The sequence below is a fragment of the Mycobacterium sp. FW102-FHT13B02 genome, from assembly GCF_058790275.1.
This window is the reverse complement of sequence record NZ_JBYTCM010000026.1, coordinates 1-86,471: the sequence shown is the minus strand read 5'-3', so window position 1 is coordinate 86,471 and position 86,471 is coordinate 1. Positions and strand designations below refer to the sequence as shown.

General features: G+C 65.8%; 73 protein-coding genes and 1 pseudogene. 25 read left to right on the top strand and 49 right to left on the bottom strand.

Features of this window, described 5'->3' with window-relative positions; genetic code table 11:
* The first annotated feature begins 230 nt into the window (after positions 1-230).
* Complete coding sequence (mobF, locus tag AC3WTE_RS28855; protein WP_492442887.1) at positions 231-6,005, top strand: MobF family relaxase; 5,775 nt, start codon at positions 231-233, stop codon at positions 6,003-6,005.
* A gap of 34 nt (positions 6,006-6,039) precedes the next feature.
* Entirely contained in the window at positions 6,040-6,897 is an 858-nt protein-coding gene (locus tag AC3WTE_RS28850; RefSeq protein WP_492442886.1) for a hypothetical protein, read from the top strand.
* Here AC3WTE_RS28850 and AC3WTE_RS28845 read toward each other — a convergent pair.
* The gene (locus AC3WTE_RS28845; protein WP_492442885.1) at positions 6,885-7,061 is read right to left on the bottom strand and encodes a hypothetical protein; all 177 of its coding nucleotides are present in this window, start codon (positions 7,059-7,061) and stop codon (positions 6,885-6,887) included. The two genes, AC3WTE_RS28850 and AC3WTE_RS28845, sit on opposite strands and share 13 nt — an antisense overlap.
* 131 nt (positions 7,062-7,192) lie before the next feature.
* Between AC3WTE_RS28845 and AC3WTE_RS28840 the strand changes: the two genes are divergently transcribed.
* Positions 7,193-8,911, top strand: coding sequence for a transposase family protein (locus AC3WTE_RS28840; RefSeq protein WP_492442884.1), 1,719 nt, complete (start codon positions 7,193-7,195; stop codon positions 8,909-8,911).
* A gap of 170 nt (positions 8,912-9,081) precedes the next feature.
* Here AC3WTE_RS28840 and AC3WTE_RS28835 read toward each other — a convergent pair whose 3' ends face one another.
* The 13 genes from AC3WTE_RS28835 to AC3WTE_RS28775 form a co-directional block, all read right to left on the bottom strand.
* On the bottom strand, positions 9,082-15,030 hold the full coding sequence (locus AC3WTE_RS28835; RefSeq protein WP_492442883.1) for a helicase-like domain-containing protein: 5,949 nt from the start codon (positions 15,028-15,030) through the stop codon (positions 9,082-9,084).
* 212 nt (positions 15,031-15,242) lie between these two features.
* Positions 15,243-15,842, bottom strand: coding sequence for a hypothetical protein (locus AC3WTE_RS28830; protein ID WP_492442882.1), 600 nt, complete (start codon positions 15,840-15,842; stop codon positions 15,243-15,245).
* Between the two features lie 152 nt (positions 15,843-15,994).
* Positions 15,995-16,528 carry a DNA N-6-adenine-methyltransferase gene (locus tag AC3WTE_RS28825; protein ID WP_492442881.1) on the bottom strand — a complete coding sequence of 178 codons (534 nt, stop codon included), beginning with the start codon at positions 16,526-16,528 and terminating at the stop codon, positions 15,995-15,997.
* Positions 16,525-17,127, bottom strand: a complete 603-nt coding sequence (locus AC3WTE_RS28820; RefSeq protein WP_492442880.1) for a hypothetical protein — start codon at positions 17,125-17,127, stop codon at positions 16,525-16,527. Before AC3WTE_RS28820 ends, AC3WTE_RS28825 begins: the two co-directional genes overlap by 4 nt.
* A 23-nt stretch (positions 17,128-17,150) precedes the next feature.
* The gene (locus AC3WTE_RS28815; RefSeq protein ID WP_492442879.1) at positions 17,151-17,384 is read right to left on the bottom strand and encodes a hypothetical protein; all 234 of its coding nucleotides are present in this window, start codon (positions 17,382-17,384) and stop codon (positions 17,151-17,153) included.
* Positions 17,381-17,761, bottom strand: coding sequence for a hypothetical protein (locus tag AC3WTE_RS28810; protein ID WP_492442878.1), 381 nt, complete (start codon positions 17,759-17,761; stop codon positions 17,381-17,383). The genes AC3WTE_RS28815 and AC3WTE_RS28810 overlap by 4 nt, the downstream gene beginning before the upstream one ends.
* Before the next feature lie 35 nt (positions 17,762-17,796).
* Positions 17,797-19,407 (bottom strand): hypothetical protein, encoded by a 1,611-nt coding sequence (locus AC3WTE_RS28805; protein ID WP_492442877.1) that lies wholly within the window; start codon positions 19,405-19,407, stop codon positions 17,797-17,799.
* A complete protein-coding gene (locus AC3WTE_RS28800) occupies positions 19,407-19,712 on the bottom strand; it encodes a hypothetical protein (protein ID WP_492442876.1) in 306 nt (101 codons plus the stop codon). The genes AC3WTE_RS28805 and AC3WTE_RS28800 overlap by 1 nt, the downstream gene beginning before the upstream one ends.
* On the bottom strand, positions 19,709-20,164 hold the full coding sequence (locus AC3WTE_RS28795) for a hypothetical protein (protein ID WP_492442875.1): 456 nt from the start codon (positions 20,162-20,164) through the stop codon (positions 19,709-19,711). The genes AC3WTE_RS28800 and AC3WTE_RS28795 overlap by 4 nt, the downstream gene beginning before the upstream one ends.
* Entirely contained in the window at positions 20,161-20,400 is a 240-nt protein-coding gene (locus AC3WTE_RS28790; protein ID WP_492442874.1) for a hypothetical protein, read from the bottom strand. Before AC3WTE_RS28790 ends, AC3WTE_RS28795 begins: the two co-directional genes overlap by 4 nt.
* The gene (locus AC3WTE_RS28785; RefSeq protein ID WP_492442873.1) at positions 20,397-21,839 is read right to left on the bottom strand and encodes a type IV secretory system conjugative DNA transfer family protein; all 1,443 of its coding nucleotides are present in this window, start codon (positions 21,837-21,839) and stop codon (positions 20,397-20,399) included. Before AC3WTE_RS28785 ends, AC3WTE_RS28790 begins: the two co-directional genes overlap by 4 nt.
* The gene (locus AC3WTE_RS28780; RefSeq protein WP_492442872.1) at positions 21,839-22,498 is read right to left on the bottom strand and encodes a hypothetical protein; all 660 of its coding nucleotides are present in this window, start codon (positions 22,496-22,498) and stop codon (positions 21,839-21,841) included. Before AC3WTE_RS28780 ends, AC3WTE_RS28785 begins: the two co-directional genes overlap by 1 nt.
* Positions 22,485-22,916: a hypothetical protein gene (locus tag AC3WTE_RS28775; protein ID WP_492442871.1), complete on the bottom strand. Its 432-nt coding sequence runs from the start codon at positions 22,914-22,916 to the stop codon at positions 22,485-22,487. Before AC3WTE_RS28775 ends, AC3WTE_RS28780 begins: the two co-directional genes overlap by 14 nt.
* A 99-nt stretch (positions 22,917-23,015) precedes the next feature.
* On the opposite strand from AC3WTE_RS28775, the gene AC3WTE_RS28770 reads away from it, so the two are divergent.
* The 6 genes from AC3WTE_RS28770 to AC3WTE_RS28745 all read left to right on the top strand — a co-directional run bounded on the left by AC3WTE_RS28770 (position 23,016) and on the right by AC3WTE_RS28745 (position 30,952).
* On the top strand, positions 23,016-23,309 hold the full coding sequence (locus tag AC3WTE_RS28770) for a hypothetical protein (RefSeq protein ID WP_492442870.1): 294 nt from the start codon (positions 23,016-23,018) through the stop codon (positions 23,307-23,309).
* The gene (locus tag AC3WTE_RS28765) at positions 23,306-24,496 is read left to right on the top strand and encodes a hypothetical protein (RefSeq protein ID WP_492442869.1); all 1,191 of its coding nucleotides are present in this window, start codon (positions 23,306-23,308) and stop codon (positions 24,494-24,496) included. The genes AC3WTE_RS28770 and AC3WTE_RS28765 overlap by 4 nt, the downstream gene beginning before the upstream one ends.
* A 14-nt stretch (positions 24,497-24,510) precedes the next feature.
* The gene (locus AC3WTE_RS28760) at positions 24,511-25,482 is read left to right on the top strand and encodes a hypothetical protein (protein WP_492442868.1); all 972 of its coding nucleotides are present in this window, start codon (positions 24,511-24,513) and stop codon (positions 25,480-25,482) included.
* Between the two features lie 96 nt (positions 25,483-25,578).
* Positions 25,579-25,884 (top strand): glycosyl transferase family 39, encoded by a 306-nt coding sequence (locus AC3WTE_RS28755; protein WP_492442867.1) that lies wholly within the window; start codon positions 25,579-25,581, stop codon positions 25,882-25,884.
* Between the two features lie 35 nt (positions 25,885-25,919).
* The gene (locus AC3WTE_RS28750; RefSeq protein WP_492442866.1) at positions 25,920-28,775 is read left to right on the top strand and encodes an ATP-binding protein; all 2,856 of its coding nucleotides are present in this window, start codon (positions 25,920-25,922) and stop codon (positions 28,773-28,775) included.
* On the top strand, positions 28,772-30,952 hold the full coding sequence (locus AC3WTE_RS28745) for a hypothetical protein (protein WP_492442865.1): 2,181 nt from the start codon (positions 28,772-28,774) through the stop codon (positions 30,950-30,952). The genes AC3WTE_RS28750 and AC3WTE_RS28745 overlap by 4 nt, the downstream gene beginning before the upstream one ends.
* Before the next feature lie 617 nt (positions 30,953-31,569).
* Here AC3WTE_RS28745 and AC3WTE_RS28740 read toward each other — a convergent pair.
* Complete coding sequence (locus AC3WTE_RS28740; RefSeq protein ID WP_492442864.1) at positions 31,570-32,406, bottom strand: hypothetical protein; 837 nt, start codon at positions 32,404-32,406, stop codon at positions 31,570-31,572.
* Positions 32,407-32,647: 241 nt separating this feature from the next.
* Between AC3WTE_RS28740 and AC3WTE_RS28735 the strand changes: the two genes are divergently transcribed.
* Positions 32,648-37,606 (top strand): DEAD/DEAH box helicase, encoded by a 4,959-nt coding sequence (locus AC3WTE_RS28735; protein WP_492442863.1) that lies wholly within the window; start codon positions 32,648-32,650, stop codon positions 37,604-37,606.
* Between the two features lie 36 nt (positions 37,607-37,642).
* On the opposite strand, the gene AC3WTE_RS28730 is transcribed toward AC3WTE_RS28735, so the two are convergent.
* The 13 genes from AC3WTE_RS28730 to AC3WTE_RS28670 form a co-directional block, all read right to left on the bottom strand.
* Positions 37,643-38,200 (bottom strand): hypothetical protein, encoded by a 558-nt coding sequence (locus tag AC3WTE_RS28730; RefSeq protein ID WP_492442862.1) that lies wholly within the window; start codon positions 38,198-38,200, stop codon positions 37,643-37,645.
* A 104-nt stretch (positions 38,201-38,304) separates the two neighbouring features.
* Positions 38,305-39,051 carry a hypothetical protein gene (locus AC3WTE_RS28725; protein ID WP_492442861.1) on the bottom strand — a complete coding sequence of 249 codons (747 nt, stop codon included), beginning with the start codon at positions 39,049-39,051 and terminating at the stop codon, positions 38,305-38,307.
* Positions 39,048-39,782: a pentapeptide repeat-containing protein gene (locus AC3WTE_RS28720; protein ID WP_492442860.1), complete on the bottom strand. Its 735-nt coding sequence runs from the start codon at positions 39,780-39,782 to the stop codon at positions 39,048-39,050. The genes AC3WTE_RS28725 and AC3WTE_RS28720 overlap by 4 nt, the downstream gene beginning before the upstream one ends.
* A 49-nt stretch (positions 39,783-39,831) precedes the next feature.
* The gene (gene eccA, locus AC3WTE_RS28715; RefSeq protein ID WP_492442859.1) at positions 39,832-41,703 is read right to left on the bottom strand and encodes a type VII secretion AAA-ATPase EccA; all 1,872 of its coding nucleotides are present in this window, start codon (positions 41,701-41,703) and stop codon (positions 39,832-39,834) included.
* A gap of 29 nt (positions 41,704-41,732) precedes the next feature.
* On the bottom strand, positions 41,733-43,343 hold the full coding sequence (eccE, locus tag AC3WTE_RS28710) for a type VII secretion protein EccE (protein ID WP_492442858.1): 1,611 nt from the start codon (positions 43,341-43,343) through the stop codon (positions 41,733-41,735).
* Positions 43,344-43,351: 8 nt separating this feature from the next.
* Complete coding sequence (gene mycP, locus AC3WTE_RS28705) at positions 43,352-45,076, bottom strand: type VII secretion-associated serine protease mycosin (RefSeq protein WP_492442857.1); 1,725 nt, start codon at positions 45,074-45,076, stop codon at positions 43,352-43,354.
* Between the two features lie 8 nt (positions 45,077-45,084).
* Entirely contained in the window at positions 45,085-46,626 is a 1,542-nt protein-coding gene (gene eccD, locus AC3WTE_RS28700; protein ID WP_492442856.1) for a type VII secretion integral membrane protein EccD, read from the bottom strand.
* Positions 46,623-48,308: a MinD/ParA family ATP-binding protein gene (locus tag AC3WTE_RS28695; protein WP_302415971.1), complete on the bottom strand. Its 1,686-nt coding sequence runs from the start codon at positions 48,306-48,308 to the stop codon at positions 46,623-46,625. Before AC3WTE_RS28695 ends, eccD begins: the two co-directional genes overlap by 4 nt.
* A gap of 154 nt (positions 48,309-48,462) precedes the next feature.
* Positions 48,463-49,371, bottom strand: coding sequence for an ESX secretion-associated protein EspG (locus AC3WTE_RS28690; protein ID WP_302415970.1), 909 nt, complete (start codon positions 49,369-49,371; stop codon positions 48,463-48,465).
* A gap of 130 nt (positions 49,372-49,501) precedes the next feature.
* Positions 49,502-49,795, bottom strand: coding sequence for a WXG100 family type VII secretion target (locus AC3WTE_RS28685; protein WP_302415969.1), 294 nt, complete (start codon positions 49,793-49,795; stop codon positions 49,502-49,504).
* Between the two features lie 33 nt (positions 49,796-49,828).
* Positions 49,829-50,122, bottom strand: a complete 294-nt coding sequence (locus AC3WTE_RS28680; RefSeq protein WP_302415968.1) for a WXG100 family type VII secretion target — start codon at positions 50,120-50,122, stop codon at positions 49,829-49,831.
* A 150-nt stretch (positions 50,123-50,272) separates the two neighbouring features.
* Positions 50,273-51,469, bottom strand: a complete 1,197-nt coding sequence (locus tag AC3WTE_RS28675) for a PPE family protein (RefSeq protein ID WP_302415967.1) — start codon at positions 51,467-51,469, stop codon at positions 50,273-50,275.
* Positions 51,470-51,506: 37 nt separating this feature from the next.
* Entirely contained in the window at positions 51,507-51,809 is a 303-nt protein-coding gene (locus tag AC3WTE_RS28670) for a PE family protein (RefSeq protein WP_302415966.1), read from the bottom strand.
* Positions 51,810-51,972: 163 nt separating this feature from the next.
* On the opposite strand from AC3WTE_RS28670, the pseudogene AC3WTE_RS28665 reads away from it, so the two are divergent.
* Positions 51,973-53,249 (top strand): annotated as a pseudogene (locus AC3WTE_RS28665) (RNA-guided endonuclease InsQ/TnpB family protein).
* On the opposite strand, the gene eccCa reads toward AC3WTE_RS28665, so the two are convergent.
* The 4 genes from eccCa to AC3WTE_RS28645 all read right to left on the bottom strand — a co-directional run bounded on the left by eccCa (position 53,202) and on the right by AC3WTE_RS28645 (position 60,609).
* Positions 53,202-57,434 (bottom strand): type VII secretion protein EccCa, encoded by a 4,233-nt coding sequence (gene eccCa, locus AC3WTE_RS28660; RefSeq protein WP_302415965.1) that lies wholly within the window; start codon positions 57,432-57,434, stop codon positions 53,202-53,204. The pseudogene AC3WTE_RS28665 and the gene eccCa overlap by 48 nt on opposite strands.
* Positions 57,431-58,951 (bottom strand): type VII secretion protein EccB, encoded by a 1,521-nt coding sequence (gene eccB, locus AC3WTE_RS28655; protein ID WP_407028670.1) that lies wholly within the window; start codon positions 58,949-58,951, stop codon positions 57,431-57,433. The genes eccCa and eccB overlap by 4 nt, the downstream gene beginning before the upstream one ends.
* Positions 58,952-59,017: 66 nt before the next feature.
* Positions 59,018-60,052, bottom strand: a complete 1,035-nt coding sequence (locus AC3WTE_RS28650; RefSeq protein WP_302415964.1) for a C40 family peptidase — start codon at positions 60,050-60,052, stop codon at positions 59,018-59,020.
* An 80-nt stretch (positions 60,053-60,132) separates the two neighbouring features.
* Complete coding sequence (locus AC3WTE_RS28645) at positions 60,133-60,609, bottom strand: hypothetical protein (RefSeq protein ID WP_302415963.1); 477 nt, start codon at positions 60,607-60,609, stop codon at positions 60,133-60,135.
* Between the two features lie 343 nt (positions 60,610-60,952).
* Here AC3WTE_RS28645 and AC3WTE_RS28640 point away from each other — a divergent pair, with 343 nt between their 5' ends.
* The gene (locus AC3WTE_RS28640; protein ID WP_302415962.1) at positions 60,953-61,237 is read left to right on the top strand and encodes a hypothetical protein; all 285 of its coding nucleotides are present in this window, start codon (positions 60,953-60,955) and stop codon (positions 61,235-61,237) included.
* A gap of 101 nt (positions 61,238-61,338) precedes the next feature.
* On the opposite strand, the gene AC3WTE_RS28635 is transcribed toward AC3WTE_RS28640, so the two are convergent.
* Together AC3WTE_RS28635 and AC3WTE_RS28630 are read right to left on the bottom strand one after the other, a co-directional pair.
* Complete coding sequence (locus AC3WTE_RS28635; RefSeq protein WP_302415961.1) at positions 61,339-61,752, bottom strand: hypothetical protein; 414 nt, start codon at positions 61,750-61,752, stop codon at positions 61,339-61,341.
* A gap of 43 nt (positions 61,753-61,795) precedes the next feature.
* Positions 61,796-62,488 carry a hypothetical protein gene (locus AC3WTE_RS28630; RefSeq protein WP_492442855.1) on the bottom strand — a complete coding sequence of 231 codons (693 nt, stop codon included), beginning with the start codon at positions 62,486-62,488 and terminating at the stop codon, positions 61,796-61,798.
* Between the two features lie 113 nt (positions 62,489-62,601).
* Here AC3WTE_RS28630 and AC3WTE_RS28625 point away from each other — a divergent pair, with 113 nt between their 5' ends.
* Positions 62,602-63,102, top strand: coding sequence for a hypothetical protein (locus tag AC3WTE_RS28625; protein WP_302415958.1), 501 nt, complete (start codon positions 62,602-62,604; stop codon positions 63,100-63,102).
* Between the two features lie 23 nt (positions 63,103-63,125).
* Here AC3WTE_RS28625 and AC3WTE_RS28620 read toward each other — a convergent pair whose 3' ends face one another.
* The 5 genes from AC3WTE_RS28620 to AC3WTE_RS28600 form a co-directional block, all read right to left on the bottom strand.
* A complete protein-coding gene (locus tag AC3WTE_RS28620; RefSeq protein WP_302415957.1) occupies positions 63,126-64,238 on the bottom strand; it encodes a hypothetical protein in 1,113 nt (370 codons plus the stop codon).
* A 181-nt stretch (positions 64,239-64,419) separates the two neighbouring features.
* The gene (locus AC3WTE_RS28615) at positions 64,420-66,846 is read right to left on the bottom strand and encodes a hypothetical protein (RefSeq protein WP_302415956.1); all 2,427 of its coding nucleotides are present in this window, start codon (positions 66,844-66,846) and stop codon (positions 64,420-64,422) included.
* Positions 66,846-67,310, bottom strand: coding sequence for a hypothetical protein (locus AC3WTE_RS28610; RefSeq protein ID WP_492442854.1), 465 nt, complete (start codon positions 67,308-67,310; stop codon positions 66,846-66,848). Before AC3WTE_RS28610 ends, AC3WTE_RS28615 begins: the two co-directional genes overlap by 1 nt.
* 195 nt (positions 67,311-67,505) lie before the next feature.
* Positions 67,506-67,778: a hypothetical protein gene (locus AC3WTE_RS28605; RefSeq protein ID WP_302415954.1), complete on the bottom strand. Its 273-nt coding sequence runs from the start codon at positions 67,776-67,778 to the stop codon at positions 67,506-67,508.
* Positions 67,779-67,881: 103 nt separating this feature from the next.
* Complete coding sequence (locus AC3WTE_RS28600; RefSeq protein WP_302415953.1) at positions 67,882-68,580, bottom strand: hypothetical protein; 699 nt, start codon at positions 68,578-68,580, stop codon at positions 67,882-67,884.
* Positions 68,581-68,685: 105 nt separating this feature from the next.
* Between AC3WTE_RS28600 and AC3WTE_RS28595 the strand changes: the two genes are divergently transcribed.
* Positions 68,686-68,991: a hypothetical protein gene (locus tag AC3WTE_RS28595; protein ID WP_302415951.1), complete on the top strand. Its 306-nt coding sequence runs from the start codon at positions 68,686-68,688 to the stop codon at positions 68,989-68,991.
* Positions 68,988-69,299, top strand: coding sequence for a type II toxin-antitoxin system PemK/MazF family toxin (locus AC3WTE_RS28590; protein WP_302415950.1), 312 nt, complete (start codon positions 68,988-68,990; stop codon positions 69,297-69,299). Before AC3WTE_RS28595 ends, AC3WTE_RS28590 begins: the two co-directional genes overlap by 4 nt.
* 325 nt (positions 69,300-69,624) lie before the next feature.
* Here AC3WTE_RS28590 and AC3WTE_RS28585 read toward each other — a convergent pair whose 3' ends face one another.
* Both AC3WTE_RS28585 and AC3WTE_RS28580 read right to left on the bottom strand, forming a co-directional pair.
* Positions 69,625-70,437 carry a hypothetical protein gene (locus AC3WTE_RS28585; protein WP_302415949.1) on the bottom strand — a complete coding sequence of 271 codons (813 nt, stop codon included), beginning with the start codon at positions 70,435-70,437 and terminating at the stop codon, positions 69,625-69,627.
* Positions 70,418-71,338 carry a HipA domain-containing protein gene (locus AC3WTE_RS28580; protein ID WP_302415948.1) on the bottom strand — a complete coding sequence of 307 codons (921 nt, stop codon included), beginning with the start codon at positions 71,336-71,338 and terminating at the stop codon, positions 70,418-70,420. Before AC3WTE_RS28580 ends, AC3WTE_RS28585 begins: the two co-directional genes overlap by 20 nt.
* Positions 71,339-71,628: 290 nt before the next feature.
* Here AC3WTE_RS28580 and AC3WTE_RS28575 point away from each other — a divergent pair, with 290 nt between their 5' ends.
* The 6 genes from AC3WTE_RS28575 (at position 71,629) to AC3WTE_RS28550 (ending at position 75,430) form a co-directional block, all read left to right on the top strand.
* On the top strand, positions 71,629-71,841 hold the full coding sequence (locus AC3WTE_RS28575; protein ID WP_302415947.1) for a hypothetical protein: 213 nt from the start codon (positions 71,629-71,631) through the stop codon (positions 71,839-71,841).
* A 13-nt stretch (positions 71,842-71,854) separates the two neighbouring features.
* Entirely contained in the window at positions 71,855-72,331 is a 477-nt protein-coding gene (locus AC3WTE_RS28570) for a hypothetical protein (protein ID WP_302415946.1), read from the top strand.
* Between the two features lie 64 nt (positions 72,332-72,395).
* A complete protein-coding gene (locus AC3WTE_RS28565) occupies positions 72,396-72,740 on the top strand; it encodes a hypothetical protein (protein ID WP_302415945.1) in 345 nt (114 codons plus the stop codon).
* A 50-nt stretch (positions 72,741-72,790) separates the two neighbouring features.
* Entirely contained in the window at positions 72,791-74,104 is a 1,314-nt protein-coding gene (locus AC3WTE_RS28560; protein WP_302415944.1) for a DUF1173 family protein, read from the top strand.
* Positions 74,104-74,835: a hypothetical protein gene (locus AC3WTE_RS28555; protein ID WP_302415943.1), complete on the top strand. Its 732-nt coding sequence runs from the start codon at positions 74,104-74,106 to the stop codon at positions 74,833-74,835. The genes AC3WTE_RS28560 and AC3WTE_RS28555 overlap by 1 nt, the downstream gene beginning before the upstream one ends.
* A gap of 37 nt (positions 74,836-74,872) precedes the next feature.
* Positions 74,873-75,430, top strand: a complete 558-nt coding sequence (locus AC3WTE_RS28550) for a hypothetical protein (RefSeq protein WP_302415942.1) — start codon at positions 74,873-74,875, stop codon at positions 75,428-75,430.
* Between the two features lie 212 nt (positions 75,431-75,642).
* Here AC3WTE_RS28550 and AC3WTE_RS28545 read toward each other — a convergent pair whose 3' ends face one another.
* A complete protein-coding gene (locus AC3WTE_RS28545) occupies positions 75,643-76,140 on the bottom strand; it encodes a helix-turn-helix domain-containing protein (RefSeq protein WP_302415941.1) in 498 nt (165 codons plus the stop codon).
* 268 nt (positions 76,141-76,408) lie between these two features.
* Between AC3WTE_RS28545 and AC3WTE_RS28540 the strand changes: the two genes are divergently transcribed.
* The 4 genes from AC3WTE_RS28540 to AC3WTE_RS28525 all read left to right on the top strand — a co-directional run bounded on the left by AC3WTE_RS28540 (position 76,409) and on the right by AC3WTE_RS28525 (position 80,564).
* Positions 76,409-76,888: a WhiB family transcriptional regulator gene (locus AC3WTE_RS28540; protein ID WP_302415940.1), complete on the top strand. Its 480-nt coding sequence runs from the start codon at positions 76,409-76,411 to the stop codon at positions 76,886-76,888.
* A gap of 61 nt (positions 76,889-76,949) precedes the next feature.
* Positions 76,950-77,894 (top strand): alpha/beta fold hydrolase, encoded by a 945-nt coding sequence (locus AC3WTE_RS28535; RefSeq protein ID WP_492442853.1) that lies wholly within the window; start codon positions 76,950-76,952, stop codon positions 77,892-77,894.
* A gap of 398 nt (positions 77,895-78,292) precedes the next feature.
* Entirely contained in the window at positions 78,293-78,625 is a 333-nt protein-coding gene (locus AC3WTE_RS28530) for a hypothetical protein (protein ID WP_492442852.1), read from the top strand.
* Between the two features lie 820 nt (positions 78,626-79,445).
* On the top strand, positions 79,446-80,564 hold the full coding sequence (locus tag AC3WTE_RS28525; protein WP_492442851.1) for a helix-turn-helix domain-containing protein: 1,119 nt from the start codon (positions 79,446-79,448) through the stop codon (positions 80,562-80,564).
* 160 nt (positions 80,565-80,724) lie between these two features.
* On the opposite strand, the gene AC3WTE_RS28520 is transcribed toward AC3WTE_RS28525, so the two are convergent.
* The 7 genes from AC3WTE_RS28520 to AC3WTE_RS28490 form a co-directional block, all read right to left on the bottom strand.
* Positions 80,725-81,240, bottom strand: coding sequence for a hypothetical protein (locus AC3WTE_RS28520; RefSeq protein WP_492442850.1), 516 nt, complete (start codon positions 81,238-81,240; stop codon positions 80,725-80,727).
* A 35-nt stretch (positions 81,241-81,275) separates the two neighbouring features.
* Positions 81,276-81,671 (bottom strand): type I secretion protein TolC, encoded by a 396-nt coding sequence (locus AC3WTE_RS28515; RefSeq protein WP_492442849.1) that lies wholly within the window; start codon positions 81,669-81,671, stop codon positions 81,276-81,278.
* The gene (locus tag AC3WTE_RS28510; protein ID WP_492442848.1) at positions 81,668-83,251 is read right to left on the bottom strand and encodes a PPE domain-containing protein; all 1,584 of its coding nucleotides are present in this window, start codon (positions 83,249-83,251) and stop codon (positions 81,668-81,670) included. The genes AC3WTE_RS28515 and AC3WTE_RS28510 overlap by 4 nt, the downstream gene beginning before the upstream one ends.
* A 5-nt stretch (positions 83,252-83,256) precedes the next feature.
* Positions 83,257-83,559 carry a type VII secretion target gene (locus AC3WTE_RS28505; RefSeq protein WP_492442847.1) on the bottom strand — a complete coding sequence of 101 codons (303 nt, stop codon included), beginning with the start codon at positions 83,557-83,559 and terminating at the stop codon, positions 83,257-83,259.
* A gap of 35 nt (positions 83,560-83,594) precedes the next feature.
* Positions 83,595-83,894, bottom strand: a complete 300-nt coding sequence (locus tag AC3WTE_RS28500) for a hypothetical protein (RefSeq protein WP_492442846.1) — start codon at positions 83,892-83,894, stop codon at positions 83,595-83,597.
* A gap of 2 nt (positions 83,895-83,896) precedes the next feature.
* Complete coding sequence (locus AC3WTE_RS28495; protein WP_492442845.1) at positions 83,897-85,465, bottom strand: DUF4226 domain-containing protein; 1,569 nt, start codon at positions 85,463-85,465, stop codon at positions 83,897-83,899.
* A gap of 97 nt (positions 85,466-85,562) precedes the next feature.
* The gene (locus AC3WTE_RS28490; RefSeq protein WP_492442844.1) at positions 85,563-86,216 is read right to left on the bottom strand and encodes a DUF2637 domain-containing protein; all 654 of its coding nucleotides are present in this window, start codon (positions 86,214-86,216) and stop codon (positions 85,563-85,565) included.
* Positions 86,217-86,471: the final 255 nt, after the last annotated feature.

Here is an 86,471-nt window from a genome sequence, read left to right as displayed (position 1 = left end):
CGCAACCTACAACGAGACATTCGCAACGTCACTCGCAACCTAAGTCGAGACTTCGCAACCTTCACTGGGACCAGACAACCGCCGCCTGCCGCCTCCCGACACCGCCCCCGGCCGCCCTGCGTCCATCACACCTAGTGCATTCAGGTCACGGTTTGGTAACGGCCTCGAAATGACCGTCGCGGCAAGACATACCGGATTCCTACGTTCGACCTTGGGGTGAAACCACGATGATGGGCTTGCACAAACTGACCGCGGGCGATGGGTACTTGTACCTCATTCGCCAGGTCGCGGCCTCCGATGACACTGCCCGCGGCAAGTCCACCCTCGCCGACTACTACAGCGAGAAAGGTGAAGCCCCGGGACGCTGGGTCGGCTCCGGACTCGCCGCACTCGGGCAGCCGGTCAGCCGTGACCCCCACGACCCCCTGGTAGCCGAACTCTGGTCTGTTGCAGCAGGTTCGGAAGTCAACGAAGCGCAGATGAAAGCCCTGTTCGGTGAGGGATTGCACCCCAATGCCGACAAGATCACCGGGCACCTCACCGGTAAAGGCCTCGGCCACAAAGGCGCCATCGCCGCGGCCCGGCTCGGCCGGCCCTTTCGGATCAACACCACCGAGACCGAATTCGTCGAGCGACTCAAAGAGGTCTACGCCACCTACAACCTCACCATCGACGCGGCAGAAAACGCCGCCATCGCCCCCGACATCAAAGCCCGGCTACGCACGAGCCTCGGCCGCGAGATGTTCACCGAAGCGCACGGCCGGCCCCCGGCCGATGACCGCGAACTCACCGGATACATTGCCCGCCAAACCCGTTCGCAGACCACCGCGGTCGCGGGCTTTGACCTGACATTCACCCCGGTCAAGTCCGTCTCGGCGCTGTGGGCCATCGCGCCCCGCCCCATCGCCGCCAAAATCCAGGCATGCCACGACGAGGCTGTGGCAGCGACGCTGGCCTACATCGAACGCAATGCCGCGTTCTCCCGCATGGGCGCCGACGGCGTGGAGCAGGTCAACACCACCGGCCTGATCGGTGCGGCATTCACCCACCGCGATTCGCGCGCTGGGGATCCCAACTTGCACACCCATGTCGCGATCAGCAACAAGGTGTGCGCCCTCGGCCCGGACGGTATCCCCCGCTGGCTCGCCCTCGACGGCGAACCGCTCTACAAGATCAAAGTGTCGGCCTCGGAGTTCTACAACACCTACATGGAAATGGCGACCATGCGGGATGTGCACGTGCGGTTCGAAGAGGACGGAAAAGTCGACCGCAACGGCAAACGCCCCGTGCGTGAAATCGTCGGTATGCCAGCCGAATTGAACGCACTGTGGTCCTCGCGTACCGCCGCGATTATCAACCGCGTGGCCGAGCTGGCCAAGAAGTTCCAACAGGAGCATTCCCGCGAACCGACGGTGGTCGAATTCTTGGCGCTGTCCCAGCAGGCCAACCTGGACACTCGGCAAGCCAAACACGAACCCCGCTCGGAGGCTGAACAGCGCCACGCCTGGCAGACCCAGGCCCTGGAAGTCTTGGGCAGCCAGCGCGCCGTGACCAAACTGATCACCGCCGTCACCGGCCATGGGCGGCACCGCCCGACAAAGGTCAACGCGCAGTGGATTTCTGAGCAGGCTGAGGCGGTCATCCGGACCGTGTCGCACCATCGTGCGACCTGGCAGATCAACCACATTCGCGCTGAGGCCCAACGTCGCATGCGTTACACCGATCACGTCGCCGATCTGGGAGTGGCTGACGCCGTCGTCGAGGCGGCACTCGACAAGCTCAGCGTGGCCATTACCCGTCACGCGGACACCGAAATGAACGAGCCAGACGCGCTGCGGCGGGCCGATGGCACCAGTGTCTACAAGCGCCACAACAGCACGGTCTACACCAGTGCGGCGATCCTGGCCGCCGAGGAACGCATCATCGCTGCGGCGAAGATGACCGGCGGCCGCGTCGTCGACGAGGAAAGCATCGGCATCGCCCTGCTGGAAGCCCATGCCCAGAACGGCATCAGCCTCAACCCGGGCCAAGTCGAAATGGTTCGGAAAATGGCCACCTCGGGGGCCCGGCTCCAACTGGCATTGGCACCGGCCGGAACCGGGAAAACCACTGCCATGGCCGCGCTATCGGCTGCATGGCGCAACACCGGCGGCAATGTCATCGGCCTGGCGCCGACCGCGGTGGCCGCCGAGGTCCTCGGTGAAGACCTTGGCGCCGACTCGGACACCCTGGCCAAGTTCGTCCACCTCACCGGCCGGATTCCCGGCCCGCCCGCGGCGCTCAATGATCCGGCGCGCAAGTGGTTCCGCCGCATCAACGACCGTTCCTTGTTGATCATCGACGAGGCCGGAATGGCGTCCACCGAAGAACTCGACATCGTCATCGACTACGCGCTGTCCAAGGGCGCCAGCGTGCGACTGGTCGGCGACGATCGCCAGCTGGCGTCAGTGTCTGCCGGCGGGGTCTTGCGTGACATCGCTCAGGTCGTGGCCGTGCTCACCTTGACCACCGTTGTGCGCTTCGGTGACACCGAACGCGGACGGGCCGAAGGCGCCGCCAGTTTGGCGCTGCGCGACGGGGATCCGGCGGCCATCGGCTTCTATATCGACCACCAGCGCGTGCACGTTGGCGCCGATGACACCGCCGCTGATCTGGCCTACCAAGCCTGGTCCGCGGACCGTCACGCGGGCCTGGATTCCATCCTCATTGCTGCTACCAATCCTCGGGTCGCCGAACTCAACGAACGGGCACGTCTGGATCGCCTCAAGCGCGAAAACACCCGCGTCGGGCGCACCGTCACCCTGTCGGACGGGCTGACCGCCTCCGCTGGGGACTGGATCGCCACACGCTCGAACGCCCGCTGGCTGCGCACCGAGTCCGGCAAGTGGGTCAAAAACGGTCAGCGTTGGCGCATCGTGCGGGTCGGTAGAGACGGTTCCCTGACGGTCCGGCCGCTGCGCGGAAAATCCTTCAAAGATGTTCGGCTACCCGCCAAATACATCGCCGAACACGTGACCTTGGGCTACGCCTCCACGATCAACACGAACCAAGGCACCACCGCCGACATTGCCCGCGTCGTCGGGTCCGACGAGTTGACCCGCGAAGCGCTCTATGTGGCCCTCACCCGTGGTCGCAAAGAAAACCACGTCTACTTCTCCACCAGTGAAGCCGATCCGCATCGCATCCTGACCGAAAAGGCCGTTCGCCCACCGACCGCCGTCGACATCCTGACCACCATCCTCGGCCGGGTCGGCGCGCAGCTTTCGGCGCACAGTGCGATCGACGCCGAACAAGACCCTGCGGCCCGGCTGCACGATGCCGCCGCCATGTACACCGACGCCATGACCGCCGGTGCGCTGCACACCGCTGGGGCCGGGACCATCGCGGCCATCGACGCCGCTGCGACCGCGCACCCCGGGGTGCCCGGCCTCACCGACAGCGAAGCCTGGCCAGTCCTGCGCCGCACCCTGGCCGTGCTCGCCCTCGAAGGCATCGACCCGGTGGCCGCGCTGCACCATGCGGCCACCGACCCACTGGGCAATGTCTCCGATCCAGCCGCCGTCCTCGATGCGCGTCTGCACGCCCATCACGACAAGCCCGGCCCCCTGCTCTGGCTCACCGCCGCCCCCGATGTGCTGGCCACCCACCCCACCTGGGGCCCGTACCTCGCCTCCCGGGCGGCCCTGGTGACCGATCTGGCGCACCAGGTCCGCACCGAGGCCCTGTCCTGGGACGCCGCCCACACCCCCGAATGGGCCCGCCCGATCCCCGACCGCCAGCGCGAGCTCGCCGCGGAAATCGCGGTGTTCCGCGCCTCCCACAGCGTGGACGAAGCCGACACTCGAGTCACCGGTCCACCGCAGCACCGCACCCGGTCCGCGGCGGTGCAGCGCCTCATCCACAACCGTCTCGATGACGCGATCACCCGCGAAAAGCCCGGCGCCGCACGCTGGCGCCCGCTCGCCGAAACCCTCGCGCCCCGGATCACCCTGGACCCGTACTGGCCGACCCTGGCCGACAAGCTCGACGACGCCGCCCGCGCCGGGGTGGACATCCCCACGCTGCTCGCCGAAGCCATCGACAACCACGGGCCCCTGCCCGACGAACTGCCCGCCGCCGCCATGTGGTGGCGCCTGTCGGGACCACTGTCCACACCCACACTGCACCAAGCGGGAAGCACACTGCGGCCCGCCTGGACCGCCGACCTGCACCATTTACTCGGCACCCCGATCGCCGACGTGGTCACGGCCGACCCCTACTGGCCGTCGCTGGTGGCCGCTGTCGCCGCATCGGGATGGCCACCGGCAGACATGCTCGCCGCAGCCGTCGAGCACATCCACGACATCGCCCACACCGAAATCGTCCGACCCGACGAATACGCCCGAATCCTGACCTATCGCGTCGAACTACTCAGCCACCACCCCGACCGCGACATCCCCCACCCGGCCGAAACTGCCGAGGCCGCAACCACACTCGACGGACTAATCGACGAAGCCGACCTCTACGACACCCTTGACGACGATCAACTCCCGCCCGACCTAGAGCACTATTCGGAAAGTTTCGCCGACGACGACCTGTCCGGCCGCGACTTCGATGACCTGCCCGCGGTCCGGCCCAGCGCCGCGCCAGTCCTGATCGACATTCCTGCGCTTCGGGCCCGCCGCGACGCCGCCCGCGCCCGCCTGGCAGCCCTGCGCCAGGCCATCCTGAGCACCACCGGTGGGCCCGCCGAACAAGCCATCGCCGCCGACATCGCCGCGCTTCGCGTGCAGTTTGACGACCAGCGTGCCCACCACCACGCGCTGGCGCACGCCCACGCCGAGTGGGTCAGTGCCGTCAGCGGCGCCGAGGCACACCACCGGCTACTGGACCGCCTCACTGCGGCCGCCGACGAAGCCGCCGGCCTCGGCGATGACGCCGGCGAACGGTCCTACCGCGACTATCACGCAATCCTGTCCGCACAGACCACGGCGGTCGACGCGGCCGCCATCGCGGCCGACGAACGCCACCAGCAGGCCTACGCCGATCTGGTGGAACACGTCGGCGGACCGGACAAGATCGTCACCGAACGCGATATCGAACACCGACGCCTCGCGGCGATCCAGGCGGACGCCGCCGCCCTCACCGTGGCCCGCCACGAAGCGGTCGATCTGGACAACCAGCTATTCCGCGCGGAAGCCGCCGCGGCACGGTCCTTCGCCGAACACACCCGCACCCACCCCAACGCGACGGTAGGCACCCTCTCCGCCACCGCTGCAGTGGACGTGGACGCCCTGCGTGCCGAAGTCGAGTTCCTGCAAGCCGCCGACGCCAAGAGCTTCGCCGCCGCCCACGATTACCGGTCCCGCCCCGAGACCACCACCGCATTCACGACCATCGACCACGACACCCGCACGGCACTCATGTCAATCCTCGCCGGAGACAACGCCATTCAGGTACTGCACCTGCACGCCGACGCGGACAAGGCCGGGGCCCTGCAGGCCATCGCGACCGCGACCGAAGACGCCGGCCATAAAGTCCTGGCGCTGCCCGGCAGCGTCGACGCCGGGCTCTACCACGCCGACCACCCTTACGCCCCCGGCGCCCATCGCACCAACGATCGCCTCAACGCCCTCGCGCCTGGCAGTGTGGTCATCGTCGACGACGCGGACCACCTCGGCCCCGCGCATCTGAAGTCGCTGGCCACCAACGCCGAAACGACCAACACCAAAATTGTCCTGGTCACCGGAACCACCCCCGGCCCCAGCCGAGACATTCTCAACGCCGCACACAAGCACCTACCGTGGTCACAGACCGTCGGAACACCAGAGCCCGGCCACCAAGTGCCCGACACGGCTATCGACCGCGCACAGCAGTCCCTGGACACCAGCAACCCAGACGTTCGCGAGGCAGCCCAGGAACTGCTCGAACGCCACGCCGAGCTGCAGCACACCCGGCAGACTGTGCCCAGCCGCGGCGCCAGGAGCGAGCAGACACGCCAGCAGGACCGGGGACTCGAACTCTGATCACCGAGGCGGCGTCACAGGGGAGGATTTGAGAATGGGTGTGGATGCCGACTTGTCTGCGCGGTGGTACCCCCTGCGGGAGTGGGCTTTTTGCTCGGACGCCGCGGCGGTCTCGCCCGCCGCGCGTGAATTGCTGGGCGGGATCGAACCCCAGAATCGGGTGAATCGTCGTGAACTGTTGGCACTAGCGCTGCTCGCTGTATCGGTAAATCATGACCGTCTGGCCGAGGAGTTCGCCGTGCGCAGCTTCCTTGGGCCCGACGTCTCGCTCGACGCGTTGGTCGTACGGCAGGAACACCTCACGAGCGAAACGATCGGAACCTCGGGGCCGTTGCGGACGCTGGGTGTACTGGTCAGCGAATCGCTTCCCGATTCCGTGAGGTCGCGTATCCATCGGAGCACAGAACCGCCCTGGGCTATTGCGCTTGGCTGGCGCCGGGACGCTGAGGTGGTCTGGCTGGCGGCGGTCCGTTTCGGTCACCTCGCGCAGACCATCGCCCAGGCGCTCGGGCTCGACGAGACAGTGCACTTTTATCGGTATCTGCCCGCCAAATGCTCGATACACCCCACGGGGGTGTTGCCCAACGACATTGCGTGCGTGAATGAACCGTGGCTGGAGGGCACCGAGCGAATGCTCAGCTACGTCGAGGACGGCTTACACATCTATGAAGTGACGGTGCCGCCTGCCGGGATTGTCGCTGTTGCGCATCACAATCCGAGTCACGCTCACCGGGAGCATCCCGCCAATTTCAGTGCGGAATCGGGCCATCCGGTGGTCACCGCCTATCCGCCACTGGCGCGGTTCGCGCCGGACCACTACATCGGCCCTCGCCGGTTGGCGCGGTGGCGGCGGGTCACACCTGCCGCGGTTCGCAACCATCATTCTGGGTGAGCGTTCATTGCCTCTCGGCAGCTTTGCAGGCAGTGGGCTTTGTACGCGCGGTATTCGGAGCGAAACTCACCGAAGGCGCGGCCGAGCCAGTAGAGGAGCAAGGCAGTGCCGCCGATCATCACCGCGAGGGCCAGCAGCGCCCAATTGAGCTCAGAGTCAGTCATAAGGGCCGACGCTAGGCCGCTTCGAATCTTAGGGCTACCGGCACCGACGTACGGGGCTCGCGCACGTCATCGAAACGATGTGGTGTGCTTGGCTATCCGGTTTTGTCGGACCTATCTAGGACACTGGTGCCATGACCGATTCCGGGCTTCGTCAGTGGCGTGGAGTGAAGCCGGTCGCGGCTCCCTCGGGGGTTGCGGTCGAGACCCGGCTGCGGACGACACCTGTCGATGATCGGGTGCTGGATGTGGTGGCCGAGCATTTGGGCCAGTTGCGTAGGGCTGATCTGGCGGCGGTGTGCCGGCCTGTCCCGGTCGATCCGGCACTGGATGCCGAGCAGCGCCGGAAGGTACGCCGGGACCGGCTCAATGCCCGCAAGAAAGCCTTGACGGCGCTGTCGTCAGCTCGGTGGGCCAACGCGATCATCGCCGGCAACGATGACCAGTACCGGTTGGCCCGCGAGGCGCAGTACCGGCACATTGGCGGGTTGCGGTCGGCGATCGCCACCATCGAGACCCGCTTAGCCGCGCCCACCGCCGATCTGCTCACCGTCAGCGAGCGCAAGACCCAGCGAAAGGCCAAGTCCACCAAAGGCTATGCCAGCCAAGTGGAACGCTTTCAGAAGCAGCGCCGCGTCCAGCATCTGCGCGGCGAGCTCGCCCGGGCGGAACAGGACCGTGCGGCAGGCCGGGTGCACGTAGTGGAAGGCGGCAAACGCCTCGCCCACACCCGCCACCACCTCGATGCGGCGGGTCTGACCGAAACGCAGTGGCGCCAGCGGTGGGACGCGTCGCGGTGGCGGATCCGGGCCACCGGCTCACCGGATGAACCGTTCGGCAACCTGACGCTCACCGTCACCCCATCCGGTCAGGTCAGTGTCCGGTTGCCGAAACCGTTGGAACACTTGGCGAATGCCCCCCGCGGCCGGTACCTCCTGTCCGGGGTGGCGGTGTTCAGCCACCACGGTGAGGCGTGGGCGCAGCGGATCACCGGCGGGAACTCGATCTCCTACACGCTCACCCGTAAGACTGGCCGGGCCGGGGTATATCTGACGGGGTCGTGGGCGATCCCGGCGCTGCCGTACTCGGCCGGCCGCCACGACACCGCACCCGGCGACGTCGTCGTTGCGTCGGGCTCGGTGGTTGGGGTTGATCTGAATGATGGGCATCTGGCGGTGCGCCGCCTCGATGTGCACGGAAATCCGGTTGGGGCGCCCGGACGGATCGACGTCGACCTCACCGGCAGCACGTCGCGCCGGGACGCCCAGGTCCGCCACGCCATCACCCAACTTTTGCACTACACCCGCGGGCACGGCATCACCACGATCGCGGTCGAGGACCTGAACTTCGCTGATGCCCGCACCACCGGCCGGGAGACCATGGGCCGAGGGCAGCGGGGAAAATGGTTCCGCCGCACCGTATCCGGGATACCGACCGCGGTGTTCCGCAACCGCCTGGCCGCGATGGCCGCGCATGCCGGTATCGAACTGTTGGCGGTCAATCCCGCCTACTCCAGTATCTGGGGTGGCCAGCATTGGCAGCGCCCCTACACGAACGTCACCCGGCACCAGGCAGCAGCCACGGTGATCGGGCGTCGCGCTCAAGGCCTATCGGCCCGGCGTCGGAAAGGTGTGACACCGCAGCGACCAGAGGATCGCCCGGTGAGAGCTACCAACCAGACCAGACCGAACAGCCCCACAGTGACCGGAAGCCGACACGAGCCAGGGACCCGGGGACCCAGATCCCGACGCCCCACCTCGCCTCGCAACGAACACGGCAACCGGGCCGGGCAACCGTTACCCCGGCACCATTGGCCAACAACGGCCAACTCCAGCTGTAACGGTACTGAATGAAGCCCGGCCCGCGCTGCAGGTCGGGCACCGATGTGTCACGGAAACTGATCTGCCGACGCAATGCTTCGGGCAGGTCAATAGCGTCAAGGTCCTCGTTGAGCGAGTCCGCGTGCACCCACTCGTCACTTGTCACGGTCACCTTGGATAACCAATCTGCTGAGATGCCACAGCTAAAGTTCGATCCCATAGTCGCGACCGTCATCGCGGTTCGCCGATCGCCAGGTTCCTGAGTGAAGTCTGGTGTACTCAGTGATCAGGCTGTCGCGCTCGCTAAGGATCTCGGTAATCTGCGCGGCCTGAGGACCATCAGGGGCTAGGCCGATGCTGTCGGCTGCGGAACTCAAGGCGGTCCGCGCCGCGGCCTGGACGCGCTCGCCCAGTGCCTGCGCCCATGGAAGATTCTCTTGAAGAACCGCCACCAGTGCCCGCCCTGGAGTGGGCTCGCTCATGGCCCCAGTGATCATGACCAGCTTGCTGTTGGTCTCGCCGGCCGCGGCCATCGCACCGCGCAGAGTTTGAGGGCTCAGCCGGTCAGCGTCGTCGAGGATGACCAATGCACCTTGAGATGGAGCCCATTCGTCGTCGGCTATCTGAGCATCCATGTCGGCGCCGGTCACTCGTGACAGCGAAAGTCGTTGGTCGGCAGCCCAATTGACCGATTCGGCGCTGCACGGAACCAGGACCGCCGTGGCCTTGCTGTTGTGCGCCGCCGCGGCCAATGCAGCGACCACGCCCGCCTTGTCCGCGCCGGTCCCCAGTTGCAGGCAGTGCACCGCCTGTGCGCTGTCGGCCACCGCGGCCGCGGCCGCGCGCTGTCGGCCGTCACCACTGCCCGCCGGCAGTGCGCCATACATCGCGGCGGGACTGCGCACGCCTGCCGCAGCCAGGTTCTCGACCTCATCGCGGGCGGCCGCCAGGTCGATCCACGGAGGTGCTGCCGCAGCTTGTTTCTCGGCGTAGGCCAGCGCATTTTCCCGTTCCTGTTGCCGCACGGCATCACGCAGGGACTCGGCGTCAAGGAACCCCGATTCTTCCAGCAGATACGGGGTGGGGTTGAGTAACAGGGTCCATCCTGGCTCGCGGCCGCGTTCGTTCATCCGCTCGGCGGCGGCCTCTCGTGCGGCGACCGCCTCGGCGCTTTCCGATGCCAGCCGCAGTTCCAAGGTCAGCGACGCCAACTCGGCCTGTCGGTCGGTCAGCTCAGCGACCTGATCGAACGGGCCGGGCGGGTGCTCCAACAAGTCGTCGAGTTCGTCCTGGTCCCGCACCAGTTCGGCGGCCAGCGTGGCCCGGTGATGAGGCAAGTCGGCGTACATGTTGTCCAGCCGGGTCAACAGACCGCGGGCCTTAGCCCCGCTTTGATCACCCGCGGTTGCCATGAGGTCATCACGTTTGATGTCCGAAACCCGCGATGGCACAGCCAGTCTCAGCAACAGCCGGTCGTTGGTCAGGTCGCGGGCTGCCAGCACGTCGACCCCGTCGACGGTCGCCCCGAGCGGCATGTACTCCGAGGCGCCTTTGTCTCGACCCGCGGCGAATGCCTTCCTGCACGCGGCGGCCAGCCGCTCGGCCAGTACCGAACGGTCGCTGTAGCGCTGGCCGTCAATGGCGATGGACGGAGTTGACTGGGCCGCGGCTGCCCGCTCGGCGACCGGGATGAGGGAGTCCAAGTTGCGCTGTTTGATCGGGATGGTTCGCTCGTGGGTGCTGACCACCCAGTCGCGGCGCCGCGTGGCTTCATGGTGGGCGCGTTCCAGTGCTTGCAGTCGCCGCACTTCGTCGTCGAGCTGGACCTGCCGCAGATACCGCGGGTCACCCGTGGACAGCGCCTTGGCTTCCGCCGCGGCCGCGCCGAGGTCACCGCCGGAGAGGTCCTCGATTTCCAAGTCCGACACTTCATTGCGCCGCACCTGCTCAACGAACAAGGTCTTGGCTTCCACCTTCTGCCACATCACCGTGTCATAGGACGATTCGGTGACAAACGAGGAAATTTCGACTTCGTCGTTCTGATTGCCTTGCCGCAGGATTCTGCCCTCGCGTTGTTCCAGATCCGCTGGGCGCCAAGGGACGTCGACGTGCATGAGGTGTGCGAGGCGGGCTTGCACGTTCCAGCCTGTCCCCATTTTCTCTGTACTGCCAATGAGTACGGACACGTCGCCATTGATGCATTGCTCGCGCAGGATGGTGATTTCGCTGGGCTTGCGGGCTTCGTGCACAAACCGCACCTCGGCGGCCGGTACCCCGCGGGCGACCAGTTCGTCCTTGATGGCCTGGTACATGTTGAAGCCGCCACCGTCTTTCGGTGTGCCACGGTCGCAGAACGCCAATTGGAAGCATCCCGGCTTGGCCATCGGCTCACCGGACAAGGGGTCGATGTAAATCTTGTCGGCGTGCCGGCGACGGACGTCCATGATGCGGTCGGCGACCGCCGCGGCCCGGGTGTGCTCAGGTGCGTCGAGTCCAGCCATCCGAGGATCGAGGGAGACGTTCCTGCCGTCGCTGGCGATCTTCAGAATGTTGTCGCGCCGTGGGTTTTTCGCATCCAAGTGCTCGGCGCGGAACCCTAAATCGGCGATGAAGTCCACCACTTCGATTGACGGCTTGAGCGCAACCACCTGCCGCTGGCCGCCGGCGAGTGTGGGCAGCTTGACCGGCACCTGATCGCGGGTGACCACGTCGGAGAATGCCGCCGAGAGGGCCAGCAGCTCCGGCAAATTCGTGAACTTCCCGACTTTGGTCACCGGCCGCAGCTTGGTTCCGGTTGCGTTCATCTCCACGCTGGTGTTGCTGGCCGTGAACGTCGCCCCCCAGTCCCCCAGCTCCGATACTCCCGCGGCCTCCAACAGGTCCGGCCGCAGGAACGTTTGCATCACCCACAGTTCGCCCAACGAGTTCGCGATGGGCGTGCCCGTGGCAAAGCACGCCACCCGCTCGACGATGCGATGCCGCGGAATCCCGGCGGCGAGGCCTTCGTCGCGCCGACGATCGCGCAGGATCCGCAGTTTCAGCGCCAAGTCGGTCGCCCGGTCCGATCCATCTGAGCAGTTCAGTTCGTCGATGTTGCTGATGCGCTGCAGGTTCTTGTAATAGTGCGCCTCGTCCACGAACAGGTAGTCCGCACCGGAGTTTTCGAACTGTAGACCGGTGTCTTTGCGGTCTTGGGCGGTCATCTTCTCCAGGCGTTCCTGGGAGTTTTTGAGCGCCTTTTCGATGGCTTTCTTGGTCCGGGGTGCCTGTGCGCCTTCGAGCTGTTGGCGCAGTGTCGAGACCTGATCGGCGATGAAGTCGGCGCGCAGCGTGTCCGACACCCCGATCGCGGTGAACCCGGATTCGGGCACGATGACCATGTCCCAGTCCGAGGCGGCGGTTTGGGCGATGAACCGGCGCCGGCCCTCCGCTGTCGTTGTTCCGGATCCGACCAGCACGTTGGCGGCGGGATACCACTGTTTGGCTTCGCGCCCAACCTGTTCCACGATCGAGTTGGGAACCACGATCCACGGTTGCTTGACCAAGCCCAGGCGTTTGAGCTCATAGGCGCCCATCACCATCGAGCCCGTCTTGCCGGCGCCGACGACGTGATCGAGCAGAACCGTTGGCTCGCTGATGATTCGGGCGACGGCATCACGCTGGTACGGGTGTGGGGTGAAGGTGTCCGACAGGCCCGGCAGTCGCAGGTGGGTGCCGTCATACCGCGGTGCGCGCAAGGAATTGAACCGGCGGTTGTACTCGGCGACCAGCTTGTCGCGGCGGGCCTCGTCGGCAAAGGCCCATCGGGCGAATTCCTCGGAAATCTTGGTGGCTTTCGCCTGCGCCGCGAACGTTGCCTTCTCGTCGAGAACGCCCTTCTCCGTGACCGAGACGCTGCGCGAATTGCAGACGGCCTCAAGTAGACTCACCGCGTCGCAGCCGGTGTGGTCCATGCCCCAGGTCTCGGTCATCAACCGGCCGCCGCGCTTGTCTTTGGGGACATCCACGGTCCACGATCCGCTGACATGATCGACAGTTACCGACCGGACGCCGAACGTCTCCCGGACGAACTGAGCCACCATGACCGGTGCGATCCAGGGCACTCCCGGGCGCACCCGAATCTGTTCTGCCGTACGGTCTTCGGGCATCACCGCCCGCAGCGCCCGCACGTAGTCGCGGTAGATCGGATTGGTCGCCGCAGCCTTCTCGGCGGCCGCTAGCTTGTCGCGCACATTGCCCGACAGGGCCACGCTCGCCGGGATCAGTTCGTCGGCGTCGTGGACGCTGGGCCAGACCAGATCACCGAGAAGGTCTCGCGCGGTGTCCTCGTCGACATCGAGCAACTCGCCAACCAATTCCAGGTCCACGCGCTGGAGCCGGTCCATGCTCAGCGCCAGCGCCTCCTCCGGGCTGGCGGCGCTGGTGACTTCGCGGGCGGCGGTCAGTTGATCGGTCGAGAAGATGGTGGCCTTGTATGCCTGCCCGGTGGCCTCTTCGAACTTCTCCAGCGCGGAGACCACGCCCCACCCGGGGTCATAGCGCATCCCGCCGTCGAGGTGGCGGCGCACTTTGTACGGCTCGGCGGCCTTCCACGATTTGAAGTCCCATTCGTCGAGCAGCCGCTGCGGAACAGGCCCCCGGTAAGGCCGGCCGTCCTCACCTTCCTTGGCGCGCCACTTGGCTTCCCGTTTGGCCATCGCCTCGTCGTGCTTTTCTTGGGTGATGTCTTTGGGAATGACCCACGTGAACCTGTTAACGGGACCATATTTGGCGACGTAGGTGTCGTAGAGGTGATTGAGGTGCCCGCGCAGTGCGTTGCGTTCGGAGACGGGACGGCCGGTGCTCTCCGATTCGATCAAACTGTTGGCGGCATCGCGCAGCTCGATGAGTCGGCGGGTTTCTGCGATCTGCGTTTTCGCCGTCTTTTTGGGGACCCAGGAATGTTTGGTGCGATATTCGATGCTCTTGGTCGACTCGTTGTAGCGCAGCGTGTACAGCGGCGTGTCCGGGCCGCGGTCGGCTGCCGTCAGCAGGCCAGCGTTGAACGATTTCGGATCCACTACCGTCAAATCTGCGGCCGTCGCGGTCAGGCCCGCGCCGCGGGCGACCGCGTCATCGATCAGGATGTTCAGGCGTGCGCCCATGCGCGCGGCCAGCTCGTCGCCGACCGGGCCGTGCACGATCAACTGGGGCGAGCCGTTGATACCGCGGCCGAATGCCGGTGTGCCCAAGATGTTTTCGGGGTGCTCAAGGAAGTAGGCGTTGATCCTCACTGGGGTGGCGCTGTCGTCGCCGTCGTCGAGGGCCATTTTGGCGGTGTCGATCCACAGCGGCCGCTCCCCGGCGGCTAACGGCTCTGTACGCCGGCGCAGCACCAGCAGGTCGGTGACCACGTCGGTACCGGCCACCCGGCTAAAAGCCTTGGATGGAAGGCGCACCGCCGCAACAAGATCAGCGCGGTCGGCCATGTCACGGCGGGCGCCGTCCTCCATGGCGTCCATGGTGTAACGACTGGTGAGGACCGCGACGTACCCGCCCGGCGCGGTCAGTGCCAAGGCTTTGATGATGAAGTGGTTGTGGATGGTGTGGCGCTGCGGATTGTGCGCCGGATCGTGCACCGCGAATTTGCCGAACGGGACGTTTCCGACCGTGGCAACGAAGCTGTCCTCAGGTACCCGGGTGGTTTCAAAGCCTTCGTGGCGGACCTGGGCGCTGGGATAGAGGGCGGCGGCGACCGCGGCGGTGATGTCGTCGTTCTCCACCCCGACCATGACCGCCGAATCGGGGGCCTGTCCTATGAAAGTGCCACTGCCACAACCGGGTTCAAGCACACGCCCACCCGTGAATCCGGCCCGCTGCAGGGCTTGCCAGATCGTTTGGGCCAGTGCCGGGTCGGTGTAATGGGCGTTGAGCACCGAGGCTTGGGCGTGGTCGTACTGCTCGCGGGTCAGCAACTCGCGCACCTGGTCACGCTCGGCGGTGAACGACTCGTCCCGGCGGTCGAATACGCCCGGGATGGCGCCCCATCCCGACCACGCGGCCAGCGACCGCTGTTCGGCGACGGTCGCGAGCCGACCTGCCTGGCGCAGCCGTGCCAAGACGTCGATGGCGGCGATGTTCGCGCGGGCGCGGGCTTTGGCGCCCGAGGGCACCCAGATATCAGTTCCGGGACGAAAATCGCCGGGGCTCAGCAGATTCGAGTCCGTGTCCGCGGGCCGTGCATCGTCGACCGGAACCTCAGTGTCGGCGGGTGCGGCCGGTGGCGCCGCTGGGGCGGTCGTCGGCGGCAGGGGTGCGCCGCCTGGGTCGATGATGCGCGGGTCGGTGGGTTGCGCGCCCTCGTCGAACAGCGAGGGCTGGCCGGTTACCGGGCGGGCAGGCCGTCCGCGCGCAGGTCCGCGTACACCATCTGCGCCAGTTGAGCGGCCAGCGGGTCGGTCCGGTCCGCCGGGAGCGTCAACGCGTCCTCGGCCCGGGCCGCGATCAGGTATTCCGCCTTGATCCGGAACAGGTCCGAAAAGTCCGGGGCCGGCCACACCGCCGCGACCAGGTCCACCTGGTCCTCGGTCGGTTCGGTCCGGTACTGGGTGTGTGTCCAGCGCCGGTCCCACGACACCTGACTGTGGTCGGGCATCGGGGGCAGGTTTTCGGGCTCCGGTTCGTCCGGTTCCGGTGGAATCAGTTCGTACAGTTCCTGGGTCAACACGATTTCCTTGGCCTGATTGGTCGCGTTGTTGACCAGGCCCACCTTGGTCATATAGTCCGGGTGATCGCCGTGCCGGCTGATCCAGTCCTGCACGAATTGCTCGGCCATCTGCGCTGCCAGTTCGCCCACCTGACGACTGAGCCGGCCCGCTTCGCGATCCAGGAACCCTTGCTGTTGCTGAGGTGTCCACTCCGGCGGCAGCAGGTGGTGGCTGGTGTACACCTGCTCCACGAGTTCCTGTATCTCTGGGCTGCTCACCGTCGGCACCCCCTTCCGCCAGAATGCTGAACAGATCCGGCTGGTCCGCGTTGTCGTTGTGCCTGCGACCCATATCGTCCTCATCGCATTGTCGGAATCATATGTTGTGTTGCTGTTGCGCACCGGGAGCTCCTTTGCCTGCGTTCTCGATGTCAGACCGCAGCTCGGCAGGCGCCGTGGCGCCAGTTCTGCACCAACGAGCCATCAAGGCCGGACGCGGCGAGCGACTCCACGTTCGCGCGGCCGTAGGCGATCAGGCATGACGGGGCCCCACTGTTGGCTGCGGCGCGGGCCCCGTCGGGGCGGTGAAAGTACAGGCGCCCGTGCAAAAACAGCACGCCGTCGGCCTTCCCCCACACTTCCCTCACGAACCCGGCCGTCTCGGTGCGGGCGAACACCAGCGCCACCCCGTCGCCGTGGGCCGCCAACTTGGCCAGCCAGTGCCACGCCTGCTGCCCGTAGGGCGGGTTGAGCCACACCCGACCGCACCACGGTTGGGTCAGGCCATCAACCGGAAGGGTGTAGTGCCGGGCGGCGGTCGGCCACACCGACGGGTCCGGCGCCGAGCACGGGTCCAGATCGAACGGGCCCAGGGCGTCCAGGATCGGTCTCGGGGTCAGCCAGATGTCCGTGCCCATGCGGGCGGACTGGTGACTGCCCATGGCCCGCGGGCCTGCGGCGGTCATGTGCGGGCCTCTGCCGGTGCACCCGTGCGGGCATCGTCAGGGTCGGCGAGGAACGGGTGGCCTTGCAGCGCCGCGGTGGCCATGTCGGCCGCGGTCAGTTGTGGCCATCGCGCCCGATCGCGGCCGGCGGCGTGCCAGGGGCAGCCTTGGCCACCGCATCCCACCGGGGCGTCGCAGACCAAGCTGTGGTGGTAGGGGCATCCGGCGCGGTACCGCTCGACAGCGGCGCGCAGCGACGGATGTGCCGGGGTTTTCAGCACGATCGTGGAGGTAATGGTGTGGCATTGCCATTGGCTCGGGGCGACCCCGATGTTGGCCAATTCTTCTGCGACGGTGTCGAGTTCGGTGCGGGTGAGGGTGCACAGTGGTGGGCCGCTGTTGACCGGAACCCAGTGCGGGATGTCCGCGTCGACGACGATCAGGGGGTTGCCACGGTCGCCGCCGGTCGGCAGGAACCGCAGGTGCCGGCCCACCGCGGCCAGGCGGGCCCCGCCCGGCTCGACCAATGCGTCGGTCGGTTGTTCGGTGGCGTAGAGCCATCGCAGCCCCACCGATAACGCTGCATCGAGGGTGACGCGGGCAAAGCTGGCGCTGGTCATGGCACTGCTCCTTGTGGCGGGGGTTAGGTGAGGCTGATGCGATACCCGGTGAGGGGAACCGCTGGCACGCAACCGAATTGACTGGCGTGTGCCAGGGCGTCAATGACCGCGGCGGCGCGCAGGACGCGCCGCCGCGGCCGCAGGTGGCCGCACGTGCAGGCGGCTTGATGGGCGAAGCGTTGTCTGGTTGCGACCACGACAGTGCCGGTGTGCGCTGGTGCGCACGCCACGCTGTCCGGCTGTGTCTGGGTGGTCATGCCGCCGCCGCTGTCGTGCCGCCGACCGCCTGGCGCATGACCAGTCGAATCGAGTCCGCCTGCGGGGCGGCCAGTGTGACCGCGCCAAGCCATGCCCGGGACAGGTAGTTGTAGCCCATCGTGTCGCGGGACAGTGCCTCGGTGACGTCGGTCGCGGCGGCCAGGTCGGCGCGGCTGAGCAGGGCTTGTACCCAGTTCAGCCCGAGGCCATTGCCTTGTGGTGAGGCCGCGTACAGCACCGCCGCGAGCGGGACCGCCGCCGCCTCGCGCCAGATCGCGTATGTGGGCGCCGGATCGGTGAGCGCGAGCAGGCGGGCGGCCACGTCCAGTGCGTCGGTCGGCGTGGCGATGCGGCGGGTGGGGTCGATGGTGGTCATTGGTAGCTCCTTACCGAATGTGGTTGTGGTGGCTGTTATTTGCCGTGGCCGCTGGCGGCGTGCCGGGGGGCGTCGCCGTGGGTTGCCGCTGCGCTGTGTGTCGCCGGTTTCCCGGGGGCCGCCGCATGTTTGGGCCCGTGCGCCGGCGCCGCGGCGGGGGTGGCGGTGCCGGCAGTGGGCCGAGCTGCGGTGCTCGCGCTGGGTGCTGGTCGTGCGTGCCGGGCGGCCGGGGTTGTCGCGGTGGCGGGGTTGGCGGTGATCGCTTTGGCAGCGCTGTGTGTTGCGGCCAGCGGCGCGGCGGTTTTGGCGGCGGGGGTTTTGGTGGCGGCGGCGCTGAGGGCGCCCACCACTGAGGCGCCTGCGCCCAGCAGTCCGGCGATGCCATTGAGTCCGGCGGACACTGCCGCCGCGCCGGCGCGCACGGCCGTGTTGAACACCGCCGCTACCCCGTAGACCGCGTTGGCGACCAGCGCCGGAGTACCCACGGCCTGGAGCATCCCCGCAGCCAGCTGGGCGACCCCGTTGCTCAGGGCGGTCACGACGTCAGCGCCCGTGGTGGTCAAGGTGGCGGCCGTGCGGAACGGCAGCGGGAGCAATCCGGTGCCGAGGGTGACCAGGGTTCCGGGAACAGTGGTCGCGACCCCGGCGGCCAGCGCCCCGGCGGCCGTGACGTAGCTGCCCACCGACAGCGGCGCCGACCCGATGGCCGTCAGTGCGGTCTGGATCGCCCCACTGGTGGATCCGGTTCCCAGCCAGGCAGTGGTGACGTTGTGGCCGGCGGTGGCCAGGACACCCAAGGCTCCGGTGGCCAGGTCGGCTACTGCGGCTGTGCCGCCGTTGATCCCGGCCAGGAGGGCGTTCAGTGGGGCGGTGACCACGCCCTGCACGGCGGTGATCAGCCCGTTGATTTCCGGGACCCCGATGACGTTCTGGGCCGTGGCGACCAGCTGGTTGGCTGCGGCGACGACGTTGCTGATCTGTGCGGTGACGCCGGTGAGAAGTGTTGCGCCGCCGGTGATCAGGTTATCTCCCAAGTCCAGCGCGGCGGTGATGCCCGCGTGCACCAGGTTGGCGCCGATGGTGACCGGCGCGGCCAGCAGTTCGGCGTAGTTGGCGGGGTTGTTGATGGTGTCGGTGACCGCGGCCAAGGCCACCGACGCCGACCCCGTCAGTGTCGAGGTCAGCAGTGTGCTGACCTGCTCGACGGTCAAGTCGACCGTGGTGTTGGTGGCAGAGACAGTGCCGGCCAGCTGGGACAGTCCCCCGCTGGTGAGCGTCTGCAGGGAGGTGAGGACGCGGCTGAGCAGTGGGTCAGAGGCCGAGGAGGTGATCAGTGTCTGCCAAAACGACGTGTTGAGTCCGGCCGCGGTGGACAGAACATCGGCGATGCTCTGTCCGGGGACCGCGGCGGCCGCGGTGATGGCCGCGTCAGCGGAATTCAGGGCGGTGTTGACGTTGGCGATCAGGGCCGACACCGCGCCGGGGTCGATCAACGCTTTCAGGTCGACGCCGGTGGTGCGGGTGGGGACCAGGTCAGGCAATGCGAGTGGGTGCGGCGCCGGCGTGGTCAGGGGTGCCAGTGCCACCGTGGTGGCCGCTGTCACGGCGATACCGGCGCGCAGGTAGGGGCGGACGGAAGCTTCCATCAGTACAGCCTTTCGATTCGATAGTGGTAATTCCCAACGCCATTGGTGGTGGGCGGTGGTTCTGCAGACGCTGGTGCGCCGAGCGCGGCGGCCGAGGTCGCAGCGGCGTCGCGCGGGCACCCTCGGGTGGGGTCGGTCGCAGCCGCTCCCGGTGGGCACGACGCGGATACGGTGAACGGGTCGACCGGGTTGATGAGGTCAACAACCCAGGTCAGGAAGCCGCCGATGACCTGGCCGATCATCCATACCGCGCCGATCAAGGCGACGATCAGGCCGCTGAGCCAGGGGCCGCGCCGAGTTTTCATTGGTCCTCCCCGCATCCGCCGCCGAACTGGGTCCACGGCACCAAACGTCCACTGCGGCAACGAAACCCCCAGTGCTGCACTTTCGGCCCGGTGATCACCAGGGTCCAGCAGCGCGACGACGCGCCCGTGGGTATTTCGATGCGGTGGTAGAACCGGGCGGGCCGCACAACCACCGACCCGGCGCGCCGGGTCCGCGTCCCGTGTTCGGTGTGTTCGATGTAGCTGCCGCGCAGCATGATCGACACGAACGACCACGGGTGGTTGTGCAGGGCGTCGGGGTCATCGGATGCGGTGAACGCATGCAGGTAAAGGTTCGCGAATTTGTTGTGCGGCAACAGGAACCACCGACGCATATAGGGATCGCCTGCGGGGCCGATGATCTGGTGCGGGCGCCCCCGCAGCAAGCTGCTCAGCCAGGACGTGGCCTCGGGCCGACTGATCGAGGCGCTCATCGCGGTGCCTGGCTTGAGGTCGCCTGCCAGAACCGTTTACGTTGGCCGGGTGCCGCTACCGCCCGGACGGCGCCGCTGGCGGTCAGTTCCCGCAGGGCACTGTAAATCCGTTCGGCGGCAATCGGTTCGGTCCGCTCGTCGTTGACCAGCTCGCGGACTCTCGTGGTGCTGATGGCCGTGGGGTGCAGCTGAAGGGCCGCCAGTACGGCGTTCTGAACGGGGGTGCGGGCGGTCATGGCTGCGGCGTTCCGTTCATCACGGCGCGGGCGATCCGGTGGCGTTCGGCCAGGCGTTGCCACAGTGGCGGGGCGGCCTTGCGTTCGGCGGGGTCGGCCTTGAGTAGCCGGTGAATCGCATCGTCGTAGCGGTCCCGAAAACGCAGCCAGTCAGGGATTTCCGTCTGCACGCCAGCGGTGCCCCGCAGCAGTAGCCGGGCGTGCTCACTGTTGGTCGGGAGCAACCGTCGGTAGTCGATCGTGCTGCCCAGGTGCGACGACAGGGTCTTGGCGCCGGTGGCCTGGTCGAAGGTTTCTTGCCGCCGCGTGGTTTCCAGCGTCCACTCCTCGGCCCGCCGCAGCATGTCCATTTCTGCGGCGCCGAACATCACCAGCGCGCCAGGCAGAATGTCGCGCAACTCGCGCATATATGCTGCGCCGTACACGGTTTCGAACTGCGACGAGGCCTGCACGGCCAACATGAGGTTCACACCCAGCCCGCGACCTTCGCCGACGTGCCGTCGAAGTGCCGGCATCGGCGCGACGTTGGCCGCCTCGTCGACGATGATCAACAGCCGGTGGGTCATCTCGTTGCGCGAGGTTTTCCCTCGCCAAATCTTGATCAGGTGCTCCAGCAGGGTGACCGCGGCACCAGCAATTGACCCCTCCGGCGACGACAGCACGTACAACGTGGCATTCGGGTCTTCCAGGAACGCGTCGGTGAACGCGGGATCGTTAATCCCCCTCAGCGACAACCGCATCCACGGCATCACGGCCTTGCGCATCGTCAACGCGATGGAATCTCGTTGTTTCGGATCCATGTCCAAGGTCCGCATCAACGCGTTGTAGAACAGCGGCTTATCCTTCACGATTTCCGCTGCCCGCACCCAGCCCGGCTCGGTCGGAATTGCCTGTCCTTCTTCGGGTTTGGTCATGTTGTCCACGGCCAACAGGACCCAATCCATGCCCAGCCGATTGCCTTTGGGTGAGGCCGCGTACAGCATCCCCGCCAACGGGGCTTCGGAGTTGGACTCCCAGATTCCCGAGTCGGCGACCTTGTCGGCGCCCAGGCCCACCGAACTCATCGCCATCATGGTGTTGGCGGCGGTGACGGCTTGATCCGGCGTGGTAATCAGCGCAGTCGGATCGAACGAGAGCATCTGGATATCCGGGTAGTTGGTGTCGTAGTCCGGGCGCAGGTCGATCAAGCCGCTGGGCCCGTACCGCCGGGACATCACCAACTTGAACAGGTCGTCCTTGCTGGAGACGACCACGCACGGCCCGGCAGTCCAGAGCACCGCCGCCGGGGCGAGGATCCGCCTCGTCTTTCCGGTTTCGGTCGGCGCTGATACCAGGACATGTGCGGCCGACCGGGCCACGGTCAGTTCCTGAGCCTCGCCACTGCGGACGAAGCCGCAATACGGGGTCGCGGGCGGTCGGTATCCGAACGGCTCGGCCATCAGCGGTCCTTACCGATCGGCGTCCGTTCACCCGGCGGGTCCTGCTCACTGACCAGGAAAATGCCGGGCAGGGCCGCCTCGTCGGGGGTCAAGCCGAAATCGACGTGCTCGGAATTCTGCGGCGGCAACTTCGGCCACCAGTCCCGCGCCCCGTCGACAGCGAGCCAACCCTCCACAATCCCGTACATGCCGGCGGCCACCAGGGCTGCAGGAAGTTGGGCGAACAGGTACGGCACCACGACTGTCGCGGTGAGCGACGAGGGGTCCGGCTCGTAGAGCGCGGCAATCGGGAATCCGACGCAGACGGCGGACCACATGAACGCCGCCACCGGGTACGAACGCAGCTCCCCAGGAATTAACTGGATCACCGCCTTGTAGATGCCTTTACCTGCCGCCCACCCGATGGGAGCGAGCATCGCCAAAATTCCCACCAAAGCCCAGTCGCGTGCCCCGTACACCGTTTTAGGGACACGCTCCAAAAGGACGTGCATAACGTCATCGTCGGCCGGGTCGACACGCGCACCGGTTTTAATTGTGGCGCGGTCGCGTATTTGGCGGGCAAGAATTTCTTGCCGCCTTTTTTGAAACGTAAAAGACCGCTGATTACGGGCGATCCACTTACGCCGGATTTCGTCGAAGCGATCCTCAGGGAGCGACATCGGCGACCTCCCGCGAGGTCCGCTGCAGCCCAGCGTAAACGGTGTCCAACTGCTGCGCCACGGTCATTAGAAAGTCGCGCAATTCCGCGGCCGTCATGCTCACCGCCGCCGTCTCGTCCTGTTCGACAGCCTCGTCCAGTCGGGCAATCATGTCGTTTACCAGGTCAGATGAAGCCACGAGGGGCCGGCCGCCGCCGATGACCTTTGCCGCTGACCCGGGCTGCCAGTTCAACGCCACCTCGAGCCGGGCCAGGGTGCGCTCGGTCAACTCGCGGCCATCGTGCAGCGCCTTGTACAGCGTCGCCGGGGCCGGGCCGCCCGCTTTCCCGAGGTCGCCGCGCGACCACCGTAATTGTGCCAAGCGGTGCTGAATGTAGAACATCAGCCGCGGCATGCCGTCGTTGGGTATTGCAGTCACAAACGTGACGCTAGCAACGGACCAACTTATTTATCTATGGCCATCGAAAAATTACTATCTGCCCCCTTAGCCTAGCGACAGGACAAGGAGGAATAAACAATGCGATTGATTGTCGCTGTGATGATGACCGTGGCCATCGCCGTTACTGCCGCGATCCTTACGCTCGTCGCGTGGCTTGGTGAGCACCCGTTTGCTTGCGCAGCCCTACTGCTCGGTGTCGGCGTGATCGGGCAACGCACCCTGCGCCATCGCCGGGCCCGCCGGCCCCGCGCCAGCGGTCAGCCGGTGGCGTATCAGAGTCGGCCCGCGATCACCCCTGCCCGCCCGCGCTACGACAAGGTCGTCGAGCTCGACGGGTCGCGCTACGGATACCCGACAGGGGGCGTGCGATGAGCCGCACCGACCACATGCGCATGCAGTGGGCCCGCACCGAGGACATGTTGGCTGATCTGGGCGGCGACACCACCGACGTGTTGGTCGAGCCGATCGACCTCGATGACACCGACCCAGACCCGGACCCTTACGACGTCCCGGCAGCGACCGATTCCGCAGACCCCCGCGATGATGCCCAACCCGCACCCGACGACCTGCAACCTGCCGACCCGGACGCGCAGATCGCCATGGTCGAGCCCGACGAACCCGAATATCGCACCGCCGGTGACGATTTGCCGATCGGCATGCTCGACCCGAACACGGGCGCCGCCGTCGGCGGTGACACCCCGCCCGCCGACCCACCGGCCACAACAACCAAGCCGGACAAACCAGACGCACCTCCCCGATTCAACAAAGCGCTGGCCGTCGGCTTCGTCGGCGCCATCGGGGTCGTGGTGGTCGGCGTGACCGGCGCCCTCATCGCCATGCGCAGTGGACCGACAGTGGCCCCGGTAAACCAATCCGCCACGGCCCCAACAGCACTGAGTGTCGTCACCGCCGCCCCAACCGCGCCAGGTAAGGGCGACAACCCCGACAATCCCATCCCGTTCACCGCCTCGGCACACTGCCCGCCCGGATCGACCGCGGCCCAATCAGTCGCCGGCACCGACCCCACCCGGGCGTGGGTGTGTATCCGCGACGGTGTCAACGGCCAAGTCCTCAACATCGACCTCGGCCGCAGCATGTGCGTGACGGCGCTCGACATCACCCCCGGATGGGTCGGCACCGACGCCTCCGGCGTGGACCAATGGTCGCAGCACCGCGTCGTGAGCCGCGTGCAATGGATCCTCACCGACAACAACGGCACCCCGACCGTCGTGCAGCAGGACACCGGCAACGTGCACGGCCCAGCGACCCAACCCATGCCCCACGGCTGCGTCCTGGCATCACACATCACCATGATCGTGCTGGAGACCTCCCGCGCTCCCGCCGACGCCCCCACCACCGCCTCCAGTGCGCCGGGGGACCCCGCCGCGCCCGGCGACGCCGGCATCCTCGGCTCCGTCCTGGGCACCAACACCCCACCACCTCCCGCGGCCGGTGCCACCGACCCGCTCACCGGACAACCCGGCTCAGATGACCCCGCAGACAACAGCTTTGCCATCTCTGCCATCACCGTCTACGGCCACAACCCGATCAACCAGTAACAGGAGAACCTCCCGTGCTCACCAAAACTTGGCAACGGCGCATCGACACCACCGGCTCACGGGTGCGTACCGGCGCGTTCGTCGTCGCGCTGATCGTCTGCACCGTCGTCGCCCTCAACACGGTCTGGGGCTGGCTGTTCGACGACCCGATCGACGTCGCCGGGCCCGCCCGCACCGCCGTCAACCGTACCGACCTGGTCGGCAGCTTCGCGCAAGGCTGCGTCACCAAACTGCTCACCGTCACGACCAAACGGCGCGACACCGACACCGGCGGGGGCAACGACGACAAAGAAGCCCTGCAATCGTTGAGCGACTGCTGGACGCTGCAGGGCAACATTCCCTTGCCCACCAACCAATCCACCGTGGTGGACAACCCGCGAGTCGCGGCCACCACACTAGAAAGCGACACCGGAGCGGTGCAGCTGTGGAGCGTGGTGGTCGCCGTCGACGAACGGCCCTACCGCGGCGCACCCGCACACACCAAGTTCTATCGCCTACCGGTCACCTACACCAAATACGGACTGCACTCTCCCGCGCTGCCCGGAGATGCTGACGGCCCCGGCAACGGCGCCGACGTGCCCATGACCTACCGGGCGAAGCTGACCCCCACCAACCCCGGCTACGCCGTAGTCGCCGGATTCGTCACCAGCTACCTGACCAACAACGGGGGAATCGAACGCTTCGCCAGCCCCGGCGCCGCGATCATCCCCGTCGGTGGATACCGCTCAGTCACCGTCACCGAGGTCAACGCCGACAAAGTCATCCCCGACGCCAAGGACCCCGTTCCCGCCGACGGAAGCAAAGCCCATGTGCTCGTGCGTGTTTCGGCAGTCACCACCGGATACGCCGTCACCCCACGGGATTTCCCCTTGACCCTGACCGTCGTCGGCGGCCGCTGGTGGGTCAGCGCCATGGACTACGCACCCCAGCTCGACACCTCCACCGACCCGACCCCCGTCGTCCTCACTCCGGCCGGCCAACGATGACCGGCCAACGACGACCGGCCACCCGCCACCCATAGACCTTGGCGCGACCCGTCGCGACCTGGAATCGACACTCCTGCAACAGAACAAGGAACAACCGTGAACACCACCACCATCGCCGCCAGCCACACTCCCCACACCACCATCCTCGCCGTCAACGACCTCGTCTCCGGCAGTCACCTGCTCTACACCATGCTCGTTGGCGTCCTGGTCATCGCCGCGCTGCTCGGCGGCGGCGCCCGCTCAGTGGCCGCCTTCTTCGGCGGCCGGATCGGCGAAACCGTGCTCTGGGCCGTCATTGCGATCGTCGTGGCCGTATTCATCGGCTCCGGCTACGCGATCTACATGTCCACCAAGCGCTCTGTCGACCAGACCGGCCTCACCACAGGCCAATTCGGCCGCTAACACCAACCCCATCAACTGACCATCGAGAGGCCGCGGTGACCGAGTCCGCCCAGATGTTCCCCGGGATCCACGACATCCCGACCTACACCAACCTTCTAGGAAAATCTCTACGCCTGACGGTGGCGATACCCCTGGCACTCGGGGGTGTCGCCACCGTCGTGGCCACCGCGCTGACACTCGACAGCGGCAACGCGCGCACCATATTCCTGATCCTTGCCACGATCACCTTGCTGTGCACCGGAATTGGCGCACTCATCCCCCGCGCCCGGCCCGACGCCCGGTTCCGCCTCAAAGCCATCAACCGCGCGCTGCGACCTCGGCCAGCCTCAACCACAGACCCCGGCAGCGCACTCACACCACCGAAAGAAGTGATCGGCAATCTTCGCTTCACCGACCACGGCGTGTACGCCGACTTCATCCTCACCGGCCTGCGCACCTACCTACAGCCCTTCAAACGCCGCCTCGCCGCGGCCAACCTGCACGCCCAACTGATCCGCGAACTCCCGTCAGGCTCGTGGCTGTATGGCCTGTCCGTGCCGCAAGACCAACGCCAACTGCTGCGCTCCATGCTGCACGGCCACACCGACAAACCACGCTGGGCCACGACCGTGCACTCCCTGGCCCAGCTCCTGCAGGACGAAACCCCGTCCACCCGCATCTTCTGGTTGTCCATCCCGGTCGATGCCGGCCGCGCGGGCCACAGCCCCGCCGGACAACTCGCCCGGCTGCAGAACTGGCTCGCCGGCCGCGACACCGACGACGAAGACACCCTGATCGCCTACCAGCGCCTCGCCCACGACGTCATTACCTCCATCCCACCCGACTACGCCGCCGCACCCGTACCGGCCGATTTCATCGACTGGTTCTGGCGGCACAACCTGTTCGCCGGTGGCTGCGACTTGCCGCTGCCCGCCGTGTCCGGCGGCCGTGATCACCTCACCGCCGCCGACTTTCCTATCGCAGATTTCGACGAAGGCGACCAGGCGCACCGCCGCGCCCTGCCAGCGTTGCTCAATTGGCTGCCGAGCTGGTCGAAAGTTCTGCGCATCTCCTCGCGCGACCGCTGGTGCGCCGACAGCTACCAGGCCATCGTCCCGGTCACCAGCATGCCCATCGCCGGAATCAAGTTCCCCGGCTCGGAAATCCTGGACGCGCTCGACGACATTGACACCGGCGCCCGATTCGACTGGGCCATACCAATCACCAAACCCACCCGCGAGTTCGAACACATCCGCAACGACCGCGCCAAAGGCAACATCTACGACCAGTTCGAGCACCGCGGCGACATCCGCAACGGGCTGGCCGACCTGCGCAGCCGCGAACGCCAACTCGCCGAATACACCCGGCTGCTTGACCACAACGCCGACGAACAGCCCCTGCAATCCGCCTTTTTCATCGCCGTGCGCGCCGCAGGCCGGGCCACCGTTGATTACTCGCTCAAGCGCCTCCGCGAAGAACTCCAGAACTCCGGCGGTGTATCAATCCGGCACTATCGCGGTGCCCAACAACGGCTTTGGTCGGTCTTCAATCCCGGTGTGCCCTTTCACACCAGTGGCGTCGATCAGTTCACACAGCCAACTACCTCCGTCAAGTGGGGCTGCTTTAGCCCCATCACCAGCCACCACCTGGGCACCAGCACCGGTGCGCTCATCGGGTTCAGCCAGATCAACGCCAACCACAGCGCCGTGCTCCTGGACCTGCCCGCCACCTCACGGCGCAACCGCAACCCGATCTGGGTGGCTTCCGGAGCACCCGGATACGGGAAGTCTTATGCCACAAAGGGATACACCAGCGATGAAGTAGAGCGCGGCGCCCAGGCCTTCATTTTGGACCCCGGCACCGAATGGGCGCGGGCCTTCGCGCACGTGCCCAACAAAGCCGTTATCGACCTGGCTGGGAACAACTTTGGCTGCGACCCCCTGCGCATCTTCCCGGTTAAGGTTGCCGGTGGGTACTGGATGGACTACATGGTCCCGATGATGGGGCTCTCGGACGGCATCGGTGTCGACCGACTGCGAACATTGATGTCCTACAAGGCCCGAACCACACTGGGTATTACCAGTACCGCCGCGTTGATCCGGTACATGGCCAGCATTCAGGCCCCCTTGGACGGGCCCGATGACCGCCCGCAGGGCGTCAAAGACCTTGCCGCCGACCTTCGCCCGGTGCTGGTGAAGCTCAAGTCATGGGAAACCTACGACTTCACCCAGGCCATTTTCGACGAGCATCTCCCGGTACCGGACCTGGCCTCGCTGGACGTGTCGATCTGGCAGATGGGCAGCCTGGACATGCCCACAGCCGACGAAATGTCCGACCCGGTCATGTTCAACAGTCTCAGCGACCGCAAACGTGCCTCGGTGGCCATTTGCGGGATGCTGTTCCGGCTGGCCCGGGTCACCTTCTTCTCCAATGAGGAACGCTTCGGCCTGATCGTGCTCGAAGAGGCTGCCGCCGTACTCAATTCCCGCGCGGGCGCCGCCGACGTGCACCTGTTCAGTCGCCGCATCCGCAAGGTGTTCACCGGCCTGGTAATCATCACCCAGGATCCCATCGCGGACCTGGCGTTGATGGGCGATCAGTTCGTCACCCAGCAGCTCATCATGCCTTTCGAAAGCCAGGAACTCGCTCAAAAAGTGGCGCGCCGCGCGGGGATACGCCTGGACGAATACCCCGACATCGAAGACCAGTTCCTCGCTGAACCCGACCCCGAGGAAATGCGGGACCCCGCCGCCCCCGTCCCCACGGCCACCGCCGGCAGCCGCCGCGGTCGCGAAGGGTACGGCTTCCTCGTCGACGAATTCCGCCGAGTCGGTCCGATACGGGTCGCACGCCGCACGAATCCCCTCCAGCACAAGGCATTCGACACCACACCCGGAGGCTCTGCCGCATGACCACGCTCACCTACGGGTTTCGCTGGCCGCGGTACCGGCACACCAGTGCCGGGCTGTCGCTCGCCGAACGACTCGGCTATCTGTTCGCCACCCGACCCGTTCTGCGGCGTGCCGCGATCATGTGGCTCATCACCCAACTGCTGTCGTCGTGGGCGTTGGCCGCCGCCCCCCGGGCCGCGGCCTCCGCGATCGGCGCCACCATCGAATGGACCGGCATCGCCGATAGTCACGGGGTCCCGCTCTCCGCGTACTACCTGTCGGTCGTCTCCACCGCCGAGGCCGTGATGGAAGGCGGCCCCGACCTCACCTTGAATCCGACCTCATGGTTCAAGAGCGCCACCTATGCCATGACCACCGGTCTGTCCCACCAATTCGTCTCCGAACTGCTACAGGCCCAAATGGCCTGGTACATCATGATGATCGCGCTATCGCTGTGGCTGCTCAAATTCGCCATGTCCAGCACCTGGCTCTACTGGCTCGCCGTCTGGTTCCGCCCGCTACTTGCGCTCTTCCAACAGCTCCTGTCTGACCTGTGGGCCTTTCCCATCTGCCTGACCCTGGGCCTCGGCGTCGGCGCCTACTTCCTCATCGCCCACAACCGGCGCGGCATGGGATGGTCAATCATCCTGTCCACCATCGTTATTGGCGTCTTAGGTCTCTATCTCACCCACGAACCGCTCGCCGAGGTCTACAGCGACAGTGGCCTGCTCAACCAGTCCCGCAACCTCGGCTTCACCGTCGCACAAGCATTCATCAACAACGGACCGCTCGCCTCGGGCGGCAGCACAGGCCAAATGCAAAGCCTCACCGGACTGATCGCCGACGCCACCGTGCGCGCACCCCTGCAACTGCAAAACTTCGGCATGGTCGTCGACGGCGTCGGCAACTGCTCAAACGCCTGGTCTAAAGCCGTCCTCGAACATCCGCACGTCCTGGCCGTCACTGACAGTCAAACCGGGCTCGATGACTGGTCGGGCCCGGCGCACGCCATGGCCAAATGCGGCGCACCCCAGGCGCTCACCTACGCGCAGAACCTCGACGGCGCCAACCTCGCCCCCGGCGCATTCCTGTGGGTCGTCGGCGGCGCGTTCGCCACCTTCGTGCTGTACGTGGCCATCAGCTACGTCATGGTCGCCGGCGCCGCGTTCCTCAACGTCTTCCTGATCACCACCGCCGTCCTCAAAGCCATGATCGCCGGGAAGCCCCGCGAAAGCGCCAAACGCCGTCTCGAACAATTCATCAAGCACTTCTTCTTGGTGTTCGCCTACGTGCTCTACGCCAGCTGCGCCGCGGTCATCGTGTTCAAGACCGTCGCCCCGCGCGGTTACGCCGACCAAGTCGGTATGACCCACCCGTTCGCCCGCATGGTGATGATCGCGCTCGTCTCGGTGATCGCCATCGTTCTGTTCCACTACCTCAAAAAAGAACTCGGTGACCACACCTTCGGCAGCATCGTGCACGGCGCCCGCAACACCTACGACAAGGCGCGGTCGGGCTGGGACCGCGGCCGCCGCAACTACGACAAAGGCCGCGACCTCTATGGCAAGGGCCGCGACGCCTACGACAAGTACCGCTCCAAAACCTCAGACGCCGACGACGACGGCGAGGCAGACAAGCCGCTGACCGGCGAACCAGCTACCGGCCGCCCGCCCGAGGGACGCCCACCCAACCCGGCCAAGCCCCGTCCGTCGCACACCGGGCGTGCAGCACAAACTGGCGAAGGTGCCGCCGAGGCCAGCACGACCGAAGGCGCGGCTGCCGCGGCCGAAGGTGGCGCTACGGTCGCCGCGGAGGGGGCGGCCGCCGTTGTTGCACCTGAAGTCGTCGCCGGCGTGGTCGTCGCCTCCAAAGTCGCCCACGGTGTCAAGCATCACCACGACGCCAAGAAAGCCCAGACCTCAAACGGGCAGACGCCGAACGGCCAGAGCACCCCCACCGCCGACAGTACCGCCCGCCATCGCCGACCACAGGCGCACCCCAGCGGCCCCGCTGGTGAACTACCGCCCACCGCCCCCGCCAACGGCAGGACCACCGGGCGTGCCCCCCAGCAGGCCCGCCGCGGCGCCCAGGCGCCGCCGCCTGCCTCGAGCTACGCCCACCACAGCGACACCAACATCCCGCTGCCCGAGGAACCACCGCTCGACGACGATCCCGGGCCCGTTTCCGGCCGCCGCTAACCCCGGCCAACATCCATAGCCCATTCCGACGAAAGCAGGCGCCTGTGGCCTCGGCCCGCCGGCTCATTCCGTTGCGCTACCCAGGCGGCAAAGGACGCATGGCCGGCAGCGGGTGCACGCTCATGGACACAGTTCACCTAGCCGCCTACGATTCGCAACTATGTTCGATAGTCGGGTGGGGCACTTACCGCCCAGGGCTCGGCGTGTGGTCGAGCCGCCCCGCCCAGTTCGGGTAGACCTGACGCGCATGATTTCTGCCCCCGATGATGCGTTCCGTCTCGACACTGTGCCGATGTGGACCAAACTGGATGGAATCAATGTCAGTTGCGAAGTTACCGGCTACCTGCACGGCTGGGTGAAATCGACCAGGGGCAGCTGGCTAGCGCTCGTGACCGTTGACATTCCGACGGGAAATGGCTCGGCGCACTTGCGGATTCGACAGTTATGCCCCGTCAGGGCGCTGACCCCATTGGACGGCCAAACTGACGTTCAGCCGTGAAGCGCGGACAGAGGGACGCGGCCCGGAATGCCCTACACCCCGGAATGGGGCCCCGGTCGCGCCGGTGACGATCGCTCGCCCCACCACGCAAGAGTTAGCAAGCGTTTGCGTGAATGTCCTAGGGGCGCAAGGTTGAATGGATGGTTTGCCAGTAGTAGGGCATGTGGCTGAGCACCGGAAGCCAGGTTCCCAGGTCGGGGGCGGTGAACTGCACCAACGTCGAATCGGGCTGCGCGAGTACCGCTTCGGCGCCGTTGATGCTGTCAATGCGGCACCAATGCTCGTCGTCGGGCAGGGTATGTCCGCGAGTGGGGTTCGGGATAAATTGGCCGGCTTCGAGGTGTTGCCACCGACGTTTGGTGTATCCGCGGCCGGGGTCGTTGGGTACGGCATCGGGCCATGGGTCGTCGGTGTCGCGTGGCCGCGGACCGCCCGCGAGTTCGGCGGGGGTGAAAAGTCCAGCGTTCACGTTCGGTAACTCGGTGCGCAGAAATTGCTCAAAGTCGTCGATTTCGGCAGCACGCATGGTGACACTGAGCCCACGCGATACCGCGAACCACAGTTGATTGAACGTCGGCCGACTGTAGTTCAGATCGCGCAGGGCTGAGGTGAATCGCTGCGCGTAGTAGTTGACCCAGCGCACTGCCTTGGCGGGGTTGGCGTTCCACAGCCACGCGAAGACGCGGCCCACGTCGTCACCGATGTGCTCCAAATAGCCCTCCCTGATGACTGTCCGGGCGAAGTCGTCCGCCGCCGGATCGATCACATTGCCCAGGAGGCAAAATTCGAGATTCTCGTTGTCGATGACCAGGGCATTCGGAGGGACAACATGCCCGATGACCGCGGTGTCACGAAGCAAGTGAAAAATCTTGCCCCCGGCCACCTCCTCCATGATCGGAGAGGTCTGCTGTCGGAACTGGGTGATGCCGATCAGCCTGCTGGAGTTGATTTCCATACATCGAGCGTACCGTACAAATACGTTTCCACGTATGCACAATGTAGGGCGAGGAACCCTCGGTGCCGCCAGGTCGTCCAGAACATCGGACATGTACCGCCATGCCGGGACTTCCACCCGTTTGTCGCCGCTCAATTGAGTCGCCAACGTGCGCGCGACACATCGCCCGGTCGTTCCTCACCGGCAACGGAGGCCCGCATAGGCTGCCATGAGGCGCTCGGGTGAACAGGAGATACACAGCATGGGGTCAGTGCACGAGGTGATGGCCGCGTTCCGAGAAGCGCCGTCGAACTCCGAACGCGGAACCAAGTTCGAGAAGCTGATGGTCCGCTACTTCGAACTGGACCCACTGCTGGCCCAACAGTACGACGCAGTGTGGCGGTGGATCGACTGGCCTGGACGAAAAGGCAAGCCCGACACCGGAATTGACCTGGTCGCCCGCGAACGCGATACCAGCGAATACACCGCCATCCAGTGCAAGTTCTACGAACCGACCCACACCCTGCGCAAAGAAGACATCGACTCCTTCTTCACCGCCTCAGGTAAAGCACCGTTCACCAACCGGATCATCATTTCCACCACCGACAAGTGGGGACGCAACGCCGAGGACGCCCTCGATGGCCAGCAGGTCCCGGTGCAGCGGATCGGCATGGCCGAGATTGCCGATTCCCCTATCGACTGGGATGTCTCCCTGGTCGGCGAAGACCTCCACGTGGAACTGGCACCCGCGACCCGCCACGAACCACGCCCCCATCAGGCCACCGCCATCGACAGAGTGTTCGCCGGCTTCGCCGCAGGCTACGACCGCGGCAAGTTGATCATGGCCTGCGGCACCGGAAAAACGTTTACCGCACTGAAAATCGCCGAACGCACCGCCACCGAAAACGGCGGCAATGCACGGGTTTTGTTCTGCGTACCCTCCATCTCCCTGCTGTCGCAGACGCTGCGCGAGTGGACCGCGCAAACCCAGCTGGATCTGCGCGCCTTTGGTGTCTGCTCAGACACCAAGGTGTCCCGGGCCGCCGAAGACATCAACGTCTACGACGTCGCCATCCCCGTGACAACCGACGCCGCGACCCTGGCCACCGAGATGTCCCACCGCAAACGCGCCAAAGGCCTGACCGTCGTCTTCACCACCTACCAGTCCCTGCCTACGGTTGCCGAAGCTCAGAAACTCGGTGTGTCCCCGTTCGATCTGGTGATCTGCGACGAGGCCCACCGCACCACCGGCGTCACCCTCGCCGGCGCCGACGAATCCAACTTCGTCAAAGTCCACGACGCCGACTATCTTCACGCCACCCGACGCCTGTACATGACCGCCACCCCGCGGATCTTCGATGAGGTGGTCAAAGCCAAGGCCGAGGAGCACTCGGCCGAGCTGACCGGGATGGACAACGAGGCGTTGTTCGGCCCGGAGTTCCACCGTCTGTCGTTCGGTGAGGCCGTCGATCGCGGCCTGCTCACCGACTACAAGGTCCTGGTGCTCACCGTCGATGAAGAGATGGTGGCCGCACCCCTACAGTCCCAACTCGCCGGGGCAGACGGGGAACTGCGCCTCGATGACGCCACCAAGATCGTGGGCTGCTGGAACGGTCTGGCCAAACGTGCCGGCAAGACTCCCGAAGGCCAAGGTTTCGCCCCCGGAGAGCCCCCGATGCGCCGTGCGGTTGCGTTCGCCAAAGATATCGCCGCCTCCAAACAGGTCGCCGCACTTTTCCCGAAAGTTGTTGACGCCTATCGGGACATGCTGACCGACAGCGGCGATGACGGTACCGACATCAACGAGACGAATCTGGATCTGCGCTGCGAGGTCCGACACGTCGACGGCACGTTCAACGCCCTCGAACGCAACCGGGAGTTGCAGTGGCTCAAAGCACCACTGCCCGACGGGGAATGTCGGATCCTGTCCAATGCCCGCTGCCTGTCCGAGGGGGTGGACGTGCCGGCCCTGGACGCAGTGATGTTCCTGCACCCACGCAACAGCGTGGTCGACGTCGTGCAGTCCGTCGGCCGGGTAATGCGCAAAGCCGACAGTAAGGACTACGGCTACATCATCTTGCCGGTGGCAGTGCCTGCCGGGGTCTCACCATCGGCGGCCCTGGGCGACAACCGCCGGTTCAAGGTGGTGTGGCAGGTGCTCAACGCGCTGCGCGCCCACGACGACCGGTTCAACGCGATGGTGAATTCGATCGCCCTCAACGCCGCGACCCCGGGCCTGGACAGTGGGAAAGGATCGGATCGGCTGCTCGGCGGGCACCTCGGCCCGACCATCGACCATCCCGAAACACTCAGCGGGTCAGCGGGTTCGGCGGCGCCGGACTGGGCCGGCCCCGACACCGCGGCCGCGGGCGGCGATCCCGCCACCGGAGTCGCCGACAGCGACGGGTCCGGTGGCGGCGGCAATATGGCCACGCAGATGGCTCTGTTCTCGCTGTCGGCGTGGCAGGAGGCGCTCTACACTCGCATCGTCGACAAGGTCGGCGACCGCAAGTATTGGGAGGACTGGGCCGATGACGTCGCGGCGATCGCCGCGGCACTGATCGCCCGCATCGCAGCCCTGCTCGATGGCGCCGACCTCGCGGTGACCGCCGCGTTCGACAAGTTCCTGCAAGGATTGCGGGACAACTTGAATGACTCAGTCAGCCGTGACGATGCGATTTCGATGCTAGCGCAACATCTGATCACCGCTCCGGTGTTCGATGCACTGTTCGCCACCCACGAGTTCGCCGCGCACAATCCGGTGTCGCTGGTGATGCAGGCGATGGTCGATGAACTCGGCGGCGCGGGTCTGGAAGCTGAGACGGCACAACTGGAGGACTTCTATGCCTCGGTGCGGGACCGAGCGTCCAGTGTCAATGCGCTCAGCGGTAAGCAGCAGGTGATCGCCGACCTCTACGAGAAGTTTTTCAAGAAAGGCTTTCCCAAACAAGCTGAGGCACTTGGGATTGTGTATACCCCAACCGAAATCGTCGACTTCATTTTGCGGGCCGCCGACCACGCGTCGCGGGAGGCGTTCGGCCGCGGCTTGACCGATGAGGGGGTACACGTCCTTGACGGGTTCACCGGAACGGGCACGTTCATCGCCCGGTTACTGCAGTCGGGTCTGATTAATCCGAAAGACTTGGCTCGCAAGTACACCGGCGAATTGCACGCCAACGAGATCATGCTTCTGGCCTACTACATCGCCGCAGTGAACATCGAAACCACCTACCACGCCCTCACCGATGCAAACTACACGCCGTTCGAGGGGATCGTGCTCGCCGACACCTTCCAAATCACCGAAGCCGGTGACACCCTTGACACAGAGATGTTCCCACAGAACAACTCCCGCATCGTTAAACAGCTCGCGACACCGATCAATATTGTCGCCGGAAATCCCCCTTGGTCAGGTGTGCAAGACGACGCCAACGACATGAACGCCAACCTCGTCTACCCCACGTTAGACAAGAGGATCGCGGATACCTACGCCAAGCGTTCAACGGCGAGGAACAAGAACAGCCTGTACGACAGCTACCTACGCGCCTTTCGATGGGCCACGGATCGCATCGGTAGCCGCGGCGTCGTTGCGTTCGTCTCCAACGGCGGGTGGGTCGACAGCAACACCGCAGCCGGGGTACGCCTGTCCCTCGTGGATGAGTACAGCCGAATCTATGTCTACAACCTGCGCGGTAACCAGCGGACCGCCGGTGAAGTGTCAAAACGTGAGGGAGGCAAGATATTTGGCTCCGGCAGCAGAAACACAGTAGCCATCTTCGTCGGAGTCAAGGGTGCACAACCGGGTCCTTGCGAAGTGTTCTATCGCGACATCGGTGACAACTTGAGCCGCGAGACCAAACTCGAAATCATCGAGCGCAGCGCTTTGGATGCCCTTGAGTGGCAAACGATCACACCGAATCCTCACGGAGACTGGATCAACCAACGCGACGCAGACTATCTCACTTGGCCAGCAATCGGCGACAAGGCCGGTGGACTCCGCGTATTCGAAAGCCATTCGGCAGGGCTCAAATCGAACCGCGACGCATGGGTATACAACTTTTCGACACGCTGCGTCGAGTTCAACGTGCGACGGACCATAGCGTTCTACAACAGCCAAGTATCAGGTTTCGCCGAGTTTTGCGAGCGGAACCACATCACCGACAGACGAGCAGCGGTCGACGCCTTCATCGATCCTGACTCCACAAAAATCAGCTGGGGAGGAGGCGTCAAAGAAGACCTACTGCGCGGCAAACGATTCCACTTCGACGATGATGCTGTCCGCCAGGCCGTCTATCGTCCCTTTCATCCGCAGTCTGTATATTTCGACGCCCAGCTCAATGAGCGCCGATACCGCCTACCGACCATGTTCCCGACGCGCCATCACAAGAACATCGGGATTTACACGCCCAACCCCGGCAGCATGGCACCGCCATTCATGTCGCTCATGGCCGATCAGCTGCTGGACAACGGCGCAGCCGGAACGAGCGCGGCTAATTTCTACCCCCGCTGGACCTTCCACAAAGCTGAACCCGACGCCGGCGCATTGGATTTCGACGCCGACAACGGTGAAGTCGACGAGTACGGGTACCGGAGAGTTGACAATATAACCGACGAAATCCTTGCCCTGTACCGCAAGACGCTCGGTGACCAGGTCACCAAAGATGACATCTTCTTCTCGGTCTACGGCCAGCTGCACGACCCCGCCTATCGCAGCACCTACGCGGCGGATCTGAAAAAGATGCTCCCCCACATCCCAACGCCGGATTCACGTGAACGGTTCGAGCAGATGGTGGCGGCCGGCCATGCACTGTCGCAGCTGCACGTCGGCTACGAGAGCGTCGCCTCCTACCCTGTCGACGTGCAGCTCAAAGCCGGCGCCGACCCGAACGAGCGCGAGACGTGGCAGGTGTCAAAGCTCAAGTGGGCCAAGCGTAAAGACCCCGTGACCGGCAAGAACGTGGATGATCACACGACACTGATCTACAACCCGAAAGTTACCATCGGCGCCATCCCCGAGGAGGCGGCGCGCTACATGCTCGGTTCACGGTCGGCGCTGGACTGGATTATCGACCGCTACCAGGTCAAGACCGACAAGGCCTCCGGCATCGTCAACGATCCCAACGACTGGTGCGATGAACATGACGACCCCCGCTACATCGTGGACCTGATCGCGAAAGTCGCCACCGTGGCGGTAGAGACGATGAAAATCGTTGACAGCCTCTAACTTTCGGGACGCCGGCCGTTTCTACTGTGTGTAGGGCTACCGCAGTAATTCGAGGCCATAGGCACCGCGGGCGCGAAGAGTCGCCAGCTGCTCGTACATGAGCCCGCGGTGCCCCCCGAGCACGACCGCGAACAGCGCGGCTCGCGCATCGCCGGGAACCCAATGTCCGTACATGCTTTCATACCGAAAATTGCCGGGCCCGCGACCGGCCTCGAACCGCGCATGGACTTCCCGGCCGTCGTCGACGTACGTGTTGGGGTACAAGGATTTGTCCGGCCGCCACGCGCCATCAGCATCAGCGGGCTTGCGGGCGTAACTGGGCTCAGCGCGGGCGCGGTCGAGCACCAGCATCGCGACGCGTTCCCTGCCCACGGGGTACTCCCAGGCCTTGTCCGGATAAGGGGTCGCGAAGAACGCGCACTGAGGCGGTACGTCGAGCCCGGATTCGAGGACGTTGTGCAGCTTGCCGATCGGGAAACCCCGGTACAGTGCCAACGGACTCTCCCAGCCGAACGGCGGCAACCACAACGGCACGTCACTGCGCGCGGTTTTATCGGTGTGCCAAATGGCCACACCGTCCGAACGGGCGATCAATGTGCAATCCGGCGTTGGCCCAATCCTTTTCGCGCAAACAACATCGACGTAGGTCGGCTCGGCCCCAGGTTTCACACCGCGGCCCTCAGGGCCTGCTTCGCTATTCACCCGCTTGCGGCAGAGGTGTGTGCAACGACGCGGATACGCCCGCCGAGAACGCTGCCGGAACTGATCGCGGACTGCAGCAGCGGACCGACCTGTTCGGCCGCCGCGCCGTCGATACCGAGCAGACCCGTGACCACGGTTAACCAGCCGGTCTCCCGTGTCGTGGCGTGCCACAATTCGGCGGGATCGTCGTCGTCGAAGTATTCCAGGAAAGGCCCTGGCCGCCCAGGCAACTGGTCAATACGCCCCGAGCCATCAGAACGCAGACGCACCGTGTAGCCCGGCACGTTCGGGAACGGCTGGTCCAACGCCATGGCTAGCTCGAACCCATCCTCCAGAAGCAACTGGGTAACAAGGCCTGTCGGGTCGCCGCCTGGGGAGATGCCCACGACGTTGCGGGGCCGGTCGACGAGCAGCATCGGCTCGATCACGTAGCGACCGCCGCGGTTCCATCGGAACACGACTTTCTGGTAGGTGACAGCCTCGTCGCCGATGGTTTTGGGATCAACCGCGGGGCCCTCGGTCACGTGGGACTGCACGCACGTCGCGTGGGCGCACCGTATGACGGGCGGGAAGTTCGGGGGTTTGACGACGATCACACTGGTTAGTTCCTTGCGGGCGTCGCCGGGGCGGCCGCAGCCGATGCATGTGTACGCCTTAAGCGTCGAGCGAGCTTGTTCGATCACCTGCGGGGGCAGTTCTTTGCGGACCGCCGGGGCGAATATGAGCCGGGCGCGCCCCGTCATGGCTGCACCGCCACGTCGATGCGGTCGGCACCGATGGCCCCATCAATGCCAACGCCGCGCCAGATTTCATCGCCGCGCAATTGCACGCCGGTCAGATTGGCGCCGCGCAGATCCACATCTTGCAACGTTGCCCCCCACAGGTTTGCGCCCGTGAGGTTAGCGCCGCTCAAATCAACGCCGGTCAACCGTGCATCTTGCAAATTGGCCTTGACCAGGATCGCCCCGGCGAATTTCACCGCTACCAGCACCGTGTCCTGCAGGATCGCGTCGGTGAAGTTAGCGCCCTCGGCCTTGAATCCTCCAGTGAATCGGCTCGTTTCGAAATCTGCCCTGACGAAGCTGGCGCCAGGTGCGGCGCCACGGTCGAATAGCACTGCGCGGCAGAAGCTCTCATTGAGCATCGCCCCGGTCAGATTGGCACCCACAATCTTCTGCTGATCGAGCACTACCCCATTGAGATTTGCCCCGACCAGCCGCGCGTCGGTGAAGTCAATCCCCGGGTAGCTGAGCCTGGCACCGGCCAGGTTCAGGTCAAACATGTCCACGACGAAAAGCTGCTGTGACGTCCGGGACTCGTCGCGCAGACACTCCACGAGATTTCCGGCCGCGCCGTCCCCGAATGCGTAGGGCGCACGTAGAAGGTCGCAGACCAAGCGCAGGGCGCGCCGGCATTCGGGGCCGCCCGCTCTCGATATCGAACTGAGCAGATCGTCGGCCGCCGTCAGTGCCACCGGCCGGTCCCTGCTTGCTAGATCGGCAAGGATGCGATCGAGCGGTGAACTAAGGTTCGGAAAGGATGGTGGCATTGTTCAGCTCCTTGTTTGAACTCAATGTCACTGCGGCAGAAAGGCCTTCGGCGATATCGTCGGTGGTGAACAATTGCAGTTGCGCCTGGAGTCGATCATCGACGGGTGCGTCGTCGGCGAAGGCCAATACCGCGTCGAGCACCCCGCTCTCATCGAGGCGGAAACTGCGGTGCTCGCCCGCCTTGTCCAGCACGTTGCGCACGAACCCGCCGTTGCCCAACTCGTCGATGCGGCGAATCAGGTCACCGTCGGCCGATTGTCGCGCATCGGTGTAGAACTGCGCGAACATCGGCTGCAGATACGCCAGCGCCGCGTCGTCCACCGTGTCGCCGTCGCGGCGTGCAATGGTGCGCGTCAGCTCGATCAGCTCATCGGGGGTATACGACTCGAAGGTGATCGTTCGTGAAAAGCGGCGCCGGAAACCGGGATTGACGTTGTCGAGCATCTTATCGACCGCGCGGGGGTAGCCGGCCCCGAAGACCACCAGTTCCCCGCGGTGGTCTTCCAAGTACGGCATCATCGTCTCGATCGCCGCGTTGCCGAACGCGTCGCCTTTGCTGTAGGCCTCGTCGAACAGGTTGTGGATCTCATCGAGCAACACAGCCCCGCCGAGCGCGGACTCGAACACCTGCTTGGTGTTCGCCTCGGTCTCCCCGAGATGCTGCCCCACCAGTTTGGACTTGTGGGTTTGCACGACCGTGGTCTTGCGCAGCACCCCCAAGCCGCACAACATCTTGCACAGTGCCCGCACCACCGTGGTCTTACCCGTCCCGGGTGGACCGACCAGCAGCGTGTGCCGCGACGGCGTGTGCACTTTGGCGCCCGTCTTCGCCCGGGCGAGATTGGCTTTGGTCGTGGAGCGGATGCGCTGCACTTCCCGTTTCGGCTCCACCATGCCGATCATCTCGTCGAGTTCGGCCTGCCCCTCGGCCAGCAGCGTCGCGGCCTCCGCGGCGACCGCAGCCGCCGCGGTTTCCTCGGCATCCGGTGCGCTGGACGGATCCCACGGATCAGTGCGCGCCTCAATGGTTTCCGGGTTGGTCAAGGTCAGCCGGTAGTTGGGATCATTGAGCGCCAGCCGCGCCTGCTCGAACCGCGAATCGCGGGCATACACAGTCCGAAACAACTGCGCTGCTTCCTCTTCGCGGCCCAGATGCCGAAGGCACATGCCCTGGGTGTGCAGGGCCGCGGTCTTCGCCGGCGCAAGCACCTCACCGGTGATCGCTTCCTTCGCCCGCAAAAACCCGTCCTCGAACGCGCCCAACGAAGCCAACGCACTGGCCGCCATGGCCGCCGCGGCCGCGCCCAACGTCGGGCGGCACCACGGCCGGCCCATCGGATAGCAGCGCTGCACATCGGCCCACCGTTGCGTACGGAAATGCAGCAGACCCTCCACGTACTGGTGCATGTCCATATCGAAACGGCCACTCGGGCTGATCGATTCGAGGAGCCGGGCCCCTTCGGCGTACTGGCCCTCCTTGATCCGGGCCAGAGCCAGCGCCGACAGCAGGGAGTCGGTCGAGGTGATTTCCAGGTTCAAGAACAGCCCGTCGAACACCTGAGGTGGCAGCTGCCCCTCGGGCACCCCCAGCTGGCGGCGGGCCCACCCGAAACTGCGTCGGGCATGCCACGCCGCCTCAATGACCGGCAGCGAATCGTCCCCGGCGGCGATGCGCGCCAGCCACGCATCGCACATGTCCGGATCCGCTGCGGTGGCCTTGGCGAACATCTGCGCGGCCACCGTCGGGTTCTTACTGGCCAACGTCCGGTTCACACTGATCCCCGACGCGAGCAGGCCCCGGCTGTACGCCGACAGAGCCTCATTCGAGGTATCAAAACTCGTCATCGATTACGCCCCTTGATATTTGACCGTGTTCATGCTGCGGGCCGCCGGCGAGGACCGCGACCGGCACCGGCGATCAGATTGCGTTCGTGACCCAAGTCGATGGGGCCGCGGTGACTGAACTGTGCCGTGCGGATGAGCACCGTGCGGGCCGAGTCCTGCTCGAGGTGCACGTCCACGCCGACCACACCCGTGGTCGAGTTCGGGGCGACCACGCGCATCGTGATGTCCGCGCGCGGCACCTTGGTCGCGGGCATGTCGATTATCGCCATGATCGAGCGTCCATCACGAGGCAGGGCGGACGGCACGGTGGTGACGACCTGCAGGCCGGGCCCAACGATCGTTGACCACGGCTGTGGTCGGCCCGTGACCACCAGCACGAAGTAGCCGATAGCGGCTTGGCGCAAGGCCAGCTGCATGAGATAAGCCAGCTCGGCGGCCACCGTCACCACAGCGGTGTCGCCGGGCTTGGTCGGACCAAGATCGACCAGGAACGGGTGCCCTTGGGCGCTGGCACTGACGATGATGCCGTTCGCTCCCGCCGGGGCGCGCAGATTCTCCCCCTCAGCCAACCGTCGAAACGGCACCCTCAGACCCGGCAGCCCCGCGGTAACCCGACTGGCCGACAGCGCCTGACCATGCCGCCCCGACAGCGGGTTCAGCCCGGTTAGCGGTGGATCGCTCAGCGGGCCGCCGGTCCCGTAGCGCACGAATGCGCCGATCTGCACACCCACACCGGGTGCCGGGCGCAGCTGAACCGTCGTTGCCGTGTAATCAGTCTCCGGAATCCACACCCGCACAAGGTTTTCCGTCGTGATGTCATCGGGTGTGAGCCAGTAACCGGTCACCACCCCACCGGTGTGCGCCAGATGTCCCCACCGCGACAGGGTCTGCCCTTCGACCTCGGCACGCAACGCCTCGTCGATGTCGGTCAGCTCATCCTCGCCGACGACCCGTGCCGGGCACTGGCGCGCGGTCAGTTCGGCGGCCAGCCTAGCCGCGCACGCCGCGACCGTAGCGGCCACCGATTCGCGCCGGGCGGCAGCGTCGGCATTGGTCACCGAATTGATCCGCAGCACGCACCAGGTCCGGCGAGTGCCGACGGCGCCGTGCTCGCCCACCCGGCTCGAATACTGCGCCGCGTGCTCATGGTGAGCCCGCGCGGCGCAGCGTCGCCCCACGCTGACGATGTCGATGCCGTCGAGGTCCACATCAATCTGCGCCAAGGCATCAGCGACCGCGTCCACCGGGACCGTCGAGGCCGCTTCGACCCGATGCTGATCGAGCACCGAAGGACTATGGGCCACACCGTCGACCGCGACAACCGCGGCAATGTCAAACCGGTTGTGCCGCAGCGCCGCCGGCTGATCGGGTGCCGCCCATGGCAACTGGTAACTTTCCACCGCCGTATCGTCAGTCGCCGACACCCGGCCATGACGACGCAACCGCCCCACGGCCAGCTCGGTCAGCGGCGCCGCGCGCCACCGCAACATGACCACCGCCACCAGCACGACCGCGACCGTGATCCCCACCCACGGAGCCGCGGACGCGGGCAGCAGACTCGCCGTGAACAGGGCCGCCACAGCGACCCCTCCAGCGGTCACCGCCCGCTGCCACTGGCGCGCCACGCTCAACGGAAACATCGGGCGCATCATGACCTCCTAGACCTGATCAGCGCCGACAGCCCGACCACCGTGCCGACCAGCAGCGCGACCGCCCCGATACCGGCCATCGCCTGGAATGTCGGCGCCATGTCCCGACCCGGATGCGGCGGCGGCTCGATCAGCCGCGTCGACAGCCGCCCGGGAGCCACCGGTTCACCCGCCGGCACATCCCAGGTCAGGGCCGCGACCGGGTCGACGATGCCGTGCCCGACCTGATTGTCAATGCCCCGCGCAGGGGGCCGGGCCGTTGCGATCAGCCGGTTAATCACTTGGTGTGCCGTCAGATTCGGGTACTTCGCCCGGACCAGCGCCGCCACACCCGAGACGATCGCCGCCGAGAACGATGTCCCCAGCGGGGCCACCATGTCGTTGTTGCGGCCTTCCACAGCGTTGACCAGCCCGTCATCGCGCGGCGAGAGCCCCACAATGTCGGTACCAGGTGCGGCGATCCCCACCCACGGGCCGGCCACGCTGATATCAGTCAACGGGTTGCCCGCCGCATCGACTGCTCCGACGCTGAGCACGTAGTCCGAAAACCACGCCGGGGTCACAATCGTGTTGACCCCCTGCCAATCTCGCGGATCGCCCGGTTGCAGCGGGTTGTAGATCGGGTTTTGTTTGCAGTCCGAGTTGTTAGTGACGTTGCCATTGCTGGTGTTTCCCGCCGCGGCGATCAGAACCACGTTCTTGACCACGGCGGCGTAATAGATCGCCGCGCCCAGGACACGCTGGTCGATCGGATTGGTCGCCTCCATGCACGAGACCTCGGAAATGTTGATCACCGTGGCACCCATGTTGGCCGCATGCACGATGGCACTGGCCATCGACCGCACGTCCCCGCCCTTGCGGCGCGTCACCGGGTCCTGGTCGCCGAACGCGTCGCGCGGGGAGAACGTGGCCGCGGACTGGCGGATCGACAGAATCGTCACATCCGGTGCGACGCCGGTGAACCCGTCCGCCGGGATCGCCGCAGGAGGAGGCGGCGGGGGCGGCGGTGCCGGGGCGTCGGGCGGGGCGGCAGAACCCGTCGGGGAACCCGCGGGAGTATCCGCCCGCAGCGGCGCGTGCCACGTCACGTCGGTCACCGTCGTGACCGTGGTGGGCCCGGTCCACCCGGCCGGGGCGCCACCGTCCGGCGGCGGCGGTGGTGGCGGGGGCGGCGCGGCAGGCGCCGGAGTCACCACCGTCACCGTCTGCGGAGGCGGCGGGGCATCGGTAGTGGGGACGGTCTCGGGTCGCCGGTTCTGCATCGGCGGAGGTAGCGGGGTGTGTCCGTCGGCGGGCTGACCACCGATCAGACTGGCCACCAGGGTGCCGTGCGCGTCGCAATCGGAAAGCCCATCGCCGCCGTCGACGATGTAATCCCCGCCGCCGACCAGGTGCGGTAGCCGCGGGTGCGGGGTCACCCCGGTGTCGATAACCGCTACCGTTTGCCCCGCTCCGCGGCCGAACTGCCAGGCCTGCGCCACGTTGAGCATGTCCAGAAAATGCGGCTGGACGCGGTAATCGGTACCCGGCAGGGTGCCCACCCGCCGGCAATACAGGCCTTGGCGCATCGGCTCGGGCGGCGTGGGAGCCCCGTCGGCCGGCACGGCGGTCGGGTCGATCGTCGGTGGCTCCAGCGCCGCGGCCTGCGGAGTGCCGAATAAGGACGACATCATGACCAGGGTGGCCGCGCAGCCGACCGCCGTGGTGGTACGTACCGGTTTCATCGACACGCTCACCACATCCGGTACCGGATGATTTCCAGGACACCGGTCAGCCACGTCGCCGCCCCGAACAGGAACACCAGCGCCGCATACTCCAGGCCTTCCACGAGAATCTTGGTGACCTCGGAGAACTCTTTGGTCGGAATGATCACTGCCGCAACCAAACCGAACGCCGGAACCGCCACGATCACCGCGCATGCGGCCAGCAGCGCCGGAACGCTCCAGAGCACCAGGGCGTAGCGCACGGCGATCCCGATGATCGCCACACCCGCGGTGACCGCCAACAAGGTCGACTGTTGCCGATCGTCGTAGTCGCGGCTGCGCAGGGCAACCGCGATGACGGCCAACCCGGCCAGAGTCAGGGTCAGCCACCGCTGCGTGCTGTGCGGGTTGCACACGCCGATCGCCGAGATGAGCACCAGCAGGCAACTACCGCCAAGCAGACCGCTGACGATCTGGCGAGCCTGTAGGGCTGCGATGCGCGACTGGCTCACCGATTCAGGGCCGTCGAGTTCGGGGCCGCTGACCACCGGGTCATCAGTACTTGCCACGACCACGTTCAGGGGCAGGTCCGCGCGGGTTTCCCAGTCCTGGTTCAGCGCCACCGAGGGCAGCTTGAGTCGCGAGCCCCACCGCGACATCGCCGGCGTGGCGTGCATCACGAACACCGACGCGGCCAGCAGGCACGGGTAAATCACCGAAGCCTGCGTCACCCAGGCCATCCGCGCGAGCCCGATGATCACCGTGGCCGCCCCCACCACCAGCACCATGGTGGCGGTGCCGACGAACCGTCCCGTGAACCGCACGACCAACAGGGCCGCGCCGATCAGCACGGCGGTGGCCATCGCCGCGTGCGCCGCGCCCAACCCGCCGCTGATCGCCGCGGCGGTGGCCAAGGCCGCCGCCGCGCATCCTCCCAGCATCAACGAATCGGCCACCGGCCGACGAACGGCGCTGTGCCGCAAGCCGATCACCGCCGCACCCACCAGCAGCATCACCGCCAGCAATCCGGCCGCGGCGGGCACCACCAGACCGGGATGGCTGAACCGCCACCGCAACAGCAGCGTCAACACCACCGCCAACGCCGCCGACAACAGCGCCGATCCCGAGCGGGCCGCCCACACCGGATCGGTACCGCGCCACCGCTGTGCCAGTACCTCAGGGATCGCCGAGGTCACATGCTCAATGACCGGGACGCGGGCCTCGGTGTCCGCGATGAATGTCAGCCACAGCGGGACGCCGTCGGCGTACCCATGCTCGGACAGTGACCTGTCCGGGCGCAGGGCTGTCCCGTCCACCCAGCACAGCGCCCATCGGCCCCGCTTGCCCGGCACCAGCGGCGGCTCGCCAATAGCTTTGAGCCGGTCGTTGATCAGCTTGACCAGCGCCGGCATCATCCGCGAAATCTTCGCGACCCCGTCGAGCAGGACCGGGATTTGCGCCTGCCCGGCCACCACGGGCACCTGCACCCGCGGCGGCGCGGCGACCGGCTCGGCTTTGACCGGTTCAGCGCCCACCGGTGTGCCCGGCGCCTCGGTCTGCACCGCGGTCACTGCGGGAGGGTCCCGGCCATGGCGAACGATTTCGCCAGCCACGCGGCAATGTCGATGAACGCCAACTGCGTTCGCCGCGCCAGCGCGTCGAAGTCAAACTCTGCCGCGTCCCGCAGATGGGCGTCCCACGGCACGGTCTTGACCGTTCCCACCCGAGTTCCCAAAGCCCGCTCAACCTCGGTGACAAAGACCTTGTTATCGCAGTTGTACACGTCGTTGAGCACCACCACGCTGCGCTTGAGCAACTCGTAGCGGCGCCGCACATCCAGCCAGGCGATCGTCTTCTCGGCTGCTTCGCCGCCGTCAAAGTTCTGCGGTGCCACGATCACCAGCGCGTCCACATTGGAGAGCACCGTGGACATGATCGGGTGTTCGATGTCGGGGCCGCAGTCGATCAGCGACAGCTGATAGAAGCGGTTGGCCCGATTCAGTGTCTCTTGAAACGGATTGACGTTCTTGCCCGAGGACTGGTCTCGAAACGGCAACAAGCTCAACGGGTTTCGCATGTTCTGATTGCCGGCCAACACCTCTAGGCCCCACCGGTTCTGACCGGTGTACTGGCGAGCCTTGGGGTAGGTGTGCAGGTATGGTTCGGTGAGGAAATCGCGCACGCTCATGCTGGCGTTGCTGTCGATGAGCCTGCCCAGCTGCCCGTAGGTGGGGTTGCCGTCGATGGCCAGTACCGGGTCGCTGCGGAACATCCGATACGCGGTGCCCAGGCCGGCGGTCAGGCGAGTCTTCCCGACACCGCCGCCCACCGACACCATGGCGATGTGGTAGTTGCCGGGAATGTTGGTGCGGATCAACGCCTTCTGGTCATTGAGCTGGCGCTCAGCAGGTCCAGCACCCAGGTTGATCAGCCCGAACGAACTGCGGAAAACTCCTTTGCGCCAACCCATTTCGGGTGGCTGGCGGCGCTGGTGCACGATGTGATCGGTGCGCAGATGCCGCGTCACGCTGCCCGCTGTCCACTCGGCGGGGGCATCCGGGTCGGCGAGCTGCTGCTCCAAGGCGCTGCCGTAGATGACCGGCGCGGCCTGGGGTTGCACGGCGGGCAGCCCCGCAGGGCGCGTCGGTTGCGGTATAGCGACCTGCCCCGGGCCAGTCGGCGGTGCGAACTGTGACATCTGGTGTTGCATTGCCCCGTTGACGTTCGGCGCAAACTGCGAGAACTGCTGCATCACAGCTGCATTGGGGAACGGGCCGGTATTGGGCGGCGGTGCTCCGTTGTGCTGCGGCGCCGGATGCGCCGGCGGTGGTGGTGCCTGGTGCCGACCCGCGGGCGCCTGCGGCACCCCGGGCTCTGCGGTGCGCGCCACGGGTGCCAGCGGCTGTTCGCCGGTGACCTCAGGGCCGGCCTGCCTGGCCGCCGGCACGGGCGGTCCGACTACGTCGGTCGGGGGACCCGCCGCGGCGCGGCCGGCCGCGATGTCTTGGGCTGCCTCTGTGGCGGCACGTTTGGCCCGCTCCTCGGCGAGGAAGGCCAGCGCCTCCGGGGACACCGCACCGGTGAGCTCATCGGCTGGCGTCATTGCCGGCGGGTTGTGCAGGTTGTGACCTGGCGCGGCAATCTCGGGATGCTGCGATACATCCGGTGCCCCCACGTCGCCCCCCGGCGCGGACATTTTGGCGGCGGGTGGTTCTGGGTCTTGCAGATACCGCGCCGTGAAGTCCGAATCCATTGCTTCGTCCTCGCTTCGTGTATTTACATCCAACTGCCGTGACCTGGCATTCATGTTTTTGATCCTAGGGCGGCAATTATCGACAAACTACGGCCATTTCGTACTTATCGATAAATCGTTTGCTCCACCCCGGTCCCCCCATATGCCGTCGAATTCACGAGCGAATATGGTCATCCCAGCGCGCGATCGGTACGCTGCCGATGACCCGAGCCACCCCCGCCTCCAGCTGCGGCACCGTCGCCGGGGACACCATCGTCCACTCTTGGGACGCCCCCCGGATCGGCGCCATGTCATACACCACAATCCGCCCCTGCTCACTGTCGCGCACATTGAGAATCGCCGCACTCATGTACGTCTCGATATCAGAGTAAGCCCGCCCGTAGAGCACCGCCTCGGCGTGCGGATCCTCCATCGCCGCGAGCACCTCGGACAGGGCGCTGCCCCGCAAACCCGCCGCAGAAAGCACCGACACCCGCTGTGCTGGACCGGCCCCCGCGGCCGACCTCAAGTCATCGGTCGGCAACGTCACCGCTGTCATGGTCGACGGCCCACACGGATGCACATGGTCAAGCAGGCCGTTGATCATCACGGCCGCAGCGGCAGCCGTGTACCCGCCCGGGGCCGCATCGATCGTCACCTCATCGCGGGCCCGCACCGCCGACACCCACAGGCCTTTGCGACGCGCCAGCACCACCCGCACCTGACCGTCAGGCACCTGTAATGCGGCCGGAGTTTGCCCAGGCTCGGTGCCGCCGCGACTGTCCCAGTCGATCGACCCGCTCGACACCACCATCACCAGCTCCACATCGGGGACGGCCAGGGCCAGCAGGCGCTCGGCCAAATCGGGGTGCACCTGACCGTCATCGAGCACCAAGCCCTGCTCCTGCAAGTGCGCAACGCCGGGGTTGTCGATCATCCAGTCATCGCTTCGCGCCGCCCCGTAGGGCAGGCCACGCAGCTCCGGCGTCAAGCGCGAAATGCCCAGCAGCGCCTGCAACAGCCACAGGCCCTCGATATTGACCGTCGTGTCGGGCAACCGCCCGACCGGTGTCGTGTAGTTCAACGGATCATCCCTCGCGTTGCGTGCAGTTGCCCCCCGGGGGAATGCGAAACGCCCCGCACCAAGGGCGCGGGGCGTTTCGACGGAGGTGGCGCAGGCCCACCGGGGGGTATATGGGCCTGCGCCATGGGGCTTAGACGCCGCGCGCCCAAGAGCCGGCGATCGTGCCGTCGGTATCGCCCATGTGGGCACCGGCCTGCTGCACATTGGTGCCGTGCGTGCTCAGCGTCTCGTAGATGACCTGAAAGTTGCGGTTGAGCTGGTCGATGAAGTCCTGGTGGCCCTGGCTGCCGACGCCGCCCCAGAAATCCGCCGCACTGTTCACGTCGCGGATGATCGCCTGATGCACGCCCTCCAGCGAGCCAGCCTGTCCAACCAGGGTGGCGCCGTGGGCGTGAACCTCGTCGTATTTGTAACCGATCGTCATATCTGTCTCTCCTGTGGTGTAAGTACGGCTGTCTTAGACGGTCAGGCGGCCCTTGGACGCCAGCTCCTGCTCCAAATACTGGTCGTGCGAGGCCTTGATGTTCGTGCTGGCCCAGTGCGTCATCTCCGCGATGTTGCGGAACGCCTGGTTCAACTGCTCCACCGAGGCCATGCTGGTGCCTTCGGCATCACCCTGCCAGCCCGCACCGGAAATGTTGACCGCCGACTGGTAGGCCCGCTGGGCCTCCTCCTGGATGGTGGTGCTGTGGTTGGCGAACCGGTTGGAGTGGTCCAACATCGCCGCCGGGTCGGTCATGAAATCTGCCACGATATTCGCTCCTTGCGATTGAGTATTCGTACTGCGGAGATATGTCTAGGTCTTAACCCTAATGCGCTGAAAACTCAGCGCAACGGTCAACAAAAATTGTTTTCAGCCAATTGCCCCCTACCTCCCGCATAACAATTCCCCACAACATTGTCACGCGTCTTCGCGTGGCAGCACTCGTACCGGCGTGCCGTAGCGCGGACCGGATCCATCGCCGCGATCGCGGCCACCCAGCGCGGCCATCGGCGCGCCCCCGAAACCACCCGCGCCACCGGTACCGCTGGCTGCGGCCGGTACCGCCCCGCGCGCGGCCGCCGACAGCACCGGCGTCGCCCCACCACCGGCACTGGCCGTCGAGCCGGCCGCCCAGGTGCCCGGCACCGACAGGCCGCCAATACTTCCGGCCCGCCCCAGCGAGGCCAACGCACTGCCACCTCCACCGAACCCCGCCAGGCCACCGGAGGCCGCGGGCCCTGCCGACCCCAGCGCGGGGGCGATCGACGCGGCCGCCTCCGCGCCACCGCCGAACATGCCCGGGTTGGAGAACATGCTCATAAACGGCTGCAGCAGTGACGAGAACTGCCCCAAGCTCTGGGCCGGATTGGCTGAACTAAGCGGACTGGAAAACCCTTGCAGCACAGAGGGAATCGTCTGAAGCAATTCGGGCCCCATGCTCATCACCGCCGAGGCGTCCTGCCCGCCGGGCAAGGTGCCGCCCATCAGCTGACTCGAGGTCTGCGAAAACGTTTGTGCCCCGTTGGTTCCAATCTGACTGCCGGCCTGCGCGACGCTGGCCGCCTGGGCCGCCATCCCGCCCGGATCGTTGGCGGGCAGCGGCGGCGTGAACGGGATGAGGGAGCCGACGATCCCGGCGCTATCGGCTGAATACCCCATCATCACGGCCGAGTCCTGGCCCCACATACGTTGGTAGTCCGCCTCATTGGCCGCAATCGGGATCGCATTGCACCCCATAAAGTTGGTGCTCAGCAATGTCGCCAGCGTCGACCGGTTTTCGGCGATTTCCGCCGGGTTGACCACCCCGGCGCGGGCGGCCTCGAACGCCTCGGCCGCTTGCAGTGCCGCCGCGGCGGCCTCCTCATGTTGGGAGGCGGTGGCCGCCATCCACACCACGTACGGTGCGGCTGCGGTGGCCATGGAGATGGAGGAAGGGCCCTGCCAGCCGCCGCCGACGAGGGCTCCAACAACTTGCTGAAACGCGGCCGCGGAACTGCCGTACGAGGCGGCAAGGGCTTGCCAGGCCGCCGCCGCCGCCATCAAGGCCCCTGAACCGGGCCCGGCATACATCCGCCCGGAGTTCACCTCCGGCGGCAGCACTACGTAATCGACCACGATGAACCTGTGTTTACAGCTTCAGCGACGGGGCCGGTCAGATCGCCGCAGCGATGTTGTTGATGGCCTCCGTGGCCGCGTACGAGGCGGACGACGCACCCAGCGTGGTCACGATTCCCTCGTGCACCGCGTCGCCGACGGCGGACACGCCCTGAAACAGGCCGCCATGGACGCCAAAGGCGGCAGCCAGCAGAAACGACGTCGGATCGGCCGCCGGCGGAACCACCCCGGTGGTCGGTTCGGCGGCCGCCGCGCTGCTGGCCATCATCGCGCTACCGATGCCTTGCAGGCCCCCGGCCGCGGCGACCATCTCGGCGGGCTGTGCATTAACAAAGGACATGTGAACCCTCCCCGGTTGACTAACGCCAGCGTACCGGCGTATCTGACAAGTTCGCGACGGTCATTTGGATTTTTACGGAGTGGAGGCCCCTGGGTTTAGCCGGGGGAGCAATCGCCGCGTCTCCTTCCTGCTGGTTGTCGGTGGTGGTGGTTAGGGTGCGGGTGTGTCCCGGTATCGGTTGTTTCCCACGGCTGAGCAGTCGGCCGGCTTGGTGGAGCATTGCCGGCACGCGCGCTACGTGTGGAATCTGGCTGTCGAACAGCAGCGGCACTGGCGGGCGGGGTTGAAGGCTCCCGGGTATAACGAGCAGTCCGCTCAGTTGACCGAGGCCCGGGCGGCTTTCCCGTGGTTGGCGGCGGGGTCGCAGACCGTGCAGCAGCAAGCGTTGCGGGACTTCGCGCAGGCAATGCGCAACTTCTTTGGCGGCACCCATCGCCGCCCGTCGTGGCGCAAAGCCGGTGTCCACGAAGGATTTCGGCAGGTCGCGGTCAAAGAACACCATGTCGTGCGGCTCAATCGCCGGTACGGCCGGGTGTGGATACCCAAAGTAGGTTGGGTGCGTTTCCGGTTGTCGCGGCCGGTCCCTCAAGCTGTGAAGTCGTTCCGGATCACGCGCGACCGCTCCGGGCGTTGGCATATCGCTTTCGCGCACGTTCCGGAGCAGATCACCGGGCCCGCTGACGGCACCGTGGTGGGCATTGATCGTGGTGTGGCAGTCTCGGCTGCTCTCTCGACTGGGGAGCTGTTGCACGCGCCGGGCCTGACTGGCGGTGAGGCTAAGCGGTTGAAGGTATTGCAGCAGCGGCTCGGGCGCAGCGGGGCTCGAACCGTCGAGCCCGTACCAAGGCAGCGATCGCCAAACTCAATGCCCGCGAGACCGATCGGCGCAAAGACTGGGTCGAAAAGACCACCACGGATATCGCGCGACGGTTCGAGACCATCCGCATCGAGGCCCTGGATGTCAAAGCGATGACCCGCAGCGCTCGCGGCACCGTGGAGCAGCCCGGGGTGAACGTCGCGCAGAAACGGGGCCTGAACCGGGCGATCAGCCTCAACAGCTGGGGCCTGTTGGCCGCCCGGTTGCAGCACAAGGCTTTTGGCCGGGTCGAGCAGGTCCCGGCCGCGTACACGTCGCAACGATGCTCCGCGTGCGGGCACAGCGCACCCGAGAACCGTAAGAGCCAAGCGGTTTTCCAGTGCCAAGCCTGCACCGCCGGGCCGTGCAACGCCGACGTGAACGCAGCACGCAACATCGCCGCCGGACGGGCGGTGACTGCACGGGGAGACCTCGCCAGCAGGCGGTCTACGAACCGTGAACCTCAACACCACTCACCTGCCGCCTTAAGTAGACGGGTGGGGTTGGAATCTCTCGGCTTCGGCCAAGAGAGGACGTCAATTGGGGGAAGAATCTCCGCCCACTGCAACCTGCCCCACCTGTAGGTAGGTCCCTGCTCCGTCCTGGTCGAACAGGAATCCCTGTCCGGGGGGCATTGGGTGGCCCTTCCACTTGTTGCGCACCGGCCCGTACTCGGCATCGGACGACATCACCAAAAGCGGTGCACTGCTTTGGTTTAGGGTCTTGAGTACCGGGTCTCCCATCACATTGCTGAACCCGCCGAACGAGCGCGCCAGGATCACCCGCAAGCCAACATCGGCGGCGCCATGAATGAACGGCTCCAGCGGATACAGCGGGTGACTCGGGCCTGCGGGCAACATGTGCGCGTCGTCGATCACCAGGAAAATCTCAGGACCTGTCCAGCTCTGACTCAGCGCATTCTCCAACGTCACATCACCGCCGGGCCGCCGCGGCCCGAGGGTCGCGACCAGATTGCTGGCCAGTCGCGCCGCCGCGGTCGGGTCGAATGCGAACTCCTCCACGTAGTCACTGCCCAGCACGGGCGTCAAATGCCGCCGCGGGTCAACCAGCCAGACCTGAGCCCGAGGCCGCTGGTCGGCGGGATCGACCACCGCCCGCGAACCACCTGGGGCATACACCCGCGCAATATCGGACATCAGTGCGCCAAGGGTTGTCGTCTTGCCGCACTTGCCTTTACCTGTCACCACCAAATGCGGCGACTGTGCGGGATCGAACAGCACCGGCGACCGCCATTCGTCGACCGCCCACATCAACGCCTTACGGCTGCCCACCGCGGCGGCGAAATCGGCCCGAATCTGAGCCAGGGTGATACGCTCCGGCGCCCGCGGCACCGGGCGCGCCGGCCGCCAACGGCTACCGACGACCTGTCCCACCGCCTGCGCCACGCTGCTCGAATCAAACACCGCGGCGTCCGTGGATTCCAGCGCCGGGCGCGCTACCAGAGTGTGCAGACCCGTCGGGTCGACGCCTTCGCGGACGTAGTTCTGCGGAACCATCCCGCGGCCGGGCCGCCCCCCAGGTACCTGGTCCTGATCGCGGGGTTTGACCAACCCTGTATCGATGGCGCTGCCCAGCTTCAGCTCCACCACGGTGGAGAACGCTTCGCGAGCCTTCTGGGCAACCTCTTGCTTGCGCCGCGCGGCTCCGACGACGTGTATCGCATACGCGGGACCGTCTTTGATCAAGGTGGTAATACTGTCGGCCAGACGCTCGGCGTTGCGCACCGGGGAATCCTGGCGAGTCAAAAAGTCGATGTTGTCAATCACCAGGAACACATCGCCGTACCCATCCTGAGGGACCGGACCGGGCTCGATCCCGGCGCGTCGAGCCCGGAAATTCTCGGCACTGATCGATCCGCACTGCTGAAAACTCAGCTGCCGGTCGCTGAGCAACCGCACCAGAGATTCGATAATGCGGCGAATGCCTTCATGGTCGGTGGGCGTCGCGATGGAGCCGACATGTGGCAGCGCGGCCACGGTGTTCAGTACCTGACCGGACAGCGACAGGCAGTAGAACTGGACCTGCTCGGGTGTGTACAGCATCGACGCCGCGCAGATCAACGATTGCAGCGTCGTCGTTTTGCCTGAGGACTCCTTGCCCACCACCAGCAGCGAACCCGCCCGAGTGAAGTCGTTCTCCCACGTCTGCAGATCATTCTTGTACGGCCGGTCGATCACGCCGAACGGGATGGTCAACCCGGTGCGCTGACCGTAACCGTTCTGCCATCCCCCGGGGCATTCTCGATTGACCAGCTCATCGACCGCCATGGGTGAGGACAGCGTGCCCTGCCAGAACGGTTCGGGAGTGAAGTCGATCGCCCGAAGCTGCTCGATCATCACGTGCCCGATGGTCGGGCGCAGCAGCATGTCTTCCATCTGCTCGACCGACCGGTATCCCTCGGCGCCGGCAGAGCTGTCCACAGAAATAACCGAATCCGCCATCGCCAGCGGGGTGTGCGATGTCGAAAAAAGCTGCGGTTCAAAGTAATCCAGGGCATAGGACATGTCGTCCTCGATGGCATCCTCAGCCACCAAGCCCGGGGCGCGGTATTCCCGCCACAACGATTCGAGCTGCAGTTTCGTCAGATTGTCCGGGCCACCAGCCCGTAGGTACCCCAGCCCGACCTTGGCGTCCAGGTAGTAGGCCTGCGGAACCCCCGCCGCGGACGCGGTGTCCTGAGTGTTGGCCTTGAGTACGAGCCGGTAGCCGATGTGTTCCAAGAATTTGTTGGCCCGCGACTCCACCTTCTGGCTGGCCAACAACATGTGCATACCAAAAGCGCGGCCCTGCTTACCCACACCGTCGAAGGCCTCCACGGCCTCCGGCTTGAGCCGGAACAACTCGCTGAATTCATCGACCAAGATCACCAGGCATGCCAGCGGCGGCGGCACTTCATCGGCGGGGCGATTCGCGCGCAGACGGTCGATGCGCATCTTCTGGTACTCATACCAGTCATCGACGCCCCACTTCGCGAAAACCTCTTTGCGGCGGGCGATTTCGCCCCACAATGCGTCCAGGAACCGATCGATCAGTGATTGGTCGCCCTCAAGGTCGGTGATGAGGCCCGCCATGTGCGGTGTGCCCCGGAAAGGCAACACCCCCGCGCCGCCTTTGCAGTCGGCACCGACAATTTGGAGCAGCTCGGGATGGTGCCCGGTCATCAAGGCCAACATCAACGAACGAACCCCGGTCGTTTTGCCTGAGCCGGTGAACCCGGTGAACAGTCCGTGCGGACCGACGCCGCTGCGGCTGGCCTCCTTGATGTCGAGGACGATCAGCTCCCCATTATCGACGCGATTGCCGATCGGAAACTTCAGATGCTCCGGCGAGAGCGGATCGCTGCGCGCCGCCCACAGCGCCGGGAAATTCACCTTCCCGGGATCATCAATCCCATAGTGCCCCAAGATGGTTCGCGCCTTTGGCGTGCGGTCGACATCATCGGTGCTTTCGTAACCCTCGGCCAGCCGGTGTCCGGCCATCTCTTGGGCGAACAGCTCAAAATCCTCTTCCGACATCAGGTCAGCGACCGCGAAAAACTCTCGACCCCCGCTCGCGTGGGCCGCGGTCGAGCTCACCTGACGCGGGACCGCCGTGACCATCGCGTCCTGATCAATGATCAGCGTGCGGTCGTCGCCCTCGGACGAGCAGGCCGGCACATTGATGCCCAGATCGAAAAATGCCATGCCGTCCAAACCGTTCTGATTCATCAGATTCGACGGCCACACATCATCGGTGTCGTTGATCACCACCCACACCGGGGTCGGGATCGCGGTCTTTGTCCCAGGATGGCGCGGCACGAACGATCCGCGGGCCGACCCCAGATTCAGCGGATCTTTTTGTGCCGCTAAGAAATCATCGACACTGTCATAAACCATCCGCGCTTCGCCCGCGGCATCGGCGCGGTCCGGGTTGTTGATATCACCAACGTGCGGCAGCCATTTCACCGATTCCCACGCATCACGATCGCTGGTGATCACCACCAGCCGCAGCTGATCAGGGCCATGCGAGAACGTCATCTGGGCGATCAACGATCGCACCATCGCCAACACCACATCGCGGGGCCCACCGATCCGGAAGCCGGGCTCCTCCACCAGCGAAATCATCGCGGGCGCACCATAAGCCACGCTCTGGTAGCGCACCATCTCCTGCAGATACTTTCCGGTGGCCGGTTCCATCTGAGCTTTCGTCGGCATGTCGGCGGGCTCGGTGAACGTGACCACCTGACCGTTGAGCGAGGTGATTCCCACCCCGATGCGCACCGTGCCGAACCAATCGTCGCGTCCCTGATGGCTGCGTTCCCACATCCGTTCCCCGCCCACGGCCGCCAGCAGCGTCGACGTCGGAGGGTGGAACCAGCGGTAGTTGTTGTCCAGCCGATCAGCCTGCGCCTCCACACGCTTGCGGCGCTTGTCCATCTCGGCGTAGTACAGCGCACGCAGGGCGTCCATCTTGCCGCGCGACATAGTTGAGCCGCCGCTGAACCCGCGAAACAGCAGGGCCATGATGCCCATCATGCCCAGGCCAGGGATGATGCTGTACCCGCCGGAGAAAGTGCGCGCCCCGGTACCGAAGGAGACCGCGACCATCGCCAAGATGGCGCCGATCACCAGCACACCAGCACCAATCATGATCGGCGACTTGGTTTCCACCGGTTCGACCCGCAGCGGGGTCAGCAGTTCAATGCTCTGCGAGTTCAGCTGCAGCTCATCTGGCAGCGACACCTCTTTGCGCTGAAAGTTCTTCTTCATGATTTGGGCAACTCCCCCGGATTCAAATCGGTGGGCAGCGAATCGTGCCGCACCAACGCATCTGATTTCGATAACTCAGGACTGGGCGCTAAGAGCCGCAGCACCGCCCACGGCGCCGAGACCGTCGGCGTCCCGATCCCCAACGCATTGATCGTCCCCTGGTCACGGTCAACCCCAAATCGGTTGCCCGTCTCGGCGATCCACCAATACGTCTCCATCGTCGACGACGCGGCATCGTTGCCGGTGGACGCCACATAGTTCGCATAATCCGGCCCGAAATACACCCCGTCAGCCTCCCGACCGGACTTATCGGCCTTGACCAACGGCACAATTTTCGCCACTTCATCGTCGGCGATCGGCACCGACGCCCCCGACACCACCTTTGTGGTCGCACGAGGCTCCCCATGGCCCCGCTGCCACCACCAGCATGTCGACGGATTGGACTGGGTATCAACGAAATTCAGCTGATGATCCGGATACACCGACACATCCAACGTGTTCACCATCGGCAGCGCCGCGAGCTTCGGCCCCGCCACTGTCAGCACCGACGACCCGGCCTGACCCGAGTTCTCGAAAATACGGGCCACCACCGGCGGAATGAGCTCCATACCTGTTTGCAGCACAACCGAATATGTCGTCTCGCCCCCCACCTGCGGGGTACTGACTACCGTGCCTACTGGGCCGGGCGCGTTCGCGAACCCGGCTGGGCCGCCCGCCCCCGGAATGACCGGCACCGTCAGCGCCGGACCCACCGGAATCGCGTTAAACAACCCCTGGCTCATCGGCCGCGCCGCCGCCATCGCCGCCTCCGGCAAGCCCAGCGCCAGCAGCACCGGCCGCAACGTCGGGTCGACCTTCGAGCGGCGGCCGTCACGGATCAGCCACACATCGTCGCCGTACTTGAGCAGCACTGCGTCATCGGTCCCCAGCACCTTGCGGTGCGCCGCCTCATTCACATCAGGCCGACCGTCAATCACTGTCACCCTGACCGGTTCCGGGGCGCCCTGGCCGTAGGTTTTGGCGACCGTGTCGCAGACCAGCCACGACGACGTCGGCGGCTTCGTCGCGGTCAGATCCGTCGGAGCACCCGCGATACCGGACAGCTGCCCCTTCGGCCACTCGTCGATGTCGCTGCGCCGTGCCCGCGTCGGGTTATCGGGCTGGCCCGCGATCAGCCGCGCCGACGTCAAGTTCAGCACCGGATACAAGGTGCCGCCCACCCGCACATACAAGGCCTCCGAGTCCTGGTCGGCGATGATGGCCGAATCCTTGATCGACCCGGCCGGCTTGAACAACCCCCAGAAGAAAGCACCCACGCACAGCACCAGCGCGAACGCGATACCCGCAGAGACCGCCATCGTCTTGCGGCGCATCGGATCGGACTTCATCTCCACATCGCGCCGCGTCAAACCCATCGCAGCCCGCCGCGCCAGGAACTGCCGCGCGTGCAGCTGCACCCGGGTGGCTAGCCCCAGGCCCAGGTGGGCGTGTTTGGCCGGATCCTCACGTTCCCCGATCCCGCCATGCGGATCATGCATCGTCACTGCCGTTCCCCCTTGTTGGTGCCCGTGGCGGGCCGGTCGCTAGGCGACACGGCGCACCATGATGCGGCTCATCGGAATGTGCGAAATCTGTACGCGGGCGCCAGGTGTGGGAGCCTCCACCGCCATCCCGTTACCTATCGCCATCATCACATGCTCAGGTGTGTTCGGGGCCGACCAATTGCACAGGATCAGATCGCCCCGGCGAATGTCATTGAGCGGCACTTGACGGCCCGCGTGCATCAGCTCATAGGTGGTGCGCGGCAGGTTGATCCCAGCGTGCCGGTAGCTGTACTGCACCAGGCCTGAGCAGTCAAAAGCATTCGGGCCGGTCGCGCCCCAGACATACGGCTTCCCGATCTCGCTTTCGGCGACCTTGACCGCCTCGTCGGCCGCCGGGCCTTGCGCCCCGCCCTCGCCGCGTCCCTGGTCGCGGTCGCCAGCGGCGTATCCGGTCTGCATGAAGGACTGCGGCAGCCCCGACAGCCCGGCCAGCGAGCTCATCGCGCCACCGCCGAACCCGCCGCCCATGCCGCCGCCGGGCATACCACCGCCGCCCATGCCGCCGGGCATCATCGAGCCCATCGCACCACCGGCCCCGCCCATCCCGCGGTAACCCGCGGCCAGCTGACGCAACCGCATCGACAACACCCGATTCTGCGCCGTCGTGGTATCGATCTGCCGCTGCATCGCTGCCAACCGATCATCCATCGTCGACACCAGCTTGCTCACCCCAGCCGGAGACTTCGTCGCCGGCGCCAACGCCTGCGCCGAAGACTGCGCCGACTGACGCACCCCCGTGGCCCCCGCATGACCCGACGACCCCGCATCCTGCCCATCAGCAGAGGCCTTACCCGCCCCATCATCAAGGCCCGTCACCGTCGCCCAATGACCCCGATACGTCTCGGCCGCCGCCCCCACACCATCAGACAAACCCGACGACGCCGGAGCGGCAGGAACACCCGAATGCCCAGCACCAAAACCCGCCGGCGCCGAAGACCCACCAGGAAACAACCCCTGCCCAGCACCCAGCACCCGATCCACCGCCTGCACATAGCCAGCAACCGAGCCACTCACAAAAGCCACGCTAACCAGCCACCACACCCCAAACCACAGTCATTTCAAACCCGGCCCAACAGCCAGCGGCGCAGGGTTGGTTAAACCAAGGTGGTGTAGCTGTCGCTGTGGTTCGCCAGTTCGGCCGCCGCGTCATCGGCATGCTCGCTGGCCTGCTCGATCAGGCGCTGCATCCCAGCCAGCCGGTTGTCCATGGCCCGAACCAGCTGCACAACGGCCGCGGGATCGTCGGCCAACTCCCGCCACGCCGCACCCTCCGAGCGGGCCGCATCGCGCAGCGCACCAGCCTCAGCGCCGAGCTGCCCCATCACCGCCGCGACCGCGGCCACCGTCTGGCGCACCGATTCGTGCAAGCTCGCGGCCTGCCCGGTCAGCTCGCGGTGCCGCTGTCCCGCGGCATCAGCCTGCCGACCCAATTCACTCGTGGTTTCCGGCGCACCAGGCACCGAGACCTCGGCCAAAGGCCCATGCGCGAACGCAGCGTCGGCCGGGAACAAGCTGTGCGCGGACGCCAAGACACGATCGATCTGCGACAGGTAGCCCGCGATAGCGTCCATTCCACCAGAATACGAGTCGCCGTCCCGCCGTGGCTCAGGTATCGGGGTTCACAACCGGCGTACGCCACATCAGCATCAGGCGCTGCGGCGCCGGCCCGTGAGCTTCACCGTGACCGTGACAACGGCCAGACGGTGCGTCGTCGCCTGGTGCAACGACTCATGTAGGTTTCTGCGGCGAATTTCGCACACCAAAGCAGTCGGCGCGAAGCCCGCACGCTCGAACCGTGTACCACCGCAAAGCTGCACACCGCAAGGAATACCCCCGCCCCAGCGCGCCGTTGTCGGAAACATTGGGAGTGACGCGGGACGGCTTTACACCGAGTTTCCGTGCAACAGTCAGACAATGACCAAACAACCCCGAACCGCCCCCGATCCAACAGCGAGCTTTTTCGCAGCGCGCCTCAAAGAAATCTTCGCGGCACGACGCGTCCGGACGCCCAGCGGCCACATGCGGCTACTCACCCCACTGGGATTGCATCGGCTGCTGCGCGACCAGATGCCGCAGATGCGGGTTTCCCAGACGCAGACATACCGGTACTGCGCCGGCACCGCCGTGCCCCGCCTCGATGAAGTGTGCGCCATCGCAACAGTTCTCGGCATCTCGCCGAAAGACCTTGTACCCGAATAGGATTCATTCGACCATCGCGCAGCGAGAACATAGCGCGCTTACCTTGGTGATGTGAGGTTGCCCGGCAGCAACCGTTGCGTCGAGGCGCCCGCGGGCCCTGCTTACCGAGCGTCTTGTTGGCCGGGCCCGCGTTCAAGAACTAGCGCTGGAAGGAGGCGGGCGGTCGGCCAGAACGTACCCATCAGATTGCACCAGGCATGCATGCTCGGGTCGCTGAACACCAGCCTTCGAAAGAGTGCGTTGTCACGATTGGGCCGCGCAACGATCGTCGACCGCATCGGCAAGCCCTCCAGCTCAGCTTCAGTCGTGATCAATATCGCTGTTGGAGACCATAATTGGTGAATCACCGCATGTTCTGTGTGGCGGGCCCACTCTTCCTCAGTCGTAACGACCAGGCCGCACTTGCACAATCCCTGATCATCGACGTCACCGAGCCAGGCACAGGTGTGCGCATTAATGATCGCTTCGGTTTGTGTTCGGTCGAGCGCCCCATGGGTGGCAGGAGTTGTCGTCATGTCGCAGTCCCTCTATCCCCGTTGACTTTTCGCTGATGCGTGTTCAGAAAGTGATGTGCCGCCGACGGAAGGCCTCGACATCGGCTTTACTGTGCGAAGCCGTGAGACCAGACTTAACGCAGCTAGCGACCTCTGCGTGCATGACTGCCGCGGTATGCAAAGCGACGATCCGCTCTGCAAGCAGCGGCGCGTTCCCTTCCGCCAGGCAGCTTGGGCCGATGTGGCAGGCCAAGTGCTCGGCGGCGCTTTCGCCGACGACGACGCGCAGCTGCCCGTCGCGAGATGTCGCCTCGAACATCTCCCGACTAGGAACCCGCTCAGAGGAACACTCCGGTGGGTCGGAGGGGCTGCGATCAAGCAGTACTGCGATACCGTCGCGCAGGTCGCTTAAGAGTTCCTTGTTCCACCGTCGAAGCTCGTCGAACTGTTCCCACAGCGCGCCCAACATGTGCTGTGTACTACGGCGCAGTACGTCGGTCACAATGTCGGAAAGCTCGGTGTGGTCATACCCCGCCAGCGCTCTATCGGCGATCGTAAGGCTCACGATTCGGTAGTCGTAGTCGACTTTGGCGGTGACGTACCGATGGAAAGGTGGTGCGGGAGAACGAAGGTGTTGTTGCCGCGCATCCTCCAAATTGGCCAAGTAGACGGCGGTCTGGGCGCGGTTGGCGCTCAACAGTTCGTGGATCTCGTTCAGCGCTTGCCGGTCATCGTCGGACATATCCGGATCAGCCATGCCCACATTCTTCGGGCGCACTGGACCGGGCGCCATAGTCATTCGGCCCGAGTAGAATCAGCGCCGATACATCCGGGGCGGAAAGTGCTGGCAAGCATCACCAGGGGGCAAACGTGCCATTCATCATTGTCGGCGAGAACGGCGACTTGGAGAGCGTTGATGTCGCGCAGGTCATCGAGTCACTCAAATCGCTGATACAACAGTTCGACGACGAACCACAAACCGAAATCGGCCTCATGGACGCCTGCCCGGAAGGCCTACTCGCCCAACTGTTGGGTGCCGGATACGGCCCGACCCTCACGCCTCCACTGGCCGAAGCTACTGCCCAGGTTCTCACGCGCTATCCACCACTGCCCGCTGACGCACCCACACATCTCGATGACTGGATGAGTCGACTCGGCGTGCGCCGAAACTCTGAAACGGTTGAGGCGCAAGCGAAATCGATCGTCACAGCTGCGTTAACAGCCGATCGCGGAGCGCTACGAGCTGTCCGTGACAACATTTTTGGTGACCCCGTCGAGGACTCGGCCATCATGGAATCTGTCTTCCTGATCTGCCTAACCCTGATCGCGGTGGCGAAAGGCGCACTCGACTCAAACGCCACACTTAACTAGCCACTGACTGCACCTGCACGGGCTCAGCTAGCAGCAGCAGCAATGGATGCGTACATGTCCTTCGCGCGCGGTAATTGTCGGAGCACCTCCGCCAAATATCCCTTGCGCCCGTGGGCATAGGCCGCCTCGGCGCTGGGCTCACCGGGCCGCTGCTGTAGCCAAAAGATGCTTTTCGCGATATCCGGACTGCGCGGGCCGCCGTGATGATCCAGCCGATTGAAGTACTCTTCGATGTTCAAGTTGGGGTTGTCCCTGCCGCGATAGCTGGCGTCCTGCTGGAAGATGCTGTGCCACAACCCGCCACCCCCGACGGCTTTGGGACTGAGATTCGATTCACAGAAGCCGTCCGCAAGGATCACCTCGGTTTGCTGCCGCGAATACCCCCGCCGATGCGCCTCGTGGATGATGGCCGCCGCTACCTCACGCTGAGAACTGCTGCGGGTCAACGACCCGAGTGGCGTTCCGACAATGCCACGCGGTTCGGGCTCACCGCGCATACCGGCCGCCTGGGTATGGCCCGCGCCGCCGAGATTTCGCAAGCTCGCCAGCGCCGACAACCCAGGGATACCCCCGCCGCCGCCTGAACCCATGCCGCCGCCGGGCATACCACCGCCGCCCATGCCGCCGGGCATCATCGAGCCCATCGCACCACCGGCCCCGCCCATCCCGCGGTAACCCGCGGCCAGCTGACGCAACCGCATCGACAACACCCGATTCTGCGCCGTCGTGGTATCGATCTGCCGCTGCATCGCTGCCAACCGATCATCCATCGTCGACACCAGCTTGCTCACCCCAGCCGGAGACTTCGTCGCCGGCGCCAACGCCTGCGCCGAAGACTGCGCCGACTGACGCACCCCCGTGGCCCCCGCATGACCCGACGACCCCGCATCCTGCCCATCAGCAGAGGCCTTACCCGCCCCATCATCAAGGCCCGTCACCGTCGCCCAATGACCCCGATACGTCTCGGCCGCCGCCCCCACACCATCAGACAAACCCGACGACGCCGGAGCGGCAGGAACACCCGAATGCCCAGCACCAAAACCCGCCGGCGCCGAAGACCCACCAGGAAACAACCCCTGCCCAGCACCCAGCACCCGATCCACCGCCTGCACATAGCCAGCAACCGAGCCACTCACAAAAGCCACGCTAACCAGCCACCACACCCCAAACCACAGTCATTTCAAACCCGGCTTTCGAGACCGTCAATCTCCCGGCGGCATGGATGTAGCTGGCGAGCGTCGACAGCAACAAATCGTGCTGGCGCTGAGCGCAGCGGCAGCGGATATGACCCGCCGCCGCAGTCACGTCATCTGATCCCTATCCGGAGCGGGCCAGCATCGGCGTGCCCAGAGTGACCCCAGCCGCCCGGGCTGCGTACACAATGTCGGCCAAAACGCCTGTCTCCCAGCACAACAACGTCTCAACCCGCCTGCACCCGACGAAATCGCTGATATACCGCTGCATCTGCTCAGGGTCCTCGAACCCACTGAACCCTGGACGCTGCGACCCCGCCATCAGCACCGCCATCGCATACTCGTCCCGCAACGCAGCCCACGTCTCAACTGACGGCCACTGGTTCGAAATCAACTGCTGGGCAACAGCTTGCGCCGTCGCCGACAACTCCGGCCCAGCGTAAAACGCAGCCTGCACCGTCAACTCACGGCAATACGAATCCACCGCATGCTGATCAGCATGGGACATCTCGTAAAACAGACCGGGCTCAACCGTCTCCAGCCGGTGCGACCGCACACCCGACAACCGCGCCGCATCCGACTCCGACGGCCCGGACGACGGAGCCACCCGGAATGCCACGTCGCGGATCTTCTCCCGCAACAGATCCGACTCCGACGGGCCCGATGACGCCACCGCGGTCACCGTCAAACCCTGTGCCTCGATCGCCCGTGCGACCGTCTCGCCGGGGATCGCCCACCCGAACCAGCGGGTATCGAACTCGAAATTGAACGCGGCCGCCAACGGCATCGTCCGGCGCATAAACACACCAGCAGGGATGTAGCCATTGCCCTCGTTGGTGGCAACCCAAAACTCAGCCGTCCCACCCGAAGCGCCCCGGCCAACACCGACCGCCCAACCAAGACCCGGATCCACCACACTCGACGCCGCCGCCAACTCGGCAACCAGCCGCCGGGCCTCATCCAGATCCGACAATGCCGCATCACGCGAAACCCGCACCGGCGTCGTCGGTTCACGCACCGGCACAAACCCGGTACCCGCGCCCGGGCCGCCCCCAGGAGCCGCGGGCACACCCGCTGGCGAGGCCGGGACACCGCCCGGAACACCCCCGACAGCAGCCGCCGGCGCCGTAGACGGTGGAATGACCGTTCCATAGGACGACATCGCCGCCGGCGCACCACCGCCACCGACAGCCGGGGCAGCAACAGCAGGCCCCACCGCCTGCGGAGCCGCAGCCGGTGCCGACGGAACAGTCACAGAAGCCGCGGGGGCCGCCGCCGACGGCACCGCCGCACTCGACGGCGCCGCCAACGGCGCAGCCGGCGTGTGAGGAACCGGCTGACTCACGGCACTCGGCATCGCCGACGCCGCACCCGAACCAGCCATCAACCCACGGCCAAACCCTTGCCCCGCAGCCGAACTCAGCGCCTGCGTCGGATTGCCCGCGCCAGGCACACCCGTCGAGGGCACCGACGGCAACCCCTTACCGAACATCCCCGCCAAGGGCATCCCCTGCCCCATCCCCGGCATGCTGCCCCCACCCATCGGAGAGGCAGGTAGCGACGGCATGTGAGGAGTACCAGGCAAGTGCGGCGATGGGAGTCCCTCGGTCGGCCCCGGAGTGAATGGCATTTGACCGCGTCCGCTTAGAGGTTCGCCGCGTAACGGACTTCCGGCTGCATCCCCGGTCCCAGGGAAATGTCCCGTACCTTTCCCGCCTGTCCACCCGTCTTCACCACGGTGCCCGGACGACCCGGCAGCGTCTTTGCCGACGTCGGCAGCGTCGCTAGGTGGTTTCCCGGTCCACGGGTCTTGCCCGTGACTATTGCCAACCCCCTGAGAGAGCATTTGGTCGTCGGGGATGCCGGTCTGGGAGCCGAGTGCAACGACGTAACGGCCCATTTCCGTCGCCACATATCCGTGGAGTTGACTCGAGTAGCCCTGGATGACCGCGCCGTACCGGCTGGTGATGGCGGACACGTTGACTACCCGGCCACCGTTACTGCGTAATTGGGCTTCAATCTCGCGGTGGGCCTGATCGCTGGCATCGCGCATGAGCTGCTTGACGTCCCGGACATCGCCCGAGAGCGTCACAAAACCTGTCCCGGCAGTGTCGGCGAGATGCGCCAATTGGCGCATCATCTGATGCTCGTCGTCGTAGTGGGACGACGCGCTTTCAGAGCCAGCACCGTGAGCCCAATCCGTCGAGAACACCTCGTCTGAATGCTGTTTGGCGTCGTTGTTGGCATCCTCATACCGCGCGGCCAGCAGCTTGAGGTCCTCGCCGGCTTGTTTGATGGCTGATTCGGACTCAGCCGGCCACGTACCCGGAGGGAACAGGGAGTGGACGTACGCACCTTGCGGTTTAGGTATGTCCCCACCGTCGGGCATCCCGACGTGCGGGACGAAACCGTCCGGCTCAGGGTTCTTGCTCAGGACGTGTTGGAGCAGTTGGTGCGCCATTTTGTCGTTGACCGCGCGCTCGGCATCGCTGGTCGGCAGTGGCGGAAGGGGCGGCCAGCCATCGCCCGTGTTATTGCTGACAGCAGGCATTAGTGCGGCAACCCGCACACATCCGCAAACGCGTAGGTTGCGGTATTCGAGAGGTCGTTCAGGCGGTTGCCGTCTTCGATGGAGACGGTGCCCGTTGCCGCTGTCGTCAGCGCCAATGATGCATCGACATACTTCTTCGCGGCGGCCACAACGTCCGGTGGAGTCGCGGGGGCAAGCGCATTCTGAACCGCGACTACGCCATTGATCGTGCGTACCGCCAACGGGACGTTGAGCTGCCCGTCCTTAATCATTCCGCCTTGCCCGGTCTGGCCCTTCGTCGAGGCGTCGAATACCTGGCATACGCGGGCTTTCGCAGCGTCAACTTCGGTGGCCGTGTACTGCGGGGCCGCGGTTTCAGTCGGCGTCGCCTTGGACGGTGCGGCACTGTTGTGGGCGATGTTGAAGGTGATCGCAGCAGTAGCCGCGACCGCGCCCAGCGTCACCGCAACGAACGCCCCGAACACCGGCCACAAACCTCGCCGGCGTGGCGGCTGCGGTGCGGGCGGATAACCGGGTGCAGGCGGGGGCCCCGCGGGGGGCATGACTTGGCCATGGAACGCAGGGTCCACGGGCGCCGGCGGATATACCTGTTGCCCGGTGGTCCCCATTGGCGGTGAAATCGTCATCGCCGCCCCCTCTCCCGTAATCCCCGAAACTGCCTAAACCTGCAGCGTTGGCTGGTTCTCTACTTTTTCCGTGATGGACACCGCAGATACTGAAGTTACCGCCGTGAGCTGGCTGCCTTCGACCTGAACGACCTGCCCCGCCCGCAGTGCTTCGAGCGTGGAGTTCACCAGGCCGCTGTACATGCCGATGTAGGTGCCGCTGGGTAGCGATGGCATTCCACCACTGAGCGCACCCGCGCGTGTCCCGCCGACCAGTGTCAGCCCATTGCGGGTCGCGTCCGGGTCCATCTGAAACCGCTCAGCCATATCCCGATGGTAACGCCGAGCTCCACATTTCTCATCGGTCATTTCGACCGATCAGCACAGGCCCGCAGCGTCGGTCCAGGGAAGCCGGATGTAGCAAACAACGTTAGCGCGCCGCCGCCCCCGGCAATGCCAACAGCGGTGAAAACCGCGGATCACGCTCCCACCGGTCCCCCAGCACCGCTGTGGCCGCCCACAAGCACACAGCCGGGGCCGCAGGCCCCACCAAACGCAGCGGCGGCGCATCCTCGAACCCACAAGTCACCGACCAGTTCTGTAGATCAGGATAGAACTCGGTGATCGAACCGAACCAAAACGAATCCCAGCCGCGGCCGCTGTCACACAGCACACGGTGCGACGTCACGATCACCGGAGCCTGGCAGAAATCGCGCCACTGCGGCACCGCAGCCCGAGCCGCCACCTTCTTGCGGCGGTGGTTGAGCGCGGCGTTGACAGCCAACGCCCCGGCCATCACCGCTGGCCGACCGAACACCAGGAAATCGGAGCGGTCCCAGCTCCCGTCGCCACCGTAGAGGCGGCTGTACTGCAATTCCGTAGTCAGCAAGCCGACTTCGTCGGGATCGAGCACCGGCCCATAAACGCACACCTCGGGCGGGTTAATCCCCGCCCGGTAGGCGACTGCGCTGCGGTTGGCGTAGGCCCACCACCAGGCGTATGGATCGTCAGCCAGCGCAGGCATCGCGGCGCGCGGCTGCGGTGCTGCGTGGGTGCCGCGGGCGGGCAGCACCGCGGGCAGGTTTACCGGCACCTGACCGCCGATCTGCTCATCCCACCACGTAGTCATGACCGCACGATAGCTGCGCCCACCGACAGAACGCCACGGTTATTCACCAGGCGTCGCCACATTTGCGCCTCCATGTACACACGATTCAGGCGTATATTTGGGTGTATGAGTAAGCGTGTCAGTTTGATCCTCAAAGATGCCGATGAGGCCGTCATCGCACCGTACCTGGACGAAACGTCTCTCTCGTTCGCGGTCCTGCGGCAGTGGGGTAGCCAGCACGGAGAGACCGACATCAAATCAGAAGCAGGTGCGCTGCGCGCCCTCCTGCAAGCCGGGGCCGAGGCACTCCGGGAACATGTCCTCGATGCTGGCTACGCCGGCCTTGCTGCCGAGTTCAACGACGGCCCCGCGAACGCCGAACGCAAAGCCGCACGCGACCGGTACACCCGACGAACTGAAGCTCGCCGGTGAACCACGGGCTGCGAGGCCAGGCCTACAGAGTTGATCTGGGGCACGGTCTGAAGCCGTGGGTGGTCCTCAGCAACAATGCGCGGAACCGGAATCTAGACACTGTCCTGGCGGCGCGAATCACGACAACCAGCAAGAATGCGCATATCCCCACCGTTATACCGCTATCCGCGGCCGATCCCCTCGTCGGATTCGTCTTGGTCGACGACATCGTGCAGCTCTACCACGACGAACTCACCGAATCACTCGGGTCACTCTCGCCGCCGACCATGCTCGAAATCAGCAAGGCGCTGCGCATCGCACTGCCCTGAGCCAAACGAACACCGTATTTCAACGGTGCTCAGTGGCCGCCTGGGGCGGGGAACGCTAGCGGTACCAAAGACAGACCGTGGAACACCGCCACCGACATTTTCGACGGCCATTGCCGAGCAACGTCAGGGCTGCTCAGTCTGTGACGGCGGCTGACACGCAACAGTGCCGCCAACTGGATTTGCGCGAGTTCCTTCTGTGTCGCGCAGCTCGCGGAGGGCGTGCGCGCGCAGGTCGGAGCGCATATGCGCTTTGTGGCTATCGACGGTGGCCCGATTGACGGAACGCTTGGCGAGCCAATCATCCAGTGTCACGATCATGTTCGCCTCAGGACAACGGCTGCCACGAAGGCCCCGTGAACACCTCGAACCCGCTGGGGACATCGGCCGCCAGTGTGGCCAGCAGCCGCAGATGCCAGCCCGCTTCTGGGCCATTGACGGCGCGCACGGTCACCCGCGCGGGCCCATGCTCGGTGGCCCGGTGCACTTCGTCGACTAGGAGGTTCGGCATCCACCCCAACGGTAGATGGCCGACGGTTGTCGTCAGGATCGCCTGCGGGTTGCTGCGGTTGGACGGCTCAGCACACAAACCCAGCTCATCGCCGGGACGTAAACCTGCGAGTGTGGCTTCGAGCTCATCTCTGGTCACTGTCACCACGGCGTCCCCGACCTCGATCGGACGTTCCAGGACGTGCCTCATGCCGTGGACGAGGAAGTCGCATTCCAGGTGGCCCTCGCTGATGCGTGGCACTGGGAACAGTTGGATGGTGTCGCCTTGTCGGCGGCCGCCGGACCGGGCGATCTGCTCCCACGGGGAGGCGTCCTCCGGCAGGCCGAGCCGGTGGACCCAGCGGGTGAAGTCGGGGCGGCGCGGCGCCATTGCCCGTTGAGCGAATAGCGGAAAGAGCCTGGTCGAGGTGTAGCACCACTCCAGATCAGGAAAACCCAGGAATGGCCGAAAACCGGGCACTGTCAGGGCGTTGCGGATATAGCGGAACGTGTAGGTCTGTCCGTCGAAGGTGAGCAGCCCAACCGGAGAAATCGACCGTTCAACCGGGTGCTGCCAGGTCACCACCAGCTCACGCACGACGGCGTCAGCGCGCACACCTGCGATCAGGGTGCTAGAGGTCCCGGCCCGCATCGATCAGCCTTTCTCGATTGACTCTCAATACTTCGAAAGCAAACGTACGACACGGCACCGACAATTCCGGTACACGATCGAGCACTGCGGCCGCGTCATCGTTGCTTACCGCTTCTAGTCTATCCAGCCAAAACCGTCTGACCAGCGGTCGACACATCTGCAGCGCTGTTATGGCGTGCTCGACGAGCGTTGGTGGGCCGACCGTCAGGTCGTGTTCGAAGCGGTGCGCTGTGCCCTTGTGGGCCCATTGTTCGACGCCGCCGGCACGCCCCAGCCTGGCGGTGCATTCGGTTTCGCGCACGTTGTAGCCCAAACTGCTGGACTGGTCGTAGGAATCGGACAAGCGGAGTCGATCGGTGCTGTCCGGTGGCGGCAGCAGAATCGCCCAGTTGTCGTCGTGCCGGTCACGGTTGGCGATCCACGCATCGAGAACCATGTAGCCCGCGAACACATCGAACGCGCCGAAATCGCCCGGAATCGCCGGGCCTGGCGGCGGGTCGCAGTCGGCCAGGACGGCGGCGATCCGTTCCAGGGAGTGACCGGCACGGCCCTTGATTTGGCTTTGATAGTTGGGGTCGGCGGCAGCCATCAGCAGTTTTCCGGACTGCAGATCCCAGCCCGGTGGCTGCACATCCAGCGACATCGAACCGCGGCGACCGTCGCGAACACCCAACTCGACCCGCGCGCAAGGGATTCCGAGAGCTTGTGCGAGTTCGGTGCTCACCCGCTCGGCCCAGTCCTCGCCCTGCTGGACACCGTTTTTGACCACCGGAGGCTTGAACAGCCAAAGCCTGGACGTCACCGGGTCAATCAGCCACCACTTCTCTTCCTGGCCTTCGGTCTCATCGCTGAACACCTCCCACGACGAGACCTCCCACACCTCGAACAGTGACGCCGACACGCGCCGAAGGCTACCGACCTCGCCACAACGCGGTCATGTCACCCGGCCCAGATCGACCGGGAATGACCGTCGAAGTGAGGCATTACCCGGGCTTAGCGTGACCAACAGACGTGTCGACCAGACCGGTGCCGGTTGACCAACGACACCGGACACACGACGGACGGAACGCCATGGCGAACCCCGAAAAACCAAGCGGCCCAAGCACCTGCCACGCCCAACGATGCGGCGACCCCACCGCCGGCCTCATGTGCGCCCGACATCTGGCCATGGTGCCCCCAGGGATACGTCACGTGATCGCCAGCAGCGCCGACCCCGCCGCGTGCCCGCCGGCCATCCTCACCGCGGCCATCGACGCCGTCGCCCACAAAGAAACCCGCTCGGCGCCGCGCACACCCCGACCCCAGCGACCACCCCGCCCGCCCGCACCCAAACCCGCCAAAGCGATCCGCAAACCGGCCAAAGCGGGCCGCAAACCCGTCCAACTGACCCTCTTCGACCTCTAGAAACGAGACCCCGATGCACGCACGCGCACTCATCTTCACCGTGGCCACGACGGCCATCGCCCTCACCGGCTGCTCGACCGACGATCCGGAACCGCTATCGCACGCCGCCGCACCGGCCCCAGACCTGTCCCCGACCAGCCAACCAGCGGCCCCGCCGCGGCCGCCGCAGGTCGCGCTGGAACGTGCATGCGGCGCCTTCGGCGTCCTGGACAAGCTCACCCACGATGCGAGCAACCCGACACCAGACCCGGGCAACCCGGCCCCACATCCCAACGGAGCGAACGTAATCGCCTACGCCAGCGCGCTACGAACCGCCAACGGTCCCGGACTCGCCCCCGCCCTGAACGCCGCACTGACCGCGCACGCGTACGCGGTCACCAACCTAGGGTCACTGATCAACCATGGCGCCAGTGGCGACGACATCGCCTCGATGGCCACCGTGGCCGACATGACCGGACGGACCGTGCAGACGATGTGCGCCGCATCGTGAGATAGCCACCGCCAGGACACAGGAATGTGCGCACTTGCGAATCGAATTCTTCTGGAGGGCAACAATGCTCACGATATTCAAAGGTAACGGGATCGATGTAACCGTGACCGTCAGCGCCGCCGGCGGGGTGATCGACGAATGGTCAATCACCATGGACGGCCAAACCATCAACGGCAGCGACCGCGAGTCCCTGGACGACTCCATCGGCGTCATGCTCAACACACCGCCGGGCGCTGTGGCCACGATTGCGGGCGTCGGCGCCATCCGCGTACCGCACCCGCACGCCGCGATGGCCGCCGATGTCATGCGCCTCGATTCCCGGCAGAGCTACTACCTGACCGACACCGAACGCGTCGTCCCCGGCTCGGCCGCACTCGCCAGACTCCTCGACCCGTTCTACACCATCTGATCACCGACCCACGCAGGCATTGCGCAATCAGCAGATAAGGAGGCCCAGTCATGACCACTCAGGAACCGATCGGACTGGATACCCAGCCCCACAACACATTTGATGTCGCCGGCCATGTCATCGACGACGTGCATGCCCCAGCGGCCCAACAACTGCTCAGCCGCGCCAAACCGCTGCGCGTCCGGCCCCTGTGCCTGTGCCAGCACCCAGGGGTGCCGATGTACATCGCCGCTACCGGGCACGAACTCATCGTCAAACGAATGCCCGGCACCGCCGCCACCCACCACCACCGGTGCCGATCCTGGCTCCCGCCCGAGGAGCTATCCGGTTACGGAGCCGTCGCGGAGCGTGCCATCATCGACAACCCCGCCGACGGCACCACCGCCCTGCGCCTGGGATTCTCGCTGTCGAAGGCAGGAAACCGAGCAGCGCCCGAACCCTCGGGCACCCCGTCAGACACCGTCCAGGCCGACGGGAACAAATTGTCGCTACGAGCCGTGCTGCACTACCTGTGGGACGAAGCCGAACTCACCACCTGGCACCCCGGCTTCACGGGCCACCGCCCCTGGGCGGTCGTGCACCGGCGGCTGAGGGCCGCCCTCGACGGCAAACTTGTCCGCAAGAACCCCATCGCCCCCCATTTCTTTGTGCCCGAACCATTTTCAGCCGACCACAAGGCCGAACTCGACCAACGCCGGATCAAGGCCTGGGCGCCGGCGCGACGCCAGCCGGGCAAGCCCACCAAATTGATGATCGGGGTCGGCGAAGTCAAGGCCATCGAGGGGGCCAGCCACGGATTCAAAATGCAAATCCGGCACCTACCAGGGCACCCCTTCTTTGTGGAAGAAGACCTGTGCCGCAAGATCAACAAACGCTTCGCTGACGAACTTGAGCACTGGCAGATGGCCGAAGCCGGCGAGGTCCGCCTAGTTGTCATCGCCACGTTCTACGTCTCGCGCGCCGGCTACGCCAACATCGAAGAACTGTCCCTGATGACCACCGACCGTTACTGGCTGCCCTTCACCGGCGACGCCGAGCGAACCCTGCTACACACCGCGGTCGACAAAGGTCGATCCTTCCGAAAAGTCCTGGCCTATAACGGCAGCAGCACCCCGATGGCCTCCATGATCTTCACCGACGCCACCCCCGCCGTGGCGGCATTCATCGACCGCCCCGCCGACGACACAGACGACACCTCAATAGCCGGACTACCGGTATGGAACTGGCACACGACCGAGGACATGCCCGAATTGCCCTCACTAGCAGGCGACCACCACGGCCCCAGCGAACCAGAGCAGGACAACTACGGCGGCGAGCCAACACCTGAGCACCTCTGGCCGGCATCGGCGACGGGGGTTGTGTGATGACCACCGTCGCTGAAACTGCCATCAACACAACACAGTTCGCGGAGCATCACTGCCTCGAAGTGCATTGCACCGGCTGCAACGAAGCGCTCGGTGAGGATTGGACGATCCACTACGACTCCCTACCCGCAGTTCTTTCGGCCCTACGGGACGCAGATTGGACGGTCACCGGCGACGACGCATTCTGCCCAGACTGCCAGCCCGACGAAAACACCCCCAATACATCGACCGCCGTCGTTCACGTCTGTGAATTCTGCTGGCCACCGCTGATCCCCAGCGACAACGCCAGTCAGATTTGCACATGCGAATCGCCTGACCGCACCACACCGCACTACTTCACCGTGCCGGTCATCACCGGTGCACACCCAGCTCTCGTTCACACCGAGTGCATCACCTTGCAATGCCGCGACTGCGACGAGCCCTTCGGAACGGAAGAGGCACCCGCGCACTACCGCTCACGGGCCAAGGCCATTGAGGCGGCCATGACCGACGACGATGAGCCCTGGTCCCAGGACGGCAACGGCATGTTCTGCGACCGCTGCACAGCTCGGCGCCGCTGCAAGGAAAACGATGGCCACACCTTCCCCGAGCAGCCGCACTGGACAAACCCCAATGACGGCACCCAGATCCGCTACTGCGACGACTGCGACGAGATTCAGCGCATCACCCCAGAGCGGGACGACAACGACCACGAGCCACCGACCGAAGACCCCGCGGCAGCGCTCCAGTGACGCACCAAACACCCACCCCGACAAGGACCTACCACCGATGACGACCACCCCGGACAACCAGGATGAACACACCCCGCGCGTCGGCCGGAGCGTCACGGGCGCACTAGCCCTTCTTGGCGCACCGTTCGCACTCGCCGGCATACAGCTGATCAACACACCCGCCCGGGATGTCCCGGCGTGGCTGCACGTTACCGGCACCGACCTGGCACGGACCAGCGCGTACACCACAGGGTTGACCGCGTTCATGATCGTGCTGTGCGGAGCCAGCGTCGTGATCGCATCCCTGCTACGCCGCTACATCGAAGCGGTTGTCCTGCTGTTTATGCTCGTATGGGCTCCTGCTGCAACAGTTTTCGTCGTCCCGGTCGTCCTTCTGGCTAGCCGTGGCGAGTATCCGCCCGCGGGCTATACCGGCTCGGCTGACCCGATTCCGATGAGCACCGACTTCAACTACCGCGCGTACCTACCGGATTTGCTTTCGTCGCTCGTCACGCCCGCACTGTGGGCCCTGGCCGCCGCGGTCGTGCTCGGTCTGATCCTCAGCCCCGTGGTCGGGTACGGCATCGCCCGTCGATCTAAGCGCGTCGAGGCCTGATCGGCGTGGTCTGAATGTTGTCGCTCCCCGAACTGAGGTCGGCGAGGTACGCGTCAAGGACTACAGTGCGCCACCGGGCTCTCCGAGGATGCGCGTGATGATCCCGACGCGGGCCAGGGTCGCTGTCACGTTACGGCCGGGCTGCCGCGCTACGCGAGGGTCATCGACGGTCAGGCTCAACGCCAGGCTGACGTGGCGGCGGCCCGGAGAAGTCAGGTGCTGAGCGGCTTGCGCAGTTCGACGAGAAGATCGATGGCCTCGTTGCGTTCGGCTTCATCGAGCCACGAGTAGAGCGTGGTAATCACGTCCTCGGCTTCCCGGGCCGCCCTGATCACGTCCGCGGTCAGCGCCTCGCGGGCATCGGAATCCATTCCCGACAGATGACTGGCCAGGGTCTTCTTGAGGCCGACAACTTGGCGGGCCATGGCGAACCTGTCCCCCGGTTTGCCGATCGGCGGCTCTGCTGCTTGGGGGGCCAGGGGTGTCGGTTCACCGCCGGCGAGGACCGCATCGCAGCTGCCGGGCTCCCATTGCAGTGCATGTTCGAGCTTGCGCGCTAGTCGCGGTGTCAGCGTCTGGGAGCGGTTGTTTTCCAGGAGCCGGACCGCCGGCGCCGACGGGCCGCCGCGGTCAGCGATGTCTTTTTGGGTCAGGCCGAGGTCTAGCCGGCGTTCGCGCACCGCGATCCCGAGCTTCTCCCATGCCGCCATGATGCTCCCATCATGCCCGACGCACCGATAAAAGTGGATATCTGAGGAGAAAATATCGCTTGCGTTGCAACGCTCCTCAGCGGTGGCGTGGCCACGCTGACCTGTATCAATGCCGAATTCGAGCGTCAGTTGGCAACCAGAGTGCGGTGACCTGTGGCACGAAACGGCATTTTGAGGGCTAGCCAGAAGCGATAAAGAGCGATAAATTAGCTTTCAATACAGCAAAGTATCGGTGTTTACACCAATTGATACCGAAGGAGCGCCCGCCATGACCATCCGAATCCCGGCCAACTACCAACCGGAACTGCCCTTCACCGATGACGAGGCCGAGGACTTGGGCGCCGAAGAGACCCTCTTCGCGCCGGGTGTGCGCATCTTCCGGCCCGATCAGCCCACCCCGTGCCAGGCCGCCGTCCCCACTCCCGACAACGACCCGTGGTTCGACCCGACCCGCCGCGCCAAGCGGGCCGCCCGAACCTGCCAAACCTGCCCCTTCATCGGCCGGTGCGGATACAACGCCGTCGCCAGCCGCGCCACCCACGGCGTTTGGGGCGGCATCGAATTTCCCGGCGACTCCCCCGCCAAACTGTCCAAGATCTACGACCGCCTACTGCGCCAATTCGAGGAGCGCAAAGCCGTCGAACTGGGCGCAGCTCCCGCCCCCGAGCTCCCCCCGGCCACCGGCCGCATCTACAAGAAGCGCCGCGTCACCCCGGCCGCCACTACTGCTGCCCCCGTCGCCGCCTGACCGCAGGCCCCAACGACCGTCTCTTACAACAAGATTCGTTCACTCCAAGACGAGGTGCACAATGACTGTCACCGAGCTCGACATCCCCACCATCACGGCCATCGCGCAGCTATCGCGCCCGCGCCGAACAACGGTCACCACCGGTGACGGCATCGACCTGGCCGTCACCGACTACCAACCCACCGGACCGGCCACCCACACCGTGATCCTGCTGCACGGACTATGTCTGAGCCAACAATCCTGGGCACTGCAAATCCGGCACCTACGCCGCCGATGGTCACCGAGCGTCCGGATCATCACCTACGACCACCGCGGCCACGGCCAATCCGCCTGCGCCCCAACACTGACCTACACAATCGGCCAACTCGGCGACGACCTCGCGACCGTCATCGACGCCATGGATATCGCCGGGCCACTGATCGTCGGCGGCCACAGCATGGGAGGTATGACGGCCCTTCAATACCTGTCCCAAGCACCGCAGGACCAGCCCGCGCCGATCAGCGCCCTCGTTCTCGCCGGCAGCGCTGCCGGACACCTCACCCGCTACGGACTAGGCCGCCTGCTGAGCACGCCCGGCCTGGAAACCGTCGTCGGCCTCGTTGACCATTGTCCGCACGTGTTCGCCGAACACATCGTGCGCACACTGGCCGGGCCACTGTGCGCACTGCTCACCCGACACGGGTACGGCGGAAGCGAACGCCACGCCCTGGCCGCCACCGCCGCCGGCGCCATCCACAGCACCCCCTGGCGCACCGCTGTCGGATTCCTCCCAACCCTGAAAACCTATGACCAGCACAGCATTCTGGCCACACTAGCCACCCCCACCGTCGTCGTCAGCGGCGCCAACGACGTCCTTACACCGCCCTGCCACGCCGAGGAACTGGCCGCAGCAATGCCCCTGGCCCTCCACGTCGCCGTGCCCGGCTGCGGCCACATGCTCCTGCACGAAGCCTCCCACGTCGTCAGCGAAGCGCTCGACCGCTCCCTCACCACGCTCGCCGCCTGACCCGCGCACACTCCAAGAAGGGAAGCCAAAACCCATGGCACACAACGACAATAACCCGATCCTTCACCGCCCCCACGCCGTACAAGCGTGCACGGGCCCGCATACCCCGCGAGTAGCGGTGTGGGGGGAACCCGGGTACGGCCGCGCCTACGCAGCCAAGCTCGAAGCAGCCAAGCAGGTGCGGCGGACATGGGTTACCTGGGACGGCCCACTCGCCGCCACCCTAACCGCGCCCATCCCACCCGCTTTGTTGCGCTCCACCAGCGGAGATGACTGAGCAAACCAATCCTGTCGCGCGGCCGGCCCTTCTGTCCCGGGGTGCGGCTACTGCTTAGCCGTCACCGGCGCCCACCGCACCGACTGAACCAGCCAACCCGACACCCAGGAGGACCGAACCAATGCCTGACACCGACGACCGCCAGCGCGGCCTCTACAAGAAGTACGAGCTCCACCGCGTCAAAGAAAACGAGACCGGCGAGGTCTATGAGCAGTACCAGGTCACCGACCCGTTCTTCGTGCTCAAGTACACAACCGACCCGCACGCCGCAGTTGCCTTGCGCGCCTACGCCGATTCCTGCGAAGCCGACTACCCCGCCCTCGCCGCCGACCTGCGCGCGGCGCTACGCGGCCAGCCCGAATGCGAATGCCACGAACCTGCCTGCCAGTGGTGCGAAATCCACGGGAACACCGGCCACCAGCGATCAGATGACCGTGTAACCCTCGATGTCTAGGTCAGCGGTCCGCACGCACATCGGCCCGTGTGCCGTATGCGGCAACGCCGCCGTCCTCGTGGCCACCTACGTCGACGGCTCCCAGTTTTTGGCGCACGTTGGCGGCTGCCCCGACCACAGCACGATCCCGACACCCGGGGCACGTGATGTCCGATCAGGCTGACCACTCTGCCAACCCTGCGCCACCCGCCGACGACGCCCGCGAATTACCGCCAATTCTCACCCCTTCGATACCTGTCGCTACTTTCACATACCCATCGTGACCAGCGAAAAAGGGTCCCGTCGATTCCTCGGCGTGTCTCGGAACGGTCGTGCAACGACCTGCAATATTCGGGAGGTATGGACAGGCCCCCTGCGCCCGCCGCGCATCAGGTGCGCCTGCGTCCCTGCGCGGCGCCCGACCACGCTGCCGTAGCTGCGCGATACCACATCGCGCAGCGCACCGACCATCGCTGGCAGTCCTGCCGCACCGCCAGCGCCCGCACGCCAACTCAGGAGGTGTTGTCCCACAACCGATAACCCGGGCGGCCCGGCGAAAACCCTGCTGCCACACCACATGTACATACCGCGTGCGAACACCTGACAGATACACATAAGCCCCCGGTGCGGCACACCGAGGGCGAGTGTGCGAGATGAAGCTGGGCTGCTTCTTACAGGTGACTCGCACACCTGCCCCGAAGGGACTGTCTTGCCGGACAGCTTCCACGGTAACGCATGCCTGCGACCTGGTCCAGGGCGTACACGCCGTGATTTGCCGAAAACATCCACCCGCCCACCGAATTACCGTGGCTGCACCCCCGAGAAGCCACGGCGCGGCGTCGTGCACACCACCGCGACCCGCGATGTCGTGGCCATCCGCCGCGGCCGCCACCTCGCCGGCATCGCGCCTCCGCCGCCGCATACGTTCGTCACCCTTACCCTGGACCCCGACAGCCATAAAGGTGTGCCGTGCTGGCGCGGCGGCCCCGCACACTGGGCCCACGTGACCGTCGCGATCGCCTATGACCTGAACTACCAACGCATTCGACCCCTGCTGTGTAACGGAGGCGTCGCCCGCCGCACCCTGATCCTGGTCGCCGCCGCGCGGGCACACTTCGCTGACTACGCCACCGGCCGCGGCAGCCGGCCCACCAATGAGCGCCTGGCTCGCTGTGCCGGGGTGTCCGTGCGAACCGTGCAGCGCGCCGATGAAGTCCTGCGCCTTCTAGGTGTGGCCACCGAAGTTCTGCGCGGCCGCCAACGCACCCGAACCGAACGCATGGCGTCCTGGCGGATGGGCGATCGCAGCCGGGGCTGGGCATCGGTGTGGGCGCTGCACGACAACGCAGCGGTCATCCGAGCCATCCACCACTTGTCACCCCATCCCGAAGGGTCCCAACTACCTACAGGAATCTCACCTTTAGTCAGTCCGAGTACGACCCATGGGCGCGACAAGCGCGCCCAGCGCAGCGGCGCCAAGCGCCGCGCAAGCCCGGACGAAGGCGGCCGCCAGCTCCTCGAGGCATGGCGGCGGTCTCCCGGTGCCCCGCCGTGGTGCCAACGCCACTCCAGCGCGGCCTGGGCCGCGCTGCTGGCGGCGCCGGCCGCCGCCGGGTGGACCCCGCGCGATCTGACCCATCTCGTGCGTGACTGGATCGGCGCCGGACACTGGATCGCCGACCATCCCCGCCGGCCCATCGCGCTGCTCGCAGCGATCGTGGCATCGCACCCAAACGTGCAGGAGCGCCCCGCCGCCGCCGACGAGGCCCGCGAAGCCGCCGAATTGGCCGCCCATCGCTCCCGTCAGGCCGCCATCCCGGCGCAGCGTGCCGAACTGGCCGCGCGGCGACAGGAAGCCATAGCGGCGCTCTCAGGCCCGGGACGGGCCGCAGCCCAAGAAGTGATGGCCGAGCTTGCCCGCCGCCGACACCGACGACCAGAGGTGCCGTCGTCGCGATGAAGTCCGAGACCTTGTCGGTGCGGCGTCGAGCGGGCGGGCGGTGCTCAGACAATCCGGGGTCGTCGGTCATGAGCGACATCCTGCACCAGGGCACCGACACGAACCTCGCGCTACGGCGGCTGTGTCGGTGCCTGCGGCTAGTACGTGCCAGGCCCGGTCGCTACGTTCGTTGGTCCGGGTAATCGCCGCCGACTGATTGGAGCCGCCGGAATTTCGCGGCGAAGTCGAGAGCGATCGGGGTACCCAGATGCGTGTAGGCCCACTCCCAGTCCCGCGCGCTCCACACGCGCGCCTCCCCCGTTGAGCGGTGCCGCCGCAGAAGCCTCTCGGCGCGCCGCGTGGTCAGGAGAACAGGCAGACGCCCCATCGCACCCCAGAGCACAAACGCGAGTGCCACCGCCGCACACCAGTACAGCGCGCCGCTTTCGGGCCATTGTCGCGTGGCGGCGAGATGCGCCACCGCCAATGTGGCCACGCCGAGCAGCACCATGATCCGCACAGACGACTGCCGGGTCACGATCAAAAACGGCGTCAGGCCGAGCGCGACAAGCAAACCCGCCACACCGAGGTAGCCCCACACTCCGGGCCCGATGCGCGCGGCCAACGCAGGGATGGTGCTGTGCCCCGCACCGTAAATCAAGCCCATCAACGCGCCGGATACCAGTCCCGCGCTCACGACGCGCACCGTGCGCGGCAATCGACCGGTCGTCGTCATACGCCCTGCCGGGTCGCTTCGACCGGCTCGCTATACGGGTCGTCGCTGAGCATCGGCACGTAGGCCTCCCCCGCGGCGTCCGGTTCGAATCCCGGTATCCCGTGCGAGAGAAAACGATTGAACTGTTCCATCAGCTTGGCGTAATACTCTTGGCGGGACTTGCGAATCACCGTGAGCAAGATTTCTTCGAGCTCGTTGTTCGTGTAGTCGCCCATCGCATCGGGATCGATGTCCAGGTCAATGAGATGCCCGTTGCGATCAAACTTCGGCTTCACAGCACCGTTGACCCCGTCGACTGTGATCTTGTCCACCGCATCAAAGAATGCTTCGTTGCGGGCGCGCCAATGCGCTATCAGATTACGGGTGGCCTGTACTTCCTCGTCGTCGGTCACTTCTGTTCCCCCGCATCATTTTTCGCGCGTCGTTTCTCGATCCGTCCCCGTACCGGCTCGGCGTTGGCCGGGGCCTCCACCTGGAGCCGCTGTTTGGGGCTGAGGCGGTCCTCTTCGGCGCCGCCGGAGCCGTTCCCGCGGCCGCCCATCATCGGCGGCATCATCGGCCCGCCCATGCCACCGCCACCGGCTGGTGCCCCGGATGACGACGCTGCCGGCGCCGCGGCCGCGTATGCCGGTGGTCCCTGTTCGGCGATGGTGGAGGCCGCCGCGGTCGGCGCGGTCAGTGGGCCGCTTGGCGCCGAGGCCGGTTCGGTGTCCCCGGGCATACCCCCGCCACCGCCGCCTGCCCCGTCCCCGCCGAAGTCGCCGGTGCCCCCAGAGCCTGACGAATCATTCTGGTCGCCAGGAAGTTTCGGTTGGTTCAAGGCTGAACTCAAGGTCGATGCGCCTTGGCCCAGTCCGCCGGCAACCTGACTGCCGAGCTGCCCGATCTTCTCCCCGGCGCCGCTGATCGCACCCAGGATGGCTCCGGCCGCGCCGGCGATCCCACCGACGACCGCCGGTACGACTGTGCTCATCAGCTGTTGGCCAGACTGATCCAACGGACCGCCCTGGTTGGGGTCACCTGCGGGGCCAGAGGTGTTGACGTCCTGGCCACCGGCACCGGGCAGACCCGGTGCCCCGGGGCCATGCTTTTCGTGGTCGACGGCATTGTTCAGGCCCGCCTCGGCGGTGCCGGTCGCGTTGTTGGCCGAGTAGCTGCCGTAGTGGGTTGCGGCCTCGGTGTGGGTTTGCGCCAGCTCGCTTTGAAGACCGGCCACCGGAACCGCGTACGCGCCGCCGTAGGCGGCGTTGAGCTGTTGGGCGGTTTTGAGGCGCTGTTCCACGGCGGTGAATTTGTCGGGTCGTGGGATCGTGGCCTTGGCCCGCTGGTAGTCCGCGACTCGGGCGTCGATGAATGTCGACAGGCCTTGCGCGGTGGTGCTGTGGTCGGCGAACGAGGTCTGGATGTTGCCGAGGGTGCTGTCGGCGTGGTCGGCCGCCGCGGACTGCCAGCTGTCGCGCGCCATGCCGCGCGCGGACGCGACCTGCGCTGCGGAGTCTTGCAGGTCGCTGGACAGCGATCGCAGCGAGTCAGAGGCGGCTTCCATACTGGCTGTGCCTGGGCCGTTGTGTATCAGCTGGGCGGCGTGCTTGCCGCTGGTCGGCACCACTCCGCCACCGCTGGTGGGTGGGGCGATCGGCCCCATAACCGGTGCGGCCATCGATGGGGCCTGCACGGGAGCGCTGATGCCGGAGCTGGACAGGTTCAGGCCCTGGACGTTGCTGGTTTCGGCGGCGTCGTAGGTGCTGGCCGTGGCGCTCAGGTGAATGCCGGCAGCCTGGGCGCGGGCATTGGTGTGTGTGATCGCGGCATGCAGTTGGCTGAGCTGACCGGAAATCCACGCTGCCACCGCTGCAGAGCTGGCGTCGTTGGCCGGTGCGGTCACCGACAACGTGGGCGGGGCGCTGGATGCGTTCTGAGCGGCCGCGGCCGCCGAGCGCACGCCATCTGAGTCAACTTGCAGGTCAGCCATGGTCGTTAGGTGGTCAGCTTCCGGGTATTGGCTGCTTCGGCGTCCGTGTACTGGTCCACGCTGGTGCGGATCTGTGCGGCGACCCGGGAGGCGTAGTCGCCCAGACGGGTGCCGGCCGCGTCCCGTTGGGCCAGGACTTCGGTGTACTGGGTGTGGGCCGGGCCGCCGATCTTGCCGAACGCAGCCTTGGCCTCGGTGGCAAGGCCTGGATCGTTGGCCATGCGTTGCGGTGCTTGCTGGCTTTCGTCGTCCCACCATTGGGCGTGTGCGTGCCAGGCGTCGGTGTCGATCTGAGTGGACTCGCTCACCGGAAACCCCCTATCTGCGGTGTCATCTACGGTACTTAGAAGTTCAGGTGTGCTGCGCGATAAGCGGTGATGTCTGCCTCCACGACCCACACATCATCGGCGTCCTGGAAGGCGCCCCGCTCAATGCTTTCGAGCCGTTTGTCGGCCAGGGCACGCATCAGTGCGAGCCGATGCAAGACCATGAACCGCTCGGCGAGTTGGTCTGCTGACCAGGTCATCACCGATGGTGCAAGCTGGCAGTCGGTCAGGAAACCGTTCGAGTCGAGTTCGATTTGCAGCTCGCCAGTGCGAGACCGCTCGAAGTAGCTGCGCTCGTCGACGGTCGACTCGCTCATGCTCAGGCCCCCTGTTGTCCGGCCGGGGCAGCCGGGGCCGCGGGAGCGGCTTTGGCTGCCATCGGATTACTCCAGCCCAGAAATCCTCCCACGCCGTTCAAGGCGCTCTGGGGCTGAAGTTGCCCGTCAAGCCACACGTGCTTGTTGCCCATGTACGGCACGGGGTCGCGCGAGCTGAACCGGGCGACCATGCCCGGGGCCAGATCGCTCGGTGAGACCGGATCGGTCACCGGGGTTCCGGGTGGCGCCAGGTCGACCCCGGCCTCGTCGTGGAAGGACTGCGGGACCGACTTGCCCGCCATGATGGCCTCCATCACCTTGCCGGTCTTGGCATCGACGGTCACCGGTGTTCCGTCGGGCATGGTGACCGTCGTTTGGCCACCGGCCGGGTTCGTTGCCGCGGCCGGAGCCGCGGCGCCCGGGTTGGCCCCAGGTGCTGCCGTGGCGTTGCCGGCATTCTCGGTGTGGGCCGTGCCGTTACCGTCGGGTCCGGTGCTCGAGTTGTTCGATCCGTTCGAGCCGTTGCCGTTGGCGTTGGAATTGCCGTTCTTGTCGTCGGTCTTACCGTCGCCATGATCGCCGAAACTGTTGTCGCCCTTGTGATCACCGGACGAGCCTTTGTCGGAGAAGTTATCGCCAGGAGGCTGCTGCTGCGCCCCAGCCTGACCCAGCCCGGCGAGCGCAGGGCCCAACGCACCGAGCGCACCGCCCACGGGGTCCGCGCCCCCCAGGCCCGAACCGAGGCCGCTCAGCCCGGACAGCGCCGGGCCCAACGCGCCCATCGCGCCACCGAACGGGTCCATCCCGCCCATCCCCATCGGGCCCAAGCCGGCCAATGGATCGGTCACCGGGCCAGTGCCTCCCGGATCGGCGCCGCCCGGGTTCGCACCGCCGGGGTCCGCACCGCCCGGATCGGAGCCCCCGGGGTCGGACCCGCCGCCACCGTTGCTACCGCCCGGGTCTGAACCGCCGCCGCCGTTCCCAGAGCCGTTACCTTTACCGTTGCCGTTCGGGTCGTTCGGACCATTGGTGCGGTATTCATCGCCGAGCTTGGACAGAATCTGCGACTGGGTCTGGGCATCAACCTGCGCGTCGTCGAGGATCTTTTGAACGTCCGCCAGCTTCCCGGACAGGTACTGCTGATACATCGTGACCGACGCCGGGTCGCCCAGCTGGCCGCCGACCGCAGTCGATTTGGTACGGATATCGTCGAGGATCGCCTGGATCTTGGTACGTGCCGCGTCGTTACTGGCAAAAATCTGCTTGAGCGCGTCGGTGACCTTGCCGTCGGTCAACTCGTTGGCCACCGTCGCCTTGTTGTAGGTGTCGCCAGCGCCCTGGGCGCCGGCGGTCAGCCCGCCCCCGCCAGGAGGCGGTGGTGGCGAGGGCTGCGGCGGCCCTTGCGGTGGCGTACCGCCGGGCCCGTACAAAATATCGTGTGTCCGATTGCCGGGTGCGTCCTTGGGATGGTCACCGAAAAGCGGTGCAGCGAAACCGATCACACGGCGAGCGGCCTCCGCGCCGGCCTCGATCACGTGCTCCACCACATCGACTGGGATGGGAAGTGTCACGACGTCGTCCCTCTTTCTGTCTTCACCCGGCTCTCGGCCTGTCTCTTCAACGCTAAAGGCGCCGTCGCTCCTGGGCGACGGTCAATCGCGATCGTTTTCATCCGGCCGCAGCAACCGGTTCACCCAGACGGCCCACGGCGGCATCGCGGATCTTGCCGACCACATCGTGATGCAGCCCCACGCGCTCACCGATCCCGCGGTTGGACAACCGGGGATACGCCTCGTAGGACAGGCGGATCACCTCAGCGACCTTTTCGCGGGGCCGGCTCGCCAGCGAGCGGTCCTCTTCGGCGATGACCGTAGCCACAGCCCACGCGACAGAGTTCTGGTCGTACTCCTCTGCCGCAAGTAGATCGGTGGGGTTGAATCGCCAAAGCACTTGCAGCGCATGGGTTGAGGCCAACAACGCCAATGGTGGTACGCAGGCGATGGCCGCCGCGAGCCACGGGCCCAGAGCGGCCCCGTGAGGCAACAGGGCATGAACGACGTTGCCGCTCAAGCTTACTGCCGCGGCCGTCACCAGATAGGACCAAAAGAATCGCCGGTTGCCGCGCTGGTTGTGATAGCCACCCAGAGCCACAATTGCCATGGTGCACAAGACGATTGTGCCGTCGACGATGACAGGCCAGAGCCATGCCAGGCGCGCGGGCCAAGTCGAGCGACTCGCCAAGTCGCACAGCGAGGAGAACGACAGCACGAAGCTGGCCACCACAATGACCACCGTGATCACCACAGCCGCGCGGCGGGTCACCACGACCAGTGCCAGTCGCGCGGCATCACCGCTGGCGGTCGCCGGCCGTGTAGCGCCTCGCTCGGGCTCGGGCGATGCTGCCCGGTCGGTATCGTCACTTGACGCTTCTTCAGTCGGCCTGGCTCGTCCTGCCGGGCGCGTAGCGTTGATCGCCACCACCTGGCCACCTCCCCGTTAGTGTCCGTTCTCATTGATTCTGGGGCATTCTCATTGAATCTGGGGTAAGTGCGTGTCTTTCTCATTGAATCTGGGGCA

Coding starts and splice junctions, on each gene's coding strand:
- AC3WTE_RS28765 (WP_492442869.1), top strand. CDS start 23,306: ATGAGCCGCACCGACCACATGCGCATGCAGTGGGCCCGCACCGAGGAC.
- AC3WTE_RS28570 (WP_302415946.1), top strand. CDS start 71,855: ATGCACGCACGCGCACTCATCTTCACCGTGGCCACGACGGCCATCGCC.
- AC3WTE_RS28825 (WP_492442881.1), bottom strand. CDS start 16,528: ATGACCGCCGCAGGCCCGCGGGCCATGGGCAGTCACCAGTCCGCCCGC.
- AC3WTE_RS28815 (WP_492442879.1), bottom strand. CDS start 17,384: ATGACCACCCAGACACAGCCGGACAGCGTGGCGTGCGCACCAGCGCAC.
- AC3WTE_RS28820 (WP_492442880.1), bottom strand. CDS start 17,127: ATGACCAGCGCCAGCTTTGCCCGCGTCACCCTCGATGCAGCGTTATCG.
- AC3WTE_RS28645 (WP_302415963.1), bottom strand. CDS start 60,609: ATGGACGCTATCGCGGGCTACCTGTCGCAGATCGATCGTGTCTTGGCG.
- AC3WTE_RS28695 (WP_302415971.1), bottom strand. CDS start 48,308: ATGGATTCGGACTTCACGGCGCGGTATCTGCAAGACCCAGAACCACCC.
- AC3WTE_RS28800 (WP_492442876.1), bottom strand. CDS start 19,712: ATGAAAACTCGGCGCGGCCCCTGGCTCAGCGGCCTGATCGTCGCCTTG.
- AC3WTE_RS28785 (WP_492442873.1), bottom strand. CDS start 21,839: ATGGCCGAGCCGTTCGGATACCGACCGCCCGCGACCCCGTATTGCGGC.
- AC3WTE_RS28635 (WP_302415961.1), bottom strand. CDS start 61,752: ATGACGACAACTCCTGCCACCCATGGGGCGCTCGACCGAACACAAACC.
- AC3WTE_RS28565 (WP_302415945.1), top strand. CDS start 72,396: ATGCTCACGATATTCAAAGGTAACGGGATCGATGTAACCGTGACCGTC.
- AC3WTE_RS28545 (WP_302415941.1), bottom strand. CDS start 76,140: ATGGCGGCATGGGAGAAGCTCGGGATCGCGGTGCGCGAACGCCGGCTA.
- AC3WTE_RS28810 (WP_492442878.1), bottom strand. CDS start 17,761: ATGACCACCATCGACCCCACCCGCCGCATCGCCACGCCGACCGACGCA.
- AC3WTE_RS28615 (WP_302415956.1), bottom strand. CDS start 66,846: ATGCCTGCTGTCAGCAATAACACGGGCGATGGCTGGCCGCCCCTTCCG.
- AC3WTE_RS28840 (WP_492442884.1), top strand. CDS start 7,193: ATGACCGATTCCGGGCTTCGTCAGTGGCGTGGAGTGAAGCCGGTCGCG.
- AC3WTE_RS28500 (WP_492442846.1), bottom strand. CDS start 83,894: ATGAGCGAGTCGACCGTCGACGAGCGCAGCTACTTCGAGCGGTCTCGC.
- AC3WTE_RS28745 (WP_492442865.1), top strand. CDS start 28,772: ATGACCACGCTCACCTACGGGTTTCGCTGGCCGCGGTACCGGCACACC.
- AC3WTE_RS28740 (WP_492442864.1), bottom strand. CDS start 32,406: ATGGAAATCAACTCCAGCAGGCTGATCGGCATCACCCAGTTCCGACAG.
- eccA (WP_492442859.1), bottom strand. CDS start 41,703: ATGACGAGTTTTGATACCTCGAATGAGGCTCTGTCGGCGTACAGCCGG.
- AC3WTE_RS28560 (WP_302415944.1), top strand. CDS start 72,791: ATGACCACTCAGGAACCGATCGGACTGGATACCCAGCCCCACAACACA.
- AC3WTE_RS28685 (WP_302415969.1), bottom strand. CDS start 49,795: ATGACGATCGGTTACAAATACGACGAGGTTCACGCCCACGGCGCCACC.
- eccE (WP_492442858.1), bottom strand. CDS start 43,343: ATGTTTCCGTTGAGCGTGGCGCGCCAGTGGCAGCGGGCGGTGACCGCT.
- AC3WTE_RS28640 (WP_302415962.1), top strand. CDS start 60,953: ATGACCAAACAACCCCGAACCGCCCCCGATCCAACAGCGAGCTTTTTC.
- eccCa (WP_302415965.1), bottom strand. CDS start 57,434: ATGAAGAAGAACTTTCAGCGCAAAGAGGTGTCGCTGCCAGATGAGCTG.
- AC3WTE_RS28605 (WP_302415954.1), bottom strand. CDS start 67,778: ATGGCTGAGCGGTTTCAGATGGACCCGGACGCGACCCGCAATGGGCTG.
- AC3WTE_RS28735 (WP_492442863.1), top strand. CDS start 32,648: ATGGGGTCAGTGCACGAGGTGATGGCCGCGTTCCGAGAAGCGCCGTCG.
- AC3WTE_RS28770 (WP_492442870.1), top strand. CDS start 23,016: ATGCGATTGATTGTCGCTGTGATGATGACCGTGGCCATCGCCGTTACT.
- AC3WTE_RS28550 (WP_302415942.1), top strand. CDS start 74,873: ATGACGACCACCCCGGACAACCAGGATGAACACACCCCGCGCGTCGGC.
- mobF (WP_492442887.1), top strand. CDS start 231: ATGGGCTTGCACAAACTGACCGCGGGCGATGGGTACTTGTACCTCATT.
- AC3WTE_RS28780 (WP_492442872.1), bottom strand. CDS start 22,498: ATGTCGCTCCCTGAGGATCGCTTCGACGAAATCCGGCGTAAGTGGATC.
- AC3WTE_RS28510 (WP_492442848.1), bottom strand. CDS start 83,251: ATGGCTGACCTGCAAGTTGACTCAGATGGCGTGCGCTCGGCGGCCGCG.
- AC3WTE_RS28850 (WP_492442886.1), top strand. CDS start 6,040: ATGGGTGTGGATGCCGACTTGTCTGCGCGGTGGTACCCCCTGCGGGAG.
- AC3WTE_RS28555 (WP_302415943.1), top strand. CDS start 74,104: ATGACCACCGTCGCTGAAACTGCCATCAACACAACACAGTTCGCGGAG.
- AC3WTE_RS28805 (WP_492442877.1), bottom strand. CDS start 19,407: ATGGAAGCTTCCGTCCGCCCCTACCTGCGCGCCGGTATCGCCGTGACA.
- AC3WTE_RS28535 (WP_492442853.1), top strand. CDS start 76,950: ATGACTGTCACCGAGCTCGACATCCCCACCATCACGGCCATCGCGCAG.
- AC3WTE_RS28795 (WP_492442875.1), bottom strand. CDS start 20,164: ATGAGCGCCTCGATCAGTCGGCCCGAGGCCACGTCCTGGCTGAGCAGC.
- AC3WTE_RS28725 (WP_492442861.1), bottom strand. CDS start 39,051: ATGACGGGGCGCGCCCGGCTCATATTCGCCCCGGCGGTCCGCAAAGAA.
- AC3WTE_RS28845 (WP_492442885.1), bottom strand. CDS start 7,061: ATGACTGACTCTGAGCTCAATTGGGCGCTGCTGGCCCTCGCGGTGATG.
- mycP (WP_492442857.1), bottom strand. CDS start 45,076: ATGAAACCGGTACGTACCACCACGGCGGTCGGCTGCGCGGCCACCCTG.
- AC3WTE_RS28585 (WP_302415949.1), bottom strand. CDS start 70,437: ATGCGGGCCGGGACCTCTAGCACCCTGATCGCAGGTGTGCGCGCTGAC.
- AC3WTE_RS28670 (WP_302415966.1), bottom strand. CDS start 51,809: ATGTCCTTTGTTAATGCACAGCCCGCCGAGATGGTCGCCGCGGCCGGG.
- AC3WTE_RS28595 (WP_302415951.1), top strand. CDS start 68,686: ATGAGTAAGCGTGTCAGTTTGATCCTCAAAGATGCCGATGAGGCCGTC.
- AC3WTE_RS28630 (WP_492442855.1), bottom strand. CDS start 62,488: ATGGCTGATCCGGATATGTCCGACGATGACCGGCAAGCGCTGAACGAG.
- AC3WTE_RS28790 (WP_492442874.1), bottom strand. CDS start 20,400: ATGACCGCCCGCACCCCCGTTCAGAACGCCGTACTGGCGGCCCTTCAG.
- AC3WTE_RS28540 (WP_302415940.1), top strand. CDS start 76,409: ATGACCATCCGAATCCCGGCCAACTACCAACCGGAACTGCCCTTCACC.
- AC3WTE_RS28530 (WP_492442852.1), top strand. CDS start 78,293: ATGCCTGACACCGACGACCGCCAGCGCGGCCTCTACAAGAAGTACGAG.
- AC3WTE_RS28600 (WP_302415953.1), bottom strand. CDS start 68,580: ATGACTACGTGGTGGGATGAGCAGATCGGCGGTCAGGTGCCGGTAAAC.